The following is a 107,140-nucleotide window of genomic DNA, read 5'->3' as shown; positions in this document are numbered from 1 at the left end:
AACACCGCGAGCGCCGAGGCCTGGCCGACGTGCTGCTGCAGGAACGTCAACCGGTAGATCTGCACGCCGGGCACCATCGTCTGGTAGCCGGGACCGCCTTGCGTCGCGATCTGGACGACGTCGAAGCGGAGTGGTCGGCGGGGTGCCCTCAAGACGCCGGCCGGGTCCGCGCAGCGGTCGGTGCCGGGCCGGCGCTGTCCGTGACACGCCAGCGGGGCGGTAACGGGTGGGCCGGCGCTGTCCGTGACCGCCGGCGGGGGTGGGTCGGCGCTGTCCGTGACAGGCCGGCGAGGCTGGGCGGCGTGCCGCGCCGGCCAACGCGACGACACCCACCCGGCGCCGGTGTGGCGGGGTGGTGGCTCGGCTGTCCGCAGGCCGTGCGCGGGCAGCCGAGCCGAGGTGCGCTATGCGCCGACGTACTGGGCCAGGTGCTCGCCGGTCAGCGTGGAGCGGGCGGCGACCAGATCGGCGGGGGTGCCCTCGAAAACGAGGCGGCCGCCGTCGTGACCGGCGCCGGGGCCGAGGTCGATGATCCAGTCGGCGCGGGCCATGACGGCCAGGTGGTGCTCGATGACGATGACGGACTTGCCGGAGTCGACGAGGCGGTCGAGGAGCTTCAGCAGCTGCTCGACGTCGGCGAGGTGCAGGCCGGTCGTCGGCTCGTCCAGGACGTAGATGCCGCCCTTCTCCGCCATGTGGATGGCCAGCTTGAGCCGCTGGCGCTCGCCGCCGGAGAGGGTGGTGAGCGGCTGGCCGAGGGTGACGTAGCCGAGGCCGACGTCGGCCATACGGTGCAGGATGGCGTGGGCGGCGGCCGACTTCGCGTGGCCGGCGGCGAAGAACGCCTCCGCCTCCGTCACCGACATCGCCAGGACCTCGCTGATGTCCTTGCCGCCCAGCTTGTATTCGAGGACGGCGGCCTGGAAGCGCTTGCCCTCGCACTCCTCGCAGACGGTGGCGACGCCCGCCATCATGGCCAGGTCGGTGTAGATGACGCCGTTGCCGTTGCAGTTGGGGCAGGCGCCCGCCGAGTTGGCGCTGAAGAGGGCCGGCTTCACCTTGTTGGCCTTGGCGAAGGCGGCACGGATCGGGTCGAGCAGGCCGGTATACGTGGCGGGGTTGCTGCGCCGGGAGCCGCGGATCGCGGTCTGGTCGACGGAGACGACGCCCGCGCCCTTGGGCACCGAGCCGTGGATGAGGGAGCTCTTGCCCGACCCCGCGACGCCGGTGACGACGACCAGCACGCCGAGCGGCACGTCGACGCTCACGTCCTGCAGGTTGTGCCGGCTCGCGTTGCGGATCGGCAGGGCACCCGTCGCCTTGCGCGGGTCGGCCTTGAGCACCGCCCGGTAGTCGAGGTGGCGGCCGGTGAGCGTGTCGCTGGCCCGCAGGTCCGCCACGGTGCCCTCGAAGCAGATCGTGCCGCCGGCGCCGCCCGCGCCCGGGCCGAGGTCGACGACGTGGTCGGCGATCGCGATCGTCTCGGGCTTGTGCTCGACGACGAGGACGGTGTTGCCCTTGTCACGCAGGCGCTGCAGCAGCCCGTTCATCCGCTGGATGTCGTGCGGGTGCAGCCCGACGGTCGGCTCGTCGAAGATGTACGACACGTCGGTGAGGCTCGACCCGAGGTGCCGGATCATCTTGGTGCGCTGCGCCTCACCGCCGGACAGCGTGCCCGACGGCCGGTCCAGCGACAGGTAGCCGAGGCCGATCTCCACGAACGAGTCGAGCGTCTGCTGCAGGGTCGTCAGCAGCGGCCCGACCGCGGGGTCCTTGATGCCGCGGACCCAGTCGGAGAGGTCGCTGATCTGCATCGCGCACGCCTCGGCGATGTTGATGCCGTCGATGCGCGACTCCAGCGCCGCCTTGTTGAGCCGGGTGCCGTTGCACTCGGGGCAGGCCGTGAACGTGACCGCCCGCTCCACGAACGCGCGCAGGTGCGGCTGCAGGGCCTCCTTGTCCTTCTGCAGGAACCCCTTCTGGACCTTGGGGATGAGCCCCTCATAGGTCATGTTGATGTTCTCGATCTTGACCTTCACCGGCTCCTTGTACAGGAAGTCGTGCAACTCCTGCTCGGTGTAGTCGCGGATGGGCTTGTCGGCGTCGACGAAGCCGGACGCGGTGAAGATCCGCACGAGCCAGCCGTCGACGCTGTAACCCGGGATGGTGATCGCGCCCTCGCTCAGCGACTTGTCCCGGTCGAACAGCTCGTCGAGGTCGATGTCGTTGGCGGTGCCCATGCCCTCGCAGCGGGGGCACGCACCGGCGGGCACGTTGAAGCTGTAGTGGAACGACGGCCCGGCGCTCGGCACGCCGAGGCGGCTGAACACGATCCGCAGCATGGCATTCGCGTCGGTCGCGGTGCCGACCGTGGAACGGGAGTTGGCACCCATCCGCTCCTGGTCGACGATGATCGCCGTGGTGAGCCCTTCGAGCAGGTCGACGTCGGGCCGGCCCTGGCTCGGCATGAAGCCCTGGACGAACGCGCTGTAGGTCTCGTTGATGAGCCGCTGCGACTCCGCGGCGATCGTGCCGAACACCAGCGAGCTCTTGCCCGATCCCGACACCCCGGTGAACACCGTGAGCCGGCGCTTCGGGATGTCGACGCTGACGTCCTTCAGGTTGTTTTCCCTGGCCCCGTGGACCTTGATCAGGTCATGACTGTCTGCCTCATGCACCGGGCCACCATAGCGGGACCCCCCGACATTTTCGGCCGCTACATTGCGCTGATGACACGTTGGGAGAAGTTCGACGATGTGGACGCGGTGCTGCCGCCGAGCCCCTTCGAGGAGTTCGACGTCGAGTTCGATGCGGCTCTGGTACGGCGCGGCGACGTCCACGCCGACGGCGACTTCACCGGCGGCGACCTGTACAGGATGGCCGGCGTCGGCAGCACGGACGAGCTGACGGCGTTCGTGATCGACGGCGACCTCACCGTCGGCGGCACGCTGGACCTCGACGAGGGCGCCCCCGAGACGTTCGCCCTCATGGTCACCGGCACGCTGCGGGCGGCCGTCGTCAGCGTCGACGCCACGATGCTGTACGTCTACGGCGGCGCCGTCGTGAGCCGCCTGATCCACTTCGCGACGACCGACGGCACGCTGGCGATCGGCGGCACCACCGACTGCCCCCTCACCATCTACGACGACGGCAACCTCGAGGTCGACAGCACCGGCCTCGTCCTCAACCGCCGCTTCGGTGAGACCTCGCCGGACCTTGTAGACGGCCTGGTCGACGGCCTGGTCCGCGACGACGGCCGGGTCGACGACCGGCTCGCCCTCGCCTGGGCACGCGACGGCAAGCCGCTCCTGCGGCGGCGGTAGGTTCACAGGTCGCGGCGCTGGAAGGCGAGGGCGGAGAGGGCCAGCACGACGGCGGTCCAGATCGCGGCCCAGGCGACGTACGTGGGGGTCAGGCCGGTCTGGCTGAGGAACGGGTGGCCCTCGAACGCCTCGCTGAACTGGCTGAGCAGGGTCGGGTCCTGGAAGGCGTGCATCGCGCCGCGCCACAGGCCGTCGGTCGGCAGGAGCATCTTGGAGACGGTGCCGACCTGGGCGAGGCTCGCGTTGCCGAGGACCTCGCCGACGGCGCCGACGACGCCCGCGATCCAGGTGGCGCCGAAGAGGCCGACGGAGACGATGCCGGAGGCCATCGGTGAGATGACGGTCGACAGCAGCAGACCGAGGGTGAGCAGCGCCGCGGTCTGGGCGGCGAGCAGCGCCAGCCCCAGGAAGGGCTGCGGCGGCCAGTACCCGACCGTGGTCCGGACGATGAGCAGCTGCGCGAGGCCCGCGACGGCGACGAAGCCGCTGCCGAACGCGACCAGGCCCAGCCACTTGCCCACCAGGACCGCGGAGCGGCGGACCGGGCGGGTCATCATGGCCAGGGCGATGCCCGACTCGATCTCGCCGGCGAGGGTGGGGCCGGCGAGGAACGCGGTGCCGAGCGCGGAGATGAGGCTCAGCCCGAACATGACGAGGTTGAGCACGGTCGCGGCGGCCAGCCGGGACTCGCCGCTGGTGAGGCCGCCGAACGTGGCGTCGATGCGGGTGAAGCCCCAGGCGCTGAGCCCGAGCAGCAGGACGGTCAGCACGGCCAGGGACCGCAGCACCTTGCGCCGCGACGCCTCCTGCAGCGTGAGCGAGGCGATCGTCAGCACGGTCATCGGTAACCTCCGTGGAAACCCTCGGCTTCAGCCATGGGTAGGAAACGGAACCCGCGCGGAGCAGGGCAGGGAAAGTCGATCCGCGGCCTGGGCGGCCCGGCGTGTAGCCGCCTGTCACAGCAGGGTTCACTGATGTGTGTGCTAGCTTGCGACCAGTGACCAGGATGGTGAAGCGGGCGTTCAAGTACCGCTTCTACCCCAGCCCGGAGCAGGCGGCGGAGCTTGCTCGCACGTTCGGGTGCGTCCGGCTGGTGTACAACATGGCGTTGCAGGCCCGCACCGAGGCGTGGACGCTGCGGCAGGAACGGGTCAACTACAACGCCACCAGCGCGATGCTGACCGCGTGGAAGAAGACCGAGGAATTGGCGTTTCTCAACGAGGTGTCCTCGGTGCCGTTGCAGCAGGCCCTGCGCCATCTGCAGGTGGCGTTCACCAACTTCTTCGCCAAGCGGGCGAGGTATCCGACGTTCAAGTCCAGGAAGCGGTCGCGGCGTTCGGCCGAGTACACCACCAGCGCGTTCCGCTGGCGCGACGGTCGGCTCACCCTGGCCAAGAGGGATGCGCCGCTGGGCATCGTGTGGTCGCGTCCCCTGCCGGAGGGTGCATCCCCGTCCACGGTGACCGTGTCGCAGGACAGCGCGGGCCGCTGGTTCGTGTCCCTGCTCTGCGAAGACCGGGTCGAGCCCGTCCCGGCCACGGGCGTTGTCGGGGTGGACGCCGGGCTGGACAGTCTGCTCACTCTGTCCACCGGGGAGAAGATCACCAACCCGAAGCATGAACGCCGGGACCGGGCCGCGCTCGCCCGCGCCCAACGCAACCTCGCCCGCAAGGAGAAGGGCTCCGCGAACCGGGCCAAGGCACGGCTGAAGGTCGCCCGCGTCCACGCCCGGATCACCGACCGCAGGCGTGACCACCTGCACAAGCTGAGCACTCGGCTCGTTCGTGAGAACCAAACGATCGTGATCGAGGACCTGACCGCCCGCAACATGCTCCGAAACCACAACCTGGCCCGCGCTGTCAGCGACGCGGCCTGGCGGCAGTTCCGCACCATGCTGGAGTACAAAACCGAATGGCACGGCCGCACCTTGGTCGTGGTGGACCGTTGGTTCCCGTCGTCGAAGCTGTGCTCGGCCTGTGGTGCGCTCGCTGCGCGGATGCCGCTGCACGTGCGGTCGTGGACCTGCCGATGCAGGCAGACCCACGACCGTGACGTCAACGCGGCCCGCAACATCCTCGCGGAGGGGCTCTCCGTGATTGCCTGTGGAGGCGGTGTAAGACCTCAACGAGAGTCCTCTCGGACGAGGCGGTCGCCAATGAAGCAGGAACCCCAGCGGGCGACCGCTGGAATCCCCGCCTTTAGGCGTGGGGAGGATGTCAACGGTCCTCCGTCGAGGCGCGCAGGATGTCCAGGAGGCGTTCTTCCAGCGTGATCCGGGCCGGCTCGACCGCGTGGACCCGCACGCCGAGGCCGACCAGGTCGCTGACCAGGTCGGGGATGAGTGATTCGGCCGGATCCGCCGGCAGCGCGACGGTGAACTGGTCGCCGGCGGAGGTCACCACGCCGGCCGCGGCGAGCCGGGCCGAGGCCGTCGGGGACACGCCGTCCAGGCGCAGGTGCAGGGACCGCCGGCCGAGCAGTTCGGGCAGCGTACCGGCGGCGGCGACCCGGCCCTTGTCCAGGATGACCACCCGGTCGCAGACGCGCTCGACCTCGCCGATGAGGTGCGAGTTGAGCAGCACGGCCACCCCGCGCTCCTTCAACGCCAGCAGCAGGTCCCTGACGTCGGCGCGGCCGAGCGGGTCGAGGGCGCTCGTCGGCTCGTCGAGCACGACGAGGTCGGGGCCGGCGACCAGGGCGACCGCCAGGCCGAGCCGCTGCTGCATGCCCTTGGAGAAGCCGCCGACCCGGTCGCCGGCGCGGTCCGCGAGCCCGACCGTGGCCAGGCACTCCTTTTGAGAAGGCACGGGCACCGTGGCTCGGGCGAGCTTCACGTGCAGGTCGAGGACCTCCTGCGCCGTCAGCCAGGGTTGGTACCGGAAGAGCTCGGGCAGGTAGCCGACCCTGGCCCGGGCCGCCGGGTCCCGCGCCGGGCGGCCCAGCAGCAGCGCCTCGCCCGCGTCCGGCCGGACGAGCCCCAGCAGGATCTTGATGGCGGTGGTCTTGCCGGCGCCGTTCGGGCCGAGCAGCCCCAGGACCTCGCCCCGCCCGACGGTGAAGGAGACGTCGGCGAGCGCGGTCTGCCGCCGGTACCGCTTGCGCAACCCGGAACACCACACGGCCGGCGACGCGTTCACCGGTCCCACCGCAGCCCGCGCGCCACTGACAGCACCTCGTCGGCGGACAGTGACCCGGCGACCGCGGTGACCACGCCGTCGTCGACCCACACCACGCCGGACATGACGCCGTCGCGGGTCGTGAGGACGGTCGCCGGCTTCCCGCCGACGTCGGTCGCGGTCGCCTGCTGCCCGGAGCGGACGATCATCGGCCACGTGGTGCCGCTGCCGGAGAACGCGCGCAGCTGCGCGGCGACCGACTCGGGCAGGCCCGGCAGCGACAGCAGGTAGTCGCGGGCGGTGTCGAACGGGACGCCGGAGGAGTACGCGACCGGCGCGACGACCCGGGCCACGATCATGGCCGGGGCGCTGCGCCCGCCGCCCTGCCAGACGAGGGCGAGGCCGGGCCCGGCGCTCAGCCGGAACTTGCTGCCGTCCAGGCCGGGCGGCGGCGGGGGCAGCGTCGCGCCGGCCGCCGCGGCCGTCTGCGCGGCCTTCTCCGCCGAGAACGTGAACACCGCGTTCGCCTGGTCGCCGACCTGGAACGTCGGGTCGCCGGTCACGCCGCGCGGCAGCCTGCCGGTCCGCGGCACGGACAGGCCCGTGATCGACGCGGCCGCGGCGGCGTCGCCGACCTTCCGGACGTTCGGGCCGTTGGTGACCCTCACGTCGCCGTACGCGGCCAGGTCGGGCATCGTGACCAGGTCCGCCTGGGTGACGGTGATCGGGGCGATCCGGTCGGTCCGGAAGATCTGCAGCCAGTCCGCGGCGGCCGCGGCGCTCGCGCCGGTGAGCAGCGCGACGGCGGCGACGGCCGCGACGACCGGGCTGCGCAGCACCGCCCGCCACCGGGGGCCGCGGGCGGTGGCCGGCACCCGGCGTGGTTCGCCGGCGGCGGTCAGGCGGCGCCAGCCGGCGTCGACGTCCGGGTCGGTGCCGATGTGCAGCGCCGCGCCCGCGAACGCCGCGTCCTCCCCGGCGGCGGCGAGCCCGGACAGGCACACGGGGCAGCCGGCGACGTGCTCACGATCGGTGTCGGCGACGCCTTCCGGTTCGTCCAGCAGCCGGCGCAGCGTGCCGTCATTCGGATGGCGCATGACGGTTCAACTCCTTGCGTAGAGCGGACTCGGCGCGGCGCACGATCGTGCCGACGCTGCCGGGGGAGAGATCGAGGGCGGCGGCCACCTCGGCGTAGCTGAGGCCGCTGTGCCGCAGGACCAGGGCGACGGCCTGCCGGCGGGGCAGCCCGGCGAGCGCGGCACGGACCCGGCGGTGCTCGTCGCGCGTGACGACCGCGTCGGCGACGTCGGGTGCGACGGTGTCGGCGCCGCCGGCCGCCTCCTCCCGGGACGCCCGGCGCCGCCCGGACCGCAGCTGGTTGAGGGCGGTGTGCGCCGCGGCGACCGACAGCCAGCCGGGTGCCTCCGCCGCCGGCACCGACGAGCGACCGAACGACAGGAACACCTCCTGCGCCACGTCCTCTGCCTGGTCCCGGGATCCGAGCACGCGGGCGGCGACGGCCACGACGCGGGGATACGAGGCTCGGAACACCTGCTCGAGGTCGGTCCGCACGGCGTCCTTCCGTTCGGCCGGGCGGGCCGCGGCGACGGGCCAGACCAGCCTGACTTCTTCCTGCACACCTATTGAGCACCGCCGGGCCCGCGGATGTGACACCGTTGCGCGGGTGTTCGACGACATGGTGTGGGACTCGGTGCGGCTCCTCGACGCGCACCACCGCGCGGACGACGACCGGCCACGCGACTGGTTCGCGGTGCTGCTCGCGTTCGGGCGGCAGTTCGACGGGGCGGTCACGCATTTCCGCGACATCGACCTGTTGCGGCGGCGGCGGTTCGTGTACGGGTTCCCGGTCGCCCGGCACCCCGACTACGCGCGGCGACGCGGGTACTTCGACGGGTTGACGGAGTTCACGGCCCTGCGGACGTTCGACGAAGAGGCCGAGGACTTCGACGGTTACGAGTCGGAGTTGGAGGACGGCTACGTCGAGCCGCCGCTGCTGTACTGCGACGCCGGCACCGCCCTGTGGCGGCGGATGGTCGACGCCGGCGAGCTGACCGGCGCCGACGCCGTCCCACCGCGGCCGGTGCTACTGGTCGACGCCGTCCTGGCCGTCGCCGAGGCAGCCGAGCACGCCGGTGACGTGCGGCTCATCGCACTCTGGTACACCCTGGGCCCGCACATCCTCGTCGGCGGCGAGGTGACCGGGGACGTCGCCGACCAGGTGGGGCGGCTGCGGGAGATCGTGGCGCGGACCGGGGCGATGTCGGTGCCGCTGCCCGACGGGCACCGCCCGACCGACGAGCAGGTGCTCGCGATGGACGACGAGGCCGCGACGTGGTGGTACCTCTCGGTCACGGCGTAGAGGACCACCAGGTGGACGGGGACGTCACCGTGAAGCCGAGCGACTCGTACAGCGGGCGGCCCAGGCGCGACGCGGTCAGCGTGACCGGCACCCCGGTGAGGTGGGCGAGGGAGCCGAGCATGACGGCCCGCCCCACGCCGCGGGAGCGGAACTTCGGCGGGGTCCCGACCCAGTAGTGGCTGCCGAGCCCGTCGTCCAGGACGGTGACGCACGCGCCGGCGACCTCCCCGTCGAGGCGCGCGACGAAGACGTCCACCCCGGGCCGCTCGATCAGGGCGCTCGGGAAGAGTTCGCCGCCACGGTACGGCTCGAAGCGGCTGAGCTCGAATCCCTCGATCACGGCGCGCTCGGCCGCGTGCAGGTCCTCCTCGTCCCGCGCGCGGGTGACCTCCATGGCGGGCCCGTCCACCGGCCCCGGCCGGCGCAGCATGACCGGCATCTGCCAGGTCCGCATGCCGAGGTGGGTCAGGTCCGTGGCGCTGAACGGGTCCTCGACGTCCACCGGCCCGGCAGCCCGCGCCGCCAGGTCGGTGATCTCGGCGACCTCACCGGCGTCGAGCCCGGCCCGCTGGATCAGCACCCGCACGCCCGCCCGTGCGTCGCCCACGACGGCGAGGTACCCGGGGCGGCGGACCACCTCGTGCCCGCGGGCCCGGCCGGTCGCGGCCCAGAAGGCGGCGGAGTTGCGCGCCTGCCGCAGCGGCGCCTCCTCGATCGTCGTCATGGTCCCCATCCTTGCCGAATCTTCACGGTTCCGGCGCCCGGCCCCCACCGGCCGCCGTTACCGTCGCGCTGGTGCCCCTGACGTTTCCCACCCACCCCGCCGCCGTGCTGCCGTTGAAGGTGTGGCGGCCGCGCTGGTTCGACGGGGTCGCGCTCGTCACCGGGTCGGTGGCGCCGGACCTCGCGTACGTGCTGGACGGCTCCGGGCTGCCGGTCTGGCCCCTGTCGCACCAGCTGCCCGGGCTCGTCGCGTGGTGCCTGCCGGTCGCCGTGGCGGCCGCGTGGCTGATCCGGCGGGCGGCGCCGGTGCTCGCCGCGCACCTGCCGGGGTCCGGCGACTACGGGGTGCTCGGACCGCACCGGCCGGGGTGGCCGGTCACCGTGTCGTCGGCGCTGCTCGGCGCGGCGAGCCACCTGGCGCTCGACCGGCTCGAGCTCGCGGTCCCCTGGTCGGAGTACGTGATGCACGTGCTGGGCGCGCTAGGCCTGGCGGCGACGGTCGGGTGGATCCGCCGCGGCCGGTTGCTGCGACGCTGGCACGGCGACCCGCCGCCGCGCCGCCGGCGGCCGCCGCTGTTCTGGACGGTGGCCTGCGCGGTGACGCTGCCGCTGGCCGCGCTCACGCCGCTCCTGCCCGGGGCGTCGCTGCTGCACACCACCGGCGCCAGGCTGCTGTGCGCGGTGGCCGCGGGACTGCTCGCCGCGTCGTGGGCGGTATCGTCCCGATCATGACGGCTGTGCGGGGGTTCCTGGTGCCCGGCGAGGACTCACTCGAATGGTGGTGGCGGCTGCGGGCGCAGCACCGCGGGACCGGGCTGTGGCCGGTGCTGATGACGCCGGAGACGCCAGACGAGTTGACGCCGTTCCGGATTCGGACGCCGGAGGAGGAGGCGGCCCTGCGGTACGACGGCGCGGCGCTCCTCGCGGGGTGGTTCGAGGGGCGGCTCGCCCGGTACGGCGGCGACTACGCCGACACGCTCCGCGCCGAGCTGCGCGGCGAGGGTGAGTGGCGGCCGCGGCCGGAGCTGCCGGGGTTCGGCGTCTCCGAGTACGCCGAGGAGGTGTTCGTCGCGCTGGTGCCCGTCGCGGCGCCGTGGCAGGTGCCGCTCGCGCTGCACTGCGGCGGGTGGAACGAGTACCCGACACCGGCGGAGCACGCGGCGATCCTGAAGCACTTCCACGCCCGGTACGGCGCCGAGCTCGTCGCGATGACCGACACGACCGCCGAGTTCACCGTGAAATGGCCGCCGCGGGACCGGGCCGGCGCGCTGCGGCTCGCCGCGGAGTACCGGGTGTACAACGACGGCGAGTACGACTACTACGGCGCGGACACGCTGACCGACCTGGCCGTCAGCCTCAGCCACGCGACGGTGTGGCGCGCCTGGTGGGACTGAGCCCGGCTACGCGGTCAGGACGACCCGGCCGACCTGGCCGCCGGTCTCGAGCTCGCGCAGCGCGGCCGGGGCCTCCGCCAGCGGGAACGTCGCCGCGACGTACGGGCGCAACCGGCCCTCGGCGGCGGACCCGAACAGTCCACTGAGGACGGTGCCGGCCCACGCCGGGTCGGGCGGGCCCGCGGCGAACAGGTCGGCGGTGGCGGCCCGGCGCCCGGGCGACGCCGCGGCCCACGCGTCGAACCGCGCGGTCAGCGCGGCATGCCGGTCCGCGGGGTCACCGGTCGCGTCGCGGGTGAAGTTGTGCCCGTACGACACCAGGATCCCGGCGGGGCCGAGCTGGTCCCACGACTCCGCCAGGTTCGGCCCGCCGATCGAGTCGAACACCGCGTCGACGCCGTCCGGGGCGAGCTGCCGTACCCGGGCGGAGACGTCCTCGGTCCAGTGGTCGACCGGCTCGAAGTCCAGGTCCGTGGTCTCGGCGAGCTGGCGGGTGCTGGACACGCCGATGACCCGCACACCGGCCTGCCGCGCGAGCTGCACGAGCGTCGTGCCGACCCAGCCCGGCGCGCCCGGCACCACGACCACCTGACCGGGCTGGACCCGGGCCACGTCATGCAGCATGAACCGGGCGAGCAGGCCGGGATAGGCGAGCGCCACCGCGTCGACGGCGCCGAGCGGCTCCGGCACGGGCGTGAGCGCGCCGGCGTCCACGGTCACGTGGGTGGCCCAGGCGCCGCCCGGCACGACGGCGGCGACGCGCCGGCCGACGAGCCGCGGGTCGGCCGCGTCGCCGGTCGCGGTGACGACGCCGGCCAGGTCGCGGCCCGGCACCATCGGGTACGCGCGGCGGTCCAGGCAGGTGCCGCGCCGCATCAGCATGTCGTCGAAGGACATGCCGCTCGCCTCGACCTCGACGAGCGCCTCGTGCGGCGCCGGCACGGGCACCGGCCTCCGGCGCACCAGCATGCCTTCGGGCTCGACGGGACCGGGCAGGACGATCTCGACGGCGGGCACGCCGGCCACCGTACGCTTGCCTCGCCGTCGCGGAAAGGCACCTCGAGCGGTCCTGTAGCGGTCCTGTAGCGGTCCTGTAGCGGTCCTGTAGCGGTCCTGTAGCGGTGCCGCCGCACTTTACTGGTACAGCGGCGGCGGGAAATTCCGGGCTTCCCGGTTTCCGGTGCGGCCCGTGCGGTAAACCGAGGGGTATGGCTGACGGATACTCGTTCGTCGTCGTGGCGAACCGGCTACCCGTCGACCGCACCACCGACGAGCACGGCGAGACCCAGTGGACGCGTAGCCCCGGTGGGCTGGTGAGCGCCCTCGAGCCGATCGTGCGCAGCTCCGGCGGCGCATGGGTCGGCTGGACCGGCGCCCCCGACGACGACACCGGGCCCGTCCAGATCGACGGCATCCACCTGCGCCCGGTGCCGCTGAGCGCCGAGGACGTCGACCGCTACTACGAGGGCCAGTCCAACTCGACGGTCTGGCCGCTCTTCCACGACCTCGTGGAGCAGCCGGTGTACCGCCGGGACTGGCGGCAGGCGTATGAGGAGGTCAACCGGCGCTTCGCGCACGCCGCGGCGGACGTCGCGGCGGAAGGCGCCAGCGTGTGGGTGCACGATTACCAGTTGCTGCTCGTGCCGGCGATGCTGCGGCGACTGCGTCCGGACCTGCGGATCGGGTTCTTCCTGCACATCCCGTTTCCGCCGGTGGAGCTCTTCATGCAGCTGCCGCGGCGGGCCGAGCTGCTGCGCGGCCTGCTGGGTGCCGACCTGGTCGGGTTTCAGCGCCCCCTCGCCGCGCAGAACTTCCTGCAGCTCACCGACCGGCTGCTCGGCCTCCGCCCGTCGGGTGACTCCGTGGTGTACGAGGACCGCACCGTCGTGGCACGCGCGTTTCCCATCTCCATCGACATCACGGAGATCGACCGGCTCGCCGCGTCGCCCGAGGTGCAGGAGGCGGCCGGCCGGCTGCGCTCCGAGCTGGGCGGCGACCGGCGGATGCTGCTCGGCGTCGACCGCCTCGACTACACGAAGGGCATCGAGCAGCGCGTCGAGGCGTTCGGTGAGCTGCTGTCCGAGGGCGCGGTGTCCAGCGACGAGGTGGTCCTCGTCCAGGTCGCCACACCGAGCCGCATGAGGGTCGCGCAGTACCAGCAGCTGCGCGAACGGGTCGAGCGCGAGGTCGGCCGGATCAACGGCGAGTTCGGCGAGGTCGGGACGATGCCCGTGCACTACCTGTTCCAGAACCGGTCCCGCGAGGAGCTGGTCGCCCTGTACCTCGCCACCGACGTCATGCTCGTCACCCCGCTCCGCGACGGCATGAACCTCGTCGCGAAGGAGTTCGTCGCCGCCCGCCGCGACGCCCTCGGCGCCCTGGTCCTCAGCGAGTTCACCGGCGCCGCCGCCGAGCTCGACGAGGCGTTCCTGACCAACCCGCACGACGTCGAGGACCTGAAGCGCGCCATCCTCGCCGCCCTGGCCTCCCCACCCGCCGACCGCACCACCCGCATGCGCACCATGCGCGCCCGCATCCAGTCCCACGACGTCGACCAGTGGGCCCGCGAGTTCCTGGACGCCCTCGGCGTCCCCGTTCACCAGTAGCCCGGCAGCACCCCGCTGACCAGGCCGAGGTCTCCTTCCCGCTGCCCGGCCGCCCAGAGCCACGCCCGCGGAGCCGGCCCGTCGATGCGCACCAGCAGCCCCGGCGCCGCGTACCAGCGCACAGGCGACACGGTTTCGCCGGCCCACATCGGATACTCGGGGAACGGCAGCGGGCGCAGCCGCGTCAGGACGCCCGCCAGCACGTCGGCGGTCAGGTCACCGGCGTTGAGGATGTGCTTCGTGCCGAACAGCGACTCGCTCAGCACCATCTCGACCGCGGCGAGCGACACGCGGTCCAGGAACGGCAGCCACGCCCGATCTGTCGGGCCTGTTTGATAAACGACCGGCGGGTCTGCCCGCCGGAGATCGTCGCGGCGGATGCCCCAGTGCGCGCAGGACTGGTTCTCCCGCCGGAAGATCAGCACCTCTCCGGTCTCGTCCCAGTGGCACTCGCCGGGCCGTAACAGGAAGTCCTGCCTGCGGGTCAGATCGTCGCGCCGCCCGATCAGCCGGTACATCTCGCCCAACACCTGCGGCAGCGGCACGCCGGCCGCCCCGAGCGCCTCCCTGCTCACCCCGTCACGGTCTTCGAGCGGCGCGGCCCACCCCTCGACGAACCGCCGCACGAACACCCACGCCTTTCCGGCGTCGCTGGCTCCATCACCCATCGCGGCGACCGCGTCGAACCCTGCAAGCACGCCGGAGTGTAACGGTTGGGGCAGCGGTGGGTTATGTGGCGGGCGTGGGCTGGACGGGGGTTTGGGGCGTTGGGAGAATGGTGGGGCAGCGCCTACCGGGGGGAGGCGGCACGTGCCACGACCCTACTTTTCTTTGTCAGCCCCAGATTCCGGCCGGTCCACGGTCCCTGGCTCGATCGACTCGCAGGCGCGTCTCGCGGCGTCGGCCGCTGCGTGGGAGCGCCGGCGTGAGGAGAGGCGCCGGGTCAGGGCGGAGTTCGCCGAGGCCCGCGCACACGGGCTGCGAGCCCGCCACGCGGCGAAGCTGACCCGCCTGCGCAACGCCCGGGTGCTGGCCGGCGAGCCCGCGTCGCCGCCATGGTCCGCGGTGCGTCCGGCGGCCGTGGAGTCCGGTTCGGCTCCCGCTGGATTCGAGGGTGCCGCTCGTCCGGCAGCGGTGCCCTACGTGGCAGTCATGCGGTCATGCCTGGCCGCCCGCGAGGAGGTCACCGAGGGCGGACATGGCACGGGAGTTACCGGCGTTGGCCGCCCGGCGGAGCCAGCGCTCGGCCTCGTCGACGGCACCGCGGTCGCGGAGGAGTTCGCCCAGGCTGCACATGGCGAAGTCGTTGCCCGCCTCGGCGCCCCGGCGGAGCCAGCGCTCGGCCTCGTCGACGGCGCCACGGTCGCGGAGGAGCCCGCCGAGGCTGTCCATCGCGTAGGTGCTGCCGGCCCCCGCCGCGCGGCGGAACCATGTCTCAGCCTGGACGGCGTCGCCGAGGTGGGCGAAGAGGCTGCCGAGGCGGCTCATCGCGTATTCGTCGTCGCCGGCGCGCCGGTACCAGGCCTCCGCCTCGGCCGGGTCATCGCGGGCCCGGTAGAGGTCACCGAGGTTGCAGATGGCGACGACGTAGCCGGTGCCGGCGGCGCGGCGAAACCAGGTCTCGGCACCGGCCTGGTCCCCGCGGTTCAGGTGGAGATCGCCAAGGGTGCTCATGGCGAAGGGATCGCCAGCGTCAGCGGCGCGTTTGTACCAGAACTCGGCCTCGGCCGCGTCACCACGCTTCCGCAGCAGGTCGGCAAGCTTCACCATCGACAGCGTGCGCCCAGGGTCGGCGGCGACGGCCCGCCGGTGCCACGCTTCGGCCTCACCCGGGTCGGTGGGCGGCTGGTCGGCAGTAGCGGCGGCGCGGTCGGGTCGCAGCCAGCGGCGCCAAGAGCTTCGGCTCACACCAGCCATCGTCGCGCACCCCCGCCACCGCCAGCATCTCCGCCAACCGCCGCACCGTTGCCCCGCGCCGCCTCGGGACTGCGCCCCAACGCTGCGGCCGTCCAGCAACTGGGTGCGGCCGTGCCGAACACCGCACGGTCGCCGCGCGCCGCATCCGAGCCGATGCGCCGGCGCCGCGGCCCGGTGCGTCGGCGCCGCGGCCCGGTGCGGCGGTGCTACGGCCCGGTGCGGCGGTGCTACGGCCGGGTGCGGCGGTGCCGAGCACTGCGCGGTTGTCGTGCGCCGCCTCCGAGTTGATGCGCCGGCGCTGCGGCTGGGTGTGGTGGTGCTGCGTCTGGGTGTTGCTGTGCCGGGCGTTGTGCGGTTGTCGCGCGACGGAGCCGAAGGTGGTGCGGCGGGGCTGTGGCTGGGTGGGCGGTGGGTGGGGCGTTGTCGCGGGCGGAGGTCAGCGGTTCTGGGGGACTGGGGCGGTGGTGCGGTTGGCGGGTTGGGGGTGGCGGAATTCGTTGGCGAGTTCGCTGAGGGTGGTGTTCGTCCAGCGGACCGCGGCGAGGTAGAAGGACGCGAGCGCGGCGGGGTCGTCTGTGGCGACCGGCGGGGCGGTTCCGGTCAGGTGAGCGGACTCGGCGGGTTCAGGCGTGGGTCCGGCGCTTCCAGCTGTGCCTGCGCTTCCAGCAAGGCCGTGCGGTCCGGCGGGTCCAACAGGTTCAGCAGGTCCGGCGGACTTGCCTGGTCCGGCGAGCCCGGCACTCCCAGTGAGCCCGGCACTCCCAGTGAGCCCGGCACTCCCAGTGAGCCCGGCACTCCCAGTGAGCCCGGCACCCTCAGTGAGCCCGGCACCCTCAGTGAGCCCGGCACCCTCAGTGAGTCCGGCGCTCCCGGCGGGTTCAGTGCTTCCAACGGGTTCCGTGCTCCCAGTGTGGCGGCGGGGGGTGGGCACGTCCGACAGGTCGGAGGGGGAGGGGGTTGTGTAGGCGCGGACGGTGGTGAGGACCTGGCCAAGGGGGCCGGCGCCGGTGAGGAGGGCGGCGGTGAGGGACGGGTCGAGCGGGACGCCGTTGAGGACGCGGGTGGTGGGTTCGTTGAACAGGTCGGCGACGGCGGACAGGAGGCCGCCGATGTACGCGGGTTCGCCCGGGAGGGAGGCGGCCTCGGCGAGGAGCTGGCAGCATCGGGCGCGGATCAGCAGGTGGCTCAGCTGCTCGGGGTCGGCCTCGGTGATGTCGGCGACGACCATCAGGGTGACCCACTGGCGCAGGCGGGTCAGGCCGAGGGCCACGACCGCGTCGCGGATGGAGGAGACGGTGCGGTTGAGGCCGAAGGACGCGGCGTTGGTGGCCCGGAGCAGGCGCAGGCTCAGGCCGGCGTCCTGGCCGATGAGGGGGACGAGCGAGTCGACGTCGACGTCGTCGGTGCTGAGGGCGGCCATGATGCGCAGGCGGGTGAGGCGGGACGGGGCGAGCGCGACAGTGGAGCTGACGTGCGGGCGGCCCAGGACGTGGCCCTGGAAGAACTCGAAGCCCAGGGACATCGCCAGGTCCAGGGCCTCGGGGGTTTCGAGCCGCTCGGCGATGAGCTGCAGGTGGGCGTGCATGCGGCAGTTGACGACGGTCGTGCGGATGGTGGCCTCGTCGGTGTCCAGCATGTCGATCTTCACGTAGGTGGCGACGTCGAGGAGGCGTTCGTGGCTGGTGCCGAAGACGAAGTCGTCGAGGGCGATGGTGTACCCCTGCTCGTGCAGGGCGGTGACGCCGGCCAGGACCTCCTCGTCGACGTCGGTGGTCTCGAGCACCTCGAGGACGGCCTGGCTGCAGTCGAACGGCAGCGGCAGGTGGCCGGTGAGGAAGTCCCGGGTCAGGTTGATGAAGCAGACCTGCCCGCCGGAGACCTCGTCGAGGCCGAACTCCGTGAACGCCGCGACCAGCACCCTGGCGGTGGCGTGCGCGTCGCGGCGGGAGGCGGTCGCGGCGGTCGCGCCGGCGCGGAACAGCAACTCGTGCGCGACCACGGCGCCGTCGCGGTCGTAGATCGGCTGCCGGCCGACGTGGACCACATGCTGCTCGTCGTCAGGCTGGCTCACCCCGTCATCTTCGCCCGGAAATCCCCCTGATTACCGCAAAACGGAGGAATGTGGATCCGGTCGCGCGCGGGAGGTGACGCCACCCCCGTGGTGCCGGTGGTGTCCTGGCAGCATGAGCAATCCGGAGCGGGAGCGGATGGCACCCCCCGATCAAACCCCCGATCACAACCCCGATCACACCCCCGGCCAGACCTCAGCCCGCGCCGGGCGGGCACCGGCCGCCCTGAAGGAGCACGCCAATCCTTGGTACCGGTGGGGACCGTACCTCAGCGAGCGGGCCTGGGGCACCGTCCGCGAGGACTACAGCGGCGACGGCACCGCATGGGAGGCGTTCCCGCACGACCACGCGCGGTCCAGGGCGTACAGGTGGAGCGAGGACGGCCTGGGCGGCATCTGCGACGTGGAGCAGCGCCTGTGCTTCGCCCTCGGACTGTGGAACGGGCGCGACCCGATCCTGAAGGAACGCATCTTCGGGCTCACGGGCAACGAGGGCAACCACGGCGAGGACGCCAAGGAGTACTGGTGGTACCTCGACGCGGTGCCGAGCCACTCGTGGCTGCGCTGGCGGTACCACTACCCGCAGCGGCAGTTCCCGTACGAGCAGCTGGTCAGCGAGAACCAGCGCCGGTCGCGGGAGGAGCCGGAGTTCGAGCTGCTCGACACGGGCATCTTCGACGAGAACCGGTTCTGGATCGTCGAGGCCGACTACGCCAAGGCCGACCCCGACGACATGCGGATCCGCGTGCGGATCACCAACCCGGGGCCGGAGACGGAGACGCTGCACGTGCTGCCGACCGTCTGGTTCCGCAACACGTGGTCGTGGGAGGAGGGCGGCGAGAAGCCGCGGCTGGCCACGGCGGGCGGCGACACGATCGGCATGGGGTCGATGGTGCTCCAGGCAGCACCCGGTCCTGACGGGTCGATGCCGCGGCAGCTGTACTGCGACAACGACACCAACACGGAGCGGCTCTACGGCGTGCCGTCCGGCGCGGCGTTCCCCAAGGACGGCATCAACGACCACGTCGTGCACGGCGCCGCCACCGTCAACCCCGCGCACGAGGGCACGAAGGCCGCGTTCTGGTATCAGGTGACGGTCGCGCCGGGCGAGACGGTCGAGCTGTCGCTGCGGCTCGCGCCGAACGCCGCCCCGGACGCGTTCGGGCCGGCGTTCGACCAGGTCCTCCACCAGCGCAAGCAGGAGGCCGACACCTTCTACGCCGAGCTCGCCCCCGCCGGCACCAGCGACGAAGACGCGATGATCATGCGGCAGGGCTTCGCGGGGATGATCTGGGGCAAGCAGTTCTACAACTACGACGTGGCGAAGTGGCTCAGCGGCGACCCAGGGCAGCCGCCGCCACCCCCGGGCCGGCAGCACGGCCGCAACGCCGGCTGGCGGCACCTGGACGCGTCCGACATCATGTCGATGCCCGACCCGTGGGAGTACCCGTGGTTCGCCGCGTGGGACTCGGCGTTCCACGCGGTGGCGCTCGCGCACCTCGACCCGGAGTTCGCCAAGTACCAGCTGCTGCTGCTGTGCAGGGAGTGGTTCCAGCACCCCAACGGCGCGATCCCCGCGTACGAGTGGGCGTTCGAGGACCTCAACCCGCCGGTGCAGGCGTGGGCGGCCCTGCAGGTGTACAACATCGACGGCCGGCGCGACCTGGAGTTCCTGACCCGCGTCTTCTCGAAGCTGGTGCTGAACTTCACCTGGTGGGTCAACCGCGAGGACGAGGAGGGGCGGAACCTGTTCGAGGGCGGGTTCCTGGGGCTGGACAACATCGGCCCGATCGACCGTTCGCATCTGCCGCCGGGGTACCGGCTGGAGCAGTCCGACGCGACGGCGTGGATGGCGTTCTACTGCCTGAACCTGCTGGAGATGGCCCGCGAGCTGGCCGCGCAGAACCCGGCGTTCGACGACCTCGTCGTGAAGTTCCTCGAACACTTCGCGCTGATCTCCGAGGCGATGCACGACAACGACCTGTGGGACGAGCAGGACGGCTTCTACTACGACATGCTGCGCCGCCCCGACGGCAGCAGTGAGCCGCTGCGGGTCCGGTCGATGGTCGGCGTCATCCCGCTGTTCGCCACGAAGGCGCTGCCGAAGGAGGACTTCGCCCGCGTCCGCCGGCTGTCCAAGAGCTTCGCCGCGATGCCCGAGCACCAGGTGGTGCCGGGGACCGACGGCATGGTCGGCGTCGGGGTCGCGGCGCACGGCCGGACCCGGCGCATCCTGCCGCACCTGTTCGACGAGCAGAGCTTCCTGTCGCCGTACGGGCTGCGGGCGCTGTCCAAGTGGCACGCCGACCATCCGTTCAGCGTCGAGCTGCCCGGCTGGACCGCGACCGTCGGCTACGAGCCCGCCGAGTCGAGCACCGGCATGTTCGGCGGCAACTCCAACTGGCGCGGGCCGCTGTGGATGCCGCTCAACTACCTCGTCCTGCGCACCCTGGAGGACTACCACGCCAACCTCGGCGACGCCGTGAAGATGGAATACCCGACCGGGTCGGGGCGGCAGTGCACGGCCGGTGAGATCGCCGAGGACCTCCGTCAGCGGATGCTGGCGCTGTACCGGCGGGGCCCCGACGGCCGCAGACCGGCGTTCGGCTGGATCGACCAGTTCCAGCACGACCCGCACTGGCGCGACAACCTGCTGTTCTACGAGTACTTCCACGCCGACAACGGCGCCGGGCTCGGCGCCACCCACCAGACCGGCTGGACCGGCCTGCTGGCGGAGATGATCGCGCGCCCGACGGCGCACCAGGCGGAGGTCCGCTCATGATCAGGTTCGGCCGCCAGGTGTGCGGCGATCTCGACGCGGCGGCCAGCCGCGAGTGGCTGGTCACCGACGGCCTCGGCGGCTACGCGATGGGCACCGTCGCCGGCCTGCGCACCCGCCGCTACCACGGCCTGCTCGTGGTAGCGGCGCCCGGCGCCGCCTCCCGGAGCCTCGGCCTCGCCGCGCTCGACCCGGTCGTGCGGGCCGGCGAGCGGGTCTTCCGGCTCGCCACCGACGAGTGGGCCGGCGGCGCCGTCGACCCCGCCGGCCACACGCACCTCGCCGAGTTCCGGCTCGTCGACGGCGTGCCGTGCTGGCGCTGGGACCTCGGCGACGTGGTCCTGGAGCGGGAGATCGCGATGGCGCACGGCCGGTCCGCGGTCGGTGTCGTGTTCCGCGTCCTGCGCGCCCCGCGCCCGGTCGAGCTCGAGCTCACCCCGCTGTGCACCTGGCGGGACGCGCACGGCGAGCGCCACGCGTGGGGCGACCCGCAGGTCACGCCGGTCGCCGGCGGCTTCGAGTTCGAGGGCGTGTACCGGGTCGCCGGCCCGTCATGGCGCCCCGGCGGCGAGTGGTACCGCGGCGTCCACGCCCGCGAGGAGGCCGCCCGCGGGCTGAACCCGGACGAGGACCTGTGGGCCGCCGGCCGCTTCACCGCCACGCTCGCACCCGGCGAGACCGCGTCCGTGACCGCCTTCGCGACCGGGGAGCCGGCCGCCGACGCGGTGCCGACCACCTTCGCCGGTGGGATGCCGGCCGCGTTCGTCGACGGCGAGACACCGTCGGCGATGGAGATCGTCGCCTCTGCCCGGCGCCGTGCCGTCGCGCTGGGCGGGGGCGACGCCGTCGGGCGGCAGCTGGCGATCGCCGCCGACCAGTTCGTCATCGAGACGCCGACGGGCCCGTCGGCCGTCGCCGGCTACCCGTGGTTCGGCGAGTGGTCCCGCGACCTGATGACGTCGTTCGAGGGGCTGTTCCTCACCACCGGCCGCCACGAGCAGGCGCGCCGCGTCCTGCTCCGCGCCGGCGCGACCGTGTCCGACGGCATGCTCGCCAACACCGCCGACACCGGCACCCTCGAATACAACACCGCCGACGCGGCCCTGTGGTTCCTGCGTGCCATCGACAGGTACGCCGAGGTCACCGGCGACCTGGACACCGTGGCCGCCCTCGCCGGCGCCATGGACGAGGTGCTGGACCTGCACCGCCGCGGCACCCGGTTCGGCATCGCCGCCGATCCCGCCGACGGCCTGCTCATGCAGGGCAAGCCGGGGTTCGCGCTCACCTGGATGGACGCCCGCGTCGACGGCGTCCCCGTCACCGAGCGCCAGGGCAAGGCGGTCGAGATCAACGCCCTGTGGGTGAACGGCCTGGCGAGCACCGCCGCCCTCTTCGACCGGATCGGCCGCGGGCACGACTGGTCCGCGGCGGCGTCGCGGGCCGCCGCGTCGTTCGAGCACCGCTTCACCCGCCCCGACGGGCTCGGCCTGTACGACGTGGTCGACGGTCCGGCCGGCAACGACCCATCCATCCGGCCCAACCAGCTCCTCGCGGTGGGGCTGCCGCACGTACCGGCGGCGGATCCGGACATCGTGGAGCTGTGCCGGGCGACGCTGCTGACGTCGATCGGCCCGCGGTCGCTCGCCCCGGGCTCCCCGGGCTACCACGGCCGGCACCGCGGCGGCCCGCCGGACCGCGACCGCGCCTACCACCAGGGCACCGTCTGGCCGTGGCTGATCGGCCCGTTCGTCGACGCCGCCCGCCGTGCCGGCGCCGACACCACCGGCGTCCTGGACGGCCTGGAGCTGCACCTCAGTGAGTGGGGCCTGGGCTCGGTGTCGGAGACCGCCGACGGCGACGCGCCGCACGCCGCCACCGGCTGCCCGTTCCAGGCCTGGTCGGTCGCCGAGTTCCTACGCGCCCGCGCCCTGGAAGGCGGTACCTGGGTGGGCCGGTGACGATCCTCAGTCGCATCGTCGCGGCGGTCGCGGTCCTCGGGCTCGCGACCGCCGCCGGTTGCGCTGGTGGGCGGGGGCAGGAGCTGGTCTCGTCGGACGCGGATCAGTACTCCAGCCCGGTCTGGGTGGGCGAGACGGTCTACTACCTCGCGCAGCGCCAGGACGGCTCCGACACCCCGCCGCGGTTGATGCGGGTCCGCGACGGCGGCCGTCCGGAACAGGTGACGGTCGAGCACCCGGACTGCCCGGACCCGCGCGGGCTGAAGTCCCGGTTGCGGAAGGTCCTGGCCGTCAGCGGTCACGAGCTCGGGCTGGTTATGTCCTGCCGGGGTACTGGCGCCGACGCCTCCGCGGCGGTCGTGCGATGGGACGCCGACACCGGGCGGTCGACCGTCGTCGGCAAGGTCGGGCACTCCGGTGGCGTCGCCTGGTCGGGCGGCGAGGGCACGGTGTACTACCCGACGTCCTCCTGCCCGCAGAACCTTCCGGCGGGGGCGCTGCCGTCGACGTGTCTGGGCGAGCCCGACGCGATGCTCGGCGACGTGGCCGCCGACGGCTCGCTGGTCTACCTGACCACCCGGTGCGGCACCGACGCGCCGGGGCCGGAGTCCGTCTTTCCCGTCTACTCCGTGTGCCGGCGGGTCGGGCGCGGGCCGGCGCGGACGGTGGCCCGGGCCGTACAGGCGCCCTCGGCGTTGACCGTGCACGGTGACCGGATCGTGCTCGCCGGAGAGGCCAACGGCAAGGCGGGCGTGTGGCTGGTGAAGGACGGCCGGTTCGAGCGGATCGCCCGGGGGCGCTTCCTGGGCGTGGCGTTCAACGCCGACGGGACCCGGCTCGCGGTCGCCGACGAGGACAAGGGATGGTTCTCGATGACCTGGTCATTGCGGGTCATCCCGGCGCCACCGGCGCAGGCCGCCGACTGAATAAACGGTGGTCTATGCAGAACCGTTGCCAGGGGGTGGCGAGTCTGCTTAACTGATCGGCACCTCGGTGAGAGAGCGCTCTCTGGGGCGCCCGCCGGGGTGGAAGGAGTAACCCCCGCCCCCAACAGGTCCGATCGCCACCGCCAATGGCGACGGACATCACCGCGGCACCGTGCGACCTTCGGCGAGGCGCATGGTGTGCGGCCCCTGCGCGTGGCATCGACGCCCGTGTGACACCCCCATCCACCCGCCGGAGCGGGCGGCACTTCACCGTGCCCGCAAACCGGAAGCCCTATCAGGGATCGGACGTGATCGGCGCACGTCGTTCGCTGCTTTCTTCGTAGGAGAGGTGCAACCGATCATGTTCCGCAGAGTGCTGCTCTGCGTCGCCCTCGTGCTCGCCGCGGCAGGCTTCAACATCGCCCCGGCATTCGCGGCCGACTTCTCGGTGCTGATCTTCAGCAAGACCGCGGGGTTCCGGCACGACGCGATCCCCGCCGGGATCACCGCGATCCAGCAACTGGGCACGCAGAACAACTTCACGGTCGAGGCGACCGAGGACGCGACGCAGTTCAACGACACGAACCTGGCCCGCTTCAAGGCGGTCATCTGGCTGTCGACCACCGGCGACGTGCTCGACGCCAACCAGCAGGCCGCGTTCGAGCGGTACGTCCGCGCCGGCGGCGGTTACGTCGGCGTGCACGCGGCGGCCGACACCGAGTACGACTGGGCCTGGTACGGCAACCTTGTCGGCGCCTACTTCTCCAGCCACCCGGCGATCCAGCCGGTGACGGTGCGCATCGAGGACACCGCGCACCCGTCCAACGTCGGCATCCCGGCGAACTGGAACCGCACCGACGAGCTGTACAACTACCGCACCAACCCGCGCTCGCAGGTGCACGTCCTGGCCAACCTCAACGAGGCCACGTACACCGGCGGCACGATGAACGGCGACCACCCGATCTCGTGGTGCCGCGCCTATGACGGCGGCCGCTCCTGGTACACCGGCCTCGGCCACACCCAGGAGAGCTACACCGAGGCGAACTTCCGCACCCACCTGCTCGGCGGCATCAAGTACGCCGCGCAGAACATCGGCAACTGCTCGGTGCAGTCCGCCGTCGGCACGTTCAGCCAGGTGAACCTGGCCAAGGGCGTGGCGGAGACCGGCGAGCCGATGGGCCTCACCGTCCTGCCGAACCGGGGCGTGCTGCACACCGCGCGCGACGGCGTCATCCGGTACACCGACGTCAACGGCAACACGAAGGTCGCCCTGACGCTGCAGGTCTACACCCACGACGAGGAGGGTCTGCAGAGCATCAAGGCGGACCCGAACTTCGCCACCAACAAGTGGGTGTACGTCTACTACGCGCCACCGCTCAGCACCCCGGCCGGCGACGCCCCGTCCACCGGCACGGCGGCGCAGTTCGCGCCGTTCAACGGCTCCAACAAGCTGGCCCGGTTCACCGTGCGGGACGACTACACGATCGACCCGAACTCGCAGGTGACGATCCTCGACGTGCCGACCAGCCGTGGGCTGTGCTGCCACGTCGGCGGTGACATCGACTTCGACGCCGCGGGCAACCTGTACCTGTCCACCGGCGACGACAGCAACCCGTTCGACTCCGGCGGCTACGCGCCGCTGGACGAGCGGGCCGACCGCAACCCCGCCTACGACGCGCAGCGTACCTCGGGCAACAGCAACGACCTGCGCGGCAAGGTGCTGCGGATCAAGCCGGGCGCCACGGGCGGGTACACCATCCCGGCCGGCAACATGTTCGCCCCGGGCACGCCGAACACCAAGCCCGAGGTGTACGCCATGGGCTTCCGCAACCCGTTCCGGATGAGCGTCGACAAGGCCACCGGGGTCGTCTACCTCGGCGACTACGGCCCCGACGCCGGATCCGCCGACCCGAACCGCGGACCGGCGGGAACGGTCTCGTTCGAGCGGATCACCCAGCCGGGCTTCTTCGGCTGGCCGTACTGCTCCAACTACAACACCCCGTACCAGGAGTACACGTTCCCCACTGGGCCGTCGTCCGGGCCGTACAACTGCGCCGGCGGGCCGACGAACAACTCGCGGAACAACACCGGCATCACCACCCTGCCGGCGTCGCAGGCCGCCTGGCTGCCGTACGGCGGACAGGGCCCGTGGCGGCCCGAGCTGGGCGGCGGCGGCCCCATGGCCGGCCCGGTCTACAACTTCAACCCGAACCTGGTCTCCGACGTGAAGTTCCCGGCCCAGTACAACGGCCAGGTCTTCCTCGGTGAGTTCACCAGCCGCTGGATCAAGGCGGCCGCCATCAACACCAACGGCACGGCCGGCGCGATCACCCAGATCCCGTGGACCGGCACCGCCATCATGGACATGGAGTTCGGGCCGGACGGCGCCCTGTACGTGCTCGACTACGGCACCACCTGGTTCGGCGGCGACGCCAACTCGGCGCTCTACCGCATCGAGTACAACAGCGGCGGCAACCGGGCACCGATCGCCCAGGCCGCGGCGACCCCGTCCTCCGGGGCGGCGCCGCTGACCGTGCAGTTCAGCTCGGCCGGCAGCAACGACCCGGACGGCGACGCGATCACGTACGCCTGGGACTTCACCACCAACGGCAGCACCGACTCCACCGCGGCCAACCCGACGTTCACGTACCCCACGAACGGCGAGTACACCGCGACGCTGACGGTGCGGGACACCGGCGGCAGGACCGCGACGGCCAGTGTCGTCGTCGGGGTCGGCAGGCCGACGATCCAGCTCATCACCCCGGCCGACGGCTCGCTGTTCCAGTTCGGCGACCTGGTGCCGTTCGAGGTGAGGGTCACCGATCCCAACGCCGGCACCATCGACTGCAACCGGGTCGTGGTCAACTACGTTCTGGGCCACGACAGTCACGGTCACCCGATCACCAGCAAGAACGGCTGCACCGGGTCGATCCAGACCACAGTGGACGGTGAGCACGACCCCAGCTCGAACATCTTCGGGGTCATGGCCGCCGTGTACACGCCGGTCAGCGGCACCGCGGTCCAGGACCAGCACCAGCTGCAGCCACGGACCCGGCAGGCCGAGCACTACAACACGATGAACGGCGTCCAGCTCGCCGCCAAGGCCAGCGCGCACGGCGGCAACGCCGTCGGCTACATCGAGAACGGCGACTGGATCTCCTTCAACACCTACAACCTGGCCGGCGCCAACACCTTCAAGGCGCGGGTCGCCTCGGCCGGCACCGGCGGCACCATCACCGTGCGGACCGGCTCGCCGACCGGCCCGGTGGCCGGCACCGTGCAGGTCGCCCCGACCGGCGGCTGGGAGACCTGGGTCGACGTCACCGGGACGATCAGCCCACCGTCCGGCACATCTGCGCTGTACCTGGTGTTCACCGGCGGCGCGGGGTCGTTGTTCGACATCGACGACTTCACGTTCACCTCTGGCACGACCCAGCCGCCGTCGTCGAACCTGGCGCTGAACAAGCCGGTGACGGCGTCCAGCGTGGAGAACGCCGGCACCCCGGCGTCGGCGGCCGTCGACGGCTCGCTGACGACGCGGTGGGCGAGCGCCTTCTCCGACCCGCAGTGGATCCGGGTCGACCTCGGCCAGTCGTACTCCATCAACCGGGTGAAGCTCACCTGGGAGGCGGCATACGGCTCGGCGTACCAGATCCAGACGTCCGCCGACGGCACGACCTGGACCACCATCAAGACGGTGACCGGCGAGAACGGTGGCGTCGACGACAACACCGGCCTCACCGGCACGGGCCGCTACGTGCGCATCAACGGCACCGCGCGCGGCACGGCCTACGGCTACTCGCTGTTCGAGTTCGAGGTGTACGGCGGGACGGTCACCCAGCCGCCCGCCACCAACCTCGCGCTGAACAAGCCGGCGACGGCGTCCAGCGTCGAGAACGCCGGGACCCCGGCATCGGCGGCCGTCGACGGCTCGCTGACCACCCGCTGGTCGAGTGCCTTCGCGGACCCGCAGTGGATTCGGGTCGACCTCGGCCAGTCGTACGCGATCGGCCGGGTGAAGCTCACCTGGGAGGCCGCGTACGGCTCCGCGTACCAGATCCAGACCTCGGCCGACGGGACGAACTGGACGACGGTCCGCTCCGTGACCGGCGGCGACGGTGGCGTCGACGACAACACCGGCCTCGCCGCCACGGGCCGCTACGTGCGCATCAACGGCACCACCCGCGCCACGGCGTGGGGCTACTCGCTGCTGGAGTTCGAGGTGTACGCCAGCTAGCGGTCTGAACGGCACAACCGGGCGCGGGGATCGTCGGCGGTCCCCGCGCCCGCTATGCAGATCCGGGTCGGCGCAGCGTCAACGACTGGAACCGGCGCCCCCGCCATACCCGACGACGTTCAGCCGCCGGCCGCGCCAGACGGAACGAGATGGGTAGCGGGTCTCACTCCCGTTGGCGGGTGGTGCGCCCCGCCCACCAGGCCAGGAGCAGCACGGTTGCGACCTCGGCGAGGCCGAGCGCGCGCTCCACGCCGCCGAGGGGGATCGCCCGCCACCAGCGCACCCCGGTCCACGACTCGGACACCAGCGCCCAGAGGATGGGCGAGAAGCACAGCAGCGACACCACCCCGCCGAGCGCGACAAGGCGCGCCGCGGTGTCGCGGAGCCAGGGCGCCGCCGCGAGGAGCGCGCCGGCCGGCAGGCTGAGGAACGCGACCAGGCTCGCCGCGCGGTGCACGTCACCGCTCAGCGACGGCCCCGACGCCCAGTTGTGCTTCTCGAACCAGACCACGCCGACCAGCCCCACCACCCACAGCAGCAGCGCCACCGTGGCGCCCCGGCGCACCAGCCCGGCCCGCCGCAGCGCCACCACGACCGCGACCGATCCGGCCGCGAGCAGCAGCGTCGCCACGTCGAACACCCAGCCGTTGGACAGCAGCGCGTACTGGCTGATCGTGCGGCTCGTCCAGTCCAGCCCCGCCGACGGCGGCAGCACGTGCAGCAGCCCGTACAACACGACCGACGCCGCGACGCACAGCACACCCAGCCCTGAGAACGCCCCGACCGATTTCATCCCCTCCAGCCTGCCACGGGCCGCGGGGTCGAAATGTGGGGCCTGGGGGTGCTAAGCCTGTGCGCATGGTGACGCTGGACGAGGCGCTTGAGGGCGGGCAGCTGGACGGGTTGCACGGGGTCGTGGCGGTGCGTGGCGGTGAGACGGTCCTGGAGTACTACGGGCGAGGGGCGGACCGGAGCTGGAACCGGTCGCTCGGGGTGGTCGAGTTCGGGCCGGACACGCTGCACGACCTGCGGTCGGTGACGAAGAGCGTGACGGCGCTGCTGTACGGGATCGCGCTCGGGGAGGGGTGCGTGCCCGAGCCTGACGCGCCGCTGCTGCGGCAGTTCCCGGAGTACGGGGATCTCGGCGCCGACCCGGAGCGGGCGCGGCTCACGGTGGGCCACGCGCTGACGATGACGCTCGGGCTCGAGTGGCGGGAGGACATCCCGTACGACAGTCCGGCCAACGCCGAGATCGCGATGGAGCTGGCGCCGGACCGGTACCGGTACGTGCTGGAGCGGCCGATCCAGGAGCCGCCCGGCACCAGGTGGGCGTACTGCGGCGGCGCGAGCGCCCTGCTCGGCCGGCTGATCGCCGACGGGACCGGCCGGCCGCTGCCGGAGTACGCGCGGGCCAGGCTGTTCGAGCCGCTGGGCATCGAGCGGTTCGAGTGGATCGAAGGCCTGGACGGGGTCGCGTCGGCGGCGTCGGGGCTGCGGCTCGCGCCGCGCGACCTGGCCAGGATCGGCGAGGTCGTCCTGCACCAGGGAACGCATGACGGCAAGCAGGTCGTGCCCGGGGCGTGGATCCGCGCGATGCTGGAGCCGCGCTGCACGACCGACTGGGGCGCCGGGTACGGCTACCAGTGGTACCTCGAGTCCGTCGCCGGCCGCTCGGTGGCGCAGGCCGCGGGCAACGGCGGTCAGCGCCTCGCGGTGGTGCCGGAGCTGGACCTCGTCGTGGCGGTCACCGCCGGCAACTACGACCACCCCGAGCAGTGGCGGACCCCGTTCAATCTGCTGGACCAGGTCCTCCTGCCCGCGCCGGCGTGACGCCCGGACGCTATCGTTCAGGTTGTGTCGGAGCGTGAGGTGCGCGGGTTCGCCGTCGCCATGGACCGGTTGGCGGCCGAGGGCGGCACGGGCGCCTCGCTCGCAGAGGTCGTCGTTTCCATCGGGGTCCCGGTGTACGAGCAGCGCACCATCTGGCTGCAGGAAACCATGTTCCTCGACTGGCGGCCGGTCCTCGACGCGCTGAGCCTGCCGACCCTCGCGCAGCTCTGGGGGACGTCCAACGTCGGCGGTCCGACGTGGCCGGTGGTGACGGAGCTGCCGCCGGCGGCGCTCACCACCGAGCTCGAGGCGAGCGGGTGGCGGGAGCGGCTGGAGGAGCTGCCCGACGACGCGTTCACCGACCCGGACGGCGACCCGCTGGAGGACGCCTACGACGTCCGCGAGGAGCTCGCCGACTCCCTGGAGCTGCTCGCCGCGTGGTGCCTGCGGACGACCGAGACGGCGCCGACGGCTTCTCTCGTCCTGGTGATGCACGGCGACCAGTAACGGTCGATGCAACCATCGACGGCCACCACCTCGTCATTGGATGCACGGGGCACGGCCGAGGAGGTTCGCATGCGCAAGGTTGTCATCGCGGTGAGCGGCGTCGTCGCGACCTGCCTGATGGTCGTGGGGGCGGCCGCGTGCGCGGCGAAGACCGGCGGGGAGCAGGCCGGCGGGCCCGTGACGCCGTCGCCGGTGCCGATCACCGTCAATCCCAGCGCGCTGCCCGTCGGCGACACCGTGCCGACCGGGGTCGTGATCAAGGGCAAGGAGATGGTGTTGTACTTCTGGGGCGCGCCGGAGCGCCCGTACCTGGACCAGGCGTGGCGTGACACCGGTACGGGCGAGGTCCGCGTCGACACCATCTGCGCCGGCGGCACCGGGTACATGGCCGAGTGGGGTCCGGTCGAGCCGGGGCGGGTGTTCGGGCTCATGCAGTGCGTCACGCCCGACGGCACGCTCGTCGAGCTCGGCGCCGTGTGGGCCGAGGCCACCCGCGTCACCAGCCAGGCCGAGGGCAAGACGGTCGAGGCGAAGTACGCGAAGTGGAGCAGGAACCCGGCGGTCACCATCTTCTGGGTGCAGCGGCACGGCAAGCCCATCCCGCAGAACGTCCCGGCCGGCGAGGGGCGCACCACGCCGCTGCCCGACGACCGGTATCCGCTCATCACCGCGTACGACGGCAAGGGCGCCACGATCGTCGCCGTGCGCCTGCGCCCGCCGGCCACCGAGCAGAAGGGCGGCTGACCCGCGTCAGGGGCGGCGCCCGAGGTAGGCGGCGAGCCGGTCCGCGGCGGTCGCGCCCGCGGGCGGAGGCTGTTCCGGGCCGAACGACCCGCCGGGGGTACGGGGCAGGTCGCCGTACATCGCCCGTACCGCCGGCAGCACCGCCTCGGCGACGTCCGGCACGAGGTCCGTCGGCCGGCCGAGCGCCCGGGCCAGGTCCCAGCCGTGCACGAGCATCTCGATGACGACCTGCTCGACCAGGCGCCAGCCGGGCGCCGGCCCGAACCGCTCCCGCAGCATCCCCGGCCGCCGGAACGCGGCGAGGGTGCCGCCGGCGGCGGACCGGAACGCCGCGGCGTGGTCGCCGCCGAGATGGTCGGCGTCGAAGTCCCCGCGCGGCGCGCCGGTGGCGAGGCCGGTCCACAGCAGGTTCTCGTAGACGAGATGGTTCAGCAGCGTCTGTACGTCCCAGCCGGCGCACGGCGTGCCGTCGCGGAACCGGTCGGCGGGCACCTCGGCGACGATCGCGCCCACCGCCGCCAGGACCTGTTCGCAGGCGGCGAGCATCGCCTCCGGGTCGCCGTCCTCCTCCAGGACCGCGGCGATGGCGGCGGTACGGGCGCCGGGTGCCGGGTTCGCCCGTAGTGCGGTCGTCAACCACCGGCCGGGCGCGGCGATGCTGGGCCGGACCGGCCAGCCGTTGATGACGCAGAGCAGCTGCCAGTACCGTTCGACCCCGGCGTCCGCGGCGACCTCCAGCTGCTCCAGCAGCCCCGCCCGCGCCGCCTCGCCGTCACCGTTGACTTCCAGGCCGGTCCGGGCCTGCGTCGGGATCCACGCCTCGACGATGCCGGCGACGACCGGGTCCGCCGCGGGTGAGTCGGGCATGACGCCGGCGTCCATCGCCGCCGTGACCCGCTCCACCCACAGGTCCGTGAGCCGCTCGATCGCCGCCAGGTCCTCCTTGTCGTGCTCGCCGGGCGCGTGCTCGGCGGCGTACGCGGCCATCCGCGCGAGCGCCACCCGTAGTGCGGGTGCCCGTACCAGCCCGGCGAGCTCGAGCCACGCGTCGAGCTGCTCGTCGGTCGGCTGTTCGGGCAGGTCGGGCGTCGCCGCGAGCAGCCCCTCCCGATACGTCGGCACGTCCAGCCCGCCGACGGCCTCCTGCACGAACCCGTGCACGACCGCGGTGCGCTCCGCGGCGGACAGCCGCGCCAGCCGGCTGAGCTCGGCGAGCTCCTCGGCGGTCGCGGCCCGCCGCGCGACGGACCGCAGCACCGCCTGCTGCAACCGCAGCGACCGCACCTGCACCTCGATCGCGTCGGCGTGCACGGCGGCCGCCTCGGCGATGCTCCGCTCCCGGTCGACGACCTCCCGGATCGCCGCCATCCCGAGCCCCAGCTCCCGCAGCGTCCGCGCCAGCTCCAGCCGCGCGAGCGCCTGTGCGTCGAACCGCCGGTACCCGCCCGTGCTCCGCCCCGTCGCCGGCACCACCCCGATGTCCGACCAGTGCCGGACCACCTTCACCGGCAGCCCGGTCCGCCTCGCCAGCTCCCCGATGCTCCACAGCCCGTCGCCATCCACTCCCACACCTTCGACTCTCCCACCATGGGAGAGTCAACCGGGGTTTCGCCCCGGTGGTCGGTCAGCTCTCCACCGCGACGTCGTCGACCGTGCGGCCGGGGCCGAAGCGGACGGCGACGAGGTGGTCGGTGAGGTCCTCGCCGAGGGTGTAGTCGAAGACCGCGCCGGTCACGGGGTCGCCGGGGTACAGGCCGACGCGGACCAGGTGCAGCGCCGCCGGGAACACGTCGGGGGTGGTGTGCGGCAGCGCGTCGGCGCCGTCGAAGTCGAGGTAGTCGCCGAGGACGGCGTCGACGTCGTCCTCGATGGCGGCGCGGGCGTGGGCGTCGAAGGTGGCGAGGTCCGTGATGAACGGGGCGACCTCGTCCAGCGCCGGGGCGGCGATCGTGGCGCCGTCGAACGTCAGGTCCACACGGACCGTGCCAGTCGTCGTCTCCCACTGACACGAACGGCCGGCCGGGTCGAACTCGACCGTGCCGAAGACCGGGTGCGTGACGGTGTGCGGGGTCATGACGCGAAACCGTACCGGCGGACCGGCCCGAACGGCGTGTCGCGGATGCCTTCGAAGACGCCGCCGGCGCGCTCCAGGGTTTTCGCCGAGGCCTCGTTGTCGACGGCGCACACGGTGAAGAGCCCGGTCAGACCGAGGCCGCGGGCGTCGGCGAGGGTACGGGCGAGCGCCCACGTGGCGAGGCCGCGCCGCCGGGCGGTGGGGCGGATGCCGTACCCGATGTGGCCGGCCCACCGCACGTAGTCGTCGTCACCGTGGCGCAGCGCGATCGCCCCGAGCACGCGGCCGTCCTCGACGATCCAGCGGTGCCGGCAGCGGTGGCGGCCCGTACCGTCCGGCACCGAGCGGGTGGCGAGGCGGGCGACCCACGTGGCGAAGCCGGCGGGAGAGTGCACGTCGTCGGTGGGTGCGAGACCGAACCCGTCCTCGTGCGTGCCGGGGCCCCACTCCGCGTGCGCCTCGAGCCAGGCGCTGTGCAGGCCGGCATCGGGCGCGATGAGTTCGGGCATCCGCCGACCGTACCCTTCGCGGCCGCTTGCCGGCCCGGGTCTCGTCACGGCAGGTAGAACGTGAGCAGGTCCGCTGTCACCGGTGGGAACAGTGACCGCATCAGGTCGGCGTTCGGGCCGGGGTAGACGTCGGCGTGCCAGGCGGCGAGGCCCTCGATGCCGTGGGGGCCGAAGAGCAGTGGGCCGACGAGGTCCGGCGCCACGCCCGCGCCGCCGTGCGAGGCGGGGCCCTGCATCGGGCCGCCCGCGACGACCTCGGTCACCGCGCCGCCGGCCCGCCGCAGCCGGACGTGCCGGCTGAAGAACGACACGACGACGTCGTCCTCGCCGTCGTGGTGGCGCAGGCGCGCCGACAGTACGGGCCTGAGGTGGTCGAGCAGCGCCGCGACGTCGGGGATGCGCAGGTAGTAGTCGTTCGCCTCGGGTGAGGGCGGCGCGAGGTACGGGTGGAGAAGGCCGCCGCGGTCCTTCGCCGAGAACGGTTCGCCGCCCGCGAGCGTGGCGGCGTGGGCGAGCAGCGCGGCGACCGCGTCCGGTTCGGTGGCGCCGACCTCGCCCAGCACCACGCCTTCGTCCGGCGGCGTGACCCGGCCCGTGCCGATCATCCGCCCGGCCCGCTCCACGACGACCTGGCTGCTGCCCGCCCGTGCGACGAGCGCCCGCCAGCACAGCGGCGAGTGCGGCATGCTCACGTCGTACGCACGCTGCACCGCGTCCTGCAGCCGCGCCATCGCCGCGATGTCGTCCGGCCCCGCGACCCGCACCGCACACCCGGCGGGCATCGCCGGCACGGTGTGGACCGGCCTGCTGTGCGGGATCGGGATGCTGTACTGGTAGCCGAACTGCCGGTAGAAGTACGGGATCCCGATCATCACCTGCAGCAGGTGCCCGCGGGCGGCGGACCGCTCGTGCGCCCAGCCCATCAGCGCCCGGACGAGCCCGCGCCCCTCGTACTCGCGATCGGTCGCGACCAGCTCCACCTGCCCCGCCGGGATCGCCACCCCGCCGAGGACGACGGTCTCGTCCAGCAGCGTCGCCGTCGACACGACCCGGTCCCCGTCGACGACCACCCCGCACGCGTCGAACCCACCGTCGGCGTCCTCGACCACCAGCCGGTGGTCCTGCCGGTCGGCGGGCTCACCACGGTCGGCGAGCAGCACCCCGATCTGTTCGAGATCCGCGGGCCGCGCCGCCCGCACCACCAGTCCACCGGCCAGCTCCACGCCGCCCACCGTACCGCGCCCGTGGTACGGGTATTGGACACCACAATCGGGGTTTCGCACGGTAGCGACATGTTGCGATCTATGTGGCGGTAAGCCAGGAACGCCGCGACCAGAAGGACGAACGCCGGCCAGAGCGCCTGGGTCTGGAGCGGGTAGAGGAACAGCGCCAGGTCCAGCCCGCCGAAGGCGAGGGCGCCGTAGCCGAGAAGGTGGCGTGGCGAGAAGCGGTTTCCAGCGGCGGCGACGATGAGGCCGCCGACGGCCTGGCTGGACAGGATCAGACCGTAGGCTTCGGCATCGCCGTGCAGGATGTCGCGGACGAACGGGCCATGAGTGTGCCCATGATCGCCTCGCCCAATCCGATGATCAGCACGAAAGGAGGAGGAGGCGCAGCACTGGGTGGTGTGTGGCGATTCGCGCGCCGTGGGTGAGCTCGCGGATCGCATGGTGTGCGGGTGGGGCACCATGGCTGCCTCGGCGGTGATGAAGAACTGGTAGACCAGGCTGTGGGCGACGCCGGCGTTGCGCTGCCACCGCGGGTCGTACCTGGCGAGCTGATGCAGGTGGTGGGAGGCCAACGCCTGGCTGACGCCCAGCTGCCGGGTCCACCTGCGCCGCGGTTGTCGGGCCCTGCCGACCGACCAGCTCGTGCAGCAAACGCAGGTTGAAGCGGGCACCCTTGAGTCGTTCGTCGAGGGTGCGGCTCTCGGCGACTAGTTGACGGACCCGCTGCTTAAGGGTGGTTGTCTCGGTGGTGATCCGCTGGGTGGCTTCCTCGGTCCCTTGACCGATCCGGCCATCGGCTGACGCAACGGCGTTGTCGCTCCTGTACTGGAGGACTCGTCAGGGTTGGCAGCACCTGGCGGAGACAACCCCAGCTGCAGCACTGGATGCCCGCTACCGTGGCTCGCGTGACGGGATTCGACTGGGCGGCGCTGTCGGCGGGCCGCAACGCACGGATCGACGCGGTGCCCGACATGGTCCGGCACGCGTTGAAGGTCCTCGAGGACCTTCTCGAGGAGGCCGACCACGCGTGCACGTTCACGCTTGACGACGCGCCGCTCGTGGCCGGCGGTGTCCCGGCGAGCGTGCAGGCGCTGCTGCCGCAGGACTGTACGGTCGCCGGGCTGGCGCCGGTCGACTGGTCCACAGTGGTCGGTGCGGCGCTGCCGGGGTTCTTCGTGCCGACGCGGCAGCCGGACGCCTGGGCCGGGACGGCGGCACCGCGGGCGGTCGCCGACGGGCTGGCCGCGTGGGTGACGGCGCTGCTGGCGCGGTTGTGGCCGGGCAGCGCCGAGGCGTGGGAGCTCACGGTCGAGTGTCGCGGCTGGTACGAGGCGGCCTACGTCGACCTGGTCGTCCTCGCGGGCGGCCGGGTCTGGCTGCTGCACCTCGGGGTCAGCGACTGACGTCGAGCCGGAACCACGACCGCAGAAGGGCGTGCTCGGTGTGGCGGTCGACGAGCGAGCGCCAGACCCGCCACGCAGGGCCGCCGGTGGCCTCCTTCAGCGGCGCCGACGGGGTGTCGTCGGCCCACCAGAGCTCGACCGGGACCGCCGCGCGCACCTCGTCGGCGAACTCGTCGTGCAGCCGCGGGTCGTCGTACATCAGCAGCAGCCCCAACGTGAGGAACGGCCGCGACACGGGCTCGTCGCGCCAGCGGCCCGGGGTGTGGATGCGGCACCAGGCGAGGAAGCGCGCGGCCTGCGCGGTCGCCTCGGGGCCGAGGTCCAGCGCCGACTCGACCAGCGAGCTGAGGTGGGCGGCCTCACCGGTGCGGGTGAGTATCGTGCAGGCGAACAGCCGCGCGACGTGGGCGCGCCAGCCGGCGGAGCCGGGCACCGGGTGGCGGTCGGCGATGGGGGTGGAGGCGCACAGCGAGAGCACCTCGCCCGGCTCCCACTCCAGTTCGTCGGGCAGGCGCCGGGCGACCAGCAGCTCCTCGATCGCGCGCCGGTGCCCGTCGACCCGCATGCCGTAGTCGAGGGCGGCGATCTCGCGGATGATGGACGCGTTCAGGCGGGTCCGCACCCAGTCCCGCAGCGCCAGCTCCGACGGTTGCAGGTCCATCAGGTCACCAGGCCGGTCAGCACCTCACGCATGTAGAGCAGCGCGGTGCGGTCGTCGACGCGCGCCGCGGCGTCGACCGTGAGCGCCGGCGCCATCGGCACGAGGGTACGGGCGGCCATCGCGCCGAAGTCGTTCGCCGAGGCGAGGTACCCGTACATGCGGGAGGCCTCCGCGAGCAGCCCGAGGGCCGCGGTCATGTTGACGAACTCGATGCACACGACGCTCGCGGCGACGACGTTCGCGGTGTCGAGGAGCTCGTCCACATAGGACAGCAGGAGTCGCAGCGCCCGCTGCCGCTCCCCGCGCCGGAACGCCGACCGGGCCTCGGCGGTGGCGTTCGCCGACAGCGTGCCGGCCGGGACGTCGACGCGTGCGGCCTCGTCGAAGTAGCGGGACGAGTCGTCGGAGCGGCCCTGGAACGCGGCGGAGTAGGCCAGGGTCTGCAGCGCCCAGTGCAGGAGGGTCGGCGGGCCGGCGGCGCGGTGCCGGTCCGTGAGCGCGCCGACGGCGGCGTCCACCTCCGCGAAGCGGCCGATGCCGAGCAGCGGCCCCGCCGACGTCATGCTCAGGAACGCGGCCAGGTACGGCTCGTCCTGCCGGTGCAGCGCGCCGACCGCGTCCGGCAGGCACTCCCGCAGCCCCGGGCCGTCGCCGGTGGCGTACGCGGACGCCCAGCGGCACAGCGGCAGGTCCGGTGCGGCGTACCGGTCCGCGAGGCGCCGGTAGGCCTCCGGGTCGGCCTGCTGCGTGTGCCGTTCGGCGGCCCAGAGCAGCCAGAACGCGCGCAGGTCACCGTCGTGCGCCGTGGTGAGGTCCAGGATGTGCTCGGCCCAGTCGCCGAGCTCCTGCCGGCCGCGCAGCGGCAGCTCCGTGACGAGCGGGCGGACCAGCGCGTCGGCGAGGGCGACGTCCGCGGTCGTGCGGGCCCGGACGACCGCGGAGCGCAGGTCCGGCCAGAGCTCGGCGAGCCGGGCGACGCCCAGCGCCTCGTCCGGGCCGGTGAGCAGGCGGTGGACGGCACCGACCGCGCCCACGCACCACTGGGCGTGCCGCGCGGCGACCAGGTCGGTGTGCCCGCGCTCGCGCAGCCGCTCGGCCGCGAACTGCCGCATGGTCTCCAGCAGCCGGAAGCGCCTGCCGTCCGGGCCGAACGCGACCGTGAGCATCGACCGGCCGACGAGGTCCGCGAGCACGTCGTCCACGTCGGCAACGTCGGCGACGTCGGTCACGGCGACCGCGGCCGGCAGGTCGAACCCACCGGCGAAGACCGACAGCTGCTGGAACAGGACCTGCTCGGCGGGGGTGAGCAGGTCGAACGACCACTGGACGGCGGCGCGCAGGGTGCGGTGGCGCGGGGTGCCGGTGCGGCGGGCGCCGGTGGCGCGCAGATGGTCGTCGAGGCGGGCGACGAGATCCGGCGGGCGGTGGCTGACCGTGCGGGCGGCGGCCAGCTCGATGGCGAGGGGGATGCCGTCGAGCCGGTGGCACAGCTCCGCGACGGCGGCCGGGTGGGCCTGCGGGTCGTAGGTGCGGTCGGCGGCCGTGGCCCGGGCGTGGAACAGCGACACGGCGGCGTGCGGTGCGAGGGGGCCGACGGCGAGGACCCGCTCACCGGACAGGCCGAGCCGCTCCCGCGACGTGGCGAGGACCCGCGCGGCGGGGCAGCCGGCGGCGACGGCCTGGGCGAGGGCGGCGGCGCCGTCGAGGACGTGTTCGCAGTTGTCGAGGACCAGCAGCGCGGGACCGGTGCGCAGGGCCGTGACGATCGACTGGGTGAGGGTCTGCCCCGGGCGGTGCGGGAGGTTCATCGTGTCGGCGGCGGCCTGCGGTACATCCGACGGCGAAACGATCCCGGCCAGCTCGACGAACCAGTGGTCGCCCCCGGAGGCGCCCGCCGCCGCCAGGGCGAGCTGGGTCTTGCCGATCCCGCCGGGCCCCACCAGCGTCACGACCGGCGCCGCGGCGATGGCGTCGAGGGTCGCCGCCAGGTCCTGGTCGCGCCCGAACAGCGCGGTCGAGGACGCGGCGCCGCGGAGCCGCTCGTCGTGGGCGAGGATCTGCGCCTCGGCGGCGCGCAGTTCGGGGCCGGGCTCGACGCCGAGCTCGGTGACGAGGTGATGGCGGGCGCGCCGGTACGCGGCGAGCGCGTCCGCCTGGCGCCCCGCCCGGAACAGCGCCGTCATCAGCACCGCCCACGCGCGCTCCCGCAGCGGGTGCTGCTCGACGAACTCGGTGAGCGCGGGCACGACACCACGCGGGTCCGCCGCCGCGCGGCGCTCCAGGTCGGCCTCGACGGCCGCCGCCCACTGCTCGGTCAGCCCGGCGACCGCGCCGGCGAGGCCGGGCGCGTCCAGCCCGGCGAGCGGCGAACCACCCCAGTGGGTGAGCGCGGCGCCGGGGTCGCCGTCGCCGACGTGCCGCCGGAAGCGGGCGACGTCGATGGCGTCGGGCGGCACGTCCAGCCGGTACGCGTCGCCGACCCGCGTGATCGCCGGCCCGCCGAGCCCCTTGCGCAGCTGCGCGACGTGCCACTGCAGGGTCTTGTGCGCGGTGCGGGGCGGGTCGTCGCCCCACACGAGGTCCACCAGGCGCGACTGGGGCAGCGGCGTGCCGGGGGAGAGGGCGAGCGCGGCCAGGAGCGTCTGGGTCTTCGCGGAGCCGATGTCGACAGGCTCGCCGTCGTCGGTGGTGACGCGCACCCCACCGAGCAGACCGATCCGCACCACAGCGCTGCTCCCACGGGCCGACGACGTGCGGCGAGCTTGCCACGCGCCGCGAACCGGCGGCAACCCCGTTCCCCAACCGGACGCACACCCGCTCCACACCGGCGGCCGCGAGCATGGGCGCACCGACGAGACAGGAGCGAACGACATGCATCGAACGGCGGCACGGGTGACCGGCGCCCTCTTCATCACCGCGACGGTCGCGGGGGTGATCAGCGCGGCGCTGCTCGGCGGCGGCACCGGCGGCGGCGCGCACCGGCAGTCGGCCGGCGCGCTCGCCGTGCTGGTGATGGCCGGAGCGATCGCGATGATCCCGGCGGCGCTGTTCCCGGTGCTCAAGGTGTACAGCGAAAGCTCCGCGGTCGGTTACGTGGTGGCGCGGACGGTCGAGGTGGTGCTGCTGCTGCCGGCCGCGTTCGGGCCGCTGATCCTGGTCGCGGCCGGTGACGGCGGCCTCGACCCGGCCGTGCGGTCGGTGCTGGACACGCAGGACACGTGGGGCTACGCGCCGGCCGCGCTGTTCTTCTGCCTCAGCGCGCTGCTGCTCAACGTCGTGCTCTTCCGGTCACGGCTCGTCCCCCGCTGGCTCCCGGGCTGGGCGCTGACCGGGGTGGCGCTGTACGTGACCGACGCCGGCCTGGTGATGTTCGGGGGCCTCACCACCGCGTCACCCGCGCACGCGGCGCTGGTGGTCCCGCTCGCGGTGAACGAGATGGTCCTGGCGGTCTGGCTGCTCGTGAAGGGCTTCCGGACACCGACGGGCTGATCACGGCACGACTGCTTCGAGCGCGGCCGGCGGTCACCGCAGGTCCTTGCGGAACACGACCTCGTGCCGGGTGTAGCCCATGCGCCGCTCGTAGAACGGCATCGACGTCGGGTTGTCCACGCCGGTCTCCAGCATGATCGCCGCCGCGCCGCGCTCGACCGCCCACCGCTCGACCTCGGCCATCAGCGCGGACCCGACCCCGCCGCGGCGGGCGCCGCCGGCCACCGTCAGCGCGTCGACGTGGACCCGCCGGTGGGCGAGGTCGCGCTGCAGCTGCCAGTGCGCGGTCGGCAGCGGCTCCTCGACCCGCGCGACCGCCGCCCCCACGATGTCCCCGTCCTGCTCGGCGACCAGCATCAGCACCGTCGGGTCGTCCGCGTACCGCGCGTGCAGCTCCTCGTGCCACTCCACGAGCCCGTCGGTCTGCGGCTCCTGCGCGGTGGCCGGGTCGAGGCCGGCGAAGAACGCGCCGCTCTCCTGCCACAGCCGTGCCCGCCCGGGGCCGTCGCCCGCCTGTACCTGCCGTACCACCATCGCCATCCGCCCATCGTCATCGACCCGGGCCCCGGTGTCGCTGTTTTTGCCGGGAAACCTTAGAGGTGGGCGCGGTCCTTCAGCGGCGCCGGGCGGCGGGCGCGGGCTCCGGCTTCCGGGACGCGGCGGGGGTGTGCGCGGGTCAGCTGAACGAGTGGCGGTAGGTCTGCGGGCTGACGCCGGTGGTGCGTTTGAAGCGTTCGCGGAACGCGGTCGGTGAGCCGAAGCCGACCTCGGCGCCGATGCGTTCGACGGAGTGGCGGGTGGTCTCCAGGAGGTGCTGGGCCCGGCGGACGCGGGCGCGGTGCAGCCACTGCAGCGGGGTCAGGCCGGTCTGGTCGCGGAAGCGGCGGATCAGGGTGCGGGTGCTCATCCCGGCCTGTGCGGCGATGTCGGCGAGGGTCAGGTCGTGCCGTAGGTGCTGCTGGAGCCAGGTGAGGAGCGGCTCGAGCTCGGCGCCCTGCGGGGTCGGCGGGTGGTCGTGGGCGATGAACTGCGCCTGGCCGCCCTCGCGTTCGAGCGGCACCACCGACAGCCGCGCGGCGGCGGCGGCGACCGCGGACCCGTAGTCGCGGCGGATCATGTGCAGGCACAGGTCCAGGCCCGCCGCCGCGCCGGCGGAGGTGAGGATCTGTCCATTGTCGACATACAGCACGCCGGGGTCGACGTCCACCGACGGGTGCGCGGCCGCGAGGCTGCCGGCGGCGATCCAGTGGGTGGTGGCCCGCAGCCCGTCGAGCAGGCCGGCGGCGGCGAGCACGAAGCTGCCCGCGCAGATCGAGGCGATCCGGGTGCCGTTCGCCGCCGCGGTACGCAAGGCGGCCCGGACCGGCGGGGTCAGCGCGGCGGCCGGGTCGGCGGTGCCGGGCACGACGACCGTGTGCGCCTCGGCCAGGGTGTCGAGGCCCCACGGCGCGGTCAGGGTGAACGCGCCCGCGTCGACGTGCGGGCGCTCGGCGCAGACCCGGACCTCGTAGCCCGGGCTCCCGCCGGGCAGGCACGTGCGGGTGAACACCTCGATCGGGGTGGCCAGGTCGAACGGGATCACCCCGTCGAAGGCGAGCACGGCGACGATGTGCATGGCCGGCACGGTACCGCACGGGTTGGCGAAATCCCGTCGGAAGTGGTCACGAATGCCACTGGGGCCGCCGCCACCTGGTCCTTAGCGTGAGTCGCATGCATGCGCAGATAGTCCTGTTCGACGGCTTCGACCCGTTGGACGTCATCGCACCGTACGAGGTGCTGCACGCGGGCGCCGTCGCCGCCGGCGGGGCACTGACCGTGGCGCTCGTCTCCGCCGAAGGCCCCAGGGAGGTGGTGAGCGGCACCGGCGGCCTGGCGCTGCGGGCGACCGCGGCCCTCGACCCGTCGCGTCCGGGGCTGGTCGTCGTGCCGGGCGCCGCCGGCCGCGTCGGCGACCCCGAGGACGAACCCACCGACGACTCGATCCCGGTCCTGCTGGGCCGGACCCTGACCACCGACCTGCCGGGGCTGCTCAAGGCGGCGATGGACGAGCCGGCCGTGACGGTCGCCTCGGTGTGCGGCGGATCCCTGGTCCTCGCCATGGCGGGCCTGCTGGAGGGCCGCCATGCCACCACCCACCACCTCGGCCTGGACCTGCTCGACGCCACCGGCGTGCGCGCCGTCCACGCGCGGGTCGTCGACGACGGTGACTTCGTCAGCGGCGCCGGCGTCACCTCCGGGCTCGACCTCGCCCTGTACCTCCTGGAGCGCGAGCTCGGTCCGCGGATCGCGCACGCCGTCGAGGAACTGTTCGCCTACGAACGGCGCGGCACCGTCTGGCGCGACGCCGGCCCGCAGCCCGCCGGGGCGTGGTGAACATGACGGCCGAAGGTACCTGGGACCTGACCATCGCCACGCCCATCGGCAGGATCAACGCCACGGCGGTGATCCGCCGCGACGGTGCCGCCCTGACCGGTGCCGCCGCCGGTGAAGGAGAGGAGGTCCTCCTCACCGACGTCACCCTCGACGGCGACCGGCTCACCTGGAAGCAGGCCGTCACCCGGCCCCTGCGGCTCAACCTGGTCTTCGACGTGACCATCGACGGCGACACCCTGGCGGGCACCGCCAAGGCCGGCCGCCTCCCGGGGTCGAAGGTCACCGGCCGCCGGCGGTGACCTCCTTGACCTCGGCGTAGAGGGCGGGCAGCAGCCGCGCGGCGGTGCCGCGCAGGTTGACGTCGCAGATGTCGTCCAGCGGCGTCTCGTCCGGGTTGACCTGGATGACGGTCGCCCCGGAGCGGGTGGCGACCACGGGCAGCTCGGCCGCCGGGTACACCACGCCGGACGTGCCGATGCTCAACAGCACGTCGCAGGAGGACGCCGCCTCGACGGCCGCCGTGAAGGCCGCCCTGGGCAGCGCCTCGCCGAACCACACGACGCCGGGCCGCACCAGCGCGCCGCACGCGGTGCACCGCGGCGGCGGGACGGGGCCGAGGTCGTCGGGGACGTCGTCGTCGCCGGACGGCGCGTCGAACGGGTGACCGGCGACGCAGCGGGGCGCGAAGAGGCTGCCGTGCAGGTGGACCGGGTCCTTGGAACCGGCCCGCTCGTGCAGGTCGTCGACGTTCTGCGTGACGACGACGGTGCCGGGCACCAGCGCCTGGAGGGCGGCGGCGGCCACGTGCCCGGCGTTGGGCTCGGCCTTGCGGACGGCGGCGCGGCGCCATTCGTACCAGCCCCAGACGAGCGCGGGGTCGGCCTCGAACGCCTCGGGGGTGGCCAGCTCATACGCGTCGAACCGGGACCACAGGCCGGTCAGGGCGTCGCGGAACGTCGGCACGCCGCTCTCCGCGGAGATCCCGGCGCCGGTGAACACGACGACCCGGCCGGCGGTCGCGATGCGCTCCGCGACGCCGTCGGGCAGGACACGCTGCATGCGCCGCATCCTGCCATGGATGCTCGTCGAGCCGGGTGCGAGGCTTGGCGGGTCAGGCGAGCGTGGGTGGTGGCGCCGGGAGCGGGTGGGCGCCCTGCGGGCGGAGACCGTCGAACAGGATGCCCAGGTAGCGGCGCCACAGGTCCGGTGACGCGTCCGGCACGTAGCCGGCGACGTAGTTCGGGGCGCACATCAGCAGGATGACGTCGGCGCCGGTCACGTCGGGGCGCACCGCCCCGGCGTCGCGGGCACGGTCGACGAGGTCGTGGATCACTCGGTACATCCGCTCACGGGCGCCGGTCACCGCGGGGTCGACGTCGCCGGCGCCGTGCAGGAACGACAGGTCGCGCTGCTGGCGCTGGTGGGCGGCGGCGGTCATGAACGCCAGCAGCGCCACGCCCGGGTCGGCCTCGCCGAGCAGGCGATCGCCGGCCGCGGTCAGCTCGTCCACCCGGTCGAGCACGATCGCGGCGATCAGGTCGTCCTTCGTCGGGAAATGGCGGAACACCGTGCCTTTGCCGACGCCGGCGCGGCGGGCGATGTCGGCCACCGACGCGTCCATGCCCCGCTCCGCGAACTCGTCGGCGGCGGCCGCCAGCAGCGCCGCCCGGTTGCGCGCGGCGTCGGCGCGCTGTGGGCGGCTCGAGGTCATGGTGGCCATCGTACAAGTTGACCGTGCGGTCCGTTTATGACTAGTGTTTCCACTAGAAGCGGACCGAGTGGTCCGTTTATGGATTCCGGAGGACCTCATGCGCGCAGTGATCGCCGGTGACTACGGACCACCCGAGGGGTACACGGTCGGCGAGCTGCCGGTCCCGCGGCCCGGACCGGGCCAGCTGCTGGTCCGCGTCGCCGCCGCCTCGATCAACCCGGGCGACGTCGTCATCCCCAGCGGACGGTTCCGCGACACGACGCCCCTGACGTTCCCGCACGTGCCGGGCAACGACTTCGCCGGCACGGTCGCCGAAACCGGACCGGGCGTGACCGGCTACGCCGAGGGCGACGAGATCTTCGGCTACGCCGCACCACGGGCGCTGCGCCCGATGCTCGGCCCGCGCCCGTCGATGAGCACCGGCTCCCTCGCCGAATACACGGTCGTCGAGGCGGACACGCCGTTCGTCGCGCACCGCCCCGCGGGCCTGACGGCCGAGCACGCCGCGGCGCTCGCCACCACCGGCCTGACCGCGCGGGCGCTGATGGCCACCGCCGGCGTCCGCCCCGGCGAGCGGGTCCTGGTCGTCGGCGCGACCGGCGGCGTCGGCACGACCCTCGTCCCGCTGCTGGCCGCGGCGGGCGCCGAGGTCGTGGCCACCGCGACCGACGAGGACGCCGGCCTGCTGCGCGACCTCGGCGCCGCGGAGACGATCGGATACGCCGAGCCCGGCTACCCGTCGGGCGTCGACGCCGCGTTCAACCTCACCCTGCCGGGCGACGCGCTGACGGGCGTCGCGGCCGCGGTCCGGCCCGGCGGGCGGCTGCTCACCATCACGTTCCCGGTGCCGCGGCAGGACTGGACCGGCCGCGACGACGTCGAGCTCAGGTTCGTCCTCGACATGGAAGGCGTCCACGGTGGCATGCGCGAGGTCGCGGACGCCGGCCTCCGGGCGACGATCGGGCGCCGCTACACCCTCGCCGAGGGCGCGCAGGCCTGCGTCGACTTCGCCCGCCGGCACACCACCGGCAAGCTGGTCGTCGTCGTGTGACCCGTCAGGTCTTCGGCCCCGCCGCCACCCACGACAGGCCCCAGTTGTAGGCGAGGTCGACGGCCTGGTTCCGGAACTGGCCGGGCGCCGGGATGATGTACCGCGACTCGCGCCGCACGACCAGCTCGCCGTTGACGTTCTCGATGAGGAACAGCACGCCGGCCCGCGCCATGACGGTGCACTCGTCGAGGCGCATCTCGATCGGGGCCCCGTGCTGCGGATACAGGGTGGCGACCGCGTCGAGGCCGGCGAACGAGTCGGCACCGTCGTAGATGCTGGCGTAGACGAGGATCCGGCGGAACTTGTCTGTGTGGTCGAGGTTGATGGTGAGGTTCTCGCCCGCCTCGTTGGCGCCGGTGCGGTCGTCGCCGTCGAGCATGATGTACGGCGCGTCGTTCAGCTGACCGAACTGGTTGTCGAGCGGGTGGACGATGCCCTTCCGGCCGTCCATGAGCTCCCACAGGCAGCACAGGTCGAGGTCCAGGTCGGGCAGGTGGGCGGTCTTCTGCTTGCCGAAGAGGCCGCGCTTGCCGAGGGAGCGCATGCTCCAGTTGAGGTTGACCCGCAGCGACCCGGACCGGCCGCCCTGCTTGGCGAGCGACACCGTCGGCGCCTGCTTGGTGAGCGTGACCTTGGACAGCCGCACCGGCGCGGCGGGTGCCGGCGGCCCGACCGGGGGTGGTGGCGCCATGGGCAGGTTCGAGATGGGCGGCGGGTATTCAGTCGGCGGCGCGACGGGTGCCGGCGGCGCGACGGGCGGCGCCGGGGGAGCGGGCGGGGGCGGGGCGACGGGCGGGGGCACCGTCGCGGGCAGCCCGATCTGCCGCGGCTGCCCGTCGGGCCCGGTCACGGTCACCGAGGGCCACCCCTGCGTGGCGGGCGCCGGCGCGGCGGGCGCGGGTGTCGGTGTCGGCGTCGGCGCGTCGTCGACCGAGATGCCGAAGTCGCGGGCCAGTCCCGCCAGCCCGGAGGCGTACCCCTGCCCGACCGCCCGGAACTTCCACTGCCCGGCCCGCCGGTACAACTCGCCGAAGATGAACGCCGTCTCGGTCGTGGCACCGGGGCTGTCGAAGCGAGCGACCTCCGCACCGCTCGTCGCGTCCAGGAGCCGGATGTGCAGCCCCGGCACCTTCCCGAACGTGCCACCGTCGGCGGAGGCGGCCAGCACGATCCGCTCGATCGCCGGCTCGACCCGGGCCAGGTCGACGAGCACCGTGTCGGTGACCTGGGTCCCCGCGGTCGCCTTCCCCTCGTGCCGGACCGCGCCGGCCGGGTGCGACGGCTGGTTGTAGAACACGAAGTCGTTGTCGTCGCGGACCTTGCCGCCGCCGGTCAGCAGCAGCGCCGAGCCGTCCGCGTCGGGCACGCCCGGCCCGCTCTGCCACCCCAGCACGGCCCGGACCACCGGCGCCTGCACCGGCATGTTGGCGCCCTTGAGCATCGACATAGACCCGTCCTCTCCCCGTCAGACCCTCACAATACGACGGGCCGCGAGGGGGTGGAGAAGGCGGCGGGGCGGAGGAGGCGGAAGGGTGGCAATGGGTCGGGCGGGGGAGGTAGATGCGCGCCGGAGTGGGCAGTGCACCGGCATGGTGGACATGAAGCTCGAAATCGTCGTGCTGCCGGTCTCGGACGTCGACCGGGCCAAGAGGTTCTACCTCGGGATCGGCTGCCGGGAGGACGCCGACTTCACCGGTGCCGACGAGTTCCGGGTCGTGCAGGTCACCCCGCCCGGGTCGGCCACGTCGATCATCTTCGGTGACCGGGTCACCGACGCGGAGCCCGGCTCGGTGCGCGGGGTGCACCTGGTCGTCGACGACGTCGTCGCGGCGCAGAAGGAGCTGGCGACCCGCGGGGTGGAGGTGAGCGAGGTGTTCCACGACGCCGGCGGCGTCTTCCATCACGGCGGCACGGAGGCGCGGGCGCCCGGACCTGATCCGCGGCGGCAGTCGTACGCGTCGTTCGCGTCGTTCACCGACCCGGACGGCAACGAGTTCGTGCTGCAGGAGATCACCCGCCGCCTGCCGGGCCGCGTCGACCACGCGAACTTCGGCTCGGTGGCGGAGCTGGAGCACGCGCTGCGCGAGGCGGCGGCGGCGCACGGCCGGCACGAGCAGGAGCTGGGCCGCGCCGACGAGAACTGGCCCGCCTGGTACGCCACGTACATGGCGGAGGCCGCCGGCCTCAGGAGCTGAGCGGCCGTCAGGGCCGGACCAGCGCCGCGGCGAGCTCGCGCCGGGACGTGATGCCGAGCTTGCCGAACACCTTCCGCAGGTGCCACTCGACGGTGCGGGGGCTGAGGAACAGCGCGGCGCCGATCTCCGGGTTGGTCCGACCCGCGACCGCGAGGCGGGCGATCTGCGCCTCCTGCGCGGTGAGCTCGTCGGACGGGCCATCCGACCGCTTGCGGACGGTCTCACCCGTCGCGGCGAGCTCCCGGGCCGCCCGCTCGGCGAACGCGTGCAGGCCCATGCCGGCGAACGCGTCGTGCGCGGCGTGCAGCACGGTCCGGGCGTCGGCGCGGCGGCCCTCGCGCCGCAGCCATTCGCCGTGCAGCAGGCGGGCGCGGGCCGTGAGCAGGCCCAGCCCGGCGGCCTCGAACCGGGCGGCGGCCTCGCGGAAGCGGCCGTCGGCGGGTTCGGTCAGCGCGTCGGCGAGCGCGAGGGCGCCGAGGCTCCAGTCCGTGCCGGTCGCGGCGGCGTGCGTGGCCAGCAGGTCCCGGGCGTCCGCGGCGACGGCCGGCTCGTTCGCGTGTACCGCGGCCTCGACGACCTCGGACAGCACCAGCGCCCGCATGCCCAGCGCCGGGTGCGCCGCCGCGCCCTGGAGCGTGTCGAGCGCGGCGGGGGTGGCGGTGAGCGCGGCGGGGGTGGTGGTGAGCGCGGCGAGCGACGCGTGCCCGCAGCCGACGTCGGCGTGCCGGGCGGCGCCGGTGGCCGCCGCGAGCCCCTCGCACTCGGCGAGCAGGTCCGCCGCCTCGCCGGACCGGCCCATGAGCAGCAGCGTCCCGGCGTGCAGCGTCAGCGCGACGGGCAGCACGGACAGCGCCCCGGCCGCACGCGCGGCGCCGGCCGCCACGCCGCTGAGCCGGTGCGCGGTCGCGACGTCGGACACCTCCAGCGCGGCCGGCACCGCCAGCCACAGCAGGTCGAGGTCGCGGGCCGGATCGATCGCGTCGAGGGCCCGCCGCAGCGCCGGCACCGCGGCGGCGGGTCCGTCCAGGGCCCACGTCGCGAGTCCGGTGAGCAGCGCTCCCGGCGCGTCGTCCGCGGCCGGCGCGGCCAGCGCCGCCTGCGCTGTCCGCCGTAGCTCGTCGCCGGCGGGGTCGGCCACGCCGAGCGCGGACAGGTAGGTCTCCCGGGCGGCCGCCGGGTCGAGTGCCTCGAGGCGCCGGGCGGCGGCGAGCAGCGCCGGGCCGGCGGCCGGGCCGGGGTCGAGCGCGAGGGTCGTCTGGGCCCGCAGCCGCTCCGCGAGCGCCTGCTGGAGCGGGTCGAGCGGGCCGAGCCCCGCCGCGGCGAGGAGATCCGGGACGCGGTCGGCGGCGCCGGCGGCGAGCCGGGCCCGCGCGGCGGCGAGCAGCAGCGCCGAGCGGTGTTTCGGGTCGGTGGTCAGCTCGGCGGCGCGCTCCAGGAACGCGGCCGCCGCGGCCCGCCCGCCGCGGGCGAGGGCCCGGTCCGCGGACCGCTCCAGCTCCAGGGCGACGTCCTCGTCGGGGCCGGTCGCGGCGTGCGCGCGGTGCCAGGCGTGCCGGTCGGGGTCGAGGCCGGGGTCGGTGCCGGCGGCGAGGGCGGCGTGCACGTCACGGAGCGTCGCCGGGCCGGCGGCGCGCCAGGCGGCGGATCGGACGAGCGGGTGGCGGAACCGTACCAGCGCACCGAACTCGACCAGGCCGGCCTGTTCCGCGGCGGCGGCCGCGTCCATGCCGACGCCGAGCCGTCCGGCGGCGCGCCACAGCAGGGCCGGGTCGCCGACCGGCTCGACGGCCGCGGCGGCCAGCAGGGTGCGGGTGTCGGCGGGCAGGGCGGCGACGCGCCGCTGGAAGTCCTCCTCGACCTGCCCGGCGACGGGCGCGCCGCCCGGTCCGCCGAAGCCGAAGGCGAGCTCCGCCGCGGTCCGCTCCCGGGGCAGCTCCAGCAGCGCCAGGGGGTTGCCGCGGGTCTCGGCGACGATGCGGTCCCGCACGCGGTCGTCGACGGGGCCCGGCAGTACCGAATCCAGCAACGCCCGCGCGTCGGCCTCCGGCAGCCCGTCGACGCGCAGCTCGGGCAGGTCCGCCAGGATCCGGTCGCCGCCGGGCGTGCGGGCGGCGAAGACCAGCGCCACCGACTCCGCGTCGAGCCGCCGGGCCACGAACGTGAGGATGACCTCGGACATCCGGTCGAGCCACTGCGCGTCGTCGACCACGCACACCAGGGGCCGCTCCGCGGCGGCCTCGGCGAGCAGGCCGAGGACGGCGAGCCCGACGAGCAGCGCCTCCGGCGGGTCGCCGGCGGTGAGCCCGAACGCGGTGCCGAGCGCGCGCCGCTGCGGCTCGGGCAGCGCGTCGAGGTGGCCGAGCAGCGGGGCGAGGAGCTGCTGGAGCGCCGAGTAGGCGATCTCGGTCTCCGGCTCGACCCCGGCGGCCCTGGCGACCGTCACCGCGGTGGCGTCGCCGGCGACCTGGTCGAGCAGCGCGGTCTTCCCGGCGCCGGCCTCGCCGCGCAGGACGAGGACCCGGCTGTGGCCGGCGCGCACGTCACGGATCAGCCGGTCGAGCGCCTCCCGCTCGTGGCGCCGGCCTCGCAGCTCGGGCCGGGTGATCTTCGCTCGCACCTACCCATTGTGCCGTGCGCCGGCGCTCAGGCGGCCTGTGAGCTCCGCCGCGCCGGCGCCGCTGAGCTGCGGCAGGGCGGTCAGGCGGCCGCAGGCGAGCAGGAGCAGCGCCGCCATCGGGGCGCGGACCTCGGGGCCTTCGCCGTGCGCCCAGGCGGTGTCGGTGGCGACGAGCCGGAAGCCGGCGAGCCGCTTCGCCGACGGCAGCGGCGGGGGCAGCCTCATGGTCAGCGTGCGGGTGGTCGCGACGGCCGCGGCCTCCGCCGGGGTGTGCAGGTCGCGGCCGAGCGGGACGGCGATGTCCTGGCCGTGCACGAGGATGTCGGTGAGCGTCTCCAGGTGGGTGACGCCGAAGTTGTGTCTGCGGGCGTCGGGTGTACCGCGGACCCCGGCGACGATCTGCCCGGTGCTGAGCGCGGCGGCGCGCCGGCACGCGGCGTGCTGGATCGTCCGGTCCAGGCTGCCGCGCCAGCGCAGCAGCATGCCGAGCGCGCCGCCGAACCCGACCTCCTGCAGGGTCAGGTGCGCGGCGACGTCACGCACGGTCCAGCCCTCGCACAGCGACGGCCGGTGCCACTCCTCGTCGGACAGGGTCTCCAGCAGCGCCGCGACGGCGCCGCGCTGGGCGTGGATGACGGGCCAGATCTGGTCGCGGTTCATGGCGCCGGTACCTCCGCTGCGCGGGGACGGATGACGGTGGTGACGAGGGCGGTGATCTGCTCGACCGGGTCGAACGCCGGGTCCGGCATGGCGAGCTGGTGCAGGACGAGCCCCGTCCAGTGGTTCATGATCAGCGGCGCGTCGTGCGGCGGGTCGGTGGAGCCGGCGGTCCGCAGCCAGTTCATGAACCAGGCGTTGACGCGGGCGCCGCCGGCGGCGAGGGTGGCGCGCAGCTCCGGCTGGTTGGCGGCCTCGACGAGGATCGCGTAGCGGGCGAGGGTGAGGGTGCGCTGCGGGCCGGTCGCCTGCTGCGCGAACGCGCTGAGGGCACGGGCGAGCTCGTGCGGCGTGGTGGGCGCCAGCCGGGTCGCGAGGTCCTCCCAGTTGGCGCGCTCGCGGGTGACGAAGCGCTCGACGACCGCGTCCAGCAGCGCGCCGCGGGTGCGGAAGTGGTTGGAGGTCGAGCCGGGCGGCAGCCCCGCGGTGGCGTCGACGGTGCGGTGGGTCAGCGCGTGGATGCCGCGCTCACCGAGCACGGTGATCGCGGCGTCGAGCAGGTCGTCCCGGCGGTTCGCCATGCACCGATACTACGATGGTAGTTCCTGCAACTGCAATCGTAGTATCAGCCGATCCGGTACTGCTGCGCGCGGTCCTGGTCGAGGGACAGGCCGTGCCCGGGGGCGGACAGGTTCGGCGCCAGGGTGCCGCCGGGGTCCGGTGCGGCGGCGGCACCGTCGAGGAGCATCGACTCGATACGTACGTGGTCGTGGAACCATTCCAGGTGGCGCAGGTTGGGGGTGGCGGCGGCGACGTCGCGGTGCAGGTGCGGCGCGCAGTGCCCGGAGACCTGCAGCCCGTGGGCGGCGGCGACGGCGACGACGTTGCGCCACTCGGTGATCCCGCCGCAGCGGGTGAGGTCGGCCTGGACGCAGTCGACCGCCCCGGCGCCGATCATGCGGGCGAAGTAGGGCAGGTCGTAGCCGTACTCGCCGGCCGCCACGTCGGGGAGCACCGCGTCGCGGACCTGCCGGAGCCCGTCGAGGTCGTCGGAGGAGACCGGCTCCTCGAACCAGGCGATGTCGTGCCCGGCGGCTGCCTGGGCGACGCGGATCGCCTGCTTGCGCTGGTAGGCGCCGTTGGCGTCGACGTAGAGCGCCGCGTGCGGTCCGATGACCTGGCGGGCGAGCCGGATCCGGGCGAGGTCCCGCTCGACGTGGCCGCCCCACGACTCGCCGATCTTCATCTTGACCCGCGGGATGCCCTGCTCGTGGACCCAGCCGCCGAACTGGGCCGTGAGCTGCCGGTCGTCGTACGTGGTGAACCCGCCGCTGCCGTAGACCGGCACCGCGGTCCGCACGACGCCGAGCAGGCGGGCCAGGGGCAGGTCCAGCAGCCGGGCCTTGAGGTCCCACAGGGCGATGTCGACGGCGGAGATGGCGGTGGCGGCGACCCCGGGCCGGCCGATGTTGCGCACGGCACGGTGCATCGCCTGGTAGGCGGCGGTCACGTCGAGGGCGCAGCGCCCGGTGACCACCGGGGCGAGGGTCTGCTCGACGAGGTGCTGGGCGGCCTGCGCGGTATAGCTGGCGCCGAGCCCGGTCCGCCCGCCTGCGGTCACGGTGACGGTGACCATGGTGGTGCTGTCCCAGGCGATGGTGCCGTCGGCCTCCGGGGCGTCGGTGGGGATCCGGTACACCGCCGCGGCGACCCGCTCGACGGGCGCCTCGGCGGCGGTCACGACCGCACCGCTCTCGCCTCCGGACGCACCGACAGCGCGCGTTCGGGCCGTTCGCCGGCCGGCACGCCGCGCAGCGCGGCGTTGACGACCTCGGCGAGGTGCAGCGCGTGCCGGCCCGTGCCCGCCTCCTCGATCTGGGTGCGGCAGGAGAAGCCGTCCGCGAGGATGATCGTGCCGGGCGCGGCCGCCCGGACCGCCGGCAGGAGGACCTGCTCGCCGACGGCGAGGGAGACGTCGCGGTGGTCCGGGGTCATGCCGAAGTCCCCGGCCAGCCCGCAGCAGCCGGACGCCAGCTGCTCGACGTCCAGGCCGACCCGGCGCTGCAGTTCGGCGTCGGCGTCGTGGCCGAGCACGGCGTGGTGGTGGCAGTGCGTCTGGCTGATCGCGTGCGGCCGGCCGCCGTGGTCGCCGTGCAGCTCGGGCAGCGCGATGTCGTGGTCGGTGACGAGCAGCTCGGCGAGCGTCCGCGTCTGCTTGCGCAGCCGCAGCGCGTCCTGGTCGTGGCCGAGCAGCTCCAGCGCGTCGCCGCGGAACACCGCCGTGCAGGAGGGCTCCAGCCCGACGACCGGGACCCCCGCCCGCAGCCACGGCGCGAGCGCGTCGATGGTGCGCCGCAGCACCCGGCGGGCGATCCCGAGCTGCCCGGTGGAGATCCAGGTGAGCCCGCAGCAGACCGGCCCGCGGGGCAGCGCGACCCGGAAGCCGACCGCCTCCAGCGCGCCGACCGCCGACGCGGCGATGCCAGGCGACAGGTACGTGGTGAAGGTGTCCGGCCACAGCAGCACGGTGCCGCGCTCGCCGGTGCCGCCCGGCGTCCGGTTGCGCATCCACCGCTGGAAGCCGGCCCCGGCGAAGCGGGGCAGGTCGCGGCGCGGGTCGATGCCGCCGAGCCGTTTGACCGCGGCACCGAGCACGGGCGCGTGCGTGACGGCGTTGACCAGGTCGGGCGCCAGGGCCGCCAGCCGGGCCGCCGCCGGCAGCCAGCCCAGCGAGTAGTGGGACCGGGGGCGGATCCGTCCGGCGTGGTGATGGGCGAGGAACTCGGCCTTGTAGGTGGCCATGTCGACGTGCATGGGGCAGTCGCGCTTGCAGCCCTTGCAGGCCAGGCACAGGTCGAGGGCGTCGGCCACGGACTGCTCCCGCCAGCCGCCGGTGATCGTCTCGCCGCGCACCATCTCGAACAGCAGCCGCGCCCGCCCCCGGGTGGAGTGCTCCTCGTCGCCGGTGACCTGGTAGCTGGGGCACATCACGCCCTGGTCCGGCTCCGGCCGGCGGCACGCGCCGACCCCGGCGCAGCGCAGCGCGGCGCGGGCGAAGCTGCCGCTGTCCTCCGTGTACCGGAAGTACGTCGCCGGCTCGGCGGGGGCGTAACCGGCGCCGAGGCGCAGCTGGCCGTCGAGCGGGTTGGCGTGCACGACCTTGCCGGGGTTCATCCGGTTGTCCGGGTCGAAGATCGCCTTGAACTCCTCGAAGGCCTGGACCACGTCCGGGCCGTACATCCTGGTCAGCAGCTCGCCGCGGGCCTGCCCGTCGCCGTGCTCGCCGGAGTAGGACCCGCCGTGGTGTGAGACGAGGTCGGCGGCCCGCTCCACGAAGGTGCGGAAGTCGGCCACACCGCCCGCGGTGACCAGGTCGAACGGGATCGACGTGTGCAGGCAGCCGTCGCCGAAGTGGCCGTAGAGGCTGGCCGCGTCGTAGCCGTGGCGGTGCAGCAGCCGCTGGAAGTCGCGCAGGTAGTCGCCGAGGCGCTCCGGCGGCACGGCGGAGTCCTCCCAGCCGGGCCAGGTGTCGGGCCCGCCGGGGGTGCGGGCGGTGGCGCCGAGGCCGCCTTCGCGGACGGCCCACAGCTGCGCCTGGTGCTCCGGGTCGTCGAAGACCTTGCCCTCGTCGTGGCCCAGTTCGTCGAGCATCCGGTGGACGCGGTCCTTGGCCTCCTCGACGGTGTCGGCGCCGACGTCGACCATCAGCCACGCCGCCCCGCGGCCGGTGTGGTTCGTCGGCTCGGGCAGGAGCTTTAGCGCCTCGGGGCGCATGTGCTCCTCGCCCTCGTAGCGGATCAGCTTGTCGTCGAGCCCTTCCAGGGCCGTCGGGGCGTACCGGTTGATGGTGGGCACCGCGTCGGCGGCGGCGGCGATGTCGGGGAAGGCCATCAGCACCAGGACGTGCTTCGGCGGCTCGGGCAGCAGCCGCAGCTGCGCGCGCAGCACGGTCACGCAGGTCGACTCGGTGCCGACCAGCGCCTGGGCGAGGTTCATGCCGTGCTCGGGCAGCAGCGCCGGCAGGTTGTAGCCGGAGATGCGCCGCGGCAGGGCCGGGAACGCGCGGATCTGTCCGGCGTACCGGTCGCGCAGGTCACGCACCGCGCGGTAGATCTCGGCCCGGCGGCCGCCGGCGGCGAGGATCCGCCGGTACTCCTCGTCGGAGGTCTCGCCGACCCACATCCGCTCGCCGCCGTAGGTGAGGATCTCCAGCCGCTCGACGTTGGCGGCGGTGGTGCCGCTCCACTGTGCGGTGGAGCCGCACGAGTTGTTGCCGATCATCCCGCCGATCGTGCAGTGGCTGTGGGTGGCGGGCTTCGGTCCGAAGACCAGCCCGCCGTGGTGCCGGGTGGCGGCGTTGAGCTGGTCGAGGACGAGGCCCGGCTGCACCACCGCCCGCCGGTGCTGCCCGTCGATGGACTCGATCGCGTTGAGGTGCTTGGAGAAGTCCATGACCACGGCGACGTTGCAGCACTCGCCGGCCAGGCTGGTGCCGCCGCCGCGGGACAGCAGCGGCGCGCCGAACTCGCGGCAGGTGGCCACGGTGGCGACCACGTCGTCGAGGGTGCGCGGCACCACCACACCGATCGGGACCTGCCGGTAGTTGGAGGCGTCGGTGGCGTAGAGGGCGCGGGTGCCGTCGTCGAAGCGCACGCCGCCGTGGATCCGCTGCCGCAGCGCGGCGGCCAGACCCTGGGCGTCGACGTCGGCGGGCCGGGCGGTGCGGACCCTGGGCGCCGGCAGCAGGGTGGTCACCGGTCCGCCTTCAGCTGCTGGATCTTGTCCTTGAACAGGGTGGTGGCGATCGACGCCTTGTGCGGCTGGCCGTGCAGGAAGGCCTGGGCGAACTTCTTCGCCTGCTCGTAGCTGACCTTGCCGGGCATCGGCGGCTCGTTCGGGTCGACGGTCACGTCGACCAGCGCCGGGCCGCGGTGGGTGAACGCCTCGACCAGCGCGGCGCGCAGGTCGCCGGCCTTCTCGACGCGGGCGCCGAAGCCGCCGCAGGCGTGCGCCCAGGCGGAGAAGTCCGGCTTCGGGTCGCCGAAGCGGACCCCGTGCTCGGGGTAGCCGAGCACCATCTGCTCCCACAGGATCTGGCCCAGCGCGTTGTTGTTGTTGATCACCACCTTGATCGGCAGGTCGTAGCGGCAGGCGGTGTTGAACTCGGCCATGAGCATCGCGAAGCCGCCGTCGCCCTGGTAGGCGATCACCTGCCGGTCGGGGAAGGCGTGCTGGATGGCGATCGAGTAGGGCAGGCCGGGCGCCATCGTGGCGAGGTTGCCCGACAGGTAGAACTCCCGCCCGCCGCGGATGCGCCAGTGCCGCGCCGCCCAGGTGGCGATCGTGCCGGAGTCGCAGCACAGCACCGCGTCCTCGTTCGCCAGCTCGTCCAGGCAGGACGCCAGGTACTGCGGGGCGATCGGGTCCCGTTCGCCGTTCTCCAGGGCGTGCATCTTCTCGTTCCAGTCGCGCATCTGCGCCTGGTACCGCTGCAGGTGCGACCGGTCGGTGCGGCGGGTCAGCCGGGGGATGAGGGCGTGCAGGGTCGCTTCGACGTCGCCGATGAGCGGCACGTCGGTCGGCAGGCGGATCCCGGCCCGGGTCTCCTCGATCTCGACCTGGACGACCTTGACCTTGCCCGCCTGCGGCAGGTGCTTGGTGTACGGGAAGTTGGTGCCCAGCATGACGAGGGTGTCGATGTCGTCGATCAGTTCCTCGCTGGGGGCGGTGCCCAGCAGCCCGATGCCACCGGTGGTGTAGGGCGAGTCGTCGGGGATCACCATCTTGCCGGACAGGGTCTTGACCACCGGGGCGGCGATCGTGTCGGCCATCCGCTCCACCAGTGCGCCCGCGCCGCGCGCGCCGACACCGACCAGGATCGCCGCCTTCGCCGAGCCGTTGATCACCTCGGCGGCGCGGGCGACGTCCTCGTCGCGCGGCCGCACCGAGCTGGGCAGGTACACCGGCGCCGTGGCCGGCGGCTTGGCGGGGGACACGTGCTGGTAGGGGTCGGCGTCGGCTGGCGCCACCTGGATGTCGTTGGGGACGCACAGGTGAGCGACGCCCCGCCGGGCGTACGCGTGCCGGATCGCCACGTCCACCAGCGCGGGCAGCTGCTGCGGGTTGACGATCAGCTGGTTGTAGACGCTGACGTCCTCGTACAGCCGGGTCAGGTCGACCTCCTGCTGGTATCCGGTGCCGAGCACCGAGGTCTCCTGCATCCCGGTGATCGCCAGCACCGGCGCGTGGTCGAGCTTCGCGTCGTACAGGCCGTTGGCCAGATGGATGCCGCCGGGCCCGGAGGTGGCCAGGCACACCCCGATGCGTCCGGTGGCCTTCGCGTGGGCGGTGGCCATGAACGCGGCCGCCTCCTCGTGGTGCGTCAGGACGAAGCGCACCCGGTCGGCGTTGCGCCGCAGCCCTTCCATGATCCCGTTGATGCCGTCGCCGGGGATGCCGAACACCGTGTCGACGCCCCAGTCGGCCAGCCGGGAGATCAGTACCTCGGAGGTGATGGTTTCCATGTGGCGTTGGTCCTTTCCGGTGTTGGGCAGGCCCGCGCCACCGCACGGCCGGACCGTCGCATGGCGTGACCCAGCCACCGGCAACCGGCGCGCGGTGCAGGTGTCACTCACCCCGGCCGGGCGTCACCTCGTCGAGCGGGTCACCGACGCCCGCCGGCGCCAACCGACGCCGGCGCCAACCGGGTCCTGATTGCCATGCCCGTCCACAGCCCGCCGAAACTCCTGCTCGCCCCGCTCGGCCAGGACACCGGACGGCGGGTGGGTGCCGTCCACCGGGCACGGGCCCGGTGGACGGCCACGACGCCGGCGCGGGTGCTCAGAAGTCGTCGTCGAAGGAGACGGTGCCGGTGACGCCGACCTGGTAGGCCGAGACCCGCCGTTCGAAGAAGTTCGACAGCTCCTGGACGTCCTGGAGCTCCATGAACGCGAACGGGTTGCGGCTGCCGTAGAGCGGCTCGACGCCCAGCAGCGCCAGCCTGCGGTCGGCGACGTGCTGCAGGTACTCGCGCATGTCGGCCAGGGACAGCCCGGAGATGCCCTGCTCGAGCAGGTCGGCGGCGAACTGGACCTCGCACTCGACGGCCTCGGCGACCATGGCCCGGATCTGCCCGGCCATCTCGTCGTCGAACAGGTCCGGCTCCTCGGACCGGACGGTGTCGACGACGTCGAACGCGAAGGCCATGTGCATCGACTCGTCGCGGAAGACCCAGTTGGTGCCCGAGGCGAGGCCGTGCAGCAGGCCGCGGGAGCGCAGGTGATACACGTAGGCGAAGGCGCCGTAGAAGAACAACCCTTCGATGCAGGCGGCGAAGCAGATCAGATTGAGCAGGAACGACCGCCGGTCGTCGCGGGTCCTCAGCTCGCGCAGCTCGAAGATCGAGTCGATCCAGCGGAAGCAGAACTCGGCCTTGCGGCGGATCGACGGGATGTTCTCCACGGCGGCGAAGGCGGCGGAGCGCTCGTGCTCGTCGGTGACGTACGTGTCGAGCAGGTTCAGGTAGAACTGGACGTGCACAGCCTCCTCGAACAGCTGCCGGGACAGGTAGAGCCTGGCCTCGGGGCTGTTGACGTGCTGGTACAGGTTGAGCACGAGGTTGTTGGCCACGATCGTGTCGCCGGTGGCGAAGAACGCGACGAGCCGGGACACCAGGTGCCGCTCCGCCGGGGTGAGCCCGGCGAGGTCGGGCAGGTCGGTGTGCAGGTCGATCTCCTCGACGGTCCAGGTGTTCTTGATGGCGTCCTTGAACCGGGCGAAGAAGTGCGGGTACCGCATCGGGCGCAGGGTCAGGTCCATGCCGGGGTCGAGCAGCATGGGCGCGGTGGCGGCGCGGGGAACGGGAATGACGGTCACTGGCAGGCCTCGCAGGCTTCGGGGTTCTCCAGGGAGCAGGCGACGGCGTCGGCGCCGTCGGCCGCGGTGATCGCCGGCAGGACCGGCACGGTCGCCTGCTGGATCCGGGTCGCCGGCCGGGACCGCAGGTAGTAGGTGGTCTTCAGGCCGCTCTTCCAGGCGTGCAGGTACATCGAGGAGAGCTTGCCGATCGTCGGTGCGGCCATGAACAGGTTCAGCGACTGGGACTGGTCGATGTACGGCGCGCGGGCCGCGGCGAGGTCGATGAGCGCCCGCTGGGGCAGCTCCCACGCGGTGCGGAACAGCGAACGCACGTCCTCGGGCAGGCCGTCGACCGCCTGCACCGACCCTTCGGCCCGCTTGATCTGCTCGCGGACCGCGGCCGTCCACAGCCCGCGGGCCTTGAGCTCCCGGACCAGGTAGGTGTTGACCTGCAGGAACTCGCCGGACATGGTCTCGCGTTTGAACAGGTTGGACACCTGCGGCTCGATGCACTCGTAGCAGCCGGCGATCGAGGCGATCGTCGCCGTCGGCGCGATCGCGACGAGCAGCGAGTTGCGCAGCCCGTGCGCCGCGGCCCGGGCCCGCAGCGCCGCCCACCGCCCGGGCTGTGCGGGGGTGGCGCCCCACAGGTCCGGGTGCAGCTCGCCGCGTGCCGCGCGGGTCTCGGCGAACGCCGGGTGCGGGCCGGACCGCTCCGCCAGCTCGGCGGACGTCTCGGCGGCGGTGAGGAGGATCTCCTCCTGGACCCGGGTGGACAGGTCCCGCGCCGGCTCGGAGTCGAACGGCAGCCGGAGCGTGAAGAACGCGTCCTGCAGGCCCATCAGGCCGAGGCCGACCGGCCGCCAGCGCGGGTTCGACGCGGCGGCCTGCGCCGCCGGGTAGTAGTTGATGTCGATGACCCGATCAAGGAACACGACGGCGGTGCGGACGGTCTCCCGCAGCCGCTGCCAGTCGACGCCGTCGGCGGTGACGTGCGCGCCGAGGTTGATCGAGCCCAGGTTGCACACGGCGGTCTCGTCGTCGCTGTTGACCTCGAGGATCTCGGTGCACAGGTTCGACAGGTGGATGGTGTTGCCGGGCGCCCCGGTCTGGTTCGACAGCGCGTTGGAGCGGTCCTTGAACGTCATCCACCCGTTGCCGGTCTGGGCGAGCGTGCGCATCATCCGGGCGTACAGGTCACGGGCCTTGACCGTCCTGACCGCCCGCTTCTCCGCGACGCGGTAGGCGTCGTCGAACGCCTCGCCGTGCAGGTCGGGCAGCTCCGGCGCGTCGGACGGGTCGATGAGCGACCAGTCGGCGTCGGCCTCGACCCGGCGCATGAACTCGTCCGGGATCCAGTTGGCCAGGTTCAGGTTGTGCGTGCGTCGGGACTCCTCGCCGGTGTTGTCCCGCAGCTCCAGGAACTCCTCGATGTCCGGGTGCCACGGCTCCAGGTACACGCACGCGGCACCCTTGCGCCGGCCGCCCTGGTTCACCGCCGCGACCCCGGCGTCGAGGGTCTTCAGGAACGGCACGATCCCGTTGGACCTGCCGTTGGTGCCGCGGATGAGCGCGCCCCGGCCGCGGACCCGCGTCCAGGAGATGCCGATGCCGCCGGAGAACTTCGACAGCTTCGCGACCTGGTGGTAGCGCTCGTAGATCGAGTCGAGCTCGTCGCGGGGCGAGTCGACCAGGAAGCAGGAGGACATCTGGGTGTGCCGGGTGCCGGAGTTGAACAGCGTCGGCGAGCTCGGCAGGTACGCCAGGGACGACATGAGCCGGTAGAAGCCGGTCGCCTCGGACGGCGTCCGCGACAGCCCGCAGGCCACCCGCAGCAGCCAGTACTGCGGCGTCTCCACGACGAGGCGGCTGGTCGGGTGGCGCAGCAGGTACCGGTCGGCGACCGTCCGCAGCCCGAAGTACTCGAACCGCAGGTCACCGTCCGGGTCGACGGCGTCGTCGAGCTCGCGGGCGTGGCGGGCCACGAACGCCGCCGTCTCGTCGCCGATCAGCCCCAGGTCGTGGGCGTGGCGGATCGACTGGCTGAAGCCGGCCACGCCCTGCCCGCGGACCTCCTTGCCGACGTACGCGGCGAGCAGCCGCGCCGCGAGCCTCGAATACTGCGGCTCCTCACCGATGAGCTCGGCGGCGGTCTGGATCGACAGCTTGTCCAGCTCCGCGGTGGTGGCGCCGTCGTACAGGCCGCTGATCGTCCTGGTCGCCACCCGCAGCGGGTCGACCTCGTCGAGGCCGCCGACCCACCGCTCGACCGCCTTGACGATCTTGCCGACGTCGACCGGCTCCAGGTCGCCGTCGCGGTTCCGGACCCGCATCGCAGGCCGGCGTGGCTGCGCCGTCGTGACCGTCACTGGCTCTCTCCTCGCGAGCTCGTTCCAGTGGATCCGAGGTCGCGGGGACGCCGAACGGCGCGCACGGCGGGTCGCCCGTCCGTGAACCGTTCATGGTGGCGTCGGCCGTCCCGCGCGGCCTCGAAGCCGCCACGCACGGGGCGTGCGTGGCGCGCTGGCAGGTCTTCGGACTCGCGGGCGTGACCACGGATGGTCGCCTACTGGCCGTCACTTCCCAGGCCGGATGGCCCAGTGTGCTCGACGGCGGTCGTTCCCACTCACCGCTGCGGGGCAGTCCCGGACTCGCACCGGGTTCCCTCTTGCCTCGACCCGGCCCCGCTGGGGGACCGGCTCGAACCAGCTGCGTCGAGCACCATATCTAGGGTCGCCGAAAAATGCACACACCACATGTCGGTGCGGCGTGTTGTGATCTTCACATTCCGCGGCCGGCTGTCCCGTGACAGCCGTGCCGACGTGTCGTGTGCCCGGCCCGTGCCCTTGAAGGTTGCCGATTCCTCTGGCAGTCTCGTCATGCCGCCGCGATGTTAGCGCTCACTTCACCCGCCAGTCATGAGGTGCGGACGCGTCGCACAAGCATGTTAACGCTCACACATCCAACGCCCGCCGTCACGGTCGAAAGGATCAACCCCATGCCTCACCCCAGCGTCAGCCGCCGCCGGCTGCTGCAGACCACCGGCGCCGTCGCCGCCGCCTCGGCGGCCGCGCCCCTGCTAGGCGCCCCGACCGCCGCGGGCGCCGCCCTCGCCCCGGCCCGCGCCGACATCGGCGTCTCGGCCTACGCGTTCGACCTCGGGCAGGTGCGGCTGAGCACCGGCCGCTTCCTGGACAACCAGAACCGGACCCTGGCCTACCTGCGCTTCGTCGACGTCAACCGGCTCGTCTACAACTTCCGTGCCAACCACCGGCTGTCCACCGCCGGCGCCGCCGCGACCGGCGGCTGGGACGCGCCGACCTTCCCGTTCCGCACCCACATGCAGGGCCACCTGCTGACCGCCTGGGCCCAGGCCTACGCGGTGCTCGGCGACACCACCTGCCGCGACAAGGCCAACGCCATGGTCGCCGCGATGGCCGCCTGCCAGGCCAACAACGCCGCCGCCGGCTTCAGCACCGGCTACCTGTCCGGCTTCCCGGAGTCCGACTTCACCGCCCTGGAGGCCGGCACCCTCAGCAACGGCAACGTTCCCTGGTACTGCATCCACAAGACCCTCGCCGGGCTGCTGGACGTGTGGCGGTACATCGGCAGCACCCAGGCGCGTGACGTGCTCCTCGCCCTCGCGGGCTGGGCCGACTGGCGCACCGGCCGGCTCAGCGCGAGCCAGATGCAGACCACGCTGGGCGTCGAGTTCGGCGGCATGAACGCGGTCCTCACCGACCTGTACCAGCAGACCGGCGACGCGCGCTGGCTCACCGCGGCCCAGCGCTTCGACCACGCGGCCGTGTTCAACCCGCTCGCGTCCAACACCGACCAGCTCAACGGGCTGCACGCCAACACCCAGGTGCCGAAGTGGATCGGCGCCGCCCGCGAGTACAAGGCGACCGGCACCACCCGGTACCGCGACATCGCCGTCAACGCCTGGAACATCACCGTCAACGCCCACACGTACGTCATCGGCGGCAACAGCCAGGCGGAGCACTTCCGCGCCCCCAACGCCATCGCCTCCTACCTGGCCAACGACACGTGCGAGCAGTGCAACACGTACAACATGCTGAAACTCACCAGAGAGCTCTGGCTGCTCGACCCGAACAACGCCGCCTACTTCGACTTCTACGAGCGGGCGCTGCTCAACCATCTCATCGGCGCGCAGAACCCCGCCGACAGCCACGGCCACATCACCTACTTCACCGGCCTGCAGGCGGGCGCCCGGCGCGGCGTCGGCCCGGCGTGGGGCGGCGGCACGTGGAGCACCGACTACGACAGCTTCTGGTGCTGCCAGGGCACCGGCGTCGAGACCAACACGAAGCTGATGGACTCCATCTACTTCTCCAACGGCACCACGCTGACGGTGAACCTGTTCGTGCCGTCGGTGCTCACCTGGAGCCAGCGCGGGATCACGGTCACGCAGACCACCACGTATCCGGTCAGCGACACCACCACGCTGCAGGTCACCGGCAGCGTCGGCGGCTCCTGGACCATGCGGATCCGCATCCCGTCGTGGACCTCGGGCGCGACCGTCAGCGTCAACGGCACCGCGCAGAGCATCGCGACCACACCCGGCACGTACGCGTCGCTGACCCGGTCGTGGACGTCCGGCGACACCGTCACCGTCCGCCTGCCGATGGCCGTGGCGGTCCGGCCCACCAACGACAACGCCAACGTCGTCGCCGTCACCTACGGCCCGGTCGTCCTCGCCGGCAACTACGGCAACACCGCGCTGTCCTCGCTGCCCGCCCTCACCACCTCGTCGGTGACCCGCACCGGCAGCGGCTCGCTCGCCTTCACCGCCACCGCCAACGGCACGAACGTCGGCCTGGGCCCGTTCCAGGACGCGCACGGCTTCAACTACACCGTCTACTGGAGCGCCAACGGCGCATCCTCCGTGCCGAACTACCGGCTGGTCAACGCCGCCAGCGGCCTGGTGCTCGGCGTGCAGAACATGTCCACCGCCGACGGCGGCCTGGCACTGCAGTGGACCGACAACGGCACCGCCGACCACAACTGGGAGCTCGTCGTCGACGGCACCGCCGTCCGCCTCCGCAACCTCAACAGCGGTAAGGTGCTCGGCATCCAGAACATGTCCACTGCCGCGGACGCCGTCGCCCTGCAGTGGGCCGACAACGGCACCGCCGACCACCGCTGGACGATCGTCGACAACGGCGACGGCAACCACAAGCTCCGCAACGTCAACAGCGGCCTGGTCCTGGGCATCCTGGGCAACTCGACCGCCAACGGCGGCCAGGCCGTCCAGACCGCCGACGACGGCAGCACCGACAACCTGTGGCGGCTGCTGCCCGGCGGCGCCCGCCGCATCCAGAACCTCGGCAGCGGCCTCGTCCTCGGCGTCACCAACATGTCCACGGCAAGCGGCGCCCTCGTCCTGCAGTGGGGCGACACCGGCACCGCCGACCACCTGTGGACCGCGGTCGCCGACACCGGCGGCTACATCCGTCTCCGCAACGCCAACAGCGGCCTCGTCCTCGGCGTCGAGAACGCCGGCACCGCCAACGGCGCCAGAGCCGTCCAACTCGACGACACCTCGTCCTCCGATCGGCGTTGGCGGCTGCGGTACGGCGCGAACGGCTACTTCCGCATCCAGGCCGCGAACGGCGGCCGGGTCCTCGGCGTCAACGGCGCCTCCACCGCCCAGGGCGCCCAGGTCCTCATCTGGGACGACAACGGCACCAACGACCACCTCTGGCGCTTCATCTGACCGTGGCCGTGCGTGGCCGGTGCACGTGCCGGCCACGCACGCCACGCGTCAGCGATCGAGCGCGCCGCCGGTGGCCGACCCGAAGTACGCGCGGAGCTTGTCCGCGTACGGCCGCCGCTGCTCAGCCGGGGCGAAATCCTTCTCCGGGTGGGTGAAGTAGAGGTCGTCGCCGGCGTACCGCGGAAACACATGGACGTGGTAGTGCCACCTGTCCTGGTTCCCGGCCGGCTCGTTGTGCTGACGCACCGAGGTCCCGTCGCAGCCGTACGTCCGCCGGACCGCGATCGCGACCTCGCGGACCAGGTCGTGGACCGCGTGACCGTAGCGGGACGGCAGGTCGTACAGGTTCTCGTGGTGCTCGTTCGGCACGACCAGCACGTGACCGTGGTTCTTCGGCCACCACCGCGGCGACACGAACGCGATGGCCAACTCGTCGCGCCGCACGACGTCCTCCTGCGTCCGCCGTTCGTCCCCGCCGCCCGCCACCAGCCGGCAGAAGGGGCACTCGTAGTCGTCCGGCGCGTGGTTGAACATGACACCCCTCACGGTCGGCAGGACACGGAGATCATTCTTCCAGCGTCGCATGTGGTTTCCGCCTCACCACCACCCGTGTCGCGGGCATCCGGGGCGGCCGGATGGCTGATCTCACCCGGCGCCCCGTTGCCCGCCGGCGCCGCGGTTCGTACCGTCGCGGCCATGACCGCCTGGACCCTCGCCGTCGCCCGTGACGACCTCGCCCGGACCGTGCTCGCCGAAGGGCCGGTGCCGGACCTGGCCGGCGGTGAGGCGCTGCTGCGGGTCGACCGGGTCGGCATGACGGCCAACAACGTCACCTACGCCGTGCTCGGCGAGTCGATGCGCTACTGGGAGTTCTTCCCGCATCGCGACCCCGGCCTGGGACTGGTGCCGCTGTGGGGCTTCGCGGAGGTGGCGGCGTCGACGGTTCCGGGTGTCGAGCCCGGCCAGCGCGTGTACGGCTACCTGCCACCCGCCAGTCACCTCGTCGTGCGGCCGGTGCGGATCGACGGGACCGGGTTCCGCGACGGTGCCGGGCACCGGGCCGCGCTGCCGTCGCCGTACAACGCGTACCGCCTGACCACGGGCGACCCGGTGTACCGCGCCGACCAGGAGGACCTGCTGGTGCTGTTCCGGCCGCTGTTCTTCACCTCGTTCATGCTCGCCGACCAGCTGCTGGACAACGACTGCCACGGAGCGGCCGCCGTCCTGCTGTCCTCGGCGTCGAGCAAGACCGCCTACGCCGCCGCGTTCGAACTGCGGGGCCGCGGCGCTCGCGTGATCGGGCTGACCTCGCCGGGCAATGTCGCCTTCACCGGGTCGCTCGGCTGCTACGACCAGGTCGTGTCCTACGACGACGTCGCCACGCTCGACGCGGTGCCCGCCGTCTACCTGGACCTGTCCGGATCGCCCGCCACCCGGGCGGCGGTCCGCGCCCACTTCGGCGACCGGCTCGTCCGCGACGTGGCGGTCGGGCTCACCGCCCAGATCCCGAACGCCGACGCCGCCGGCCAGGTCTTCTTCGCCCCCGACCAGATGCGCAAGCGGACCGCCGACTGGGGCCGCGAGGGCCTCGACCGCCGCTTCGCCGAGGCGTGGCGCCGTTTCGCCGCGGCCGCCGCCGGCTGGGTCGACGTCGAGACCGGCGAGGGCCCGGAGGCGCTGCGCACAGCCTGGCTCGACGTGCTCGCCGGCCGCGCCGCCCCCCGCTCCGGCCGGATCGTCCGCCTTACATGACCCCACCGCCAACCCGATCCCACCGGGAGGCGCCCGAAGGAACCAGGCCAGACACGGGACAGCGGTGCCTCGATCTCACCGCCCGCGGGTCTGTCGCCCCGGACCCGCTGCTCCGACCTGACCACCTGTGCCTCTGACTGCGATGCCTCTGATCCCGGGTGCTCTGACCGCCTCGGCCTCTGCTCGCTGGGCGCTCCGGTCTCGGGAGGCTGTGGTCGCGGGAGTCTGATCGGGTCCGCCGCTGGCCGGCCTCGGCCCCTTGACCGCGGCGGCTTCTGATCGCCTCGGGCGTCCGGCCGGGGCTTCTGACCGCGGCTGGCCGTCCGACCAGCGACCCAAACCGGCGCAGGCGCCTGACACCGGGAAGCCCGGCCGGTCAGGAGCGGGACAGCTCCGTGATGCGGCGGAGCAGGAGGCCTTCGCGCAGGGCCCAGGGGCAGACGTCGACGTGGTCGATGTCGAGGGCTTCCATCGTGGCGGCGGCGATGACCGCGCCGGCGAGGAGCTGGCGGGAGCGGCTCGCGGCGACGCCGGGCAGGGCGGCGCGCTCCTCGGGGCGCATCGCGGTGAGCCGGGGGATCCAGTCGTGCAGGCCGCGCAGCGTGAGCCGGCCCTCGGCGCCCGCGACCCTGGCGAGCTGCTTGAACGTCTTCGACGTCGCGACCTGCAGCGCGCCGGCGGGCACGGCCGACGCATACGGCCGGACGGAGCGCAGCACGTGCCGGTGGACGGCCTCGACGTCGCGGCGGCGGGCGGGATGGCAGGGGAGCATGGTGCGGGTGATGCGGGCCGCGCCGAGGGGCAGCGACACCGCGAACCCGGGCTGCTCGCCGGATCCGGCCGCGATCTCGGTCGTCGCGCCGCCGATGTCGAGCAGGAGCAGCGGGGCGGCGGGTGCGCCGGGCGCGCCGGAGGAGTCGCCGAGCCAGCGCCGGACGGCGAGGAACGTCACGCGGGCCTCGTCCTCGCCGCTGAGCGAGCGCAGCTCGATGCCGGTGACCTCGCGGACCCGGTCGCGGATCTCCTCGACGTTGGTGGCGTCGCGGATCGTCGCCGTGGCGAGGGGGATCAGGTCGGTGACGGCGTGCCGGCGGGACGCGTCGACGGTCTCGGTGATGGCGGACACCAGCCGGTCCACGGCCTCGTCGGACAGCGCACCGTCCGCGTCGACGGAGTCGGCGAGCAGCGTCGGCGCCTTGAGCCGGAACACCGACTGCGGCGGGCCTCCCGGGTGGGCGTCAACCACGTGCAGGTGCGCGGTGTTGGAGCCCACGTCAAGCACGGCCAATCGCATCGGCTCCCCCTTCTCCCCGCGCGAACTCGCCCGGTACCCCGTCATTGTCCCACCGAAACATCACAACCCTGTTGCCGGCAACAGTCAGATCCGCGGCAGCGTCCACTGTGGACTACGTCGAAGGAACGTGACCCAGATTCACGATGCAGAACCGGTTCCCGTCAGGGTCGGCGAGCACCACGAAGTCGGGGTCGGCCGGAAAGCTGTCCCAGTCCACACGGGACGCGCCGAGCGACTCCAGCCGCGCCGCCTCGGCCGACTGCTGCGCGGCGTCGGCGACGTGCAGGTCCAGGTGGATCCGCGGGTGGGCCTGCGGGGGAGTGACGTTGCGCTGCAGCGCGATCGGCGTGCCGACGCCGTCCGGTGGCACCAGGATCGTCGCGGCACCACCGAACCCGGTCTCGTGCCGACGGTACCCCACCGCCTCCTGCCAGAAGCGGGTGGCCCGCGCCACGTCGTCGACGCCGAGGACGATCGCACCAACTGTCAGCATCCGCGTCATTGTGCCAGCCGCGTCGAGGCGACCCAGCGCACCGTGGGGTCGTTGTCGCTCATGTACCGCCGGAGCACCGGCCCCGCCGCGACCCGGTCCAGGTGGCTGAGGATGACGGCGACCCGCTGCCGCACGACGGGGTCGGGGTCGTCGGCGAGGCCGAGCACCAGCGGCGCCCACCGGCCCCGGTCCCGGGTCGCGAACAGCGCGCTCACGGCCTCCGCCCGCACCGTCGCCACGTCGTCGCGCAGCAGCTCCGCGAGTCGCCGCGCCGCCAGGGGGTCGGCGTCGACGGCCGCGCCGAGGGCCTTGGCGGCGGAGAGCCGGTTGCCGGGCGAGGGATCGGCGGCGAGCGCCAGGAGTGGGTCGAGGTCGTCGAGGCGGGCGAGCGCGGCGCGGGCGTGTTCGCGGACGGAGCGTTCGGTGTCGTCGGCGAGGCGGCGCAGCAGGGTCACCGCGGCGGCTCCGCCGAGCCGGCCGAGCGCGTTCGCCACCGCCGCCCGCACCTGCGGCGACGGGTCGTCGGCGGCCGGGGTGAGGTCGGTGACGGCGCCGGGCCGCCCGGACCGTCGCAGCGACTCGACCGCCGCCGCCCGGGTCTCCTCGAACGGGCTGCGCAGCGCCTCGACCAGTGCCGCGTACGCCGCGTCGTGCCGCACCGCGAGGTCGAGCTGCCCGGCGGCGCTCAACCGGACCGACCGGTCCGTTTCGTGGAGGGCCGCGGCGAGCAGGTCGATGTCCTTCGGGCCCGGCAGGTGCCCGAAGGCGTGCAGCCCGACCCGCCGCCGCTCGACGGTGCCGTCGGTGGCGTACTCGGTCACCAGCCGGCGCCCGCGCGAGGGGTCGGCCCGCAGCAGCTCGGCGATGGTGTTGTCCAGGTCCACCTGGCTGTCGCAGAGGTCGTGGGTCGCGGCCTCCAGCAGCGCCGGCAGCGCGTCCGGGCCGGCGATCGCCGCGAGCACCGAGGCGATCAGGTCCCGGCCGGCGGGGTTGCCCTCGTCGAGGAACCGGGCGAGGTGCGCGTGCAGCTCCGGCACCAGCGAGGTGTCGCCGGACCCGGCCAGCGCGTCCAGGGCCGCCGCCAGGGCGCCGGCCTCTACGGGATCGGCGTCCAGCGGGCCGTTCGTGAGCTCCGCGAACTCGGCGGCGGCGTGGCGGAGCACGGTGGCGAGGGCGGCCCGGGTGTCGGTCACCCGCACCACCCTGCCACAACGGGGGTGGGTCGCGCGTCAGGCCTTCGGGGCCTCGAAGACGAGCATCGCGTCCGCCGGGGGCTCGCCGTAGATGGAGCGGACGGTGGCCTCGTCGAAGCGGGTCTCGTCGGCGACGTTGACGAAGTCGCGGATCGCGGTGCCGGTGCAGTACGTGTCGGCGAGCGGCGCGCCGCGGCGGGCGACGACGTCGGGGACGTGCACGGTGCGGAAGTCGACGCTGTAGCGGGCGAGGCCCGACGTGTTCGGGGTCGACCGGTGCAGGTGGGCGCCGGAGAACAGCAGCACCTGGCCGGGCGCGGGCAGCACGACCAGCTCGTTGGGCGGGTTGTGGTCGGTGGCGCCGGGGCGGACCTGGGCCTCCCGCTTGACCGACGCGGCGGTGGTGAGCCGGCCGACGTTGTTGGCGTAGTAGTCGAAGTCGCCGGAGTTGTTGGCGACCGGCGCGTTGAAGCGGTCGAGGTCGAAGGACATCGCGTTGGTGTCGCGGGCCGGGAAGATCGGCAGCCACCAGTTGAGCTGCTGGTTGGGCGCGGAGTACCAGACGTCGCGGTGCCACGGGAAGGCGAACGCGACGCCGGTGGTCAGGTGGCCGACAGGGAACGACGTGCGGGGCTTCGGCACGTCGAAGTGGGTCTCCTCGGCGGTGAAGCCGGCCTCCTCGATGATGTTGCGGACCAGCTTCTTGGACCGCTCGTCGTGGATGAACCGCGGCTTCCACGGCCCGAGCAGGGTGGCCATCGCGGCCGGCTCGAAGTGCTCGTGGGCGTGCTCCGGGTCGTGCGGCGCGAAGAGCTCGGTCAGCTGCTGCCGGGCGTGGTCGACGAACTTCGCCACGGACGGCAGCTTCGTCATGACCAGAAGGTGACCGTCATACAGGCGTTGGCGGAGCACCTCGGGCGTTGCCTGCAGGTCGACGTGAACGGCCATCTGTCTTCCTCCCCGGAGAAGCATTCGCAGGTGAGCGTAGGCATCCGCCGCGCCGAGTGACACCCGGGTCCCCATCTCGGTGCCGGTTCGTCAGGTTTCTGACTCAACGTGACCGGCGAAGATCGATTTTGGCAAGTGGATGGCAAACGATTGCCGTCGCCGTCGGGGCGTCACTACCGTCCGAGGCACATGTCCCCACCCCGCCAACCGAGGGAGATGCATCAATGCCCCATGCCCCCAGCAGGGCGGCGAAAGCCCTGCTCAGTGCGGTGCTCATGCTCGGCGGCACGGTCGCCGTCATCGGTGCCACCGCGGGCGCGGCGCACGCCGCCTGCGGCACGACCAACGTCGCGCTCAACAAGCCCGCCACCTCCTCGTCCAACGAGAACGGCAACCTGACCCCCAACAAGGCCGTCGACGGCAACACCGCGACCCGGTGGTCCAGCGCCTTCAGTGACCCGCAGTGGTTGCAGGTCGACCTCGGCGCGGTCACCGACGTCTGCCAGGTCGTCATCACCTGGCAGACGTCCTACGCCAGGGCGTTCAGCGTCGAGGTGTCGCCGACCGGCGCGGCCGGCAGCTGGACCTCGATCTACTCGACCACCACCAGCACAGGCGGCACGCAGACGCTCACCGTCAGTGGCAGTGGCCGCTACCTGCGCGTGTACGGCACGCAGCGGGCCAACAACTACGGCTACTCCATCAAGGAGCTCGCGGTCTACAGCGGCACGCCGGTCGACCCGCCGGTCTGCCCGACGCCGCCGCCGGCGAACCCGACCCTGCCGCCGAACTTCATCGTGTTCGACCCGTCGATGCCGGCGAGCACCATCCAGGCCCGCGTCGACGAGGTCTTCACGGCGCAGGAGTCCAACCAGTTCGGTGCGCAGCGCTACGTGCTGGCGTTCCAGCCCGGCACGTACAGTGGCATCAACGTCAACACGGGCTTCTACACCTCCGTGATCGGCCTGGGTCGCGACCCGGACGACGTCGTCATCAACGGCGACGTGACGGTGGACGCGGGCTGGTTCGGCGGCAACGCGACGCAGAACTTCTGGCGCTCGATCGAGAACCTGTCGATCGTGCCGAGCAACGCCAACAACGGTGACCGGTGGGCGGTGGCGCAGGCCGCGCCGATGCGGCGGGTGCACATCCGCGGCAAGCTCAACCTGGCCCCCAACGGCTACGGCTGGGCCAGCGGCGGCTACATCGCCGACAGCAAGATCGACGGCAGCGTCGGGCCGTATTCGCAGCAGCAGTGGTACACCCGCGACAGCTCGATCGGCGGCTGGGTCAACGGCGTGTGGAACATGGTGTTCTCCGGCGTGCAGGGCGCCCCGGCGAACAGCTTCCCGAGCCCGCCCTACACCGTCCTGCCCACCACCCCGGTGATCCGGGAGAAGCCCTACCTGTACCAGTCGGGCGGCGCCTACAACGTGTTCGTGCCGAACCTGCGCACCAACGCGGCCGGCACCACCTGGTCGGGCGGCTCGACGCCGGGCACGTCGATCCCGCTGAGCAGCTTCTACGTCGTGCAGCCCGGCGCGACCGCCACGTCGATCAACGCGGCCCTCGCCTGTGGCCGGCACCTGTTCTTCACCCCGGGCATCTACCACCTGAACCAGACGCTCAACGTGACCAACCCCAACACGGTCATCCTGGGTGAGGGGTACCCGACACTCATCCCGGACAACGGGGTCAACGCGATGACCGTCGCCGACGTCGACGGGGTGAAGATCGCCGGGGTGCTCTTCGACGCCGGCACGGCCAACTCCGACACGCTGCTCACGATCGGTCCGGCCGGCTCGGGCGCGAGCCACGCCACCAACCCGACCACCGTGCAGGACGTGTTCTTCCGCATCGGCGGCGCCGGCCCCGGCAAGGCGACCAACAGCCTGGTGGTCAACTCCGACAACACGATCATCGACCACATCTGGGCCTGGCGCGCCGACCACGGCGCCGGTGTGGGCTGGACCGTCAACACCGCCGACACCGGGCTGATCGTCAACGGCGACGACGTCTCCGCCTACGGCCTGTTCGTCGAGCACTACCAGAAGGACGAGGTGGTCTGGAACGGCCAGGGCGGCCGGACGATCTTCTTCCAGAACGAGATGCCGTACGACCCGCCGAGCCAGTCCGCCTGGCGGACCGGGGCGCGCGGCTACGCCGCGTACAAGGTGGCGAACAGTGTGACGACCCACGAGGCGTGGGGGATGGGCAGCTACTGCAACTTCAACGTGGACTCCACGATCGTCGCCGAGCACGGCTTCGAGACCCCGGTCACCGCCGGCGTGAAGTTCCACGACCTGCTCACGGTCTCACTCGGCGGCAAGGGCACGATCGCCCACGTCATCAACACCACCGGCGGCCCGGCGCAGGGGCAGAACACGGTCCCCGTGTACCTGGTCAGCTTCCCGTGACCGATTTCTGTTAACACCGTTTGACATTTCCGCTCCATCGACGTACAACACTGTGAGAGCGCTCTCAGCAGGCTTGCCCGGGTCGGCCGCCACCGGCCCGGGCAGGTTCCTCATGACCGCGCAGACAGGGCCCGTCCGGCATGGGAGCGCCGGGCGGGCCCATTCAAGTCGGGTCAGGCCTACCTTGTCGCTGCCGCCGCCGGTGTACGGACGTCCTCCTGGACGGCGGTGACCGCGGGCGGGACCCGGCCGGGCCACCAGGCGGCCTTCCCGAGCAGGGTCATCGTCGCCGGGACCAGCAGCATCCGGACCACGGTCGCGTCCAGCACGATCGCCACGACCAGGCCCAGGCCGATCTCCCGGATCGGGGCGAACCCGCCGACCAGGAACCCGGCGAACACCACCACGAGCAGCAGCGCCGCCGACGTGACGATCCGGCCGGTCTCCTGCAGCCCGACCGCCACCGACCGGCGGGAGTCCGCGCCGGTGAGCCGGTGCTCGCGGATGCGGGCGAGCAGGAACACCTCGTAGTCGACCGACAGGCCGAACGCGATCGCCGCCACCAGGACCGGCACGGTCAGGTCGATCATGCCGAGGTCGCCGCGCTCCTGGAACACCAGCGTCACCACGCCCAGCGCCGCGCCGATGCTCAGGACGCTGGTGACGACCGCCTTCACCGGCAGCAGGACCGACCGGGTGAACGCGGCCAGCAGCGCGATCGTCGCCGCGACCACCACCAGCGCGGCGATCGGGCCGTAGTCGGCCAGCATCCCCCGGTAGTCGACGAGCTGGGCCGCGGCGCCGGTCACGAGCACCTCGAACGGCGCCGGCACGTCCCGCACCGCGTTCACCGTCGCCCGGCCCTCCGGGGTCTCGGGGCGGTGGGCGGGCGCGGCCCGTACCAGAGCGACCGTCGCCGACAGGGGTTCGACCTCGACCTTCGTCACGCCCGGGACCGCCCGGACGCGCTCGGCGAACTGCAGCGTCGACGGGTCGGTGGCGGAGGCGCGGACCACGGCGACGATGTCGCCCGGCCCGACGAGCTCGGGGAAGTGCGCGGCCAACTGGTCGTGCTGCTGCCGGGTCTGCGTCGAGGCCGGCAGCGCCCGCGCGTCGCTGTTGCCCAGGCGCATGTCCAGGGCCGGGACGGCCAGGGCGAGCAGCCCGGCCGCGGTCACCACGGTGGTCAGCAGCGGCCGGCGCTGCACGGCGACCGCGATCCTGCCGAAGACGCCGTCGCCCGCTCGGGGCTTCGCGGGCTTGACCCGCCGGCCGACGAGCGCCAGCACCGCCGGCAGCAGCGTGAGCACCGCGACCATGTTGACCAGCACGACGCCCGTACCGGCGAGACCCATCGACCGCAGGAACGCGTCGGGGAACACGGCGAGCCCCAGCAGGCTGGCGGCGACCGTCAGGCCGGTGACCGCGATCGTGCGGCCCGCCTTGTCCACGGCCGCGGCGAGCGCCTCCTTGACGTCGCCGGTGTTCGCGCGCTCGGTCCGGAAGCGGCTGATCAGCAGCAGCCCGTAGTCGACGGCGAGACCGACGCTGAGCATCGTGGCGACCTGGATCGCGTAGACGGAGATGTCGGTGCCGAAGCTGAGCGCGTAGAGCAGCCCGAACGTGCCGCCGATCCCGGCGAGCGCGACCAGCAGCGGCATCGCCCCGGCGAGCAGCCCGCCGAACACCACCACGAGCAGCACCAGCACGACCGGCATCGTGTAGAGCTCGGCCCGCTGCACGTCGGACTGGGCCTGCCCGCCGAACTCCGCGTCGGTGAGCATCCCGCCGGTGACGGTCACGTCCGCCGACCGCAGCCGGTCCGCGACCTTCTGCGCCACGACGGCGTCCTTGACCGTCACCTGCAGCAGCGTCGCCTGACCGTCGGTGGCCGGCAGCGGCGCACCGACCTGGCTGACCCCGTCGAACCCCTGCACGTCGGCGAGCGCCGCCGTCAGGTCCACCCCACCGGTCGCCACCACCGTCAGCTGCGCCGGCTGCGGCCCGGCGGCCTCGTCCCGCAGCTTCAGGGCCCGCTCGGTCTCCGACCCGGGCACGGTCGCGACCTGCGCGGTCAGCTTCATGAACACCCCGCCGCCGACGCCGAACCCCACGGCGACGACCGCCACCCAGAACACGATGACCATCACGGGCCGGCGCAACGCCAGCGCTGTCAACATCCGGAACATGCCGACGATATTGGTCGCGGTGACCGTGCCGGCACCTCGCCGTGGGGAGCGGTCTTCGCCCTCCCTCTCAGGAGTGAGGCGGCGTCAGAGCTCGTCCCAGGGGACGTCCTGCAGCGTCTGCCGTACGCCGGCCATGAGGGCCTCGTCGACGGCGAAGACGTGCTCGTCGACGGCTGAGACGGCGGCGACGCCGATGGAGTTGGTGACGAACGCGGCGGTGTAGAGCGGCAGGTCCTCGAGGGTGACGGTGGCGCGGCGGGAGGGCAGGAGCGGTTCGAGGAGCTGCATCGTGATGCCCGGCAGCGCGGGGGCGTCCGGCCAGACGACGTGCGTGCCGTCGAAGAACGCGATGTTGTGGACCGCCGCCTCGGTGATCTCGCCCTCGGGGGTGGTGAGCAGCGCGTCGTCGAAGCCGTGCTCGACCGCGGCCCTGCCCCAGTAGATCTGGCCGAAGCCGCCGAGGTGCTTGATGTGCGCGACCGGGCGCTGGTACGGCACGGACATCAGCCGCAGCGGCGTGGGTGACGGGTAGGCGGGCGGGCGGACGGCGACGAGCACCGACAGCGGGCCGCCCGGGCTCGGTTGATAGACGTTGACCCGCACGGCGGCGTCCGGGGTGTCGCGGACGGCGTGGCGCAGCAGCGAGCGGGCGTGCTCCGGCTCCAGGGCGGTGTCGAACAGGGCGAGCGACGCCGACGCGAGGCGGCTCAGGTGCAGGCCGAGGCCCTGCACACGGCCGGAGCGGACCTGCAGCGCGGTCAGGTGCCCGTAGTTGACCAGCGCCGGGAAGTACAGCTCCTCAGGCGTCGGCGAGTGCCCGTCGATCTCCAGCCGGATCAGACCGTCCATGATCGCCCACCATAGTCCGCAGGACCTGCTCCAGATCGATGCGGGGCAGCATCCGGCCGTCGATCTTCACCAGCGGGCTGCCGGCGAGGCTGACGGGCGCGCCGGGGTCGGTGCCGGTCCGGCGCTCCTCCCACGCGGACTCCTCGATGGCGCGCAGCTGCGGCACGATGAAGCCGGCGCGGGCGTCGCCGGCCTCGACGAGCAGCACGCGGGCGGTCGCCTCGTCGACCTCGAGGTGCCCGCCGAGCAGGCCGGTCAGGCAGAACAGCGGCACCGACGCCCGCTGGTGGGTGAAGACGCCGCGCAGCGGGCCGCCGCCGACGAAGGGGATGACGTCGGCGGGGTACGGCACGATCTCGCTGATCTGGGTCAGCGGCGTGGCGAGCTCGACGCCGGCGTCGTACGTGAGGAACTTCCGCACGCTGGTCTCGATCGCGCGGCCGTCGAAGCGCGGGTCGGCCGCCTCGGGGCGCTCGGCGACGCGGGTCACGGGCGGCGCGCCACCGACGGGGGTGCCGAGCGCGGCGATCGTGCCGAGGTCCTCGTCCGCCCGCAGCGCCGCGCCGTCGAGCACCAGGTAGGAGCCGCCCTCCTGGCCGGGCAGGATCCCGATGGCGTGGCCCGCGGCGGGCAGGCCGAACCCGGGCATCGGGAGCACGTCGGCGTCCGGCACGGCGATGATGCTGACCACTTCCGTGACGGCGAACGCGAGCAGGCCCCGCTCGAACGACAGCGACACGCCGCGCTTGACGTCGACCGGGGTGAGCGCGCCGAGGCCCAGCACGGCGAGGGTGTCGACCGTCGGCACGAACCGGTCGCCGAGCTGGACGACGCCGTGGATCGTGGGGCCGTCCAGCGGCGAGGACTTGAGCACCAGCTCCGGCACCACCGAGTGGATGTGCGACACGTCGACGGCCAGGCCGATCTCGCCGCAGCGCAGCAGCATCATCATGCGCCGGCCGCCGGCGGAGATCCCCGCCGCCGCCTGCTGCGCCTGGGCGACCGCGCCGCTCGGCCCGCCGGTGTCGGCGGCGAGGACCATGCCCGGGGTGTGCCTCACCGCGGCGCAGTCCAGGACGCTGACGACGGCGCTGTCGTCGGGCCGCTCGAACGTGCGGCTGAACAGCGGCAGGTCGGCGTTGACGCTGATGTCCAGGTGCGCGTCGTCCTCGATGAGGACGACGCCGCGGACCACGTTGGCGAGCAGGCCGAACACCGACCCGTCGTAGGTGACGACCACGACGACCTCGGCGCCGGTGGCCTCCCGGCGGCCCAGCAGCAGCCGCAGGTCCAGCACCGGGATCACCTGGTGACGCAGGTTGACGGCGCCGACGAGGCCGGGCGCGACGGCGAGCAGCGGGTCGAACGCGGCGGGGCACGGGATCACCTCGCGCAGCTCCGACAGCGGCAGCGCCACCTGCACGTCGGCGACGGTGAACACCCCGTACAGGGTTCCGGTCATGATTGTTCGGTGGGCGCGGCGCCGATCAGGTCGCCGATCAGGGTGTTCACGGTCCTCGACGTCTCCTGCTGGTGGCGGGTCGACGTGACGATCTGGTGGATCGACTCGGAGGTCTTGCCGACGCTGCGCAGGATCTCCTCGAACGCGTCCTGGGCCCGGTGCGCCACCTGCGCGCCCTGGTTGATCCGGGTCGCCGACTCCACGATGAGCCGGCTGATCTCCCGCGCCGACTCCGAGGACCGCTCGGCCAGCTTGCGCACCTCACCGGCGACGACGGAGAACCCGACGCCGTGCTCGCCGGCGCGGGCCGCCTCGATCGAGGCGTTGAACGCCAGCAGGTTCGTCTGCGACGCGATCTCGCCGATGACCTGCACGATCGCCGCGATCTGGTCGGAGGAGCGCTCCATCAGATCGATGGCGTCGATCGACTTGCGCAGCTCCTCGAAGCCGCGCTGCGCGTTGGACTGGGTCTGCCCGGCCAGCTCGCTGGCGTGGCCGGCGTTGCCGACGATCTGCGCGATCGACGTCGACAGGTCGTCGATGGCGCCGCTCATCTCCCTGGTCTTCGTGGTGAGCCGGTGCTCCAGGGTGATCTGCTCGGTGATGTCCTGCGCGTACTTGACGACCTTCACCGGCTCGCCCTTGAGGTTGAAGATCGGGTTGTACGTGGCCTGCAGGAACACGTCGCGGCCGTACTTGCCGACCCGGTGGAACCGGCCCGCGAGGAACTCGCCGCGGCTCAGCCGCAGCCAGAAGTCCCGGTACTCGGGCGAGGTGATGTAGTCCTGGGTGCAGAACATGCTGTGGTGCTGCGTCACGATCTCGCGCAGCGTGTAGCCCATGGTGCGCAGGAAGTTGTCGTTGGCGGTCAGGATGTTGCCCTCGAGGTCGAACTCGGCGACCGCCTGCGCCCGGTCCATCGCGGTGACCTTGCCCTCGAACTCGGCGTTGCGCAGCCGCGACTCCGTCACGTCCGCCGCGAACTTCACGATCTTGTACGGTTGGCCGTCGAGGTCGAGGATCGGGTTGTAGGACGCCTGGATCCAGATCTCCCGGCCGTCCTTGGCGATCCGCTTGTACTCGCCGGTGTCGTACTCGCCGCGCCGCAGCCGTCCCCAGAACTCCTCGTACTGCTCCGAGGCCGCCTCCGCGGGCTCGACGAAGAGCCGGTGATGCTTGCCGCGCAGGTCGTCGATCGTGTAGCCGAACAGGTCCAGGAAGTTGCGGTTGGCGTCCAGGACGACGCCCTTGGGGTCGAACTCGATGACCGCCTGGGCCCGGTTCAACGCCGCCACCTTGCCCTCGAACTCGGCGTTGCGCGACTTTTGCGCGGTGACGTCGGTGGCGTACTTGACGATCTTGTAAGGGTGGCCCTCCAGGTCGAAGATCGGGTTGTACGTCGCCTGCAGCCACACCTCCTTGCCGCCCTTGCCGATCCGCTTGTACTCACCCGCCTGGAACTCGCCGCGCGAGAGGGCCTCCCAGAACACCCGGTACTCGTCGCCGCCGACCTGCGCCGGGTCGACGAACATCCGGTGGTGCCTGCCGCGCACCTCGTCGACGTTGGTGTAGCCGGTGAGGTGCAGGAAGTTGCGGTTCGCGTCGACGATCGTGCCGTCGAGGTCGAACTCGATGACCGCCTGCGCCCGGTCGATCGCGGTGACCTTGCCCTCGTACTCGGCGTTGCGGTGCTTCGATGCGGTGATGTCGGTGGCGTACTTGACGATCTTGTACGGGCGGCCCTCCAGGTCGAGGATCGGGTTGTAGGACGCCTGCAGCCACACCTCCCGGCCGTTCTTGCCGATCCGCCGGTACTCGCCGGCCTCGTAGCGGCCCTTGGCGAGCTTCTGCCAGAAGTTGCGGTAGCCGGTGCCACGGGCCTCGTCCTCGGGGACCAGCATCTTGTGGTGCTGCCCGATCAGCTCGTCGGCGGTGTAGCCGGTGGCGTCGAGGAAGTGCTTGTTGACCTGCCGGATCGTGCCGTCGAGCTCGAACTCGATGACCGCCTGCGCCCGGTCGACCGCGGCGACCTTGCCCTCGAACTCGACCGTACGCAGCTTCTGGTCGGTCACGTCCATCGCGTACTTGATGATCTTGTACGGGCGGCCCTCCAGGTCGAGGATCGGGTTGTAGCTCGCCCGCAGCCACACCTCCCGGCCGCCGCGCCCGACCCGCTTGAACTCCCCGCTCTCCGACTCCCCGCGGACCAGCCGCTCCCAGAACTTGCCGTACTCGGCGCTGTTGGCGAACGCCTCGTCGACGAACATCCGGTGGTGCCTGCCGACCACGTCACCGAGCGAGTAGCCGGTCAGGTTCAGGAAGTTCTCGTTGGCGCCGATGACCTCGCCGTTGAGGTCGAACTCGACCACCGCCTGCGCCCGGTCGACCGCCGTGTAGCGCCCGCGCAGCTCCGCCAGGACGCGCCGGTCGTCGGTGATGTCGTACGCGGTGAGCAGGATCGCGTCCGGCTCCCTGCCCGCGCCGCGCACCGGCCCGCTGTTGAACCGCAGCCACCGCTGCCGCCCGCCGCTGTCGACGATCGACGTCACCTGCTCCAGGAACCGCCCCGCCCGCGCGCTGTCCAGGAGCTGGTCCATGATCTGCGACTGCAGGTGCCAGACCTCCTCCAGCCGCTTGCCGGCCAGGTCCGCCGGCGGCAGGTCGGTCGTCTCCAGCACCCGGTCGTTCACGGACACGACCGTGCCGTTCTTCGCGTTCAGCACCACGATCATGCGTTCCTGCACCAGCAGGCTCAGTGATGCCTCCGCGAGCGCCGGCGTGTGGCTGTCGTTCACGAGGCTGATCGGTTCCGGCACGGTTGCTCCTCGGGTGCGCTTCGACCTGATCTTCGGCCGCCGCCCACCCGCCTTGAGAGGAACCATTCTTACGACTGAGGCGCCCGGACCGGGCGCCGATGACAATGGCTGCCATGCGCATCCGGGCCGTGGACATCCTGATCACCGTCGCGGTCACCGCCGCCAGCGTGTATCCGGCGGTGCTGTGGGGCACGACCCTGGACGTCGCGCTGGCCCTGGTCGCGTCCGTGCCGCTGCTGTGGCGCCGGCAGGCCCCGATCCTCGTCGCGCTCGCCTGTGGCGTCGGCACCACCTGGCTCTCGGTCACCGACCACCTGTTCGACCAGCCCTATGGCCAGCTCGTGGCCACCTACACGTGGGCCGAGCTCGCCACGCCCGGATGGCGGCTGTTCGCCGCCGCCGGCACCGCCATCGGGGTCACCGTGTCCCTCGTCGTGCCGCAGGAGAGCCCGCCGTCCTTCGCCTATGTCGGGATGATGTTCGTCGCCGCCTATGCGCTCGGCACCGGCATGCGGGCCCGCCGCGACCGGATCGCGTTCCTGGAGGAGCGCACGCTGCGCCTCACCGAGGAGCAGGCCGGCGCGGCCACCGCCGAGCGGGCGCGGATCGCCCGCGACATGCACGACGTCCTCGCCCACTCCGTCGGCCTGATGGTCGTGCAGGCCGAGGGCGGCGCGTCCGTCGTGCGCACCGACGCGGTGCGCGCCGAGGCGGCCTTCGACGCGATCGCCGGCACCGGCCGGGAGGCGCTCGTGCAGCTGCGTCACGCCCTCGGCGTCCTGCGCGACGAGCGCCCCGAGACGCCCGGCCTCGACGCCGTTCCGTCGCTGGTCGAGCGCGCCCGCCGGACCGGCCTCGACGTCACCCTCACCCGCGACGCCGTCCCGCCCGTGCCCGCCGAGGTCGGCGCGACCGCGTTCCGGGTCGTGCAGGAGGCCCTCACCAACGCCGTCAAGCACGCCGGTGCGCGTCACGTCGCCGTGGAGCTGGCCGCGGAAGGCCCGTCCTTACGCGTCCGGATCCGCGACGACGGCCGCGGCGGCACCCCCAAACCCGGCGGCCACGGCCTGTCCGGGATGGCGGAGCGGGTCGCGGCGGCCGGCGGCACCCTGCGCACCGGGCCCGCCGAGCCCGGCCCGGGCTTCGAGGTGTCCGCGCTGCTGCCGGCCGTGACCGGTTGACCCGCGTGCGCTCCCCGGCGGCCTCGATCCCGGACGGAGGGGTCTCGGGCCGGCCCGGGAAGTCGTCGCGCGGGGTCGTGGAGGCCTGCGGGGCCACCCGCCATGACGTGGACGAGCGGCGGCCTGCGTGCCGGTGGGCCGGACCGCTCCGCGATCCACCTCTACCGTGCCGGGCAGGGCGGCCGGCCGCCCTGCTGTGCGCCGTCGGAGGTTCTGCCAGCCGAGTGTCGGGGCCGCTGCCGGTCGCGTCGGCGCCGCGGGGTCTCGAGGCGGTGGCCTGTCCGGGTCGGGGCGTGCCGGGGCGGACCGGTTGAGCGGCGTGCGCTGCGTGCCGGCCGGCGGGCCGTGTGCGACGGCGTGTGCGTGTCGCCGTCCTGGCGGCCGGGTGCCGTCGCGTTCGGTGGCGTTGCCGGTACAGACGGCGATGGCCTGCCCGGATCGGCCGCCGGGGCGCTGCGGTGGCCGTGCTGCCCGCCGGGTGTCGTGGGCGCTGCCCGGTCGAGTCCGGCGCGGGTAGGTTGACGGCTGTGCTCAATGTCGTGGTCGCCGACGATCAGGCCCTCGTGCGTGACGGCCTGTGCATGATCCTGTCCTCCCAGCCCGACATCACCGTCGTCGCGGAGGCCGCCGACGGCGTCGAGGCCGTGGCCGCCGCCCGCGCGCACCACCCCCACGTCGTCCTCATGGACGTGCGCATGCCCAACCTCGACGGCATCGGCGCCACCCGGGAGATCAGCGCCTGTTCACCGGCGACGCGCGTGCTCGTGCTCACCACGTTCGACCTCGACGAGTACGTCTACGACGCGCTGCGCGCCGGCGCCTCCGGCTTCCTGCTCAAGGACATGCACCGCACGGAGCTGGTCGCCGCCGTGCGGACCGTCGCCGCGGGGGAGTCGCTGCTCGCGCCGACCGTCACGCGCCGCCTCATCGCCGACGTCCTGCGCCAGCGGGCACCCGTCGTCGCGACGCTCGCCCCGCTCGCCGCCCTCACCCCGCGCGAGCTGGACACGCTGCGCCAGGTCGCCCGCGGCCTGTCCAACGCCGAGATCGCCGCGGAGCTGTTCGTCACCGAGCACACCGTCAAGACCCACGTCTCGAGCCTCCTGTCCAAGCTCGGCCTCCGCGACCGTGTGCAGGCGGTCGTCGTCGCATACGAGTCCGGGCTGGTCCGCCCCGCAGCCCCGCTGTGAGACGTGTGTAGCGTGTGGTCGGTGGATCTGCGTTCCGGCACCCTGGAAGACCGCGAGGAGCTGCTGTACGAGCTGCTCGACCGGGCACCCGTCGACCCCGCCGCGGCGGAGACGGTCCGCGCCGTCGTGCGCGACTACCAGGATCATCACCGGTCGCTGTACACCAGAGCCCTGAACCGCGCGGACGCCTTCGTCGACGCGTCGCTGCGCGAGCCGCTGCTCGCGGCGCTCGCCGACACCCGCTACAACTGCCAGGCTTGGGCGGCCATGGGCTGCGCGGCCGGAGGCTTCACCGAGGCGGTGCCGACCCTGCTGGACCTGCTGGACGACCGGGACTGGAACATCCGCGAGCAGGCCGTCCGCGCGCTGGGCCGGCTCGGCGACGCGTCCGTGGTGCCCGCGCTCGCGCCGCTGCTGCGCGACCCGCAGGAGCATCCCCGCCAGTACGCCGCCGACGCCCTCGCCGACATCGGCGGGCCCGAGGCGCTCGAGGCGCTGTGGCACGAGCTGGAGCACCGGCGCTTCCCCCGGATCGGCTACATCGCCAGCAACCTCGCCCGCTTCACCCCTGCCGTGCTGCCCCGCCTCGCGGAGGCCGCCACGAGCGCCGACCCCAACGTGCGGTACTGGGCGGCGGTCGCGCTGGGCTCCACCGGCGACTCGTTCGCGGCCCCGATCCTCGAGCGGCTCATGGCGACCGACCACGCCGCCACGGTCTTCGACGGCCGCGTCGACGTCGCCGCGAAGAAGGCCCTGCGCACCCTGCGGCGCATCCAGGCCGCCGTGGCGGCGCGCGCGTCCGGCTCCGCCGACTCGGCCGCGGGCTGACTCCACCACCGGTTCCGCTGTGGCCCGCCGTCGGCCGCCGGCTCCGCTGTGGGCCGTGTCGGCCGCGGTTCGGCTGTGGGCGGATTCCGCCACCGGTGAACCACTCTTGATCGATGGCTGCGGGCGCGGTCGAGTGGGCGGATGAGCATCGGAGTCCGTTCGTCGCCGTACTGGCCCGTCGTCAGCCATCCGAAGCTCGGCCGGATCCTGCCCGGACTCGTCGTCTCGGCGCTCGGCGACGGCATGTCCCTCGTCGCCGTCACGTGGCTCGCGTTGCAGCTCGCCCCGCAGGAGCACCGCGGCACCTGGGTGGCGGTGGCGGTGGCCGCGTATTCGCTGCCGAGCGCCGCCGGCGGGGTCCTCTTCGGGCGGTTCCTGCGGCACCGTGGCGGCGCCCAGCTCGCCGGGTGGAACGCCATCCTGCGGGCGGCCGCCCTCGGCGCGATCGCGCTCGCCGCCGCGCTCGGCGCGCTGCACCTGCCGCTGTACGTGGCGCTGCTCGCCGTCTCGTCGCTGCTGGCGGCGTGGGGATCCGCCGGGCACTACACGCTCATCGCGGAGCTGCTGCCGCCAGTACACCACCTGCCGGCGAACGCCGTGCTCACCACGATCGCCAACGGCGCCACCATCGCCGGGCCGCCGCTCGCCGGGCTGCTCATCGGCTGGACCAGCCCGGCGACCGTCATCGCGATCGACGCGGCCAGCTTCGCGGTGCTCGCGCTGACCTACCGCCTGGCGGTGCCGCCGGGCGCTCCCGCGGCGGACGGCTCGTCGTCCAGGGCCGGGTTCGCGGCCCTGCGGCGCGACCGCACGCTGCTCGGCCTGCTCGCCCTGTCGTTCGCGTTCTTCTTCCTGTTCGGCCCGTTCTACGTCGCCATGCCGGTCCACGTCGCCACCGACCTGCACGGCTCGGCGACGCTCCTGGGCGGCTACTACACCGCGTTCGGCGCCGGGGCGCTGCTCGGCGGCCTCGTCACCGGATACCTGCGGCGGCTGTCACTGTGGCCGACAACGATCGGCATCGTCCTCGCCTTCGGCACCGCGATGCTGCCGCTCGGCCTCGACGTGCCGACCCCGGTGGCGATCGGCAGCTTCGCGCTCGCCGGCGCGATCTGGGCACCGTACATGGCGACGTCGATGGCGCTCTTCCAGCGCACCACGCCCGCCGCCGACCTGCCGCAGGTCCTCGCCGCCAACGGCGCCGTCCTCGTGCTCGCGGTCCCGCTCGGCACGATGCTCGGCGGCCCGCTCGTCGCCCTGCTCGGCGCCCGCCCCACCCTGCTGGCCTGCGCGGCCGCGACGATCGCCCTCGGCGTTTTTGTCATACCCGTGTGGTGGTATCGACGGCATGGAAGCGGTGGCGGTCCGGCATGACACAGGTTCACATTCGGAGTTCCGGCTCACGCAGGTGGCCGACACCCTAGTCCCCGCGGTGCGCAAGGCGGGCTTCACCCGCGAGGACGGCCACTGGCTGAAGCGGTTCCCGGCGGACACCCCGCACCTGGACCGCGCCTGGGAAAACTTCGCCCGCCTGGTCGTCCTGATGCTGCGCCAGTCCGCCGGCCTCGATCCGGTCCCGTGGGACACGGCACTCGACGAGGTCTGCCGCCGCCTGGATGCCGCAGGCGTCGACTGGTGGCTCACCGGCAGCGCCGCCCTCGCCGTCCGCGGCCTCCCGCTCACCCCGGGCGACCTCGACCTGGTCGTCTCCGCCGCCGACGCCCGCCGCGTCGGCGACCTGCTGCTGGACGGCTTGATCGAGCCCGTCGCCCCGGCCGACTGGTTCTGCGACTGGTGGGGCAGAGCGATGCTCGGCGCCCGCGTGGAGTGGGTCGGTGGAGTCGGTCCCGCCGCCGACCAGCCCGCCCCGACCGACTTCGGCCCGGCCGCCGCCGCCCACCTCGATCTCGTCCACTGGCGCGGCCACAAGCTCCGCTTACCCCCGCTGTCCCTCCAACGCGCCGTCAGCCTGCGCCGCGGCCTCCACGAGCGGGTCAGGTTGATCGACGCCGTCGACTGACCGGTGCCGCACCCTGACGGACGTGACCAGCTACCACGACCAGCGGCGACGCCTGGCTGCCGTGGCCAGGAGCCTGTGTCTGAGAGTGTGTTGAGAAGTGGGTCCATTTGTCGTCGGGCCAGCGCCAGCGTTGCTGGCGGGTGGCTGGCTGGCCTCGGGCGATGCGGCTGGTCATGGTGTTGATCGCGGCCCAGCGGATCATGGCTTCGGAGGTGGCGGGGTCGCGTTCGTAGTCGCGGGCGAGGCGGCGGTGGGCGGTGAGCCAGGCCAGGGTCCGCTCGACGCACCAGCGGCGCGGGATGACTGCGAAGCCTTGTTGGCCTTCGGGTTTGCGCACGATGTGCAGCGTGGTGCGCAGAGTGCTGGTGGTCCAGTCGACGAGCTTGCCGGTGAAGCCGCTGTCGGCGAAGACGAACCGGATCGGCGCGGCCAGGTACATGGACAGCAGGGTGGTCTTGGCCCCGTCGCGGTCCTGGACGCTGGCGGCGAGGACGACCACGTTGATGAGCAGGCCGAGGGTGTCGGTGACGATGAACCGTTTGCGGCCGTTGATCTTCTTGCCCGCGTCGTAGCCTCGGCTGCTGCGCCCGACGGTGTCGGCGCCCTTGACGCTTTGGGAGTCGATGATGCCCGCGCTGGGCTGCGGGTTGCGGCCCTGCTGTATCCGCGCTCGCTCCCGCAGCGTGGTGAGCATCGCCTCGGTGACCTTGGCCTCTTCCCACTGCTTGAAGTACCAGTAGACCGTCTGCCATGGCGGGAAGTCGCCGGGCAGGTACCGCCAGGCGCAGCCGGTGCGGACCACGTACAGGACAGCGTCCACAATGGATCTGCGTGGATGCTTTTCCGGCCTACCAACGCGTTTGGGCGCCGGGAGTAGCGGCCCGACCAGCGCCCACTGTTCGTCGGTCAGGTCTGAGGGGTACCGCCACGGCCGGAGCATCCGGCCACGTTGGCGGCATCGACACCGGTGGTCACGCAGGCACACCGATGCATCATCGGATCTTGTCTCAGAATTCCCATTCCTTGCCGTGGTCGGGGCACTGTTCCCTGAGCTGCTGGGTGGCCAGCAATACCGCCCTGCGACCAGGCTCGTCCGGCGTGTAGTGCAACTCGAACTTCTGGCCGCAGCTCACACACCGAAGCATGACGTTCCTGGGGGTGCGGTCCCAGACCGCGCGCTCCGCGTCGGGCGGGATCCAGGGGCTCGGCTCGGTGGCCCAGTCGGCGTCGTAACGCTGCACCGCTTCGACGAACTCCGCGGGCGGCCGGTAGGCATGAGCGGAGACGTAATGCCAGATCAGCGCTGGCGCTGCGAACATCACGCCCGGCCGGGCCGGCACCCTGATCTCGCGGAACGCAAGCCAGGACTGGCCGTCCGACCGTGGATCGGCGATGAGACTCGTGTCTGACGGGCAGAACTCACAGTGGTGCAGGCCGCGCGTCTCGTTGACGGCTGGGTTGCCGACGATGTCGAGCAACGCGTCGGCGAACCAGTCCGGGACCGGGCCCGTGTCGAACGGCTGCGAGCCATCCAACCAGCCGACGCTGAGCCGCTCGTACCGCGGCCGGTAGTCCAGCGTGCCCCATTCGTATCTGACGGTGTCGTGGTCGAAGAGCGAGTACGCGTGCGTCAGGTCTGCGAAGTAGGTCACCGAGGAGAAGATACGGCGGTGAGTGCGATACGCGGCCGATGAGGTCGGTCATGCGGTCGAGACCTGCACGTCGGTCAGGCCCGATGAGTAACGCCGCAGCCGAGACGTCCAGACATCTTGGTGGCGTCGATGCCGGCGGTTACGCCCAACGATAATGGACCCACTTCTCAAACACGCTCTGAGCCTTGGCGGTGGGTTGTGGTGGCCGGGTGACAGCGTGGCGATGGGGAACAAGCGCGGGCACTTGATAGGGACGGGGTTCCTGCACCAACTGCCCTCAAGAGCCCGCGATGTCATTGCACCCTGCCCTGCGCCGGGGCGAGAAGCCACGTCCCAGCGTGTCGTGTCCGTGCGGCTGTGCCACTCGCGCGAGGGAGGTGTCCGACCGGTACCACCGACGCGCAGTGGGCGGTCCTGGAGCCGCTGCTGCCGGCACTGGCTTGCCGCAGCCCGGCCGGCCGGAACGTCATCACCGCCGCGCGATCATCGACGCGATCTCTACCTGGTCGACAACGGCGTGAATTGGCGAGCGCTGCCTGCGGACTTCCCGCCCTGGCGGACCGTGGTGGGATTCCTGGCCCGCTGGTCGGACGACCTGTCCACCATCACCCTGACCGACCGGCTCCGCGCAGAACTGCGCGCCGCGGTGGGCCGGCACCCCCAGCCCGCCGCGGGGTGCGACGGCCGGTCGCACGGTCGTCGAGTCGCGTTCCTTGATGGTGGATAAACCTCCGCTATAGTGGATTCGTGGCAGGTGGTGCGGGCTTCCTCTCCAGCGGGTTGTCGATGACTGAGCTGGGGTTGCGAATACGGGCTCGGCGGCGCGCGCAAGGGCTCGCGCTGGAGCAGTTGGCCGAGCTGAGCGGCGTGAGCCGCAGCATGGTGTCGGATGTGGAGCGAGGCACGAAAACGCCGACCGTCCTGGTCCTGGACAGGCTTGCGACGGCGTTGGGCACGTCGATCTCCCGCCTGCTGGATGAGCCTGCCGGCAACGCATTCGTGCTGCTGCGCAACGGACAACAACGGGTGGTCCGCGACCCCGCGGGATGGGAGCGGCGGATCCTTTCGCCGGTGCTGCCCGGCGTCGAGTTCGAGTTCATGCGCACAGTGCTGGGACCCGGCGTCGATGCCGGGGAGTTCTCGCCGCACAGTCCGGGCTCGCGCGAATACGTGGCGGTCGAGTCGGGCCGTCTCACGCTCACGATCGACGGTCAGGCAGCGACGCTGGAGGCGGGTGATTCGGTCTACTACCCCGGCGACTGCCGGCACGCGTTCGCCAACAGCGGGGACGTCGAGTGCGTCTACTACCTGGTGATGGATCTCGGGACGGCCGGGCCGCACGCGGCCTGGCCGGACAGGGAGCGGTGATGGATGAGCTGAGGCGTGCGGGCCGGCTCGCCGCCGACGTCACGGCCGATCATCTGGGTGGTGTCCGTGACCGGCCGGTCTGGCAACCGGTGACGGAGGCCGACCGCAGCTGGCTGATGCGTCAGGATCTGCCTGCAGCGGGCCGGCCGTTGACCGATCTGGTCCACGACATCCGCACCCGCGTGCTGCCGTACCCGATGGGCAACGGTCATCCCCGGTTCTTCGGCTGGGTGAACTCCGCACCGTCCGCGGCAGGCGTGCTGGTCGCACCCATCGCCGCCGCCCTGAATCCGAGCTGTGCCGGCGGCGACCATGCCGGCGTGCTGCTGGAGCACACCGTGCTGAGGTGGCTTGCCGAGCTGGTCGGATTTCCGCACCGTCCGGGCGGGGGATTGCTGACCAGTGGCGCTTCGATGGCGACCGTGGTCGCGCTGGCCGCCGCCCGTCAGCGCGCCGTCGGCCGGGACGGCGCCGACGTCCGTGAGGAAGGGCTCTACGGTCTCCCGCCGATGGTCCTGTACGTGTCCGCGGAGGGGCACAGCTGTCTGCGGAAGGCGGCCGAGCTGCTGGGCCTGGGCAGCCGTCACGTGCGGGTGGTGCCCGTGGACGGCGGGTTCCGCATGGACGTCGACGCGTTGCGGGCCTTGGTGACCCGTGACGTGCGGGCGGGGCTACGACCGTTCTGCGTGGCGGCGAGCGCCGGCACCGTCAACACCGGCGCCGTCGACGCGTTGGACGAGATCGCGGACGTCGCCGCCGCCCACGGGCTGTGGTTCCATGTCGACGGCGCGTACGGGGCGCTCGGTGCGCTCGCCTCCGGCGCCGCGTCCGCCGGCTACGCGGGTATGGCGCGGGCCGACTCGCTCGTCCTGGACCCGCACAAGTGGCTCGGTGTGCCGGTCGGCTGCGGGTGCGTGCTCTGGCGTGATCCGGCGTTGGCCCGGGCCACGTTCAGCCTCATACCCGCCTACCTGCGCGACGATCACGAGGACGGGCTCGGATGGTTCTCCGAGTACGGCCCCGAGCAGACCCGCCCGTTCCGGGCGCTGCGGACCTGGGCCACCATGTCACACCTCGGCAGGGACGGCATCATCCGGCTGGTCGGCACGACGGTCCGGCTCGCGCACACCCTGGCCGCGATGATCGAGGCCGCCCCCGACTTCGAGTTGCTCGCCCCCGTCAGCACCTCGATCGTCGCGTTCAGGTGCCACCCCGTCGACCGGGACGACCGGCTGGACGACCTCAACCGCCGGATCCCCGCGATCGTCCAGCACCGCGGGCGCGCCTTCCTGACAGGCACCCGGCTGGCCGGCGCCGAGGCCCTTCGCGCCTGCCTGCTCAACCCGGCGACCACCGAAGACGACCTCGTCCTGCTGCTCGACGAGATCCGCGGCGCGGCGACCACCGCAACCGCGGAGATCCACCCATGAGCACCGGCTACCTCGTCGTCGACCTCGGCGGTGTGGTGTTCCACTTCGATCACGCCCGCCGGCTCGAACGGCTCGCCCAGGCATGTGGGCGGAAGGACGTCAGTGCCCGCCGTACAGCTCGGTGACGGTGACGCCGGTGGCGCGCAGGGCGGCGAGTTCGGCGGGCGGGAGGAGCGACAGCGGGGTCACCTGCAGCTGCTTGAGGTTGCGCAGGGACTCGATGCCCCGCAGCGAGCGCAGGTCGAACTCGCCGGTCTCGCCGTCCCACTGGGGCCAGACGGCGTGCTGGATGGCGTAGCCGCCGCCGGCCCAGTGCAGCCGCTCGACGGAGTCCAGCTGCTGCTCGGTGAGCTCGATCGCGAGGACGCGGGTCAGGTTGGCGTCGTCCAGGTGGTACTCGTCGAACGGCTCGGGCAGGGACAGCGGCACCCCGAGGAGGTCGAGGACGGCGAGCTTGAGGATCGGGTTGCCGAACGGCGCCGCGTCGCGGGCGGGCAGCAGCTGGTCGACGTGGACGCCGCGCGCGGCCAGCGCGACCAGCACATCATGCTGAGCGGCGGACGCCGGCACGTCGACGCGGGTGAGGCGCGGGCAGTCCAGCAGCGGCCGCAGGTCGGTGGCCGGGGTGACGCCGACGCTGAGCAGGGCCAGCGAGGGCAGCTCCGTGAGCGGCGTGAGGTCGGGGACGGCCGACGCGGGCAGGTGCAGCACCCGCAGGTCCGGGAAGGCGGCGATGCCGTCCAGGCCGCGGATCACCGGGTCGGCGCCGGCGGGGACGGCGCTGCGCAGCAGGGCGTGTTCGGTCCAGCGGGCCTCGGCGACGCTCCCGGCGACCGGTGCCCGCAGCAGCTCCCCGTGGCGGGCCTGCCGGTCCTGGACGTTCTGCCGCGACAGCGACCGGCGCACGGGCGACGTGTAGTCGCATTCCAGCAGCGCCAGCCGCAGGCAGTCGTCCATGCGGGCAACGCTACTGGACGGCGGCGAGGGCCTTGACGATGTTGCGTTCGGCGAGGTCCAGCATGAAGTCCCGGCCCGGGAAGTCGGTGGCGGCGATCCGCAGCGGGCCTTCCACGAGCGAGAGGGTCTGCGCGTACTCGTACAGGCGCAACCGCCGCGGGTCGAGCTCGACGGGGCGCAGCGCGGGGTAGTCGTCGCCGAAGCGCAGCCGGAGGAACGCGTGCTCCCACTCGACGTCGAAGAACGTGAGTCCCTCGATGTCGATGACGACGGGCTCGCCCGCGGGCGTGACGAAGACGTGGTCTGGCCCGAGTTCGCCGTGGATCAGCGTGTACGACTGCCGCGCCGTCACCGCGCCGCGCAGCGCCCGCACGTGGGCCGCGATCCGGTCCCGGTGCGAGGAGAGCCGCCCGTCGAGCGCCGTGGCGGCGTCGAGGTGTGCCAGGGCCCGGTCGACGATGACGTCCTCGGCCGGTCGCTGCCCGGATCCGGTCGGGCCGAGCAGCCGCCCGTACCAGGAGGACGTCGTCGTGTGCATGCGGCGCAGGGCGTCGCCGAGGGCTTCCAGCGGCGCCGCGGCGGCCGCCCGGTCGTCCCGCAGCAGCGTCTCGAGGCGCACCTCGCCGACGTCCTCGATGAGGGCCAGGTCCGCGTCCAGGTGGTCGCAGGACCGGTCGAGCACGAGCAGGTGCGGCACCCTGACCCCGGCGCCGGTGAGCGCCGCGTGCGCGGCGGCGAACAGCTCGGCGCCCGACGCGTCGGTGAACGGGTCGTCCGGCACGGCCGACGGCGACGGCGGCCAGTAGTTCTCGCCGGCGGCCCAGACGTACAGGATCACGGCGAGGCCGTCGTCGAGCCGGAGCCGGTACACGCCCTTCTTGGACCCGCCGGTCACCCGGTCCAGCGCCACCAGGCGCCGATCGGACCCGAACTGCGCCGCCACCAGGCCGCGCAGATCCTCCACCCGCAGAAACTCCCGCATCACGACCCCCGTCCGTCCCCGCCGACCCGCAATCGTGCCCGACCGCCCCACGGGCTGGCAACTCGATGACACCCGGGGCGGTAGCCGTACAGGACCACGCGGCCGCGCTGCGGATGCTGCGCACCCACGCCGGGACGACCCGTCAGCACCTGCGGTTGCCGCCGCCCGCGTGAAGCCTTGTGTCACAGGCCGGCGGGCCGTCTCGTCTCGGGTGTCGTAGGCCGAGCGAGCGGAGGGTCATCATGCGGGTGTCGAGGCGCCTGGCGGTATTCGGCGCCAACGGGGCGACCGGGCGGGTACTGGTCGGGCAGGCGCTCACCGCGGGGCATCACGTCGCCGCGGTCGTGCGGCGGCCCGACGAGTTCCCGCTGCGGCACGAGCGGCTCGACGTGATCGCCGCCGACGTCCTCGACGAGCGGGCCGTCGACGCCGCCGTCGCGGGCCGGGACGCGGTGCTGTCGGCGCTGGGGGTACGGGCCGGGAAGCAGCCGGTCAGCGTGTACTCGCGCGGCGCGGCAAACATCGTCGCCGCGATGCGGCGGCACGGGGTGCGGCGCGTGGTCGTGGTCACCTCGGCCGGCGTCGACCCGCGCCCGTACTCCGGCGGCGGGTTCCTGTTCAACCGGGTCATGCTGCCGTACGTGACGCGGGTCCTCGGCAGGACGCTGTACGACGACATGCGGCGGATGGAGGAGCTGCTGCGCGCCGGCGACGTCGACTGGACGGCCGTGCGGCCCAGCGGCCTGTTCCACCTGCCGGCGCCCACGGCGTACACGATGGTCGAGGGGTTCGCCGACGGCATGTACACCGCCCGCGAGGACCTGGCCGCCGGCATGCTCGCGCTGCTCGACGACGACCGGTTCCTGCGCACCGCGGTCAGCGTCGTCACCACCGAGTCGAACCCCGGGCTCCTGCGGTGGATCCGCCGCGAGGCGGCGGCCAGGCGCTGACCCGCCACGGCCAGGCCGGCGCGCGTCGGTAGATTGCGCTGATGCGGCTCACCAAGTACGGCCACGCCTGCGTCCGCCTCGAGTCCGGCGACCAGGTCCTGGTGATCGACCCCGGCGTCTACTCCGATCCGGCGTGCCTGTCCGGCGCGACGGCCGTGCTCGTCACGCACGAGCACGCCGACCATGTGGACGCGGCCGCCCTCGCCGCCCACCCGGACGTCACCGTCTACACCCATCCGGCGCTCGCACCGTCGCTCGGGGCGGTCCCCGTGGAGGTCGGCGACTCGTTCACCGCGGCGGGCTTCGCCGTCCGCGTCGTCGGCGGCCGGCACGCCGAGATCATCGACGGGCTGCCCGGCTGCGCCAACGTCGGGTACATCGTCGACGGCGTCTACCACCCCGGCGACTCGCTGTTCGTGCCCGCCGAGCCGGTCGACACCCTGCTCGTGCCCGCGTCCGGGCCGTGGGTCAAGCTCGGCGAGGTCATCACGTTCGCCCGCGAGGTCCGCCCGGCCCGCGCGTTCCCGATCCACGACGTGAACCTCAGCGAGATCGGCCAGTCCCAGTTCGACGAGTGGCTCGACGAGACCGCGGGCACCGCGTACGCCCGCATTCCTCTCGGCGCCTCGGCGGACCTCGCCTGAGTCCGGGCCCGGCGCCCCGGCGACCCGGCGGCACCGGGCGGGCAAGGGCCGTGGCGTGCGGCCGTGGCGTGGGCGGGGTGGCGCTGGCATGCTGGTCGCCTGACTGGACGGGCATCGGTGAGGCTGATGGGCAGGGCGGGCAGGAGGAGGGCGGCGCTGGTCGTCGCGGCTCAGGGCGGTGACGACCGGGCGCTCGACGGGCTCGTCGCCGGCCATCTGCCGCTGGTGTACTCGATCGTGCGGCGGGCGCTCGCCGGGCATCCGGCCGCCGTGGACGACGTCGTGCAGGACACGATGGTGCGGGCGCTGCGGCAGCTGCCGTCGGTGCGGGAGCCGGAGAGCTTCCGGGCGTGGATCGCGGCGATCGCCGTGCGGCAGGCCGCCACGTTCCTGCACGGGGACCGGGTCGCCGCCGGGCGGCGGGCGGCGCTGGACGACGTCGCCGGCGCGCCCGACGCCGGGGACTTCGAGGACCTCACCGTGCTGCGGCTGGACCTGGCGGCGCAGCGCCGGCAGGCGGGGCAGGCGGTGGCGTGGCTCGACCCCGACGACCGGCTGCTGTGGTCGCTCTGGTGGCTGGAGGTCGGCGAGGAGCTGAGCCGCGCCGAGCTGGCCGCCGCGCTCGGCGTGAGCGTCGCGCACGCCGCGGTGCGGGTGCAGCGCCTGCGCCGGCGCCTGGAGCAGGCCCGCGCGCTGGTCGCTGCGCTCGACGCCCGGCCGCGGTGCCCCTGGCTGAGCACCGTCGTCGCCGACTGGGACGGCATCCCTGGCCCGTTGTGGCGCAAGCGGATCGGCCGGCACACCCGGTCCTGCGCCACGTGCGCGGGCGCCGCCGAGGACCTTGTGGACACCGAGCGGCTGCTGACCGGGCTCGCGCTGCTGCCCGTGCCGGTGACCCTCGCCGCCGCGCTCGCCGCCCACGGCCTGCCCACCACCGCGTCGACCGCCACGTCCGCCGCCTGTTCGCCCGTACCGCCGGGTACGGGCGACATCGCCGCTCCTGCCGCCGGTACGGGCGCCGCCCCGGGTGCGGGTGCGGGCGCCGCTCCCGGTACGGGTGCAGGTGCCGCTCCTGCCGTAGGTACGGGCGCCCTTCTCGGCCCAGGTGCGGTTGGCGCCACACCGCCCGCCGTCGTGGCCGGGGCGCCCGCCGCGGCCGGGTGGCTGGCGGGCGTCCCGGTCGCGAAGGTCGCGGCCGCCGTGACGGTCCTGGCCGGCGCCGCCGTCGCCACGGTGGCCTGGCCCGGCCGCGCCGACACCCCGCCCCCGGCGGTTGCCGCGCCGTCCCGGACACCCCCGCCGGAATCCGCGCCGCCCGCCGCGCTGCGCCTCGGACCGGTGTCCCTGGAGTCCGGCGCCGTCCCCGGGCGGTACCTCGGCACGACCGGCCAGCTGGGCACCCTCGTCACCGCGACTGGCCCGGCGACGTTCGAAGCCGTGCCCGGCCTGTCCGACGCGGCGTGCTTCTCGTTCCGGTCGGCGAACGGGCAGTATCTGCGCCACCAGTCGTGGCGGCTCCGGCTGAGCCACGACGAGGGCAGCTTCGTGTTCCGCGGCGACGCCACGTTCTGCGCGACCGTCACCGACGCCGGCGAGGTGTTCCTTGAGTCCGCCAACTACCGCGGCCACTTCGTGCACCGGCAGGGTTACGAGCTGTGGGTCGACCAGGCGGACGGCAGCGCCGCGTTCCGCGCCGACAGCGCGTTCCGGGTGCGCCCGCCGCTGTCGTGAGCCCCGCGATCTCCCGGGATCCGGGCGAATCGGCGCGGGGCCGCGGGGCAGGCCACTACCGTCAGGACGGTGGGCTTGCGGGGCACGGTGGTCGCGATCGTCGTGTCGAGCGTGCTGCTCGCCGGGTGCGGCGCCGAGCCGAAGCCGCCGGCCGGGACACCGTCAGGGCCGCCACCGTCCGGTGTGCTCGTCCTGTACGACACCACCGGGCCCTACGGTGACCTCGGCGAGCTGTACGCCGTCCAGGCCGGCAACCTCGCGTCCCACTTCGGGAAGTGGGAGGCGGCGCCGGTCACCAGGTACGCGAAGGGCAGCGCGGCACGGCACCGGCTGACGATCTACATCGGGTCGACGTACGACGAGCCGCTGCCCGACGCGTTCCTCGCCGACGTCGCCGGCGGCGCGCCCGTACTGTGGATGGGCGCGAACATCTGGCAGCTCATCGGCAAGTACGGGGGCACGGGTCTCAACTCGGCGACCATCGACGAGACCGCCGTGTCGGCCGTCCGATACCGCGGGACGGAGCTCACCCGCAACCCCGCCGCCGGCGCCATGGTCCGCATCGGCGCAGCGCCGGACGCCAAGGCGACGACGCTCGCCGGCGCCGTCCTGCCGGACGGTACGGAAGCCCCCTACGCGGTACGGGTAGGCGCGCTCACGTACCTGACGGAAGTACCGCTGACCTACGTGACGTTCGACGACCGGTACCTGGTCCTCGCCGACCTGCTGTACGCGCTGCTCGACCCGCAGGCACCGGACCGGCACCGGGCGCTGGTGCGCATCGAGGACGTCGGCCCGCACTCCGACCCGGCGCAGCTGCGGGCCATCGCCGACTTCCTGTCGGCCCGCAAGATCCCGTTCGCGGTGGCGGTGTTCACGGTGTACGACGACTGGGCCGGCGTGTACTCCGGCGGCGTGCCCGTACACCGGACGCTGAGCGGCACGCCCGCGGTCGTCGACGCGCTGCGGTACATGAGCGAGCACGGCGGCACGCTCATCATGCACGGCTACACACACGGCCTCGCCGGGGTCCGCAACCCATACGGTGTCAGCGCCGAGGACTACGAGTTCTACCGCGCCCACGTCGACGACGCCGGCGTGGTCCAGCTGGACGGCCCGGTCCAGGACGACTCGCCGGAGTGGGCGCTCGGCCGGCTCACCGCGGCCCGCCAGGAGTGGACCGCCGCGGGCCTGCCGGTGCCGGACATCTGGGAGTTCCCGCACTACACGGCGAGCGCCGCCGACTACCGGGCGATCGCCTCGGCGCCGGGCATCCGGGCCCGCTACGAGCAGGTCCTGTACTTCTCCGGCGTCCTGTCCGGCACGCCGGCCGGCAGCCGGTCGGTCAGCCAGTACTTCCCGTACCCGGTGCAGGACGCCTACGGGACGCCGGTCATCCCCGAGACGCTCGGCAACGTCGCCACCCAGCGGTTCAACCAGCACGGCGTGCGGCTCGCCGCGGACCTGATCGCCTCCGCGCGCCGCCAGCTCGTCGTCCGCGACAACGTGGCGAGCTTCTTCTACCACCCGTTCCTCGGCCTGCAGTACCTGCCGGAGCTCGTCGACGGCATCCAGCAGGTGGGCTACACCTTCGTGCCGGCGACGTCACTCCTGTGAGGGCGCGGCGACTGCCGACCCCACCGCCCGGCCGCCGGCACGGGGGTGTTTAGCCTTGCGCGGTGCAGAAGACGCGATCACTCCGGCCGAAGTGGGGCATGCTCGGCACCGTCATCGTCGTGGCGGCCGCGGTCTTCGCTGTCTACCGGATCGGCCCGTGGGCGCCGGAAACCGAGCCGGAGACCGGGACGCCCCGGCCGCTCGGCTCGCCCGTAGCGGTCGCGGGACGGTCCGTGTCGGTGATCGGCGCCGGTGACATCCTGCTGCATCCCGACCTGTGGAACCAGGCGAAGCAGGACGGCGGCGGCACGATGGACTACGCGCCGATGCTCGCCGGGGTCAAGGACTCCATCGAGGCGTCCGACCTGGCCCTGTGCCACATGGAGACGCCGGTCGCGCCGCCGGGCGGGCCCTACACGGGCTTCCCGCGCTTCAGCGTGCCGCAGGAGGTGGTGCGGGCGATCAAGGCCGTCGGCTACGAGGGCTGCTCGACCGGCTCGAACCACAGCATCGACCAGGGCTTCGACGGCGTCAAACGCACCCTCGACGCGTTCGACCAGGCCCAGCTCGGGCACGCCGGCACCGCCCGCAGCGCGGACGAGGCGAAGCGGCCCCAGCTGTACACCGTCAAGGGCGTCAAGATCGCTCACCTGAGCTACGCGAAGTACTTCAACGGCCTGAACCGGCCGGCCGGGCAGGAGTGGGTCGCGAACCTCATCGATCCGAAGAAGATCGAGGCGGACGCCGCCGCGGCCCGCACCGCCGGCGCCGAGATCGTCGTGGTCAGCCTGCACTGGGGCACCGAATACGTGCACGAGCCCGACGTCGACCAGCAGACCTGGGCCCGGGCGGTCGCCGCGCTGCGCAACGTCGACGTCGTGTTCGGCCACCACGCGCACGTGGTGCAGCCGGTCGAGCGCATTTCCGGCAAATGGATCGTGTACGGCATGGGCAACCAGATCGCCCGCCACGAGGAGCCGATCAACGACAACCGGGAGGGCGTGATGGTCCGTGTCACGTTCACTCCGTCGAGTGAGGCGAAGCGATGGACGGTCGCCGCGGTCGAGGCGATCCCGACGTTCGTCGACCTGAACCCGGACATTCGGGTGATCGACCTGGAACGGGCGTTGGCCGACCCGGGCCTTCCGGCCGCCCGCCGCCGGATCTACGAGGCCGCCGTCGAGCGGATCCAGGGGCATCTGCTGACCCGCGGGGCGGACGAGGCCGGTCTGATCGTCCGCGGCACGGCGCCCGCGCCCCGAACCAGTTGATCAATGTGACGGACTGTCGTAGCCCTGGGTTATAGTCACCGGCGATTCGGGCGAGAGAGTCGTAAACGCAGGGAAGGGGGGCGATATATCCGTGTATGACGATGCCCCACCCGCGGCGGACGCGCCTCCCGCCCAGCTCATCGCGTGGCGCCGGCGGGCTCTTGAGCAGCAGCTGCCCGCGGCGGCGTTCCCGGCCGGCTCCAGTGCGCCATCACTGGTCTACCTGTGCGTGACGATGATCGTCGCCGCGGCCGCCGTGCTCGGCTTCGCCGTCTACGATCGCAGCGGCGTGCCGAAGGCCGTGCACGACTCGCAGCGCGAGCTGGTCGCGACCGTCGCCCGCGGCATAAGCGTCGGCTCCGCCCGGGCCGCGGACGACCTGGACCGGGTCCTCGTCGACGTGCGCAAGCCACCGCTGCCCGCCGACGCCGACGTGCTGGCGAAGCTCATCGGCAACCGGGAGACCTGGACCGGCGCCGCCCTCCTACAGACCGCGACCCGCCAGTCACAGGCCGCGTCCGGCACGCCGGTCCCGCTCGACCAGCTGCCGACGCCGCTGCCCGCCGACGCCACCGTCGCGGTCTCCACCACCGACGGGCCGGCCCTCGTCCGCATCGCCGCGCTCGACGCCCAGCGCAGCGTCGCCGTGCTCTATCCGCTGCTGATGCGCAACCTGCGGCTCAACCCGGGCGCCCAGCACGGCGTCTTCGTCATCACCCCCGACGGCCGGCCGGCCCTCATCCAGGGTGTCAGCGCCGTCGGCGAGACGCACCTGCCGAAGCTCTTCGAAGGCCTGGCCGGGGCGCGGGGCAGCCGCAGCCGTGCGATCAAGGTCACAGAGTGGCCCGACCGGCAGCTGGTCGTCTCCTCCGCCGCGATCGGCGACACCGGCGTCGTCGTGGCGTCCGTCGTCGTCGCACCGGTCAGCCGCGGCACCTCCGTCGGCTATGGGCTGCTCCTCGGGCTGTCGCTGCTCGGCGTGTCGCTGCTGGCGTTCCTGCTCATGCGCGCGTTCCTGCCCGCGCCGATCCAGGCGCTGCTGCGGCAGGCCAAGTCCGACGCGTGCGGCGCGGTGACACCTGTCCGGCAGCCGCTGCGCACCAGGGAGACGTTCCGGATCGCGCAGGCCCTCGCGGTGTTCAGCGGCGGCGGGCTGCGCGGCGCGCGGTGGCGGCTGAGCACCGTGCAGGGCCTCGCCGTCGCCGCCCTGGTCGCCCTGGCGTGGCCGGCCGTCGCGACGGCCACCGCGTTGCAGGCGCCTCGGCCGCCGGTGCCCGACCAGCTGTTCTTCGACGAGGAGAGCCGCGCCGAGGCGGTCAGCGGCGTGTTCGGCAACGCGCTGGACAGCGGCCTGCAGACCGTGTCGCGGATCAGCCTCGCCAACGCGCGCACCGAGCCCGGCAAGTTCGGGCCGATCCTCAAGCAGGGGCTGGCCGACGAGTACCGGTTCCGCGGCATGTACCTGGTGGACCGCAACGGCGCCGTGGTCAGCTCGGCGGGCCGGGAGTCGCTGCGCACCCCGCAGCCGCTGCCCGGGGAGGCCGGGATCCGCATCGACCGGTCGGTCAGCCGGTTGCCGGTCATCTACGCGTTCCGCATCGCCAAGGACGACGGCTATGGGGTCGTCGGCGAGTTCGACATCGACTACCTGCTCGGCGTGATGCGCCGGGTCGACGGGCGGGCGCGGGTCGTCGACTCGCAGCTGCGCACGATCCTGGACTCGTCGGGCTACCGGGCGATGCAGCCGCTGGAGGGTGACGCGGCCCGCGCCGTCGCGATCGAAGCCATGGCCGGCGGCACCGTCCGCGGCCAGCGCAGCGCCGGCGGGCAGCCGTCGTTGCAGGTCGCCACCGCGCTGACCAGCCCCCCGTCAGTCGTACACCTGGAATGGGTCGTCGTGATCGAGCGCAACCCCGTCTCGCTCCAGCTGCCGCAAGTGATCATGAACCGGTGGACGCTGCTGATGGCCGGCGCCGTCACCGGCATCGTCGCGCTCGCGTTCGTGTGGCAGTACTTCATCTTCGTGCGGCCGCTGCGCCGCCTCGCCGTGACCGCGGACCGCATCCGCACCGGCGAGTTCGACGAGCCGATCCCGCCGCAGCGGCACGACGACGTCGGCGCGATCGCGATGTGCCTGGAGATCTGCCGCCAGGTCCGGCACACCGGCTCCGCCCGCTTCGGCGGCGCGATCCGGCTGCGCGGCTCCGAGGACGACTTCACCGCAGTCCACCCGCGCTTCCCCAGCCAGCGCGGCGCCGGCCGGACCACGAAGGTCTGAGCGTGCTGTATCTCTACGTCGTCTACGCCCTGTGCTGCGTCGCGCTGCTCGTCGCCGGGATCGTCGAGCAGCGCAACCACGACCGCAACCTGCGCAGGATCCCGCACCGGGTGCTCGTCAACGGCATCCGCGGCAAGAGCTCGATCACCCGGCTGTGCGCCGGTGCGCTGCGCGGCGGCGGGCTGCTCGTCGTGGCCAAGACCACCGGCACCGCCGCCCGGTTCATCTTCCCCGACGCCAGCGAGGAGCCGGTCCACCGCAAGTTCGGCATCGCCAACGTCGTGGAGCAGATCGGCATCGTGCGGCGGGCCGCCGCCTACCACCCGGACGCCCTGGTCATCGAGTGCATGGCCGTGATGCCGGCCCTGCAGGAGATCAACCAGAGCAAGCTCATCCGCTCCACCATCGGCGTGCTGTGCAACGTGCGCGAGGACCACCTGGCCGAGATGGGGCCGACCCTCGACGACGTCGCCCGGTCGCTGAGCAAGTCGATGCCCGTCGGCGGCGTGTGCGTCACCGCCGAGCGCGACCGGCTCGCGATCCTGCAGCAGGAGGCCGACAAGCGCAACTGCCGGCTCATCGCCGTCGACCCCGACTCGGTGACCGACCGGGAGATGGCCGACTTCGGCTGGATCACGTTCAAGGAGAACGTGGCCATCGCGATCGCCGTCGCCGGGCTGCTCGGCGTGGACCGGCGCAGCGCCCTCGCCGGCATGATCGACGCGCCGCCGGACCCCGGCGTGCTGTCGGTCGTGCGGGTCACCGCCGGCGACAAGCTGATCCGCTTCGCCAACGTGTTCGCCGCCAACGACCCCGAGTCGACGCTGATGAACATCCAGCAGCTGGAGCGGCAGCACCTCATCTCCCGGCCGATGACCATGGTCATCAACTGCCGGCCGGACCGGGTCGAGCGCAACGGCCAGATGGGCGCGCTCTGCGGCGACGTCCGGCCCGACCGGATCGTGATCATCGGCGAGCCGACCCGCAGCGCCCGCTCGACGATCCCGGCCGACCTCCAGGACCGGGTCGTGGACCTCGGCGGGAGGCTCGACCCCGACCGGCTGCTCGACGGGGTCGTCGCCGCCACCGACTTCGACTCCTCGATCGTCGCCGTCGGCAACATCCACGGCCAGGGCGAGGTGCTCCTGCACGAGCTGGCCGGCCTGCCCAGCTGGGCGCCCGACGAGCTGCACGCCCCGCTGCCGCCGATGCTGCGCACCAACATGACCGTGGGGACCCGCGTCCCGGCTCAGAGAAGGACCAGCCGATGATCTTCGGAGGGGAGCTCAGCGCTCAACTCGCCACCGCCTGCCTGGGCATCGGGCTGGTGTTCGCGCTGTTGTGTTACCTGACGACCAACCTGTCGCCCGGCGGCATGATCACGCCCGGCTGGATCGCCCTCGCGCTCATCGAGGATCCGCTGCAGGCCGCGATCGTGGTGGTGATGACCGTTGTCACCTACTACCTCACCAAGCTCCTGCAGAAGGTCGTCATCCTGTACGGCAAGCGGCTCTTCGCCGCCATCCTGCTGCTCAGCGTGCTGCTGCAGCTGACGCTGTTCGTCATCGTGCAGCGGGACCTGCCGCTGCTGTTCGCCCACCAGACGCTCGGCTTCGTCGCCCCCGGCCTCATCGCCTACCAGCTGGTGCGCCAGCCGCCGCCGGCGACCCTCCTCGCCACGACGATCGTCACCGGGATCACGTTCGGCGTGACCTTCAGCGGCATCGTCGCCGGGCTCGTGCCGGTCACATGAGCGGCCCGGAGCGCAGTGGTGGTGACGGCATGAGCGGGCCGGAGCGTAGCGGAGGGCTGCACATCATGGGCGCAGGTTTGGTTCAGGCCGGCGCCGGAGCGCAGCGGAGGTGACGGCGTGAACACGACTGGGCTCACGCTGCGCAGCGCGACGACGTTCGTCACGGCCGCGCTGCTGCTCGTCGTCGGCCTCACGGCCATCGGCTACAGCGCCATCCGCCTCGCCCAGCCCGACCCCGTCGAGATCAGCCTCGGCACGGCGGGCGCCACCACCGTGTCGTCGTCGGGGTACACGTACCGGCGGCTGACCGACCCGCCCGGCACCGAGGTCCTGCGCCCCGACGGAGCGCGCGTCGCGGTCCTCACCGACGGCGCCCGCACCGCCCACCTGACCGGCAAGGCGAGGACGTTCACCGAGCCACGCTTCACCAACGCGAAGATCACCCACGACGTCTACGTCCGGCTGGCGCCCCAGCCGTGGCAGGCCGGCGCCGAGCAGCAGTCCTGGTTCGCCGGCTGGCTCGCCACCGCACTCGCGGATCCGAATCCCGACGTGCTCGCCATTGCCATGCAGTACACCTACGGCGCCGCCCCGCGGAAGGGCGACAACGGCCTGCAGATCGCCGGCGACGCCGCCTTCGGGCCGCTGTCGAGCAGCGACCGCGACGGCCGCGCCGAGAACTCCGACTTCTACGACTACCTCGGCGTCCCCTGGGACTTCCCCGACGGGGTCAAGGAGAAGCCGTCGCCGGACCGCCTGCACAGCCTCGACTGCTCCGGTTTCATCCGCATGGTGTACGGCTACCGTATGGGCTTCCCGCTGCGCGGCACCAACACGCAGGGCCCGGGGCTGCCGCGCCGCGCCTACGCCATCGCCGACGTCGGCCCCGGCACCGTCGTCATCCCCAACACCGGCAAGCGCCCGCAGCAGCTGGACCGCCTGCTCCCCGGCGACCTGGTCTTCTTCTACGGCTCACCCGAGATCGACGCGGACGGCGCCGACCGGCCGACCCACATCGAGCACTCCGGCATCTACGTCGGCATCGACGACCGCGGCCACTACCGGTTCATCTCCAGCCGCGTCGGCGCCAACGGCCCCACCATGGGCGACTCCGGCGGCGAGGCCACCCTGGACGGCACCGGCCACTTCGCCGCCGGCCTCCGCACCGCCCGCCGCCTCTGACCCTGCCGGCCTCCGCACCGCCCGCCGCCTGTGTCCCCGGCCCGTGCCCGACCGTTGCGCGGGCGCGGTCCGGAGCGCGCGGACCACGCGCAGTACAAACGCGGAACGAGCGCCAGTACAAGGGCGGCATGAACGCCTGAGCGTGCGCCGGGCTCAGTGCCGGATCAGGCCGCCGACGGTGACCGCGGCGACGTGCCCGGTCGCGGGAAGAGTCTGCGCCAGGGCGAGCCCGACGTCGACCAGGGACGACCGGCACAGCCCGGCGACGTCGGGCACCGGATGCCAGACCGACTCGGCGGTCTCGCCGTTCGGCTCGGGCCGGAGCGCACCACCGGTGATGCGGACCCGATAGAAGACGCCGACGTTGTGGTGCTCGGTCCCCAGCCGTGCCTCGGCGGCCGGGACCACCCTCGAATCCACACCCAGCAGGCGCTCGACCACGCCGTCGCAGCCGGTCTCCTCGGCCAGCTCCCGGATCACCGTTTCGAACGGGTCCTCGGCGTGCTCCACCCTGCCGCCAGGGAGCGTCCACAGCGTCGCGCCCGTCACGGGGGAGACGTAACGGGCCAGCAGGAGCCGGTCACGCTCGAGGCACACGGCGTACGCCGCCAGCCGGAAGCTCACCGCAGGACCGTATCCCCGACGGGTCGCGGTCGCTAGGCCTGGTCGGCGGCTTGGTCCTGCTCGTCCGGGCGGCGCTTCGGGCCGTGGAACTGCAGGTCCAGGAGGTGCATCTGCGCGTTCTTGCTCGCGCCGAGGGTGGCGTGGATCAGGTGCTCCTGGATGCGCGCGGCGCTCGCCTTGTCGAGGCCCTCCACGGCCCGTTCGGCCAGCCACTCGGCGTGCAGGAGGTAGCAGTGCACCAGCGGCTGGCCGTAGTAGTAGCTCATCTGCCTGGACGTCATGGCGAACGACCGCATGAACGTGGCGCACAGGAAGCTTCCCAATGTGACACCCGCGGCGGTCAGGACGCCGACGGTCACCCGGACGTCGGTGCTGGCCGAGGCCAGGATCGCGCTGGTGCCGGCGAGCAGCACGAACAGCGACGCGGACGCGGCCACCGCGCAGAAGATGTAGGACATGCGGGCCTGGCCGAGCGCGACGTTGATGAACCGGTCCATGAGACGGAAGTTGAACGACACCAGCTTGCCCAGCGCGTGGTCGTCGATCTCGTCGGTCGCGGCGTCGAGGCGGTCGAACTCGGCCTGGCTCTTGCGCTCCCGGCGGAGGCGGGAGCGTCGCATCGCGAAGATCGTGACGGGCGTGATCACCGCGGCCAGGACGAAGAACGCGGCGCCCAGCAGCGGGGGTGTCGCCGTCGGGCGGTCGGTCAGCAGCAGGCCGTCGGAGCCCAGCAGTGCCGCCACGGCCGCGAACGTCGCGGCGAGGGTCCAGGCGATCCGGGCCACGCTCCTGCCGTCGTGGTCCGCGCGGACGTCATGCTCGAGTCGAGGGGCGCGGGTGTTCGTCGCCGTCGAGGTCATGCGCTGCGTCTCCTTACGTCGAGCGTTGCAGCGGACCGTATCGCCGGTCGCGGCCGCCGGACCACCGACGAACAGGCGGAGGCCGCAGCGGTCGGGCATTGACGGCAGTCATTCGGATGGGCGGCCGGTGCCGTCCAGACCCGGACGGGGGTCCGAGTGATTGGACGGTGGCCTGCGCCGGGCGCTGAACGTGCCGGCCCGAGCCACCGGATCGAGCCGCGGACCCGGCTGAACGGCTGCGTGGCGGTGCCGGGTCCGCCCGATCCGGCGGGACGGCAGGGCGCCCAGAGCCGGCCCAGAGCCGGCCCAGAGCCGGCCCGGGTCAGCCCGGGGGCAGGCGCCTGGCGATGGCGTGGGCGACGGCGTCGAGGCGTTCAGGGTTGCCGCGGATGACCCAGCCGAGCTCGATGTGCAGGAACTGCGCGCCGATGTCGTCGGCGGCCTTGCCCTGGACGTTGGTGGTGCCTTCGAGCCGGCCGCAGGTGGCGGCCCAGGCGCGGCAGACGATGACGCCCGCCTCCTGAAGGCTGGAGGCCACGTCGCGGGCGAGGGGGGAGACACGGCCCGCGCCGGTCGACACGACGGCCTGCGCGTCGGGAAGGTTCTTGTCGGCGAAGCCGTGCAGCTGGACCTGGCTCAGGCCGCCGCGGGCCAGCTCCGTCGCCAGGACGTGGAACATCGACATGTCGTTGTGGGCGACGTCCGCGGCGCCGTTGCCGGCCATGCGGTGGGCGCCGGCCATGAGCAGGACGCTGCCGGGGACCAGGCGGTAGAGGGCGACGCCGAGCTTGTCGGTGTTGGTGTCGAAGCCGGGATGCGGCACCTCGATGACGTAGCGCAGCGGCGCGGACCGGTCGGCGAGGACGAGACCCCAGGCCGGCCCGTAGGTCACGCTCATGGAGAACATGCTGTAGCGGCGTCCGGTCGCGGCGTCGACGCTGTGGGAGGAGTCGTACCCCAGCCGGCCGAAGGCACCGTCGAGGTCGGTGATGTCGTCGGAACCCGCCAGCAGCAGCCGCGCGGCGGCCCGCCCCTGTGCCCGCTCGGCCTGGTCCGGGTCCCGGTAGGGGCCGTCGCGGGACAGCAGCGCGGTGCGCTCCTCGACCACCGCCAATGGGTCGTCGGACGGCGCGGGCGCCGGTGCGGGCAGCGCCTGTGCGGAGCACCCGCCCAGCATCAGGACCACCGCGATCGCGAGAGCTGCGGCACGGGACACTGTCCAAGATTAACCAACCCGGCCGACCCGATTGGAGCCCGGTATGCGAGAACGCGCTCTGCGAGCCCTGCGGGCACACGTTCCCGAGCTGGCCGACGTCGCGGTCACCGAGCTCGGCCGGGGCCTGGACAACACGGCGTTCCTCGCCGGCGGCCTGGTTCTCCGGGTTGCGGAGGCTGCCACGGTACGACGTGAGGCGGCGCTGCTCGACGCGCTGGCCGGACGGGTGTCGCTGCCTGTGCCGGCGGTGCGGTTCGCCGACGCGAAGACGGGTGTGCTGGCCTTTCCGCTGCTGCCCGGCCGCCCGCTGCTGGGCCGTCCGGCGCCCGCCGCGCTGGCTGAACCGGTGGGCCGGTTCCTCCGGGAGCTGCACGCGATCGAGCCGACCGAGGTGCACGGCCTGGTGCCGGTCGAGGACGCCGACCCGGCCGAGTGGCTCGAGGACCTCGACGGCCCGCCCGAGCTGCTGGACCGGCTGCACGCGGAGGTCCCGGCGCCGGCGCCCCGCAGGGTCCTGGCGCACGCCGACCTGGGCGCCGAGCACATCCTGGAGCGGGACGGCACGGTCACCGGGGTCATCGACTGGACCGACGCGGCCGTCACCGATCCGGCGCTGGACTTCGCCCGGCTCTACCGCGACTTCGGCGCCGGCTTCCTCGCCGCGGTGCTGGACGCCTACGGCGGCCCCACCGACCCCGCGTTCGGCGAGCGGGTCGTGTTCTTCGCCCGGTGCGCGGCGCTGGAGGACATCGCGTACGGCGTGCCCGAGTACGTGCGAGCCGCCCAGCGTTTTCTGTCAGGTGACGATAACGTCAGTGACGACCCGGCAGAAGGGGTGCAGGCATGGGACGCGTGAAGATGGGCGCGGTGGTGTCGCTGGACGGGTTCATCGCCCGCGACGACGACACCGTCGGGCCGCTGTTCGACTGGTTCGGCAACGGCGACGCCGAGTGGCGGTGGTCGCCACGGCAGGACGAGCCGTGCCGCACCACCCTGGCGTCGAAGTACTTCGTCCAGTCCGTGTACCCGAACATCGGCGCGGTCGTGATCGGGCGGCGCCTGTTCGACCTGACGGACGGGTGGGGCGGCGTCCCACCCGCGGGTGAGCACGTCTTCGTCGTCACCCACACGCCGCCGGCCGGCTGGAAGCACACGGACACCGCGCCGTTCACGTTCGTGACCGGCGGCGTCGCGGCCGCGATCGAGCAGGCCCAGGAGCTGGCCGGCCCCGACCGGATCGTCGACGTCGCGGCCGGGCAGATCGGCGGGCAGGCGCTGCGCCTCGGCCTGATCGAACAGATCGTGCTGCACGTGGTGCCGGTCGTGTTCGGCTCGGGCCGCCCGTTCTTCGGCGGCGCCGGCACCGGCGACCCCATCACCCTCGGCAACCCGTCCCGCATCGTGCAGGGCGACCGCGTCACCCACCTGCTGTACGACGTCGCTTGACAGCGGGCCCCGGGATGGGGGAATGTGGCAGCCGGCCACGCAGACGGTGTGGACATTGGTGCATGAGGGACTGAAGCCTGTGATCCGGGTAGGCCGAGCGGCCGCCTGAGCGTCGATGTGACGACGCGTGCGTTGGGCGGCCCCATGTCTTGTTCGCCCATCGTTGGTCTTCTCACGTCTTGAGGTATCACCGTGTCCTTGGATGCCCGCATCCAGCAGTCCGTCGTCGTCAACCTCTCCAACCGCCCCGCACCCGTGTGGGTCGGGCCGTTCGTGATCGGGGTCGACCCGACGACGGCCAGCCCCAGCATCAACTACGCCACCCCGCGCCCTGGCGCCCCGATCACCGCCGGCGACGTCGCCGACCTGGTCGCGGCGTTCCGGGCCGCCGACCGCACGCCCCGGTTGGAGTACGTCACCGGCTGCGCCCCGTCGCTGGAAGGGCTGCTGCGCGACGCCGGTTTCGTGGTCGAGGC

General features: G+C 72.9%; 88 protein-coding genes, 1 pseudogene and 1 riboswitch (1 of these 90 running past the window's edge). Of the genes and pseudogenes, 43 read left to right on the top strand and 46 right to left on the bottom strand.

Annotated elements, in window-relative coordinates:
• Positions 1 to 404 precede the first annotated feature (404 nt).
• The gene (locus ABD332_RS30135) at positions 405 to 2,678 is read right to left on the bottom strand and encodes an ATP-binding cassette domain-containing protein (protein WP_344505695.1); all 2,274 of its coding nucleotides are present in this window, start codon (positions 2,676 to 2,678) and stop codon (positions 405 to 407) included.
• Between the two features lie 51 nt (positions 2,679 to 2,729).
• Here ABD332_RS30135 and ABD332_RS30130 point away from each other — a divergent pair, with 51 nt between their 5' ends.
• Positions 2,730 to 3,323 (top strand): hypothetical protein, encoded by a 594-nt coding sequence (locus ABD332_RS30130; RefSeq protein WP_344505694.1) that lies wholly within the window; start codon positions 2,730 to 2,732, stop codon positions 3,321 to 3,323.
• Positions 3,324 to 3,325: 2 nt separating this feature from the next.
• Here the strand turns inward: ABD332_RS30130 and ABD332_RS30125 are convergent, their stop codons facing one another.
• Positions 3,326 to 4,165, bottom strand: a complete 840-nt coding sequence (locus tag ABD332_RS30125) for an ABC transporter permease subunit (protein ID WP_344505693.1) — start codon at positions 4,163 to 4,165, stop codon at positions 3,326 to 3,328.
• Between the two features lie 164 nt (positions 4,166 to 4,329).
• On the opposite strand from ABD332_RS30125, the gene ABD332_RS30120 reads away from it, so the two are divergent.
• On the top strand, positions 4,330 to 5,595 hold the full coding sequence (locus tag ABD332_RS30120) for an RNA-guided endonuclease InsQ/TnpB family protein (protein WP_344505707.1): 1,266 nt from the start codon (positions 4,330 to 4,332) through the stop codon (positions 5,593 to 5,595).
• Here ABD332_RS30120 and ABD332_RS30115 read toward each other — a convergent pair.
• The 3 genes from ABD332_RS30115 to ABD332_RS30105 are packed head-to-tail and all read right to left on the bottom strand — an operon-like array spanning position 5,540 to position 8,077.
• On the bottom strand, positions 5,540 to 6,427 hold the full coding sequence (locus ABD332_RS30115) for an ABC transporter ATP-binding protein (RefSeq protein ID WP_344505692.1): 888 nt from the start codon (positions 6,425 to 6,427) through the stop codon (positions 5,540 to 5,542). The genes ABD332_RS30120 and ABD332_RS30115 overlap by 56 nt on opposite strands.
• Before the next feature lie 29 nt (positions 6,428 to 6,456).
• Complete coding sequence (locus ABD332_RS30110) at positions 6,457 to 7,536, bottom strand: hypothetical protein (protein WP_344505691.1); 1,080 nt, start codon at positions 7,534 to 7,536, stop codon at positions 6,457 to 6,459.
• Complete coding sequence (locus ABD332_RS30105) at positions 7,520 to 8,077, bottom strand: sigma-70 family RNA polymerase sigma factor (protein ID WP_344505690.1); 558 nt, start codon at positions 8,075 to 8,077, stop codon at positions 7,520 to 7,522. Before ABD332_RS30105 ends, ABD332_RS30110 begins: the two co-directional genes overlap by 17 nt.
• A gap of 46 nt (positions 8,078 to 8,123) precedes the next feature.
• On the opposite strand from ABD332_RS30105, the gene ABD332_RS30100 reads away from it, so the two are divergent.
• A complete protein-coding gene (locus tag ABD332_RS30100; protein ID WP_344505689.1) occupies positions 8,124 to 8,819 on the top strand; it encodes a hypothetical protein in 696 nt (231 codons plus the stop codon).
• On the opposite strand, the gene ABD332_RS30095 is transcribed toward ABD332_RS30100, so the two are convergent.
• Positions 8,809 to 9,543 (bottom strand): GNAT family N-acetyltransferase, encoded by a 735-nt coding sequence (locus ABD332_RS30095; protein WP_344505688.1) that lies wholly within the window; start codon positions 9,541 to 9,543, stop codon positions 8,809 to 8,811. The two genes, ABD332_RS30100 and ABD332_RS30095, sit on opposite strands and share 11 nt — an antisense overlap.
• A 71-nt stretch (positions 9,544 to 9,614) precedes the next feature.
• Here ABD332_RS30095 and ABD332_RS30090 point away from each other — a divergent pair, with 71 nt between their 5' ends.
• Together ABD332_RS30090 and ABD332_RS30085 are read left to right on the top strand one after the other, a co-directional pair.
• Positions 9,615 to 10,274, top strand: a complete 660-nt coding sequence (locus tag ABD332_RS30090; RefSeq protein WP_344505687.1) for a DUF4184 family protein — start codon at positions 9,615 to 9,617, stop codon at positions 10,272 to 10,274.
• Positions 10,271 to 10,936: a DUF4253 domain-containing protein gene (locus ABD332_RS30085; protein WP_344505686.1), complete on the top strand. Its 666-nt coding sequence runs from the start codon at positions 10,271 to 10,273 to the stop codon at positions 10,934 to 10,936. Before ABD332_RS30090 ends, ABD332_RS30085 begins: the two co-directional genes overlap by 4 nt.
• A gap of 6 nt (positions 10,937 to 10,942) precedes the next feature.
• Here ABD332_RS30085 and ABD332_RS30080 read toward each other — a convergent pair whose 3' ends face one another.
• Positions 10,943 to 11,953, bottom strand: coding sequence for a zinc-binding dehydrogenase (locus ABD332_RS30080; RefSeq protein WP_344505685.1), 1,011 nt, complete (start codon positions 11,951 to 11,953; stop codon positions 10,943 to 10,945).
• Positions 11,954 to 12,144: 191 nt separating this feature from the next.
• Between ABD332_RS30080 and ABD332_RS30075 the strand changes: the two genes are divergently transcribed.
• Positions 12,145 to 13,542 (top strand): alpha,alpha-trehalose-phosphate synthase (UDP-forming), encoded by a 1,398-nt coding sequence (locus tag ABD332_RS30075; RefSeq protein WP_344505684.1) that lies wholly within the window; start codon positions 12,145 to 12,147, stop codon positions 13,540 to 13,542.
• On the opposite strand, the gene ABD332_RS30070 is transcribed toward ABD332_RS30075, so the two are convergent.
• The 3 genes from ABD332_RS30070 to ABD332_RS30060 all read right to left on the bottom strand — a co-directional run bounded on the left by ABD332_RS30070 (position 13,533) and on the right by ABD332_RS30060 (position 17,530).
• The gene (locus ABD332_RS30070) at positions 13,533 to 14,240 is read right to left on the bottom strand and encodes a hypothetical protein (protein ID WP_344505683.1); all 708 of its coding nucleotides are present in this window, start codon (positions 14,238 to 14,240) and stop codon (positions 13,533 to 13,535) included. The genes ABD332_RS30075 and ABD332_RS30070 overlap by 10 nt on opposite strands.
• Positions 14,241 to 14,700: 460 nt before the next feature.
• Positions 14,701 to 15,450: a tetratricopeptide repeat protein gene (locus ABD332_RS30065; protein WP_344505682.1), complete on the bottom strand. Its 750-nt coding sequence runs from the start codon at positions 15,448 to 15,450 to the stop codon at positions 14,701 to 14,703.
• Positions 15,451 to 15,895: 445 nt separating this feature from the next.
• Positions 15,896 to 17,530, bottom strand: coding sequence for an HDOD domain-containing protein (locus ABD332_RS30060; protein ID WP_344505681.1), 1,635 nt, complete (start codon positions 17,528 to 17,530; stop codon positions 15,896 to 15,898).
• Between the two features lie 112 nt (positions 17,531 to 17,642).
• Between ABD332_RS30060 and ABD332_RS30055 the strand changes: the two genes are divergently transcribed.
• From ABD332_RS30055 to ABD332_RS30040, 4 genes are all read left to right on the top strand, one after another.
• The gene (locus ABD332_RS30055; protein ID WP_344505680.1) at positions 17,643 to 20,309 is read left to right on the top strand and encodes an MGH1-like glycoside hydrolase domain-containing protein; all 2,667 of its coding nucleotides are present in this window, start codon (positions 17,643 to 17,645) and stop codon (positions 20,307 to 20,309) included.
• Positions 20,306 to 22,264: an amylo-alpha-1,6-glucosidase gene (locus ABD332_RS30050; RefSeq protein WP_344505679.1), complete on the top strand. Its 1,959-nt coding sequence runs from the start codon at positions 20,306 to 20,308 to the stop codon at positions 22,262 to 22,264. Before ABD332_RS30055 ends, ABD332_RS30050 begins: the two co-directional genes overlap by 4 nt.
• Entirely contained in the window at positions 22,261 to 23,190 is a 930-nt protein-coding gene (locus tag ABD332_RS30045) for a hypothetical protein (protein WP_344505678.1), read from the top strand. Before ABD332_RS30050 ends, ABD332_RS30045 begins: the two co-directional genes overlap by 4 nt.
• 361 nt (positions 23,191 to 23,551) lie before the next feature.
• Positions 23,552 to 27,427, top strand: a complete 3,876-nt coding sequence (locus ABD332_RS30040; RefSeq protein ID WP_344505677.1) for a ThuA domain-containing protein — start codon at positions 23,552 to 23,554, stop codon at positions 27,425 to 27,427.
• 163 nt (positions 27,428 to 27,590) lie between these two features.
• Here ABD332_RS30040 and ABD332_RS30035 read toward each other — a convergent pair whose 3' ends face one another.
• Positions 27,591 to 28,220, bottom strand: a complete 630-nt coding sequence (locus ABD332_RS30035) for a DUF998 domain-containing protein (RefSeq protein WP_344505676.1) — start codon at positions 28,218 to 28,220, stop codon at positions 27,591 to 27,593.
• A gap of 65 nt (positions 28,221 to 28,285) precedes the next feature.
• Between ABD332_RS30035 and ABD332_RS30030 the strand changes: the two genes are divergently transcribed.
• The 3 genes from ABD332_RS30030 to ABD332_RS30020 all read left to right on the top strand — a co-directional run bounded on the left by ABD332_RS30030 (position 28,286) and on the right by ABD332_RS30020 (position 30,508).
• On the top strand, positions 28,286 to 29,257 hold the full coding sequence (locus ABD332_RS30030; RefSeq protein ID WP_425552308.1) for a serine hydrolase domain-containing protein: 972 nt from the start codon (positions 28,286 to 28,288) through the stop codon (positions 29,255 to 29,257).
• A 24-nt stretch (positions 29,258 to 29,281) separates the two neighbouring features.
• The gene (locus ABD332_RS30025) at positions 29,282 to 29,764 is read left to right on the top strand and encodes a hypothetical protein (RefSeq protein ID WP_344505674.1); all 483 of its coding nucleotides are present in this window, start codon (positions 29,282 to 29,284) and stop codon (positions 29,762 to 29,764) included.
• Positions 29,765 to 29,833: 69 nt separating this feature from the next.
• On the top strand, positions 29,834 to 30,508 hold the full coding sequence (locus ABD332_RS30020; protein WP_344505673.1) for a hypothetical protein: 675 nt from the start codon (positions 29,834 to 29,836) through the stop codon (positions 30,506 to 30,508).
• A 6-nt stretch (positions 30,509 to 30,514) separates the two neighbouring features.
• Here the strand turns inward: ABD332_RS30020 and ABD332_RS30015 are convergent, their stop codons facing one another.
• From ABD332_RS30015 to ABD332_RS30000, 4 genes are all read right to left on the bottom strand, one after another.
• Positions 30,515 to 32,071 (bottom strand): TIGR03086 family metal-binding protein, encoded by a 1,557-nt coding sequence (locus ABD332_RS30015; protein WP_344505672.1) that lies wholly within the window; start codon positions 32,069 to 32,071, stop codon positions 30,515 to 30,517.
• Between the two features lie 61 nt (positions 32,072 to 32,132).
• Positions 32,133 to 32,582, bottom strand: a complete 450-nt coding sequence (locus ABD332_RS30010) for a DUF2004 domain-containing protein (protein ID WP_344505671.1) — start codon at positions 32,580 to 32,582, stop codon at positions 32,133 to 32,135.
• Positions 32,579 to 33,091, bottom strand: a complete 513-nt coding sequence (locus ABD332_RS30005; protein WP_344505670.1) for a GNAT family N-acetyltransferase — start codon at positions 33,089 to 33,091, stop codon at positions 32,579 to 32,581. Before ABD332_RS30005 ends, ABD332_RS30010 begins: the two co-directional genes overlap by 4 nt.
• Positions 33,092 to 33,135: 44 nt before the next feature.
• The gene (locus ABD332_RS30000; protein ID WP_344505669.1) at positions 33,136 to 34,314 is read right to left on the bottom strand and encodes a GNAT family N-acetyltransferase; all 1,179 of its coding nucleotides are present in this window, start codon (positions 34,312 to 34,314) and stop codon (positions 33,136 to 33,138) included.
• 83 nt (positions 34,315 to 34,397) lie between these two features.
• Here ABD332_RS30000 and ABD332_RS29995 point away from each other — a divergent pair, with 83 nt between their 5' ends.
• Together ABD332_RS29995 and ABD332_RS29990 are read left to right on the top strand one after the other, a co-directional pair.
• A complete protein-coding gene (locus ABD332_RS29995) occupies positions 34,398 to 34,745 on the top strand; it encodes a hypothetical protein (protein WP_344505668.1) in 348 nt (115 codons plus the stop codon).
• Between the two features lie 480 nt (positions 34,746 to 35,225).
• Entirely contained in the window at positions 35,226 to 35,723 is a 498-nt protein-coding gene (locus ABD332_RS29990; RefSeq protein WP_344505667.1) for a hypothetical protein, read from the top strand.
• Here ABD332_RS29990 and ABD332_RS29985 read toward each other — a convergent pair.
• Together ABD332_RS29985 and ABD332_RS29980 are read right to left on the bottom strand one after the other, a co-directional pair.
• Positions 35,713 to 36,384, bottom strand: a complete 672-nt coding sequence (locus ABD332_RS29985) for a hypothetical protein (RefSeq protein WP_344505666.1) — start codon at positions 36,382 to 36,384, stop codon at positions 35,713 to 35,715. The genes ABD332_RS29990 and ABD332_RS29985 overlap by 11 nt on opposite strands.
• A complete protein-coding gene (locus ABD332_RS29980) occupies positions 36,384 to 39,110 on the bottom strand; it encodes an AfsR/SARP family transcriptional regulator (RefSeq protein WP_344505665.1) in 2,727 nt (908 codons plus the stop codon). The genes ABD332_RS29985 and ABD332_RS29980 overlap by 1 nt, the downstream gene beginning before the upstream one ends.
• 145 nt (positions 39,111 to 39,255) lie before the next feature.
• Between ABD332_RS29980 and ABD332_RS29975 the strand changes: the two genes are divergently transcribed.
• Positions 39,256 to 39,873 (top strand): DUF4386 domain-containing protein, encoded by a 618-nt coding sequence (locus ABD332_RS29975; protein ID WP_344505664.1) that lies wholly within the window; start codon positions 39,256 to 39,258, stop codon positions 39,871 to 39,873.
• Positions 39,874 to 39,906: 33 nt separating this feature from the next.
• On the opposite strand, the gene ABD332_RS29970 is transcribed toward ABD332_RS29975, so the two are convergent.
• Both ABD332_RS29970 and ABD332_RS29965 read right to left on the bottom strand, forming a co-directional pair.
• Entirely contained in the window at positions 39,907 to 40,413 is a 507-nt protein-coding gene (locus ABD332_RS29970) for a GNAT family N-acetyltransferase (RefSeq protein WP_344505663.1), read from the bottom strand.
• A 136-nt stretch (positions 40,414 to 40,549) separates the two neighbouring features.
• A complete protein-coding gene (locus ABD332_RS29965; RefSeq protein WP_344505662.1) occupies positions 40,550 to 41,488 on the bottom strand; it encodes a GlxA family transcriptional regulator in 939 nt (312 codons plus the stop codon).
• Positions 41,489 to 41,583: 95 nt separating this feature from the next.
• Between ABD332_RS29965 and ABD332_RS29960 the strand changes: the two genes are divergently transcribed.
• On the top strand, positions 41,584 to 42,246 hold the full coding sequence (locus tag ABD332_RS29960; protein WP_344505661.1) for a DJ-1/PfpI family protein: 663 nt from the start codon (positions 41,584 to 41,586) through the stop codon (positions 42,244 to 42,246).
• 2 nt (positions 42,247 to 42,248) lie between these two features.
• Entirely contained in the window at positions 42,249 to 42,545 is a 297-nt protein-coding gene (locus ABD332_RS29955; RefSeq protein WP_344505660.1) for a hypothetical protein, read from the top strand.
• Here the strand turns inward: ABD332_RS29955 and ABD332_RS29950 are convergent.
• Together ABD332_RS29950 and ABD332_RS29945 are read right to left on the bottom strand one after the other, a co-directional pair.
• On the bottom strand, positions 42,526 to 43,305 hold the full coding sequence (locus tag ABD332_RS29950) for an SIR2 family NAD-dependent protein deacylase (protein WP_344505659.1): 780 nt from the start codon (positions 43,303 to 43,305) through the stop codon (positions 42,526 to 42,528). The two genes, ABD332_RS29955 and ABD332_RS29950, sit on opposite strands and share 20 nt — an antisense overlap.
• A 52-nt stretch (positions 43,306 to 43,357) precedes the next feature.
• On the bottom strand, positions 43,358 to 43,957 hold the full coding sequence (locus ABD332_RS29945; protein WP_344505658.1) for a TetR/AcrR family transcriptional regulator: 600 nt from the start codon (positions 43,955 to 43,957) through the stop codon (positions 43,358 to 43,360).
• Positions 43,958 to 44,054: 97 nt separating this feature from the next.
• Between ABD332_RS29945 and ABD332_RS29940 the strand changes: the two genes are divergently transcribed.
• Positions 44,055 to 45,008 (top strand): NADP-dependent oxidoreductase, encoded by a 954-nt coding sequence (locus ABD332_RS29940; protein ID WP_344505657.1) that lies wholly within the window; start codon positions 44,055 to 44,057, stop codon positions 45,006 to 45,008.
• Between the two features lie 4 nt (positions 45,009 to 45,012).
• On the opposite strand, the gene ABD332_RS29935 is transcribed toward ABD332_RS29940, so the two are convergent.
• Positions 45,013 to 46,455 carry a TerD family protein gene (locus ABD332_RS29935; RefSeq protein ID WP_344505656.1) on the bottom strand — a complete coding sequence of 481 codons (1,443 nt, stop codon included), beginning with the start codon at positions 46,453 to 46,455 and terminating at the stop codon, positions 45,013 to 45,015.
• Between the two features lie 151 nt (positions 46,456 to 46,606).
• Here ABD332_RS29935 and ABD332_RS29930 point away from each other — a divergent pair, with 151 nt between their 5' ends.
• On the top strand, positions 46,607 to 47,203 hold the full coding sequence (locus tag ABD332_RS29930) for a VOC family protein (protein ID WP_344505655.1): 597 nt from the start codon (positions 46,607 to 46,609) through the stop codon (positions 47,201 to 47,203).
• A gap of 7 nt (positions 47,204 to 47,210) precedes the next feature.
• On the opposite strand, the gene ABD332_RS29925 is transcribed toward ABD332_RS29930, so the two are convergent.
• The 8 genes from ABD332_RS29925 to ABD332_RS29890 form a co-directional block, all read right to left on the bottom strand.
• The gene (locus ABD332_RS29925; protein ID WP_344505654.1) at positions 47,211 to 49,820 is read right to left on the bottom strand and encodes an AAA family ATPase; all 2,610 of its coding nucleotides are present in this window, start codon (positions 49,818 to 49,820) and stop codon (positions 47,211 to 47,213) included.
• A complete protein-coding gene (locus ABD332_RS29920; protein ID WP_344505653.1) occupies positions 49,821 to 50,480 on the bottom strand; it encodes a maleylpyruvate isomerase family mycothiol-dependent enzyme in 660 nt (219 codons plus the stop codon).
• Positions 50,477 to 51,058 carry a TetR/AcrR family transcriptional regulator gene (locus ABD332_RS29915; RefSeq protein WP_344505652.1) on the bottom strand — a complete coding sequence of 194 codons (582 nt, stop codon included), beginning with the start codon at positions 51,056 to 51,058 and terminating at the stop codon, positions 50,477 to 50,479. The genes ABD332_RS29920 and ABD332_RS29915 overlap by 4 nt, the downstream gene beginning before the upstream one ends.
• Positions 51,059 to 51,102: 44 nt before the next feature.
• The gene (locus tag ABD332_RS29910) at positions 51,103 to 52,218 is read right to left on the bottom strand and encodes an enolase C-terminal domain-like protein (RefSeq protein ID WP_344505651.1); all 1,116 of its coding nucleotides are present in this window, start codon (positions 52,216 to 52,218) and stop codon (positions 51,103 to 51,105) included.
• On the bottom strand, positions 52,215 to 55,232 hold the full coding sequence (locus tag ABD332_RS29905; RefSeq protein ID WP_425552307.1) for an FAD-binding and (Fe-S)-binding domain-containing protein: 3,018 nt from the start codon (positions 55,230 to 55,232) through the stop codon (positions 52,215 to 52,217). The genes ABD332_RS29910 and ABD332_RS29905 overlap by 4 nt, the downstream gene beginning before the upstream one ends.
• A complete protein-coding gene (locus tag ABD332_RS29900; protein ID WP_344505650.1) occupies positions 55,229 to 57,001 on the bottom strand; it encodes a thiamine pyrophosphate-dependent enzyme in 1,773 nt (590 codons plus the stop codon). The genes ABD332_RS29905 and ABD332_RS29900 overlap by 4 nt, the downstream gene beginning before the upstream one ends.
• Positions 57,002 to 57,317: 316 nt before the next feature.
• Positions 57,318 to 58,313: a ribonucleotide-diphosphate reductase subunit beta gene (locus ABD332_RS29895; protein ID WP_344505705.1), complete on the bottom strand. Its 996-nt coding sequence runs from the start codon at positions 58,311 to 58,313 to the stop codon at positions 57,318 to 57,320.
• A 35-nt stretch (positions 58,314 to 58,348) separates the two neighbouring features.
• The gene (locus ABD332_RS29890) at positions 58,349 to 60,667 is read right to left on the bottom strand and encodes a ribonucleoside-diphosphate reductase subunit alpha (protein ID WP_344505704.1); all 2,319 of its coding nucleotides are present in this window, start codon (positions 60,665 to 60,667) and stop codon (positions 58,349 to 58,351) included.
• 191 nt (positions 60,668 to 60,858) lie between these two features.
• A riboswitch (cobalamin riboswitch) is annotated at positions 60,859 to 61,058 on the bottom strand.
• Positions 61,059 to 61,332: 274 nt separating this feature from the next.
• Here ABD332_RS29890 and ABD332_RS29885 point away from each other — a divergent pair.
• Positions 61,333 to 64,071, top strand: coding sequence for a beta-L-arabinofuranosidase domain-containing protein (locus tag ABD332_RS29885; protein ID WP_344505649.1), 2,739 nt, complete (start codon positions 61,333 to 61,335; stop codon positions 64,069 to 64,071).
• 48 nt (positions 64,072 to 64,119) lie between these two features.
• Here the strand turns inward: ABD332_RS29885 and ABD332_RS29880 are convergent, their stop codons facing one another.
• Positions 64,120 to 64,617, bottom strand: a complete 498-nt coding sequence (locus tag ABD332_RS29880) for an HIT family protein (protein ID WP_344505648.1) — start codon at positions 64,615 to 64,617, stop codon at positions 64,120 to 64,122.
• Positions 64,618 to 64,767: 150 nt separating this feature from the next.
• Here ABD332_RS29880 and ABD332_RS29875 point away from each other — a divergent pair, with 150 nt between their 5' ends.
• Positions 64,768 to 65,823, top strand: a complete 1,056-nt coding sequence (locus ABD332_RS29875) for a DUF2855 family protein (protein WP_344505647.1) — start codon at positions 64,768 to 64,770, stop codon at positions 65,821 to 65,823.
• A gap of 376 nt (positions 65,824 to 66,199) precedes the next feature.
• Here ABD332_RS29875 and ABD332_RS29870 read toward each other — a convergent pair whose 3' ends face one another.
• From ABD332_RS29870 to ABD332_RS29855, 4 genes are all read right to left on the bottom strand, one after another.
• Positions 66,200 to 67,117 (bottom strand): Ppx/GppA phosphatase family protein, encoded by a 918-nt coding sequence (locus tag ABD332_RS29870; protein WP_344505646.1) that lies wholly within the window; start codon positions 67,115 to 67,117, stop codon positions 66,200 to 66,202.
• A 112-nt stretch (positions 67,118 to 67,229) separates the two neighbouring features.
• Positions 67,230 to 67,610, bottom strand: a complete 381-nt coding sequence (locus tag ABD332_RS29865) for a VOC family protein (RefSeq protein ID WP_344505645.1) — start codon at positions 67,608 to 67,610, stop codon at positions 67,230 to 67,232.
• A gap of 5 nt (positions 67,611 to 67,615) precedes the next feature.
• Positions 67,616 to 68,803 (bottom strand): HEAT repeat domain-containing protein, encoded by a 1,188-nt coding sequence (locus ABD332_RS29860; RefSeq protein WP_344505644.1) that lies wholly within the window; start codon positions 68,801 to 68,803, stop codon positions 67,616 to 67,618.
• Positions 68,804 to 68,839: 36 nt separating this feature from the next.
• Positions 68,840 to 69,751: a phytanoyl-CoA dioxygenase family protein gene (locus ABD332_RS29855; RefSeq protein WP_344505643.1), complete on the bottom strand. Its 912-nt coding sequence runs from the start codon at positions 69,749 to 69,751 to the stop codon at positions 68,840 to 68,842.
• A 224-nt stretch (positions 69,752 to 69,975) separates the two neighbouring features.
• Here ABD332_RS29855 and ABD332_RS29850 point away from each other — a divergent pair, with 224 nt between their 5' ends.
• The gene (locus ABD332_RS29850; protein WP_344505642.1) at positions 69,976 to 72,168 is read left to right on the top strand and encodes a discoidin domain-containing protein; all 2,193 of its coding nucleotides are present in this window, start codon (positions 69,976 to 69,978) and stop codon (positions 72,166 to 72,168) included.
• Between the two features lie 179 nt (positions 72,169 to 72,347).
• Here the strand turns inward: ABD332_RS29850 and ABD332_RS29845 are convergent, their stop codons facing one another.
• From ABD332_RS29845 to ABD332_RS29830, 4 genes are all read right to left on the bottom strand, one after another.
• Positions 72,348 to 74,357 carry an MMPL family transporter gene (locus tag ABD332_RS29845; RefSeq protein ID WP_344505641.1) on the bottom strand — a complete coding sequence of 670 codons (2,010 nt, stop codon included), beginning with the start codon at positions 74,355 to 74,357 and terminating at the stop codon, positions 72,348 to 72,350.
• Between the two features lie 84 nt (positions 74,358 to 74,441).
• Positions 74,442 to 75,206 carry an aminotransferase class IV gene (locus ABD332_RS29840; RefSeq protein WP_344505640.1) on the bottom strand — a complete coding sequence of 255 codons (765 nt, stop codon included), beginning with the start codon at positions 75,204 to 75,206 and terminating at the stop codon, positions 74,442 to 74,444.
• Positions 75,157 to 76,668, bottom strand: a complete 1,512-nt coding sequence (locus tag ABD332_RS29835) for a chemotaxis protein CheW (protein ID WP_344505639.1) — start codon at positions 76,666 to 76,668, stop codon at positions 75,157 to 75,159. The genes ABD332_RS29840 and ABD332_RS29835 overlap by 50 nt, the downstream gene beginning before the upstream one ends.
• Positions 76,665 to 79,484 carry a methyl-accepting chemotaxis protein gene (locus tag ABD332_RS29830; RefSeq protein WP_344505638.1) on the bottom strand — a complete coding sequence of 940 codons (2,820 nt, stop codon included), beginning with the start codon at positions 79,482 to 79,484 and terminating at the stop codon, positions 76,665 to 76,667. The genes ABD332_RS29835 and ABD332_RS29830 overlap by 4 nt, the downstream gene beginning before the upstream one ends.
• A 113-nt stretch (positions 79,485 to 79,597) precedes the next feature.
• On the opposite strand from ABD332_RS29830, the gene ABD332_RS29825 reads away from it, so the two are divergent.
• The 5 genes from ABD332_RS29825 to ABD332_RS29805 all read left to right on the top strand — a co-directional run bounded on the left by ABD332_RS29825 (position 79,598) and on the right by ABD332_RS29805 (position 84,703).
• A complete protein-coding gene (locus ABD332_RS29825; RefSeq protein ID WP_344505637.1) occupies positions 79,598 to 80,665 on the top strand; it encodes a sensor histidine kinase in 1,068 nt (355 codons plus the stop codon).
• Positions 80,666 to 81,192: 527 nt separating this feature from the next.
• Positions 81,193 to 81,855, top strand: coding sequence for a response regulator (locus tag ABD332_RS29820; RefSeq protein WP_344505636.1), 663 nt, complete (start codon positions 81,193 to 81,195; stop codon positions 81,853 to 81,855).
• Between the two features lie 21 nt (positions 81,856 to 81,876).
• The gene (locus ABD332_RS29815; RefSeq protein WP_344505635.1) at positions 81,877 to 82,683 is read left to right on the top strand and encodes a HEAT repeat domain-containing protein; all 807 of its coding nucleotides are present in this window, start codon (positions 81,877 to 81,879) and stop codon (positions 82,681 to 82,683) included.
• Positions 82,684 to 82,824: 141 nt separating this feature from the next.
• Positions 82,825 to 84,057, top strand: coding sequence for an MFS transporter (locus ABD332_RS29810; RefSeq protein WP_344505634.1), 1,233 nt, complete (start codon positions 82,825 to 82,827; stop codon positions 84,055 to 84,057).
• Between the two features lie 34 nt (positions 84,058 to 84,091).
• The gene (locus tag ABD332_RS29805; RefSeq protein WP_344505633.1) at positions 84,092 to 84,703 is read left to right on the top strand and encodes a hypothetical protein; all 612 of its coding nucleotides are present in this window, start codon (positions 84,092 to 84,094) and stop codon (positions 84,701 to 84,703) included.
• Positions 84,704 to 84,857: 154 nt separating this feature from the next.
• Here ABD332_RS29805 and ABD332_RS29800 read toward each other — a convergent pair.
• Positions 84,858 to 85,643: pseudogene (locus ABD332_RS29800) on the bottom strand (IS5 family transposase); the annotation flags it as partial.
• A gap of 67 nt (positions 85,644 to 85,710) precedes the next feature.
• On the bottom strand, positions 85,711 to 86,355 hold the full coding sequence (locus ABD332_RS29795; protein ID WP_344505632.1) for a DUF7919 family protein: 645 nt from the start codon (positions 86,353 to 86,355) through the stop codon (positions 85,711 to 85,713).
• A 747-nt stretch (positions 86,356 to 87,102) separates the two neighbouring features.
• Here ABD332_RS29795 and ABD332_RS29785 point away from each other — a divergent pair.
• Genes ABD332_RS29785 through ABD332_RS29775 form a run of 3 tightly spaced genes read left to right on the top strand, consistent with a single transcriptional unit; the run spans position 87,103 to position 89,278 of the window.
• Positions 87,103 to 87,723 (top strand): helix-turn-helix domain-containing protein, encoded by a 621-nt coding sequence (locus ABD332_RS29785; protein WP_344505631.1) that lies wholly within the window; start codon positions 87,103 to 87,105, stop codon positions 87,721 to 87,723.
• The gene (locus tag ABD332_RS29780; RefSeq protein WP_344505630.1) at positions 87,723 to 89,153 is read left to right on the top strand and encodes a pyridoxal phosphate-dependent decarboxylase family protein; all 1,431 of its coding nucleotides are present in this window, start codon (positions 87,723 to 87,725) and stop codon (positions 89,151 to 89,153) included. The genes ABD332_RS29785 and ABD332_RS29780 overlap by 1 nt, the downstream gene beginning before the upstream one ends.
• On the top strand, positions 89,150 to 89,278 hold the full coding sequence (locus ABD332_RS29775) for a hypothetical protein (RefSeq protein ID WP_344505629.1): 129 nt from the start codon (positions 89,150 to 89,152) through the stop codon (positions 89,276 to 89,278). Before ABD332_RS29780 ends, ABD332_RS29775 begins: the two co-directional genes overlap by 4 nt.
• On the opposite strand, the gene ABD332_RS29770 is transcribed toward ABD332_RS29775, so the two are convergent.
• Together ABD332_RS29770 and ABD332_RS29765 are read right to left on the bottom strand one after the other, a co-directional pair.
• The gene (locus ABD332_RS29770) at positions 89,253 to 90,110 is read right to left on the bottom strand and encodes a DUF6892 domain-containing protein (protein WP_344505628.1); all 858 of its coding nucleotides are present in this window, start codon (positions 90,108 to 90,110) and stop codon (positions 89,253 to 89,255) included. The two genes, ABD332_RS29775 and ABD332_RS29770, sit on opposite strands and share 26 nt — an antisense overlap.
• A 10-nt stretch (positions 90,111 to 90,120) precedes the next feature.
• Entirely contained in the window at positions 90,121 to 91,095 is a 975-nt protein-coding gene (locus tag ABD332_RS29765; protein WP_344505627.1) for a phosphotransferase family protein, read from the bottom strand.
• 239 nt (positions 91,096 to 91,334) lie between these two features.
• Between ABD332_RS29765 and ABD332_RS29760 the strand changes: the two genes are divergently transcribed.
• From ABD332_RS29760 to ABD332_RS29720, 9 genes are all read left to right on the top strand, one after another.
• The gene (locus ABD332_RS29760; protein ID WP_344505626.1) at positions 91,335 to 92,042 is read left to right on the top strand and encodes an NAD(P)-dependent oxidoreductase; all 708 of its coding nucleotides are present in this window, start codon (positions 91,335 to 91,337) and stop codon (positions 92,040 to 92,042) included.
• A gap of 41 nt (positions 92,043 to 92,083) precedes the next feature.
• Entirely contained in the window at positions 92,084 to 92,686 is a 603-nt protein-coding gene (locus ABD332_RS29755; RefSeq protein WP_344505625.1) for an MBL fold metallo-hydrolase, read from the top strand.
• A gap of 126 nt (positions 92,687 to 92,812) precedes the next feature.
• The gene (locus ABD332_RS29750) at positions 92,813 to 94,417 is read left to right on the top strand and encodes a sigma-70 family RNA polymerase sigma factor (RefSeq protein ID WP_344505623.1); all 1,605 of its coding nucleotides are present in this window, start codon (positions 92,813 to 92,815) and stop codon (positions 94,415 to 94,417) included.
• A gap of 69 nt (positions 94,418 to 94,486) precedes the next feature.
• Positions 94,487 to 96,034, top strand: coding sequence for a DUF2334 domain-containing protein (locus ABD332_RS29745; RefSeq protein ID WP_344505621.1), 1,548 nt, complete (start codon positions 94,487 to 94,489; stop codon positions 96,032 to 96,034).
• A gap of 62 nt (positions 96,035 to 96,096) precedes the next feature.
• A complete protein-coding gene (locus ABD332_RS29740) occupies positions 96,097 to 97,305 on the top strand; it encodes a CapA family protein (RefSeq protein ID WP_344505619.1) in 1,209 nt (402 codons plus the stop codon).
• A gap of 91 nt (positions 97,306 to 97,396) precedes the next feature.
• Complete coding sequence (locus tag ABD332_RS29735) at positions 97,397 to 99,583, top strand: HAMP domain-containing protein (RefSeq protein WP_344505617.1); 2,187 nt, start codon at positions 97,397 to 97,399, stop codon at positions 99,581 to 99,583.
• 2 nt (positions 99,584 to 99,585) lie between these two features.
• Positions 99,586 to 100,854, top strand: a complete 1,269-nt coding sequence (pgsB, locus tag ABD332_RS29730; protein ID WP_344505615.1) for a poly-gamma-glutamate synthase PgsB — start codon at positions 99,586 to 99,588, stop codon at positions 100,852 to 100,854.
• Positions 100,851 to 101,336 (top strand): poly-gamma-glutamate biosynthesis protein PgsC/CapC, encoded by a 486-nt coding sequence (locus tag ABD332_RS29725; protein ID WP_344505613.1) that lies wholly within the window; start codon positions 100,851 to 100,853, stop codon positions 101,334 to 101,336. The genes pgsB and ABD332_RS29725 overlap by 4 nt, the downstream gene beginning before the upstream one ends.
• 117 nt (positions 101,337 to 101,453) lie before the next feature.
• A complete protein-coding gene (locus ABD332_RS29720) occupies positions 101,454 to 102,518 on the top strand; it encodes an NlpC/P60 family protein (RefSeq protein WP_344505611.1) in 1,065 nt (354 codons plus the stop codon).
• A gap of 153 nt (positions 102,519 to 102,671) precedes the next feature.
• On the opposite strand, the gene ABD332_RS29715 is transcribed toward ABD332_RS29720, so the two are convergent.
• The 3 genes from ABD332_RS29715 to ABD332_RS29705 all read right to left on the bottom strand — a co-directional run bounded on the left by ABD332_RS29715 (position 102,672) and on the right by ABD332_RS29705 (position 105,218).
• Positions 102,672 to 103,142 (bottom strand): NUDIX hydrolase, encoded by a 471-nt coding sequence (locus tag ABD332_RS29715; protein ID WP_344505609.1) that lies wholly within the window; start codon positions 103,140 to 103,142, stop codon positions 102,672 to 102,674.
• 32 nt (positions 103,143 to 103,174) lie between these two features.
• Complete coding sequence (locus ABD332_RS29710) at positions 103,175 to 104,002, bottom strand: hypothetical protein (RefSeq protein WP_344505607.1); 828 nt, start codon at positions 104,000 to 104,002, stop codon at positions 103,175 to 103,177.
• Positions 104,003 to 104,324: 322 nt separating this feature from the next.
• Positions 104,325 to 105,218, bottom strand: coding sequence for a hypothetical protein (locus tag ABD332_RS29705; protein ID WP_344505605.1), 894 nt, complete (start codon positions 105,216 to 105,218; stop codon positions 104,325 to 104,327).
• Positions 105,219 to 105,261: 43 nt separating this feature from the next.
• Here ABD332_RS29705 and ABD332_RS29700 point away from each other — a divergent pair, with 43 nt between their 5' ends.
• From ABD332_RS29700 to ABD332_RS29690, 3 genes are all read left to right on the top strand, one after another.
• On the top strand, positions 105,262 to 106,074 hold the full coding sequence (locus ABD332_RS29700; RefSeq protein WP_344505603.1) for a phosphotransferase: 813 nt from the start codon (positions 105,262 to 105,264) through the stop codon (positions 106,072 to 106,074).
• Positions 106,062 to 106,664 (top strand): dihydrofolate reductase family protein, encoded by a 603-nt coding sequence (locus tag ABD332_RS29695; RefSeq protein WP_344505601.1) that lies wholly within the window; start codon positions 106,062 to 106,064, stop codon positions 106,662 to 106,664. The genes ABD332_RS29700 and ABD332_RS29695 overlap by 13 nt, the downstream gene beginning before the upstream one ends.
• Positions 106,665 to 106,856: 192 nt before the next feature.
• A protein-coding gene (locus ABD332_RS29690; RefSeq protein WP_344505599.1) for a GNAT family N-acetyltransferase crosses the window boundary here: on the top strand, positions 106,857 to 107,140 show its start. It continues 472 nt past the right edge of the window; only the first 284 of its 756 coding nucleotides appear in the window; its start codon is at positions 106,857 to 106,859; the stop codon falls past the right edge of the window.

Source organism: Dactylosporangium maewongense, assembly GCF_039531485.1.
Lineage (GTDB): Bacteria > Actinomycetota > Actinomycetes > Mycobacteriales > Micromonosporaceae > Dactylosporangium > Dactylosporangium maewongense.
Note: the sequence above shows the minus strand (reverse complement) of the source record. Positions and strands in the feature narration are given on the sequence as shown.

Coding starts and splice junctions, on each gene's coding strand:
- ABD332_RS30130 (WP_344505694.1), top strand. CDS start 2,730: ATGACACGTTGGGAGAAGTTCGACGATGTGGACGCGGTGCTGCCGCCG.
- ABD332_RS30125 (WP_344505693.1), bottom strand. CDS start 4,165: ATGACCGTGCTGACGATCGCCTCGCTCACGCTGCAGGAGGCGTCGCGG.
- ABD332_RS30120 (WP_344505707.1), top strand. CDS start 4,330: ATGGTGAAGCGGGCGTTCAAGTACCGCTTCTACCCCAGCCCGGAGCAG.
- ABD332_RS30110 (WP_344505691.1), bottom strand. CDS start 7,536: ATGCGCCATCCGAATGACGGCACGCTGCGCCGGCTGCTGGACGAACCG.
- ABD332_RS30095 (WP_344505688.1), bottom strand. CDS start 9,543: ATGACGACGATCGAGGAGGCGCCGCTGCGGCAGGCGCGCAACTCCGCC.
- ABD332_RS30085 (WP_344505686.1), top strand. CDS start 10,271: ATGACGGCTGTGCGGGGGTTCCTGGTGCCCGGCGAGGACTCACTCGAA.
- ABD332_RS30075 (WP_344505684.1), top strand. CDS start 12,145: ATGGCTGACGGATACTCGTTCGTCGTCGTGGCGAACCGGCTACCCGTC.
- ABD332_RS30055 (WP_344505680.1), top strand. CDS start 17,643: ATGAGCAATCCGGAGCGGGAGCGGATGGCACCCCCCGATCAAACCCCC.
- ABD332_RS30050 (WP_344505679.1), top strand. CDS start 20,306: ATGATCAGGTTCGGCCGCCAGGTGTGCGGCGATCTCGACGCGGCGGCC.
- ABD332_RS30040 (WP_344505677.1), top strand. CDS start 23,552: ATGTTCCGCAGAGTGCTGCTCTGCGTCGCCCTCGTGCTCGCCGCGGCA.
- ABD332_RS30035 (WP_344505676.1), bottom strand. CDS start 28,220: ATGAAATCGGTCGGGGCGTTCTCAGGGCTGGGTGTGCTGTGCGTCGCG.
- ABD332_RS30030 (WP_425552308.1), top strand. CDS start 28,286: ATGGTGACGCTGGACGAGGCGCTTGAGGGCGGGCAGCTGGACGGGTTG.
- ABD332_RS30020 (WP_344505673.1), top strand. CDS start 29,834: ATGCGCAAGGTTGTCATCGCGGTGAGCGGCGTCGTCGCGACCTGCCTG.
- ABD332_RS30010 (WP_344505671.1), bottom strand. CDS start 32,582: ATGACCCCGCACACCGTCACGCACCCGGTCTTCGGCACGGTCGAGTTC.
- ABD332_RS30005 (WP_344505670.1), bottom strand. CDS start 33,091: ATGCCCGAACTCATCGCGCCCGATGCCGGCCTGCACAGCGCCTGGCTC.
- ABD332_RS29985 (WP_344505666.1), bottom strand. CDS start 36,384: ATGGACCTGCAACCGTCGGAGCTGGCGCTGCGGGACTGGGTGCGGACC.
- ABD332_RS29975 (WP_344505664.1), top strand. CDS start 39,256: ATGCATCGAACGGCGGCACGGGTGACCGGCGCCCTCTTCATCACCGCG.
- ABD332_RS29970 (WP_344505663.1), bottom strand. CDS start 40,413: ATGGCGATGGTGGTACGGCAGGTACAGGCGGGCGACGGCCCCGGGCGG.
- ABD332_RS29965 (WP_344505662.1), bottom strand. CDS start 41,488: ATGCACATCGTCGCCGTGCTCGCCTTCGACGGGGTGATCCCGTTCGAC.
- ABD332_RS29960 (WP_344505661.1), top strand. CDS start 41,584: ATGCATGCGCAGATAGTCCTGTTCGACGGCTTCGACCCGTTGGACGTC.
- ABD332_RS29955 (WP_344505660.1), top strand. CDS start 42,249: ATGACGGCCGAAGGTACCTGGGACCTGACCATCGCCACGCCCATCGGC.
- ABD332_RS29950 (WP_344505659.1), bottom strand. CDS start 43,305: ATGCAGCGTGTCCTGCCCGACGGCGTCGCGGAGCGCATCGCGACCGCC.
- ABD332_RS29945 (WP_344505658.1), bottom strand. CDS start 43,957: ATGACCTCGAGCCGCCCACAGCGCGCCGACGCCGCGCGCAACCGGGCG.
- ABD332_RS29940 (WP_344505657.1), top strand. CDS start 44,055: ATGCGCGCAGTGATCGCCGGTGACTACGGACCACCCGAGGGGTACACG.
- ABD332_RS29935 (WP_344505656.1), bottom strand. CDS start 46,455: ATGTCGATGCTCAAGGGCGCCAACATGCCGGTGCAGGCGCCGGTGGTC.
- ABD332_RS29930 (WP_344505655.1), top strand. CDS start 46,607: ATGAAGCTCGAAATCGTCGTGCTGCCGGTCTCGGACGTCGACCGGGCC.
- ABD332_RS29920 (WP_344505653.1), bottom strand. CDS start 50,480: ATGAACCGCGACCAGATCTGGCCCGTCATCCACGCCCAGCGCGGCGCC.
- ABD332_RS29915 (WP_344505652.1), bottom strand. CDS start 51,058: ATGGCGAACCGCCGGGACGACCTGCTCGACGCCGCGATCACCGTGCTC.
- ABD332_RS29900 (WP_344505650.1), bottom strand. CDS start 57,001: ATGGAAACCATCACCTCCGAGGTACTGATCTCCCGGCTGGCCGACTGG.
- ABD332_RS29895 (WP_344505705.1), bottom strand. CDS start 58,313: ATGCTGCTCGACCCCGGCATGGACCTGACCCTGCGCCCGATGCGGTAC.
- ABD332_RS29890 (WP_344505704.1), bottom strand. CDS start 60,667: ATGCGGGTCCGGAACCGCGACGGCGACCTGGAGCCGGTCGACGTCGGC.
- ABD332_RS29885 (WP_344505649.1), top strand. CDS start 61,333: ATGCCTCACCCCAGCGTCAGCCGCCGCCGGCTGCTGCAGACCACCGGC.
- ABD332_RS29875 (WP_344505647.1), top strand. CDS start 64,768: ATGACCGCCTGGACCCTCGCCGTCGCCCGTGACGACCTCGCCCGGACC.
- ABD332_RS29870 (WP_344505646.1), bottom strand. CDS start 67,117: ATGCGATTGGCCGTGCTTGACGTGGGCTCCAACACCGCGCACCTGCAC.
- ABD332_RS29865 (WP_344505645.1), bottom strand. CDS start 67,610: ATGCTGACAGTTGGTGCGATCGTCCTCGGCGTCGACGACGTGGCGCGG.
- ABD332_RS29855 (WP_344505643.1), bottom strand. CDS start 69,751: ATGGCCGTTCACGTCGACCTGCAGGCAACGCCCGAGGTGCTCCGCCAA.
- ABD332_RS29850 (WP_344505642.1), top strand. CDS start 69,976: ATGCCCCATGCCCCCAGCAGGGCGGCGAAAGCCCTGCTCAGTGCGGTG.
- ABD332_RS29845 (WP_344505641.1), bottom strand. CDS start 74,357: ATGTTCCGGATGTTGACAGCGCTGGCGTTGCGCCGGCCCGTGATGGTC.
- ABD332_RS29840 (WP_344505640.1), bottom strand. CDS start 75,206: ATGGACGGTCTGATCCGGCTGGAGATCGACGGGCACTCGCCGACGCCT.
- ABD332_RS29835 (WP_344505639.1), bottom strand. CDS start 76,668: ATGACCGGAACCCTGTACGGGGTGTTCACCGTCGCCGACGTGCAGGTG.
- ABD332_RS29825 (WP_344505637.1), top strand. CDS start 79,598: ATGCGCATCCGGGCCGTGGACATCCTGATCACCGTCGCGGTCACCGCC.
- ABD332_RS29810 (WP_344505634.1), top strand. CDS start 82,825: ATGAGCATCGGAGTCCGTTCGTCGCCGTACTGGCCCGTCGTCAGCCAT.
- ABD332_RS29780 (WP_344505630.1), top strand. CDS start 87,723: ATGGATGAGCTGAGGCGTGCGGGCCGGCTCGCCGCCGACGTCACGGCC.
- ABD332_RS29775 (WP_344505629.1), top strand. CDS start 89,150: ATGAGCACCGGCTACCTCGTCGTCGACCTCGGCGGTGTGGTGTTCCAC.
- ABD332_RS29770 (WP_344505628.1), bottom strand. CDS start 90,110: ATGGACGACTGCCTGCGGCTGGCGCTGCTGGAATGCGACTACACGTCG.
- ABD332_RS29760 (WP_344505626.1), top strand. CDS start 91,335: ATGCGGGTGTCGAGGCGCCTGGCGGTATTCGGCGCCAACGGGGCGACC.
- ABD332_RS29755 (WP_344505625.1), top strand. CDS start 92,084: ATGCGGCTCACCAAGTACGGCCACGCCTGCGTCCGCCTCGAGTCCGGC.
- ABD332_RS29750 (WP_344505623.1), top strand. CDS start 92,813: ATGGGCAGGGCGGGCAGGAGGAGGGCGGCGCTGGTCGTCGCGGCTCAG.
- ABD332_RS29725 (WP_344505613.1), top strand. CDS start 100,851: ATGATCTTCGGAGGGGAGCTCAGCGCTCAACTCGCCACCGCCTGCCTG.
- ABD332_RS29710 (WP_344505607.1), bottom strand. CDS start 104,002: ATGACCTCGACGGCGACGAACACCCGCGCCCCTCGACTCGAGCATGAC.
- ABD332_RS29700 (WP_344505603.1), top strand. CDS start 105,262: ATGCGAGAACGCGCTCTGCGAGCCCTGCGGGCACACGTTCCCGAGCTG.
- ABD332_RS29695 (WP_344505601.1), top strand. CDS start 106,062: ATGGGACGCGTGAAGATGGGCGCGGTGGTGTCGCTGGACGGGTTCATC.